Annotated in this window: 100 protein-coding genes, 1 tRNA gene and 3 pseudogenes (2 of these 104 only partly in view); 44 read left to right on the forward strand and 60 right to left on the reverse strand. The window is 65.9% G+C overall.

Going from position 1 to position 113,246, the window contains the following annotated elements; genetic code table 11:
* The 9 genes from EV560_RS11605 to EV560_RS11645 form a co-directional block, all read right to left on the reverse strand.
* Positions 1 to 159, reverse strand: partial view of a beta-propeller fold lactonase family protein gene (locus EV560_RS11605; RefSeq protein ID WP_131855901.1) — the 5' portion only. Its footprint begins 954 nt before the window's first position; the window shows 159 of its 1,113 coding nt (coding positions 1-159); its start codon is at positions 157 to 159; its stop codon lies off the left edge, out of view.
* Positions 160 to 169: 10 nt separating this feature from the next.
* The gene (locus EV560_RS11610) at positions 170 to 1,426 is read right to left on the reverse strand and encodes a YncE family protein (protein ID WP_131855902.1); all 1,257 of its coding nucleotides are present in this window, start codon (positions 1,424 to 1,426) and stop codon (positions 170 to 172) included.
* Between the two features lie 8 nt (positions 1,427 to 1,434).
* Positions 1,435 to 6,405, reverse strand: coding sequence for a lysozyme inhibitor LprI family protein (locus tag EV560_RS11615; RefSeq protein ID WP_131855903.1), 4,971 nt, complete (start codon positions 6,403 to 6,405; stop codon positions 1,435 to 1,437).
* Positions 6,406 to 7,182: 777 nt separating this feature from the next.
* Positions 7,183 to 9,483 carry a penicillin acylase family protein gene (locus EV560_RS11620; RefSeq protein ID WP_131855904.1) on the reverse strand — a complete coding sequence of 767 codons (2,301 nt, stop codon included), beginning with the start codon at positions 9,481 to 9,483 and terminating at the stop codon, positions 7,183 to 7,185.
* Between the two features lie 204 nt (positions 9,484 to 9,687).
* On the reverse strand, positions 9,688 to 11,214 hold the full coding sequence (locus tag EV560_RS11625) for an ABC transporter substrate-binding protein (RefSeq protein ID WP_131855905.1): 1,527 nt from the start codon (positions 11,212 to 11,214) through the stop codon (positions 9,688 to 9,690).
* A gap of 98 nt (positions 11,215 to 11,312) precedes the next feature.
* Complete coding sequence (locus EV560_RS11630) at positions 11,313 to 12,146, reverse strand: ABC transporter ATP-binding protein (protein ID WP_131855906.1); 834 nt, start codon at positions 12,144 to 12,146, stop codon at positions 11,313 to 11,315.
* Positions 12,143 to 13,147, reverse strand: coding sequence for an ABC transporter ATP-binding protein (locus tag EV560_RS11635; protein ID WP_131855907.1), 1,005 nt, complete (start codon positions 13,145 to 13,147; stop codon positions 12,143 to 12,145). Before EV560_RS11635 ends, EV560_RS11630 begins: the two co-directional genes overlap by 4 nt.
* Positions 13,144 to 14,049: an ABC transporter permease gene (locus tag EV560_RS11640; RefSeq protein ID WP_131855908.1), complete on the reverse strand. Its 906-nt coding sequence runs from the start codon at positions 14,047 to 14,049 to the stop codon at positions 13,144 to 13,146. Before EV560_RS11640 ends, EV560_RS11635 begins: the two co-directional genes overlap by 4 nt.
* The gene (locus tag EV560_RS11645) at positions 14,050 to 14,967 is read right to left on the reverse strand and encodes an ABC transporter permease (protein WP_131855909.1); all 918 of its coding nucleotides are present in this window, start codon (positions 14,965 to 14,967) and stop codon (positions 14,050 to 14,052) included.
* Between the two features lie 267 nt (positions 14,968 to 15,234).
* Between EV560_RS11645 and EV560_RS11650 the strand changes: the two genes are divergently transcribed.
* Together EV560_RS11650 and EV560_RS11655 are read left to right on the forward strand one after the other, a co-directional pair.
* Complete coding sequence (locus tag EV560_RS11650) at positions 15,235 to 16,335, forward strand: Gfo/Idh/MocA family protein (protein WP_131855910.1); 1,101 nt, start codon at positions 15,235 to 15,237, stop codon at positions 16,333 to 16,335.
* A gap of 44 nt (positions 16,336 to 16,379) precedes the next feature.
* A complete protein-coding gene (locus EV560_RS11655) occupies positions 16,380 to 17,795 on the forward strand; it encodes an amidase (protein ID WP_131855911.1) in 1,416 nt (471 codons plus the stop codon).
* Between the two features lie 15 nt (positions 17,796 to 17,810).
* Here the strand turns inward: EV560_RS11655 and EV560_RS11660 are convergent, their stop codons facing one another.
* The 4 genes and pseudogenes from EV560_RS11660 to EV560_RS36860 form a co-directional block, all read right to left on the reverse strand.
* Positions 17,811 to 19,307, reverse strand: a complete 1,497-nt coding sequence (locus tag EV560_RS11660) for a M81 family metallopeptidase (RefSeq protein ID WP_165923420.1) — start codon at positions 19,305 to 19,307, stop codon at positions 17,811 to 17,813.
* Positions 19,304 to 20,884 carry an ABC transporter substrate-binding protein gene (locus tag EV560_RS11665; RefSeq protein ID WP_131855912.1) on the reverse strand — a complete coding sequence of 527 codons (1,581 nt, stop codon included), beginning with the start codon at positions 20,882 to 20,884 and terminating at the stop codon, positions 19,304 to 19,306. Before EV560_RS11665 ends, EV560_RS11660 begins: the two co-directional genes overlap by 4 nt.
* Positions 20,885 to 21,298: 414 nt before the next feature.
* Entirely contained in the window at positions 21,299 to 22,162 is an 864-nt protein-coding gene (locus tag EV560_RS11670; RefSeq protein ID WP_465247004.1) for an alpha/beta fold hydrolase, read from the reverse strand.
* Between the two features lie 63 nt (positions 22,163 to 22,225).
* Positions 22,226 to 22,602 (reverse strand): annotated as a pseudogene (locus tag EV560_RS36860) (epoxide hydrolase N-terminal domain-containing protein); the annotation flags it as partial.
* A gap of 546 nt (positions 22,603 to 23,148) precedes the next feature.
* Here EV560_RS36860 and EV560_RS11675 point away from each other — a divergent pair.
* Positions 23,149 to 23,352 (forward strand): hypothetical protein, encoded by a 204-nt coding sequence (locus EV560_RS11675; RefSeq protein WP_131855913.1) that lies wholly within the window; start codon positions 23,149 to 23,151, stop codon positions 23,350 to 23,352.
* Positions 23,353 to 23,390: 38 nt separating this feature from the next.
* Here the strand turns inward: EV560_RS11675 and EV560_RS11680 are convergent, their stop codons facing one another.
* Complete coding sequence (locus EV560_RS11680; protein ID WP_248311996.1) at positions 23,391 to 24,089, reverse strand: flavin reductase family protein; 699 nt, start codon at positions 24,087 to 24,089, stop codon at positions 23,391 to 23,393.
* Positions 24,086 to 24,793, reverse strand: coding sequence for a GntR family transcriptional regulator (locus EV560_RS11685; protein ID WP_131855914.1), 708 nt, complete (start codon positions 24,791 to 24,793; stop codon positions 24,086 to 24,088). The genes EV560_RS11680 and EV560_RS11685 overlap by 4 nt, the downstream gene beginning before the upstream one ends.
* A 250-nt stretch (positions 24,794 to 25,043) precedes the next feature.
* Here EV560_RS11685 and EV560_RS11690 point away from each other — a divergent pair, with 250 nt between their 5' ends.
* The 8 genes from EV560_RS11690 to EV560_RS11725 all read left to right on the forward strand — a co-directional run bounded on the left by EV560_RS11690 (position 25,044) and on the right by EV560_RS11725 (position 34,295).
* Positions 25,044 to 26,612, forward strand: coding sequence for an ABC transporter substrate-binding protein (locus EV560_RS11690; protein ID WP_131855915.1), 1,569 nt, complete (start codon positions 25,044 to 25,046; stop codon positions 26,610 to 26,612).
* Positions 26,613 to 26,766: 154 nt separating this feature from the next.
* On the forward strand, positions 26,767 to 27,759 hold the full coding sequence (locus tag EV560_RS11695; protein WP_131855916.1) for an ABC transporter permease: 993 nt from the start codon (positions 26,767 to 26,769) through the stop codon (positions 27,757 to 27,759).
* Complete coding sequence (locus EV560_RS11700; protein ID WP_131855917.1) at positions 27,749 to 28,681, forward strand: ABC transporter permease; 933 nt, start codon at positions 27,749 to 27,751, stop codon at positions 28,679 to 28,681. Before EV560_RS11695 ends, EV560_RS11700 begins: the two co-directional genes overlap by 11 nt.
* A gap of 225 nt (positions 28,682 to 28,906) precedes the next feature.
* Entirely contained in the window at positions 28,907 to 30,106 is a 1,200-nt protein-coding gene (locus tag EV560_RS11705) for an amidohydrolase family protein (protein ID WP_131855918.1), read from the forward strand.
* A complete protein-coding gene (locus tag EV560_RS11710; protein WP_248311997.1) occupies positions 30,103 to 31,608 on the forward strand; it encodes an amidohydrolase family protein in 1,506 nt (501 codons plus the stop codon). The genes EV560_RS11705 and EV560_RS11710 overlap by 4 nt, the downstream gene beginning before the upstream one ends.
* The gene (locus EV560_RS11715) at positions 31,605 to 32,594 is read left to right on the forward strand and encodes an ABC transporter ATP-binding protein (RefSeq protein ID WP_165923421.1); all 990 of its coding nucleotides are present in this window, start codon (positions 31,605 to 31,607) and stop codon (positions 32,592 to 32,594) included. Before EV560_RS11710 ends, EV560_RS11715 begins: the two co-directional genes overlap by 4 nt.
* Positions 32,587 to 33,558 carry an ABC transporter ATP-binding protein gene (locus EV560_RS11720; RefSeq protein ID WP_131855919.1) on the forward strand — a complete coding sequence of 324 codons (972 nt, stop codon included), beginning with the start codon at positions 32,587 to 32,589 and terminating at the stop codon, positions 33,556 to 33,558. The genes EV560_RS11715 and EV560_RS11720 overlap by 8 nt, the downstream gene beginning before the upstream one ends.
* A 14-nt stretch (positions 33,559 to 33,572) precedes the next feature.
* The gene (locus tag EV560_RS11725; RefSeq protein ID WP_131855920.1) at positions 33,573 to 34,295 is read left to right on the forward strand and encodes an aspartate/glutamate racemase family protein; all 723 of its coding nucleotides are present in this window, start codon (positions 33,573 to 33,575) and stop codon (positions 34,293 to 34,295) included.
* Between the two features lie 38 nt (positions 34,296 to 34,333).
* Here the strand turns inward: EV560_RS11725 and EV560_RS11730 are convergent, their stop codons facing one another.
* A complete protein-coding gene (locus tag EV560_RS11730; protein WP_131855921.1) occupies positions 34,334 to 34,579 on the reverse strand; it encodes a hypothetical protein in 246 nt (81 codons plus the stop codon).
* Positions 34,580 to 34,776: 197 nt separating this feature from the next.
* On the opposite strand from EV560_RS11730, the gene EV560_RS11735 reads away from it, so the two are divergent.
* Both EV560_RS11735 and EV560_RS35740 read left to right on the forward strand, forming a co-directional pair.
* Positions 34,777 to 35,709 (forward strand): acetamidase/formamidase family protein, encoded by a 933-nt coding sequence (locus tag EV560_RS11735; protein ID WP_131855922.1) that lies wholly within the window; start codon positions 34,777 to 34,779, stop codon positions 35,707 to 35,709.
* Between the two features lie 258 nt (positions 35,710 to 35,967).
* Positions 35,968 to 36,120, forward strand: coding sequence for a hypothetical protein (locus tag EV560_RS35740; RefSeq protein ID WP_165923422.1), 153 nt, complete (start codon positions 35,968 to 35,970; stop codon positions 36,118 to 36,120).
* 185 nt (positions 36,121 to 36,305) lie between these two features.
* Here the strand turns inward: EV560_RS35740 and ybaL are convergent, their stop codons facing one another.
* From ybaL to EV560_RS11750, 3 genes are all read right to left on the reverse strand, one after another.
* Positions 36,306 to 38,138, reverse strand: a complete 1,833-nt coding sequence (ybaL, locus tag EV560_RS11740) for a YbaL family putative K(+) efflux transporter (RefSeq protein WP_131855923.1) — start codon at positions 38,136 to 38,138, stop codon at positions 36,306 to 36,308.
* Positions 38,139 to 38,279: 141 nt separating this feature from the next.
* Positions 38,280 to 38,600: a polyhydroxyalkanoic acid system family protein gene (locus EV560_RS11745; protein WP_131855924.1), complete on the reverse strand. Its 321-nt coding sequence runs from the start codon at positions 38,598 to 38,600 to the stop codon at positions 38,280 to 38,282.
* 135 nt (positions 38,601 to 38,735) lie between these two features.
* Positions 38,736 to 38,948, reverse strand: coding sequence for a hypothetical protein (locus EV560_RS11750; RefSeq protein ID WP_131855925.1), 213 nt, complete (start codon positions 38,946 to 38,948; stop codon positions 38,736 to 38,738).
* A gap of 189 nt (positions 38,949 to 39,137) precedes the next feature.
* Between EV560_RS11750 and EV560_RS11755 the strand changes: the two genes are divergently transcribed.
* Positions 39,138 to 39,761: a hypothetical protein gene (locus tag EV560_RS11755; RefSeq protein WP_131855926.1), complete on the forward strand. Its 624-nt coding sequence runs from the start codon at positions 39,138 to 39,140 to the stop codon at positions 39,759 to 39,761.
* A gap of 90 nt (positions 39,762 to 39,851) precedes the next feature.
* Here EV560_RS11755 and EV560_RS11760 read toward each other — a convergent pair whose 3' ends face one another.
* On the reverse strand, positions 39,852 to 40,151 hold the full coding sequence (locus EV560_RS11760) for a hypothetical protein (protein WP_131855927.1): 300 nt from the start codon (positions 40,149 to 40,151) through the stop codon (positions 39,852 to 39,854).
* 118 nt (positions 40,152 to 40,269) lie between these two features.
* Complete coding sequence (locus EV560_RS11765; protein WP_131855928.1) at positions 40,270 to 40,530, reverse strand: hypothetical protein; 261 nt, start codon at positions 40,528 to 40,530, stop codon at positions 40,270 to 40,272.
* A 214-nt stretch (positions 40,531 to 40,744) separates the two neighbouring features.
* Here EV560_RS11765 and EV560_RS11770 point away from each other — a divergent pair, with 214 nt between their 5' ends.
* Both EV560_RS11770 and EV560_RS11775 read left to right on the forward strand, forming a co-directional pair.
* Positions 40,745 to 41,053 carry a hypothetical protein gene (locus EV560_RS11770; protein WP_131855929.1) on the forward strand — a complete coding sequence of 103 codons (309 nt, stop codon included), beginning with the start codon at positions 40,745 to 40,747 and terminating at the stop codon, positions 41,051 to 41,053.
* Positions 41,054 to 41,159: 106 nt separating this feature from the next.
* Entirely contained in the window at positions 41,160 to 41,570 is a 411-nt protein-coding gene (locus EV560_RS11775) for a hypothetical protein (RefSeq protein ID WP_131855930.1), read from the forward strand.
* 78 nt (positions 41,571 to 41,648) lie between these two features.
* Here EV560_RS11775 and EV560_RS11780 read toward each other — a convergent pair whose 3' ends face one another.
* Positions 41,649 to 42,182, reverse strand: coding sequence for a hypothetical protein (locus tag EV560_RS11780; protein WP_131855931.1), 534 nt, complete (start codon positions 42,180 to 42,182; stop codon positions 41,649 to 41,651).
* Positions 42,183 to 42,446: 264 nt separating this feature from the next.
* Here EV560_RS11780 and EV560_RS11785 point away from each other — a divergent pair.
* Together EV560_RS11785 and EV560_RS11790 are read left to right on the forward strand one after the other, a co-directional pair.
* Positions 42,447 to 42,641: pseudogene (locus tag EV560_RS11785) on the forward strand (helix-turn-helix domain-containing protein); the annotation flags it as partial.
* Between the two features lie 303 nt (positions 42,642 to 42,944).
* Positions 42,945 to 45,275 (forward strand): methyl-accepting chemotaxis protein, encoded by a 2,331-nt coding sequence (locus EV560_RS11790; protein WP_165923423.1) that lies wholly within the window; start codon positions 42,945 to 42,947, stop codon positions 45,273 to 45,275.
* 66 nt (positions 45,276 to 45,341) lie between these two features.
* Here the strand turns inward: EV560_RS11790 and EV560_RS11795 are convergent, their stop codons facing one another.
* Complete coding sequence (locus tag EV560_RS11795; protein ID WP_131855934.1) at positions 45,342 to 45,701, reverse strand: RidA family protein; 360 nt, start codon at positions 45,699 to 45,701, stop codon at positions 45,342 to 45,344.
* A 136-nt stretch (positions 45,702 to 45,837) separates the two neighbouring features.
* Between EV560_RS11795 and EV560_RS11800 the strand changes: the two genes are divergently transcribed.
* The 4 genes from EV560_RS11800 (at position 45,838) to EV560_RS11815 (ending at position 53,930) form a co-directional block, all read left to right on the forward strand.
* Positions 45,838 to 46,083 (forward strand): hypothetical protein, encoded by a 246-nt coding sequence (locus tag EV560_RS11800; RefSeq protein WP_131855935.1) that lies wholly within the window; start codon positions 45,838 to 45,840, stop codon positions 46,081 to 46,083.
* A gap of 265 nt (positions 46,084 to 46,348) precedes the next feature.
* A complete protein-coding gene (locus EV560_RS11805; protein WP_131855936.1) occupies positions 46,349 to 46,558 on the forward strand; it encodes a hypothetical protein in 210 nt (69 codons plus the stop codon).
* Between the two features lie 309 nt (positions 46,559 to 46,867).
* Entirely contained in the window at positions 46,868 to 53,527 is a 6,660-nt protein-coding gene (locus tag EV560_RS11810; protein WP_165923424.1) for an autotransporter-associated beta strand repeat-containing protein, read from the forward strand.
* 193 nt (positions 53,528 to 53,720) lie between these two features.
* A complete protein-coding gene (locus tag EV560_RS11815; RefSeq protein WP_207907999.1) occupies positions 53,721 to 53,930 on the forward strand; it encodes a hypothetical protein in 210 nt (69 codons plus the stop codon).
* Between the two features lie 418 nt (positions 53,931 to 54,348).
* Here the strand turns inward: EV560_RS11815 and EV560_RS11820 are convergent, their stop codons facing one another.
* Positions 54,349 to 55,296 (reverse strand): S1/P1 nuclease, encoded by a 948-nt coding sequence (locus tag EV560_RS11820; RefSeq protein ID WP_131855938.1) that lies wholly within the window; start codon positions 55,294 to 55,296, stop codon positions 54,349 to 54,351.
* A 399-nt stretch (positions 55,297 to 55,695) separates the two neighbouring features.
* Positions 55,696 to 56,124, reverse strand: coding sequence for a Ros/MucR family transcriptional regulator (locus EV560_RS11825; RefSeq protein WP_131855939.1), 429 nt, complete (start codon positions 56,122 to 56,124; stop codon positions 55,696 to 55,698).
* A 300-nt stretch (positions 56,125 to 56,424) separates the two neighbouring features.
* Between EV560_RS11825 and EV560_RS11830 the strand changes: the two genes are divergently transcribed.
* A complete protein-coding gene (locus EV560_RS11830) occupies positions 56,425 to 56,949 on the forward strand; it encodes a hypothetical protein (protein WP_131855940.1) in 525 nt (174 codons plus the stop codon).
* A gap of 492 nt (positions 56,950 to 57,441) precedes the next feature.
* Here EV560_RS11830 and EV560_RS11835 read toward each other — a convergent pair.
* Positions 57,442 to 57,531, reverse strand: a tRNA-Ser gene (locus EV560_RS11835).
* 306 nt (positions 57,532 to 57,837) lie between these two features.
* On the opposite strand from EV560_RS11835, the gene rplU reads away from it, so the two are divergent.
* From rplU to EV560_RS11850, 3 genes are all read left to right on the forward strand, one after another.
* Entirely contained in the window at positions 57,838 to 58,518 is a 681-nt protein-coding gene (rplU, locus tag EV560_RS11840) for a 50S ribosomal protein L21 (RefSeq protein WP_131855941.1), read from the forward strand.
* 99 nt (positions 58,519 to 58,617) lie between these two features.
* Positions 58,618 to 58,884 (forward strand): 50S ribosomal protein L27, encoded by a 267-nt coding sequence (gene rpmA, locus EV560_RS11845; RefSeq protein ID WP_043241804.1) that lies wholly within the window; start codon positions 58,618 to 58,620, stop codon positions 58,882 to 58,884.
* A gap of 151 nt (positions 58,885 to 59,035) precedes the next feature.
* Positions 59,036 to 59,689 carry a GNAT family N-acetyltransferase gene (locus EV560_RS11850; protein WP_131855942.1) on the forward strand — a complete coding sequence of 218 codons (654 nt, stop codon included), beginning with the start codon at positions 59,036 to 59,038 and terminating at the stop codon, positions 59,687 to 59,689.
* A gap of 212 nt (positions 59,690 to 59,901) precedes the next feature.
* Here the strand turns inward: EV560_RS11850 and denD are convergent, their stop codons facing one another.
* The 6 genes from denD to EV560_RS11880 form a co-directional block, all read right to left on the reverse strand.
* Positions 59,902 to 60,885 (reverse strand): D-erythronate dehydrogenase, encoded by a 984-nt coding sequence (gene denD, locus EV560_RS11855; protein ID WP_131855943.1) that lies wholly within the window; start codon positions 60,883 to 60,885, stop codon positions 59,902 to 59,904.
* Positions 60,886 to 60,912: 27 nt separating this feature from the next.
* The gene (locus EV560_RS11860) at positions 60,913 to 61,659 is read right to left on the reverse strand and encodes an SDR family oxidoreductase (RefSeq protein WP_131855944.1); all 747 of its coding nucleotides are present in this window, start codon (positions 61,657 to 61,659) and stop codon (positions 60,913 to 60,915) included.
* 13 nt (positions 61,660 to 61,672) lie between these two features.
* A complete protein-coding gene (locus EV560_RS11865; protein WP_207908000.1) occupies positions 61,673 to 62,812 on the reverse strand; it encodes a GNAT family N-acetyltransferase in 1,140 nt (379 codons plus the stop codon).
* On the reverse strand, positions 62,809 to 63,135 hold the full coding sequence (locus EV560_RS35745) for a hypothetical protein (protein WP_165923425.1): 327 nt from the start codon (positions 63,133 to 63,135) through the stop codon (positions 62,809 to 62,811). Before EV560_RS35745 ends, EV560_RS11865 begins: the two co-directional genes overlap by 4 nt.
* Positions 63,132 to 63,971, reverse strand: a complete 840-nt coding sequence (locus tag EV560_RS11875; protein ID WP_131855946.1) for an isocitrate lyase/PEP mutase family protein — start codon at positions 63,969 to 63,971, stop codon at positions 63,132 to 63,134. Before EV560_RS11875 ends, EV560_RS35745 begins: the two co-directional genes overlap by 4 nt.
* Before the next feature lie 393 nt (positions 63,972 to 64,364).
* Positions 64,365 to 66,191: an IlvD/Edd family dehydratase gene (locus EV560_RS11880; protein ID WP_131855947.1), complete on the reverse strand. Its 1,827-nt coding sequence runs from the start codon at positions 66,189 to 66,191 to the stop codon at positions 64,365 to 64,367.
* Positions 66,192 to 66,544: 353 nt separating this feature from the next.
* Here EV560_RS11880 and EV560_RS11885 point away from each other — a divergent pair, with 353 nt between their 5' ends.
* Entirely contained in the window at positions 66,545 to 67,729 is a 1,185-nt protein-coding gene (locus tag EV560_RS11885) for a pyridoxal phosphate-dependent aminotransferase (protein ID WP_131855948.1), read from the forward strand.
* A complete protein-coding gene (locus EV560_RS11890) occupies positions 67,726 to 68,055 on the forward strand; it encodes a DMT family transporter (protein WP_131855949.1) in 330 nt (109 codons plus the stop codon). Before EV560_RS11885 ends, EV560_RS11890 begins: the two co-directional genes overlap by 4 nt.
* Before the next feature lie 115 nt (positions 68,056 to 68,170).
* On the opposite strand, the gene EV560_RS11895 is transcribed toward EV560_RS11890, so the two are convergent.
* Together EV560_RS11895 and EV560_RS11900 are read right to left on the reverse strand one after the other, a co-directional pair.
* On the reverse strand, positions 68,171 to 69,064 hold the full coding sequence (locus EV560_RS11895; RefSeq protein WP_165923426.1) for a tellurite resistance TerB family protein: 894 nt from the start codon (positions 69,062 to 69,064) through the stop codon (positions 68,171 to 68,173).
* Positions 69,065 to 69,171: 107 nt separating this feature from the next.
* Positions 69,172 to 69,642: an Lrp/AsnC family transcriptional regulator gene (locus EV560_RS11900; protein WP_131855951.1), complete on the reverse strand. Its 471-nt coding sequence runs from the start codon at positions 69,640 to 69,642 to the stop codon at positions 69,172 to 69,174.
* Between the two features lie 125 nt (positions 69,643 to 69,767).
* On the opposite strand from EV560_RS11900, the gene hppD reads away from it, so the two are divergent.
* The gene (gene hppD, locus EV560_RS11905; RefSeq protein ID WP_131855952.1) at positions 69,768 to 70,901 is read left to right on the forward strand and encodes a 4-hydroxyphenylpyruvate dioxygenase; all 1,134 of its coding nucleotides are present in this window, start codon (positions 69,768 to 69,770) and stop codon (positions 70,899 to 70,901) included.
* 109 nt (positions 70,902 to 71,010) lie between these two features.
* Here hppD and EV560_RS11910 read toward each other — a convergent pair whose 3' ends face one another.
* The 3 genes from EV560_RS11910 to EV560_RS11920 all read right to left on the reverse strand — a co-directional run bounded on the left by EV560_RS11910 (position 71,011) and on the right by EV560_RS11920 (position 73,710).
* Positions 71,011 to 71,841 carry an AprI/Inh family metalloprotease inhibitor gene (locus EV560_RS11910; protein ID WP_165923427.1) on the reverse strand — a complete coding sequence of 277 codons (831 nt, stop codon included), beginning with the start codon at positions 71,839 to 71,841 and terminating at the stop codon, positions 71,011 to 71,013.
* Positions 71,823 to 72,785, reverse strand: coding sequence for a 2-hydroxyacid dehydrogenase (locus EV560_RS11915; protein WP_248311998.1), 963 nt, complete (start codon positions 72,783 to 72,785; stop codon positions 71,823 to 71,825). The genes EV560_RS11910 and EV560_RS11915 overlap by 19 nt, the downstream gene beginning before the upstream one ends.
* Positions 72,786 to 72,948: 163 nt before the next feature.
* A complete protein-coding gene (locus EV560_RS11920) occupies positions 72,949 to 73,710 on the reverse strand; it encodes a FadR/GntR family transcriptional regulator (protein ID WP_165923428.1) in 762 nt (253 codons plus the stop codon).
* Positions 73,711 to 73,948: 238 nt separating this feature from the next.
* Between EV560_RS11920 and EV560_RS11925 the strand changes: the two genes are divergently transcribed.
* The 5 genes and pseudogenes from EV560_RS11925 to EV560_RS11945 form a co-directional block, all read left to right on the forward strand.
* Entirely contained in the window at positions 73,949 to 75,004 is a 1,056-nt protein-coding gene (locus tag EV560_RS11925; RefSeq protein ID WP_131855955.1) for an ABC transporter ATP-binding protein, read from the forward strand.
* Between the two features lie 164 nt (positions 75,005 to 75,168).
* Positions 75,169 to 76,470 carry an ABC transporter substrate-binding protein gene (locus EV560_RS11930; protein WP_131855956.1) on the forward strand — a complete coding sequence of 434 codons (1,302 nt, stop codon included), beginning with the start codon at positions 75,169 to 75,171 and terminating at the stop codon, positions 76,468 to 76,470.
* Between the two features lie 110 nt (positions 76,471 to 76,580).
* Complete coding sequence (locus EV560_RS11935; RefSeq protein ID WP_248311999.1) at positions 76,581 to 77,543, forward strand: carbohydrate ABC transporter permease; 963 nt, start codon at positions 76,581 to 76,583, stop codon at positions 77,541 to 77,543.
* Positions 77,536 to 78,453 (forward strand): carbohydrate ABC transporter permease, encoded by a 918-nt coding sequence (locus tag EV560_RS11940; RefSeq protein ID WP_131855957.1) that lies wholly within the window; start codon positions 77,536 to 77,538, stop codon positions 78,451 to 78,453. Before EV560_RS11935 ends, EV560_RS11940 begins: the two co-directional genes overlap by 8 nt.
* A gap of 17 nt (positions 78,454 to 78,470) precedes the next feature.
* Positions 78,471 to 79,391 (forward strand): annotated as a pseudogene (locus tag EV560_RS11945) (NAD(P)-dependent oxidoreductase); the annotation flags it as partial.
* Between the two features lie 7 nt (positions 79,392 to 79,398).
* On the opposite strand, the gene EV560_RS11950 reads toward EV560_RS11945, so the two are convergent.
* Positions 79,399 to 80,475: a LacI family DNA-binding transcriptional regulator gene (locus EV560_RS11950; RefSeq protein ID WP_248312000.1), complete on the reverse strand. Its 1,077-nt coding sequence runs from the start codon at positions 80,473 to 80,475 to the stop codon at positions 79,399 to 79,401.
* On the opposite strand from EV560_RS11950, the gene EV560_RS11955 reads away from it, so the two are divergent.
* Complete coding sequence (locus EV560_RS11955; protein ID WP_131855959.1) at positions 80,474 to 81,460, forward strand: NAD(P)-dependent oxidoreductase; 987 nt, start codon at positions 80,474 to 80,476, stop codon at positions 81,458 to 81,460. The genes EV560_RS11950 and EV560_RS11955 overlap by 2 nt on opposite strands.
* A gap of 164 nt (positions 81,461 to 81,624) precedes the next feature.
* Here EV560_RS11955 and EV560_RS11960 read toward each other — a convergent pair whose 3' ends face one another.
* The 5 genes from EV560_RS11960 to EV560_RS11980 form a co-directional block, all read right to left on the reverse strand.
* Complete coding sequence (locus EV560_RS11960; protein WP_248312002.1) at positions 81,625 to 82,542, reverse strand: DMT family transporter; 918 nt, start codon at positions 82,540 to 82,542, stop codon at positions 81,625 to 81,627.
* A gap of 96 nt (positions 82,543 to 82,638) precedes the next feature.
* Entirely contained in the window at positions 82,639 to 83,124 is a 486-nt protein-coding gene (locus EV560_RS11965; protein ID WP_131855961.1) for a MarR family winged helix-turn-helix transcriptional regulator, read from the reverse strand.
* 94 nt (positions 83,125 to 83,218) lie between these two features.
* Positions 83,219 to 83,800: an NAD(P)H-dependent oxidoreductase gene (locus EV560_RS11970; protein WP_131855962.1), complete on the reverse strand. Its 582-nt coding sequence runs from the start codon at positions 83,798 to 83,800 to the stop codon at positions 83,219 to 83,221.
* Position 83,801: 1 nt separating this feature from the next.
* Entirely contained in the window at positions 83,802 to 85,229 is a 1,428-nt protein-coding gene (locus EV560_RS11975) for an FAD-binding oxidoreductase (RefSeq protein ID WP_131855963.1), read from the reverse strand.
* Positions 85,230 to 85,362: 133 nt separating this feature from the next.
* On the reverse strand, positions 85,363 to 86,694 hold the full coding sequence (locus EV560_RS11980) for a cytosine deaminase (protein WP_131855964.1): 1,332 nt from the start codon (positions 86,692 to 86,694) through the stop codon (positions 85,363 to 85,365).
* Positions 86,695 to 86,844: 150 nt separating this feature from the next.
* On the opposite strand from EV560_RS11980, the gene folD reads away from it, so the two are divergent.
* Positions 86,845 to 87,705 carry a bifunctional methylenetetrahydrofolate dehydrogenase/methenyltetrahydrofolate cyclohydrolase FolD gene (gene folD / locus EV560_RS11985; protein WP_131855965.1) on the forward strand — a complete coding sequence of 287 codons (861 nt, stop codon included), beginning with the start codon at positions 86,845 to 86,847 and terminating at the stop codon, positions 87,703 to 87,705.
* Between the two features lie 141 nt (positions 87,706 to 87,846).
* Here folD and lpdA read toward each other — a convergent pair whose 3' ends face one another.
* On the reverse strand, positions 87,847 to 89,244 hold the full coding sequence (gene lpdA, locus EV560_RS11990) for a dihydrolipoyl dehydrogenase (RefSeq protein WP_131855966.1): 1,398 nt from the start codon (positions 89,242 to 89,244) through the stop codon (positions 87,847 to 87,849).
* Between the two features lie 243 nt (positions 89,245 to 89,487).
* On the opposite strand from lpdA, the gene EV560_RS11995 reads away from it, so the two are divergent.
* Complete coding sequence (locus EV560_RS11995; RefSeq protein ID WP_131855967.1) at positions 89,488 to 91,149, forward strand: L-lactate permease; 1,662 nt, start codon at positions 89,488 to 89,490, stop codon at positions 91,147 to 91,149.
* A gap of 159 nt (positions 91,150 to 91,308) precedes the next feature.
* Here the strand turns inward: EV560_RS11995 and EV560_RS12000 are convergent, their stop codons facing one another.
* The 13 genes from EV560_RS12000 to EV560_RS12060 all read right to left on the reverse strand — a co-directional run bounded on the left by EV560_RS12000 (position 91,309) and on the right by EV560_RS12060 (position 104,101).
* Positions 91,309 to 91,713 (reverse strand): MAPEG family protein, encoded by a 405-nt coding sequence (locus tag EV560_RS12000; RefSeq protein ID WP_131855968.1) that lies wholly within the window; start codon positions 91,711 to 91,713, stop codon positions 91,309 to 91,311.
* Positions 91,710 to 92,351, reverse strand: a complete 642-nt coding sequence (locus EV560_RS12005) for a hypothetical protein (protein ID WP_131855969.1) — start codon at positions 92,349 to 92,351, stop codon at positions 91,710 to 91,712. Before EV560_RS12005 ends, EV560_RS12000 begins: the two co-directional genes overlap by 4 nt.
* Before the next feature lie 10 nt (positions 92,352 to 92,361).
* Positions 92,362 to 92,787, reverse strand: coding sequence for a VOC family protein (locus tag EV560_RS12010; protein WP_131855970.1), 426 nt, complete (start codon positions 92,785 to 92,787; stop codon positions 92,362 to 92,364).
* 25 nt (positions 92,788 to 92,812) lie between these two features.
* A complete protein-coding gene (locus EV560_RS12015; RefSeq protein WP_131855971.1) occupies positions 92,813 to 93,067 on the reverse strand; it encodes a hypothetical protein in 255 nt (84 codons plus the stop codon).
* A 2-nt stretch (positions 93,068 to 93,069) separates the two neighbouring features.
* Positions 93,070 to 93,369 (reverse strand): hypothetical protein, encoded by a 300-nt coding sequence (locus tag EV560_RS12020; protein WP_131855972.1) that lies wholly within the window; start codon positions 93,367 to 93,369, stop codon positions 93,070 to 93,072.
* Positions 93,335 to 94,609 carry a 2-oxoglutarate dehydrogenase complex dihydrolipoyllysine-residue succinyltransferase gene (gene odhB / locus EV560_RS12025; protein ID WP_131855973.1) on the reverse strand — a complete coding sequence of 425 codons (1,275 nt, stop codon included), beginning with the start codon at positions 94,607 to 94,609 and terminating at the stop codon, positions 93,335 to 93,337. Before odhB ends, EV560_RS12020 begins: the two co-directional genes overlap by 35 nt.
* Before the next feature lie 41 nt (positions 94,610 to 94,650).
* Positions 94,651 to 97,608, reverse strand: coding sequence for a 2-oxoglutarate dehydrogenase E1 component (locus EV560_RS12030; protein WP_131855974.1), 2,958 nt, complete (start codon positions 97,606 to 97,608; stop codon positions 94,651 to 94,653).
* Between the two features lie 109 nt (positions 97,609 to 97,717).
* Entirely contained in the window at positions 97,718 to 98,602 is an 885-nt protein-coding gene (gene sucD / locus EV560_RS12035; protein ID WP_131855975.1) for a succinate--CoA ligase subunit alpha, read from the reverse strand.
* Positions 98,603 to 98,611: 9 nt separating this feature from the next.
* Positions 98,612 to 99,808, reverse strand: a complete 1,197-nt coding sequence (sucC, locus tag EV560_RS12040) for an ADP-forming succinate--CoA ligase subunit beta (protein ID WP_131855976.1) — start codon at positions 99,806 to 99,808, stop codon at positions 98,612 to 98,614.
* 102 nt (positions 99,809 to 99,910) lie between these two features.
* Positions 99,911 to 100,873, reverse strand: coding sequence for a malate dehydrogenase (mdh, locus tag EV560_RS12045; protein ID WP_131855977.1), 963 nt, complete (start codon positions 100,871 to 100,873; stop codon positions 99,911 to 99,913).
* Between the two features lie 262 nt (positions 100,874 to 101,135).
* On the reverse strand, positions 101,136 to 101,735 hold the full coding sequence (locus EV560_RS12050; RefSeq protein WP_131855978.1) for a TetR/AcrR family transcriptional regulator: 600 nt from the start codon (positions 101,733 to 101,735) through the stop codon (positions 101,136 to 101,138).
* Between the two features lie 247 nt (positions 101,736 to 101,982).
* Entirely contained in the window at positions 101,983 to 103,164 is a 1,182-nt protein-coding gene (zapE, locus tag EV560_RS12055) for a cell division protein ZapE (RefSeq protein ID WP_131855979.1), read from the reverse strand.
* Positions 103,165 to 103,234: 70 nt separating this feature from the next.
* A complete protein-coding gene (locus EV560_RS12060) occupies positions 103,235 to 104,101 on the reverse strand; it encodes a LysR family transcriptional regulator (protein ID WP_248312003.1) in 867 nt (288 codons plus the stop codon).
* A 98-nt stretch (positions 104,102 to 104,199) separates the two neighbouring features.
* Here EV560_RS12060 and EV560_RS12065 point away from each other — a divergent pair, with 98 nt between their 5' ends.
* The gene (locus tag EV560_RS12065; RefSeq protein ID WP_131855981.1) at positions 104,200 to 104,796 is read left to right on the forward strand and encodes a LysE family translocator; all 597 of its coding nucleotides are present in this window, start codon (positions 104,200 to 104,202) and stop codon (positions 104,794 to 104,796) included.
* Positions 104,797 to 104,961: 165 nt separating this feature from the next.
* Entirely contained in the window at positions 104,962 to 105,576 is a 615-nt protein-coding gene (locus EV560_RS12070) for a GNAT family N-acetyltransferase (protein WP_131855982.1), read from the forward strand.
* Positions 105,577 to 105,694: 118 nt separating this feature from the next.
* Here the strand turns inward: EV560_RS12070 and EV560_RS36365 are convergent, their stop codons facing one another.
* On the reverse strand, positions 105,695 to 106,453 hold the full coding sequence (locus EV560_RS36365; protein WP_248312004.1) for an AprI/Inh family metalloprotease inhibitor: 759 nt from the start codon (positions 106,451 to 106,453) through the stop codon (positions 105,695 to 105,697).
* A 193-nt stretch (positions 106,454 to 106,646) separates the two neighbouring features.
* On the opposite strand from EV560_RS36365, the gene EV560_RS12085 reads away from it, so the two are divergent.
* Entirely contained in the window at positions 106,647 to 107,030 is a 384-nt protein-coding gene (locus EV560_RS12085; RefSeq protein WP_131855983.1) for a RidA family protein, read from the forward strand.
* A gap of 128 nt (positions 107,031 to 107,158) precedes the next feature.
* Here EV560_RS12085 and EV560_RS12090 read toward each other — a convergent pair whose 3' ends face one another.
* Together EV560_RS12090 and EV560_RS12095 are read right to left on the reverse strand one after the other, a co-directional pair.
* Positions 107,159 to 108,751, reverse strand: coding sequence for an OpgD/OpgG family glucan biosynthesis protein (locus EV560_RS12090; protein ID WP_131855984.1), 1,593 nt, complete (start codon positions 108,749 to 108,751; stop codon positions 107,159 to 107,161).
* A 187-nt stretch (positions 108,752 to 108,938) separates the two neighbouring features.
* The gene (locus EV560_RS12095) at positions 108,939 to 109,541 is read right to left on the reverse strand and encodes a TetR/AcrR family transcriptional regulator (RefSeq protein ID WP_131855985.1); all 603 of its coding nucleotides are present in this window, start codon (positions 109,539 to 109,541) and stop codon (positions 108,939 to 108,941) included.
* An 86-nt stretch (positions 109,542 to 109,627) separates the two neighbouring features.
* Here EV560_RS12095 and EV560_RS12100 point away from each other — a divergent pair, with 86 nt between their 5' ends.
* The 4 genes from EV560_RS12100 to EV560_RS12115 form a co-directional block, all read left to right on the forward strand.
* Positions 109,628 to 110,461, forward strand: a complete 834-nt coding sequence (locus tag EV560_RS12100) for an N-acyl homoserine lactonase family protein (RefSeq protein WP_131855986.1) — start codon at positions 109,628 to 109,630, stop codon at positions 110,459 to 110,461.
* Between the two features lie 76 nt (positions 110,462 to 110,537).
* Complete coding sequence (locus tag EV560_RS12105; protein ID WP_131855987.1) at positions 110,538 to 111,647, forward strand: calcium:cation antiporter; 1,110 nt, start codon at positions 110,538 to 110,540, stop codon at positions 111,645 to 111,647.
* Between the two features lie 185 nt (positions 111,648 to 111,832).
* Positions 111,833 to 112,408 (forward strand): glyoxalase superfamily protein, encoded by a 576-nt coding sequence (locus tag EV560_RS12110; protein WP_131855988.1) that lies wholly within the window; start codon positions 111,833 to 111,835, stop codon positions 112,406 to 112,408.
* Positions 112,409 to 112,980: 572 nt separating this feature from the next.
* On the forward strand, positions 112,981 to 113,246 hold the 5' portion of the coding sequence (locus tag EV560_RS12115) for a type III PLP-dependent enzyme (RefSeq protein WP_131855989.1). It continues 880 nt past the right edge of the window; only the first 266 of its 1,146 coding nucleotides appear in the window; it begins with the start codon at positions 112,981 to 112,983; its stop codon lies beyond the right edge, outside the window.

Consider the following 113,246-nt stretch of genomic DNA (forward strand, 5'->3'; position numbering starts at 1 on the left):
GACCTGTCCGGCATTCTGGAGCGCGACATAGGCGAGATCCGCCGCCCGTGCGGCGACGCTTTGCAGGATGGCAGGGATCAGCAGGCTGGTCAGGATCACCAGCCTGGGAAGGCTCCGCAGGTCAGCGATGCGTAGAAGCTGGATGGGATGGCCCGGCATGCCGCCACCGTCAGAATTTGAGGGACGGGCGGGAGGCAGGCGTCGCGGCCGGCACCGGCGTGCTCCCTGTCGCGGGCGGCGGGCTGGACGCCGCGCCGACCCGTACGATGAAGTCACGCCCGGCCCGCGGCGTCGGACCCGGCTGCGCGACATGGAGCTCGCGCAGGGTCTGGGCGTCCAGGATCTTCACGCGGCTCGCGATCGGGTCGATCGCGATCAGCCGCGAGCCGTCCTCGCTGAGCCCGAGGCCGGACGAGGCCGCGCCGAACTCGGTGACGCCGAAGCTGGCACCGTTGAGCATGCTGTGGCCGTCGATATAGATCTTCGGTGCGAACTGGACCGGGGTCGTGCTGGGCTTGAAGGCCCGGTATTGTGGGAAAAGCCGCGCGGTGTAGAGCCGGCGCCCATCATGGGACAGCAAGACACCGACGACCGGGTCGTTCAGCTGGCTGATGCCGGGGCTTATGCCGCTCAGCTGCCGCGTGCCGAGGCCCGGCAGCTCGACCACCTTGATGCTGATCGGCGTCGCCAGCTGGCCGCCGCGTGACGCCATCATCCGGGCAATGTCGGGCTGGATGCCGTGGACGATCAGGTTGCGGTCGCGCGAGATGTCGAAATTCAGCAGGCCCTGCGGGCCGATGCTGCCGGATTGCCTGATCGAGCTGACGATCCTTCGCGTCCCGGCGTCGATCACCTTCAGATCGGTGCCGGTCGGCATGAAAATGTGCTGGCCGTCCCACGAGATCGCGAAGGCGCCGGATGTGCCGAAGCGCTCGGAGCCCTTGGGATTGTCGTCGATATAGCGCGCGACCTTGCTGCGGCGATCGAAGAAAACGACACCGAGCGCGCCCCGGTTGGCATAGACGATCTGCCCGTCGGGGCTCGCGGCGACATCCCCCAGGCCGGCGCCGAGTTCCGTGCCATCGGGCATGCGCGCTCCGCCGGGCGGCAGGAACAGGCCCGAGTCCAGCGTCTCGACGACCTTGCCGAGGCGCGTGTCGATAACCGAGATCGTGTCGTCTGTGCGGTTGACCGAGAGCACGATCGTGCCGTCACGGCTCGCCGTGGTGAAGCGCGGACCGGCCCCGACCGCGATGCGTTGCGCGACGCTGCCATTGCGCAGGTCGATGGCGGCGACCTGCGCCGCGTTCTCCAGGGCGACATAAGCATATTCGCCGGGCGGCAGCGGCGCCTGCGCCCGCGCCGTCCCGAGCCCGGGAGCCGCCGTCAGGATCGTTGCAAGAAGGGAAGCGGTCGCTGCGCGCATCTGCCACCTCAGAGCTTGACGCGGCCGGGCAGCGCGGCCGGCCGCTCGGCATCGAGCGCGCGGCGATAGCGGCCGAGATCGGTCAGCGTCGTCTCGATCACACTCAGGGCCTGCGCGCCCTGCGCGGCACGGAACTGCAAGCTCAGGCGCGGGCCGCAATTCTCCAGCCAGGGCTCGCCATTGGCGGCGCGGCCGACGAGCGCGGGCAGGCTCCCCGGCGCCTCGCCAGTCGGCGGCCGCCATTGCGCCGGCGCGCCATTCTCGCGCCAGCGCTCGTCGAGAGGCCTTGTCGCCTCGATGGCCGCGACATAGGCGTCGTTGCAGGCCGGCATCCGGGTCTGGCCCCAGACGACGACGTCGCCGCCGATGCTGCGAAAAGCCGGCTCGCCATATTTCGCCTGCATCGGGCCTGCGGCGGCGTCCAGTGCCGTCGCTGCCGGGACATAGATGCGCCGCCAGGCCGCCGCGAGCCTGCCATTGGCCGCGGCCGGGCCGGGGTGAAGCGCGATCAGCTCGCGTTCGTCCCGGGAGATGAAGAGCTTGCCGCCGGCGAAGGGCAGCGGCGGCCTGCCCGCCATGGTGCCGGCATCGGCCTCGAAGACGCGGCCGACATCCATATGGGTGCGGATCGCGGCCTCGGCCTCTTGCAGGCTCTGGCCGAGGCGCAGGCCGACCATGTCCGGCCCGAAGGGCTCGGCGAATTCCGGCTTGCGGTTGCCGCCGCCCTGCGCTGCGGCCTGCAATTGCTTGCGGCTCTCGATGAAAGCCTTCTGATAGGCCCCGAAATCGGAGAGCGACATCTCCAGCAGGTCGATCGGCTCGTAGCGGTAATAGGAGTTGACGGCCGCGACGGTGTCGAGGTTGAGCTGCGCGGTCAGCATCGCGCCGCAGCTGCCATAGCGCAGGCTCTCCTGCGATGTCGGGTCCCGGAAATGCGGTGGCAGGATCGCGGCCTCGGCCGGTCTCGCCCCCGGCGCCTGCCATTGGGTCGGCGCGCCGTCCTCATACCAGAAGGCCGCGAGCGGCTGGCGCTGGCCGTAGCGATAGTTCGCCGTGCAATGCGCGGTGGCGCGGTCGTACCAGAGCGCCCGTCCGCCGTCGAATTGCTGGCGATCTGGCAGGGGCCCATACTTGGCCAGGAGCCCGGCATACATTTCCGGCGCCCTGATCTGGCCACTCGGCGAATGGACGCGCCGCCAAACGGCGAGCACGCGCTGGGATGCGGCGGGCGGCTCGTCGATCAGCGCGATCAGCTCCATGCCGTTCTCGGAGATGAAGAGCTTGCCCGAGGTGATCGGCTCGTTGACGCCGGCGCCGACGGCTTCGTCGCTGGCGCGCTTGCCGTCGAGCACGCGCCCGACCGGCATATGGGCCCGGATCGCAGCCTCGGCCTCGGCGAAGCTCATGCCGAGACGCACCCCGACGATATCGGGCCCATAGGGCTTGCCGGCCGCGCTCGGCGGCACGACCTTGGCGAGCTCGTCGCGCAGCGATTGCAGGATCGCTGCGACCGTCACCGGGCCTTCGCGGATATAGCGTCCAGCCTCGCCGCCGGACTGGTGGCGATAGCTCGCCTCGACCAGCCGGCTCTGGAACAGCGTGAACTCGCCCTTGCGCCGGTTCTGGCGCAGGCTCTCCGGGGTCGGAAGATCCCGCGGCAGCAGATCGGTGAAGATCGGCTCGTCCTGCTGAAGCTGCGGCGCGTCCACCTCGATCATGACGCTGAGAGTGAGCTGCTGTTGCCCGGACGGACCGAATCGCAAGGCTGGCTCCGGCAGCGTGCCGGCAAAGCTCACATGGGTCCCGAAGAGCTGCGGCACGGTGTAAGGCTGTCGCGAGGCCGCGCATTGGCCGCCCACGGGCGCCATGAAGTCCTTCAGCCGGGTTGCGGCCGTGAGCGTGAGATGGGTGCGCTCCTCGGCGAGGGTCCAGGAGCTGCGGTTCAGGGCCCGCGCGGCATTGGTCCGCTCGAGCCCGGCAGCCCAGATCGCGCCGGCCTGGGTCAGGCCCTGGAAACAGTTCAGGTTTGCCCAGGAGCCGGATTGCCCAGAGCCGGATTGCTGATCGCCGCGTAAGGTGACTGGTACCGTCCTGGTGAGGCGCGCGGGAAAAGCGGGCGCGACGGCCTTTGCCCAGGTCGTGAAGCGGGGCGCGAGCTCGGCCGCCTCCTCCAGCGTCGGCATGCGCTTGCCGCGCGTGAAGAAACGCCCGCCCGGCACGGCGCCGCCGGTATCCTCGGCGAGCCAGCGCCGTCCGACGAGCTGTGCCATCACGCCCGGCGAGAGCTGCTCGCCGAGCGCGGCCGCGGTCAGCAGGTCGAGGCTGTTGGCGTCGAGTGCGAGCGGCGCGTTCGAGCGCGCGGCTGGCTGTGGGGTCGGAGCGGCGGTGAAGGACGAATCGTCGAGCCGCGGGATATCGTCGAAGCTGCGCAGCGCGAATTGCTGGCCCGGCGCCCTGACCTCGGCATTGCGTGGCACGAGCCTGATCAGCAAGGTCGAGCGGCCGTTGACGAGCGGCCCGTCATCGACACGCTCGACCTGGTAGTGCACGCGTACCTCGGCCGCCTTGTAGCCTTGCGGATCGCGCGCCGCTGCCGGCACGTCGATCGTGTAGAGCGAGATCCGGTTCGGCAGAGCAATGAAGGCGAGTCGCCCGCCGATCTCCCAGACGGCCATCTGGTCGCCCTGCAGGCCGAGCCCGTCGAGCACGCGCGTGTCGAAAGCCGTGTTCAGGGTGCGCGGCAGTTGGACCGCGGCGATCGTCTGCGGCTGGCGAGTCACGGGATCGTGGCCGGCCGGCGTGATATTGGTCTGGAAGCTCGCCACGGTCTCCTGCGGCAGCGCCTCGGCGAAGGCCTTAGCCCATTGCCGGAACTGCGCCCGGTCGTGCTGGCTCATCTGATCACCGAGCGGGCCGAAATAGGGGCGTCGCGGATCATTCGCCGGCAAACGGCCCCAGACTGCCGGATTGTTGCGGAGCTGGGTATTTCGATCCTGGACCAGATGGCCGAGACCGGCCCAGAACGGATCGGTGCCGTCGGGCGGCGTCTTCTTCAGGAATTGCAGCCCGACGAACAGCGAATCGAGCGCCACCGGACCCGGGAGGCGGCCTGGGGCCGAGGCGCGGTCGCCGGGCGCGTCATAGGTGGAGATGTCCAGCAGCTTCGCCTTGAGCTGTGAGTCGTAGAGTGCGAGCGAAGCCAGCCTGAGCTCGGCCCTGCCGTTGCGCGGATCGATCTCCGCCATCTCCACCGTCGCGACGAGAACGGCGGTGCGCTCGCCGACCTGTGACCTGCCGGTGGCGTCACGTGGCGCGGCATCGCGCAGGTCCTGCAGCAGCTTGCGGGCACCGCTCTGCGACCGGGGCAGGAAGGGCTCGGGCCAGGCAAAGGATTCCCAGGTTTGCAGGCCCGCGACATCGAGCCCGCGCAAGCTCGGCAGCGGCAGGGCGAAACCGTTTCGCTTCTGGTCGTAGTCGGGAAGGCTGATGGTTTGCGCGTAGGCGAAGCGGAACGGCGGCCGCGGCGCCCAGCGCCGCAGCACCTCGCCATATTGGTCGATGAACGCCTTGCGGCTGTCGCGGCGCTCGAACTCGTCCTTGCCCGGCCAGCGCCGATCGAGACCGCCTTCGCGGCGGTATTGCCCCTGCGTAAAAGGCTGCGCGCCGCGCAGATGCAGGTCCGCGACCGCAGCCGCATACTCGTCGAGATGGCTCGGCACCGATCCGAGCGCGACCAGGCTGAAGAAGCGCAGGCCCTCGTTCGAGAGCTGCCCCACGGAGCCTGCCGTGAACAGCGGCAACCCGCCGAGCGTCCGCAACTGCAGCGGCTCGATGCCGGCCGGCGGCGTCTTGAGGCGCTCGACGCCGCCCTGGGCGCTGACCGGCGCCGCTTCTGTCGCCGCAAAGCTGTGCAGCCTCGTCTGCAAGGCTGGATCATAGATCTCCGTCGTCTTGAGCCGTAGCGTCAGTTGCAGGGTCGCGGGATCGACTGCGACCGCCTCCACGATCTTGAGCAGGGCGACCTTGCGCGCTGCGTTCTGTCCGCGGGGGGCTGTGGCGGCGAGGTGCTTGAGCTGTCTCTCGGCGGCATCCCGGGGTATCGGCCATAGCCGGATCGGTGATGCCTCCGTCTCGAGACGCGGCGTCAGCCAGCCGAAAAGCTGCCGTTCAAGCAATGGGACGGCGAAATCGTCGATGGCGAAGCCTGAATTGACGTTGTCGTAGGGGCGCAGCGACTGCTCGGAGATCAGCACGAATTCGAAGGGCAGCTTCGGCGCCGCCTGCTTCAGTTTTTCGCTGTAGGCCTCGATGAAGCGTTGGCGCGACCGCTCCGTCTCGAACTCGCTCGTCCCGAGCCAGCCGGCATTGGCGGTCACGCTGCCATACGCCATTTGCAGGTATTGCGGCTTTGCCGCCGGGGGGAGGAAGGTATTCGCAATCTCGCGAGCGTTCTCGCTGAATGTCGACGGGTCCAGCCAGCTGTGGCCGCGGGTCTCGGTGGCGCCGGTCATCAATTGCGGCTGGTGTGCGTAGGCAAGGAGCTGGAACAGCGCTCGCGCCGAGGTGCTCGACGGATGATTGACGACCGGTCGGCCTCGCCAATGGACGATCCGGAGCGCGGCCAGGTCCGACGGATAATCCCTGAGCACGGAGCCGTTGCCGGGGCGCGCCGGATCGGGTGGCGAAGCCGACTGGACGATGGTCTCTCGGGAAGCGGAGGTCGAGGCATCCCGGACCTCCGCGAGCCTGCGTTCGTAAGCGCTTCGCTGGCAGGCAATCTGGGAGCGGCACTCGTTCCGTTCGGCGATCCACGCGGTCTGCCGCCGACGCTCCCGTGCAGCATCGCCCTCTGTCAGGCCCGCCAGGCGCTCACGATAGGCTGTCGCAAGCGCGACATCGAGACGGATGAGCTCCGGCGTGCTGCAGATCGCGCGCTCCGCCTGATTGCCGGTTTGGCGGCAATCAAAGCTCGGCCGCATGTCACCGGTTCGAAGAGGCTGGTCGCGGCCGGGCTCGACGAGCGGTTGCGCCATGACCAATGGCGTTGCCGCGGCAATCCCAATGGCAAATCCAAGTATCCAGCCGCATGGCCGGCGTCGAAAATGCCCAGGGCGACGTAAGGCAGGCGGCATCCACTGCTCCCGAGCTGAGACACAGGCCACGCCAAGGCACCGATTGCCAGGACAATCCGGCGCGCCGCGCACCCCAATCCCGCCCGGTCATCGGGAGACAGCTGCAATATTGTCAGCGAACTCACTTTGGTCCGCAGTTTGAATTCTGGGGTACCTCTTTTGGTCCTGAATCAACTGGCCTCGGCCGTGAGCAAGCCATGGGCGATGGCGACAGACCGCCGGGATTGGCGTGATCCGACGCAGCTTGGTCGATATGCGGAGGCCCGCGCCCGACTGCTAGTAATACTTCGAATAGCGGTATGGGGCGGGCTGGACCGACATGCACTCGAGCCAATACATGGATTGGATCGTGCGATTGACCGGAACGGCACAGACGGGCGCCAGCAGCGCGCTCCTATCGTGTGAAACCTGGCAGCCCGACAACAAAACTCCACCAGCGATCAGCAGGCATGCCCGTCGAATCGATCCCATCGTCCCGGCTCCCTGTGCGAACTCCATTCAACGGCGTCGCCGCGCCGATCGTCCTGACGGAGAGGCTCGCGGAACCGCATCGTAGCAGCGATGCATGCGGAAATCACGCAAGTGCAGGGAGGACGAGGGAAGGGATTTACGGGTGCTTCGGCCTCAGGCCGGCGTCACCGCGATACGGAGCGCGGTGGCGGCCTCGACCCTTTCGCGGCTGAAGAGCAGCGGCAGGTAGTCCTGCACGCTCCAGGCGTCGAGATGGTCGTCATAATGGCGGCTGCGCGGATCGCCGGACTGGCCGGGCGCGTTGACGAAGACGCTGTTGTCCCATTCGCCGATGTCGAGGACCATCCGGAAGGAGGCGCCGACCGTCATCCGAAAATCCTCGAGCCGGTAATCGGCCGCATGCGGCGTCAGGCCGGAGCCGCCGATCGCCATGCGCCGCGTATCCAGCGTCTCGTCGCCGAGCCGGCCGGAAAGCGGGTGGACGAACCTGGCATGGTGGAGGTCGCCCCAGCGCCAGGCAGCCGGATCCGCCCCCGCGCGCTTCACCGCCTCGCCCCAGGCCGCCGTGAGCGTCTGCGCGAGCAGCACATTGCGGCTCTCGCATGGCGCAGCGCCGAAGCGCTCGTCCGGGGCGACCATCAGGTCGACCACCTGCAAGGTGTCGTAGGCGGCGACGTCATGCGCGTCGAAATGGGCGAAGGCGCCCGGCGCGAGCTGCTCGCTGACCGCCTCGATCAGATGGTTGCGGAACCAGATCTCGAAGAGCAGGCCAGGCGCCGAGGTCACCAAGAGCACGCCATCCCAGCCGGAGAGTAGCTTTCGCGCCTGCTCTGCCTCCCCCTCGAAGATCAGGCCGCCGAGAAGAGCGACTAGGCGCCGGGCCGGCTCGGAGGCGAAGCTGGTCTGCAGGCGCCGGCTGCCGGCAAGGCTGTGCGGTTTCTCCTGCCTCAGTTCCTCGGCGATGATGCGATAGCGCGCCGGATCGCACCAGTCGAAGCCGACCTTGTGCGTGGCATGGTCGAAACCCTCGGGCAGGTTCATCTCGTTGGCGGTGGCGACCCAGCCGCTCGCGGGATTGTAGATGCGTGGATGGGCCTCGGCCTTCATGAAACCGGCCCATTCGTGGCTGCCGTCGCCGGCGACCGGATGCAGCCCGTCCCAGTTCGCCCGGACCGGGACGAAGCCGGACATGATCCAGCCGATCTCGCCCTTGATATTGGCGAAGACGTGGTTCACCGGCGGGGTCAGCCAATGCGAACGCGCCTCGACGAACGCGTCCCAGCTCTCGACGGCTTGATAGCGCAGCGCGCTCATATAGGGCGCCGAGCCGGGCTCCGACCAGATCGAGCGCAGCGCATAGGCGCGCCTCCGCTCGTGGTCGATATGCAGGACCGGGCCGTGGCGGGTCCAGTGCAGATCGACCCGCCGCTCGCCTGCGCCCGCGACCGCGATGGTCTCGCCAATCGTCTCCATCGCCTCCCATTCGCCTTGATAGCGATAGCGGGTCGGATCGTCCGGATGCAGCTCGTAGACGTAGAGATCGGCCTGGTCGGCCGGGTGGATGGTCAGGCAGAAGGCGCTGGTGCGGTTATGGCCGAGCGCGATGCCGGGCACGCCGGGCTCGCCGGCGCCGATGACATCGAGCCCCGGCGCGCTGAGATGCGAGACATAGCGTAGCGCCGGCAGCAACAGCAGGCGGTGCGGGTCGCTCGCCAGGATCGGCCGACCGGTCTCGGTGCGAGCGCCGCTGATCGCCCAATTGTTGCTGCCGCCCACCGTCTCGGGCGCGGCGGTATTTGCCGCATCGAAAGCGGGCTGGTTGGTCGCCAGCGCGAAGACCTGACGGACCTCCGGCGGCACCGGTTCTGCGGCGATGCCCTCGGGCGCGACCAGCGTCCAGTCCGGTTCCAGCCGCTTGCGGGCTGCCTCGCCCTTGAGGCCGAAGCGGTTGACGACATCGGCGCGAGCGAGTTCGCGGCCGAAATTGAAGAGCGGGCCGTGGCTGCGCAGGCGGACGCAATCCTCGGCGGCCCAGCGCGCGGGCCGCGTTCCCATGCGCTGGAACTCGACCGGAAGCTGGTTCGGATTGGCTTCAAGCCGGGCGATCCAGGCGTTGATGCCGGCGGTGAAGGCTTCGGCAGCGCTCTTCGCACCCGGGCCATAGCAGGCCCATTCGGTATCCATATCACCGCGATAGAGCATGAGCCGGGCGGCGCGGTCGGCCTCGGCAAAGGCGCCGCCATAATCCGCCGCGAGTTGGCCGAGCCCACGCTTGCGCCAGACATCGATCTGCCAGAGCCGGTCGCGCGCGACCGAGAAGCCCTGCAGGAAGAAGGCATCGCGCTGCGTGCCCGCGTAGACATGCGGCACGCCCCAGCGGTCGATCAGGATTTCGGCGGGGGCGTCGAGCCCGGCAAGCGCAAGGGTCTCGGTTGGCATGGTCGCAGCAGGCATGGTCCGCGCTTCTGTGGTGTGAGGCCGACTTGTCCGGGCCGTCAGTTCAACCCGGAGCCCGAGGAGGCCCGGACGGCCCTCTCGACGGATGCCTCAGAAGGCTCGGGAGACTGCTGGCCATCCTTCGAGAGGGCCGTCCGGGCCTCCTCGGAATGAGGGGGATGCAGGTTGTCCGGGCGGTCCGAAGACCGCCCGGCATCGTCTCTACTTCCAGCTCGCCCAGAAGAAGCGCGGCGTCTCGTCCGGGAAGGCCTTGAAGTCGAGCTCCTTGGTGAAGGCGTAGGGCACCACGAAGGAGTGCAGCGGCACCATCAGGGCGCGCTCGCTGATCAGCTTGACCGCCTGGTCATAGAGCGCCTTGCGCTTGGTCTGATCGACCTCGGTGCCAGCCTTCATCACGATCTCGGCGACTTCCTTGTCGCCGACCTTGTCGGAGGAGGACTGGCCGCCGACGAAGACCGGCAGCGTCGCCGAGACATCCATCACCGAATAGGCGCCCCAGTCCCAGTAGCCGATCGGGATCTGGCCCTGGCCGAAGAGATCGACCAGCGTCGCGCCCTGGATCACGGAGGCGTCGACCTTGATGCCGACCTTCTTCAGGTCCTCCTGGACGGCCGCGACCCATTGCGCGCTGCGGGCGCCGACGATCTTGGTCGAGAAGCCGTTGGGATAGCCGGCCTCGGCCAGCAGCGCCTTGGCCTTCTCGGGGCTGTATTCGTATTTCACGGCGGCATCGACATTGCAGCCGAACTGATCGGGGAAGCAGGGCGTGTCGACGACGCGCGACTCGCCCTGGACCAGGAACTTGACCAGGTCCTTCTTGTTGATCGCATAGGAAATCGCCTGCCGGACCTTGACGTTGGCGAGCGGATTGCTCGCCGGATCGCCGCTGACGAGGTTCAGGTTGAGGAAGCCGATGCGCATCGATTCCGAGAGCACGGCCTGGAGCTTCGGCTGGGCGTTGAGCAGCGGCGCCTGGTCGGCGTTGAACTTCCAGATCCAGTCGGCCTTGCCCGACATCAGCTCGAGCATCTCGGTCGATTCGTCGTTGACGACCCGGATCTCGATATTGCCGATCGAGGCGGGACCCTTGATGCCGCCGAAATAATCCTTGTTCTTGGTCAGGAAATAGCGGCTGACGCCGTTGATCTCCTTCATGACATAGGGGCCGGTGCCGACCATGTTCTTGGCCATGCCATCCGGCCCGACCTTGGAATGGTACTCGTTCGGGTAGATGAACAGCGCGCCGGAGAAATATTCCAGCGCCGAGGGGAACGGTGCCTTGAGCTGGACGTCGACCGTGTACGGGTCGACCTTCACGGCCTGCTTGATGAAGCTGCTATTGTTCGGCGTCAGGATCTTGTTCTTGGGGTCGACGAGGTAGTTCAGCGTGTAGACCACGTCATCGGCGTCAAAGGCCTCGCCATTGTGGAACTTCACCCCTTGGCGCAGCACGAAGCGGATGGTGGTGTCGTCCTTCCACTCCCAGGAGGTCGCGAGCAGGGGCTCGAACTTGCCGGAGCGCGGGTCCTTCATCACCAGCGTGTCCATCACCAAGGTGGCGATGGTGATGCCGGAGCGCAGCTGGTTGTAGTGCGGATCGACATTGGGCAGCGCCTCCTTCCAGACGATGCGCAAAGTGTCGTCGGCCTTGTTGGCGAGGCCCGGCGAAGCACCGAGGCCGGCAAGGCCAAAAGCGGCAATGGCCGCGGACAGCAGGAACCTTTTCATGACGCCATCTCTCCTCTGAGAAGTCTTGGGCCGGTTGAGCCGATCGCCACTCCCGATCGATCAGCGCGTCCGGTCCTCGCTATGGGTTGAGTGCTCAGCTACGCGACCGCGGCCACCCCGTTATCGAGCTGCGGGATGCCCTTGCCGGGCGCGATGTCGAGCGCCGAGGCGAGCAGCCGGCGCGTATAGGCTTCGCTCGGCGCGCGCAGGATCTTCGCCGCCGGCCCTTCCTCGATGATCTTACCGAGATACATCACGGCCACGCGGTCAGCGAGGAACTGCACCACCTGGAGATTATGGCTGATCAGGATCAGCGAGATATTGGCCGACTTCCTGAGGTCGTTGAGCAAGTTGAGGATCTGCGCCTGCACGGAAACGTCGAGCGCCGAGGTCGGCTCGTCGCAGATCAGAATGCGGGGCTGAAGGATGAGCGCGCGGGCGATGGCAACGCGCTGGCGCTGGCCGCCGGAGAGCTGGTTCGGATAGCTCGAAAGCGCCCGGCGCGGCAGGCCGACGGCATCGATCGTCTCGGCGACCTTGCGCCGGATCGCGGCGCGGTCGCCGATGCCATGCACTTCGAGCGGACGCGAGACCGCCTGCTCGACCGTCTCGCGCGGGTTGAGCGAGGAATAGGGGTCCTGGAAGACCGGTTGAAGCACGCGTGCGATCTGTCTGCGCGAGAGCGACGAGATCGGCCGGCTGTCGAGGAAGACCTCGCCCGAGCTCGGCGCCTCCAGCCCGAGCAGCAGGCGCGACAGGGTCGACTTGCCGCAGCCGCTCTCGCCGATCAGGCCGAGCACCTCGCCCTCCGCGAGGTCGAGGGAGACGTCTTTGACGGCATGGACCTCGCGGGTCGGCGCCATCATCCCGGCCGTCAGCCGGTAGGTCTTGCTGGCGTTGCGCACGCTGAGCACGGAGGGCTTCGGGCTCATGCGAGCGCCTCCGCCAACCCGGCATGGACGCAGCGGGCGCGGCGCCCGCCGAGGTCGCGCAGCGCGATAGTCTCGCGGCAGACAGGCTCGGCCTCGGGGCAGCGCTCGCGGAAGGCGCAGCCGCGCATCTCGCCGATCAGGCTCGGCACCGTGCCGGGAATGATCTGGAGCGGCGCGCCCGAGCCGTGCGCCTGAGCCGAGGGCAGGCAGCCGATCAGGCCGCGCGCGTAGGGGTGGCGCGGCGCGGCGAAGAAGGCCGAGGTCTCGGCCTCCTCGACCACCTCGCCGGCATACATCACCACGATCCGGTCGGCGACGCGGGAGGCGACGGCGAGATCATGGGTGATCAGCAGCAGCGCCAGGCCGAAGCGATCCTTGAGGTCGATCAGCAGCCGCAGGATCTGCGCCTGGATGGTGACGTCGAGCGCGGTCGTCGGCTCGTCGGCGATGATCATGATCGGCTCGCACATCAGCGCCATGGCGATGACGACGCGCTGCCTCAGGCCGCCGGATAGCTGGTGCGGATACTGGCTCATCCGCTCCGACGGGTTGGGGATGCCGACCTGGCCGAGCATCTCCAGGGCGCGCTCGCGCGCCTCGCCCTTCCGCGCCGGACGATGACGGCGGAAGACCTCCATGAGCTGCTCGCCGACGGTCAGCGAGGGGTTCAGCGCGGTCAGCGGCTCCTGGAAGATCATGCCGATCTTGTCGCCGCGCAGTTCAGACATGCGACGCTCACCGGCGTTGAGCACGTCCTCGCCGAGGAAACTGACGGCGCCGGCCTCGCGCTTGGCGCCGCGCGGCAGCAGATTGAGGATCGCCATCGCCGACATCGACTTGCCGCAGCCGCTCTCGCCGACGATGCAGACGGTCTCGCCGCGCTGGAGATCGAAGGAGACGCCGCGGACCGCGTGGACGATGCCGGCGCGGTGCGGCAGCCGCACGTGCAGGTCGCGGACCGAGAGGACGGGTTGGCTCTCGCTCACCGTCGTGGTCGTCATCGCCCCTTGGCCTCCGGGTCGGTGACGTCGCGGATGCCATCGCCGAGGAGGTTCACCGCCAGCACGAGCAGCATCATGGCGAGGCCCGGCAAGGTGATGAGATAGGGCGAGAACAGGATGTATTGCTTGCCCTCGGCGATCATCAGCCCCCAGTCGGGCAGCGGTGGCTGCACGCCGAGGCCTAGGAAGGAGAGCGCTGCGGCGATCAGCACGGCGTTGGCGAGCTCCACCGTGGCGATGACGATGAGCTGGTTGAGGATGTTCGGCAGGATATCCCGCCTGATGATCATCAGGTTGGAGCAGCCCATGGCGCGGGCTGCGGTCACGAACTCGCTGTTGCGCAATTGCAGCGTCGTCGCCCGTGCCACCACGGCGAAGCGGTCCCAGAGCAGCAGGCCGAGCACCATGATCAGCAGGGTGAGCGACGGACCGGCGATGAAGGCGATGGCGAGCGCGATCAGCACGGCCGGCATGGCCAGCCGAACCATGATGAAGAAGCGGACGAAGAAGTCGATCCGGCCGCCGAAATAGCCGGCGAGCACGCCGATCGTGGTGCCGAAGACGGCGGCAACGAGGATGGTGCAGAAGCCGATCAGCAGCGAGAGCCGCCCACCCCAGAGCAGGCGCGCGAGATAGTCGCGGCCGAGATGGTCGGTACCGAAGACATTGTCCCAGCTGCCGCCGCTCCAGACCGGCGGGCGCAGGCGCTTGACCAGGCTCTGGTCGAAAGGATCGTGCTGGACGAGCCAGGGACCGATCAGCGTCGCGAGCAGGATGAGGATGAAGAGCGTGCCGCCGATGACGACGCCGCTATTGCCGAGCCAGCGGCGGATGGCATGCGCGCGCTCGGCCTTGGCCGTGTCGACCTCGCTCTCGGGCGCGGCGATGTCGGTCACCGCCATCTATTGCTCCCTCAGGCGCGGATCGAGGAACGCGTGCAGCATGTCGCTGACGAAGGTCAGCAGGCAGTAGAAGCCGCCGAGCACGAGCACCACGGCCTGGACGACGGGATAGTCGGCACGGTTGATCGATTCCCAGGCGAGATAGCCCAATCCCTGGATTCCGAAGACCGTCTCCAGCACCACCGAGCCGCCGACCAGCGCGCCGAGTTGGACGGCGGCGATGGCGACGACCGGGATCAGCGCGTTGCGCAGCGCATGCTTCACGACAACGGAAAGAGGCTTCAAGCCCTTGGCGCGGGCGGTGCGGACATAGTCGGCGCGCAGCTGGTCGATCATGCCGGAGCGGGTGAGCCGCATGATCGTCGGCATGGTGGCGATCGCCAGGACAGCCGTCGGCATGACCAGATTCTGCCAGCTGGACGAGCCGGAGACCGGCAGCCAGCCGAGATTGAGGCCGAAGAAGATGATCAGGAGCAGGCCGAGCCAGAAGGGCGGCATCGCCTGCCCGAGCACGGCGATCGTCAGTACGGCGCGGTCGAAGAGACCGTTCGGCCGGAGCGCCGAAAGCGTGCCGAGCGGCAGTCCGATCAGGAGCGCGGCACCGAGGCCGAGCGCGCCGAGGCCGAGCGTGATCGGCAGCCGCTGGGCGATCAGCGTCGAGACATTCTCGGGGAAGAAGAGCGAGCGGCCGAGATCGCCGCTGACCGCGCGCTGGCCCCATTCGAGATATTGCACCGGCAGCGACTTATCGAGCCCGTAGGAGACGCGGATGCGGGCGACATCGGCGGCCGTCGCCTCGGCACCGGCGACGCGCTGGGCGAGATCGCCGGAGGCGCGCAGCAGGACGAAGCCGACGATCGACACCGCGACGAGCACCGCGAGCGACAATAGAAATTGCCGGGCAACGTACCTGACCAACTCTTCACCTCCCGCCGGGCGGATGCAGTCCGCTCGATCGGCGACTTCTCCGGCAAATCGTCAGATGGGCGATTGCATTTGTCAATAAGCCGGACAAACTTTCCGGAGCATCTGACGAATTTGGCCGAAGATGGCTGCTATGCACTGGAGTCAGAGGCAGATGCGGCCCGAACGCACGCCCATTAGTCAGGAAAGTTTACAAATAGAAAGGCGCATGGCTAGACTGCTCGAAAGAGAGGCGGCATCCGTCCGGGGGAGCGCGAACACATGGCAGAAAAGCTCAGAGTACTTGTCGTCGGCCTCGGCCATATGGGCGTCTCGCACGCCAAGGCCTATGACCGGATCGAAGGCTACGAGCTTGCCGGGCTCTGCGCCCGCAGCATCGCGGAGCGAGACGACCTCCCGGCTGAATGGGCGGATATCCCGCGTTTCTCCGACTATCACGAGGCCCTCGAGGCGCTGAAGCCGGACGTGGTCGCGGTCTGCACCTGGCCGAACACCCATGCCGAATATGCCATCGCCGCGTTCGAGGCCGGCGCGCATGTCTTCCTGGAGAAGCCGATCGCACAGACGGTCGAGGAGGCCGAGCGCGTCGTCGCGGCGGCCAAGCGCATGAACCGCAAGCTGCTCGTCGGCCTCTCGCCGCCGCACAGCCCGATGTGGACCAAGCTGCACGAGCTGGCCAAGACGCTCGGCAAGCCGCTGGTCATGCGCATGAACCTGAACCAGCAGTCGATCGGCCCGGCCTGGAACTGGCACAAGGACCTGCTCGCCTCGGCCTCCCCGATCGTCGATTGCGGCGTGCACTACGTTGACGCGATGTGCGCGATGACCGGCGCGCGGCCGATCAAGGTCCATGCGATCGGCGCCAGGCTCAGCGACGAGATCGCGCCCGACATGTATAATTACGGCCAGCTCCAGGTGATTTTCGACGACGGCTCGGTCGGCTGGTACGAGGCGGCCTGGGGGCCGATGCTGAGCCAGACCGCTTTCATCGTGAAGGACATCATCGGGCCGAAGGGCTCGGTCAGCGTGATGTCTCCCGAGAACGTGCCGCCGACGCAGCAGGGCGCGACCTCGGCGACCTCCTCCGAGATCAGCACGCATTCGAAGATCAGGCCGCTGCGCCTGCACCACGCCAAGATCGGCCCCGGCAACGCGCTGGTCCATGGCGACGAGGATATCGAGATCGCGGAGGCGCTGACCCATTCCCAGCTGAGCGAGCGCAAGCAGACCTATCTGCTCAACGCCATCCGCGAGGACTGGGACATGTCCGACCATATGCGCCGCGCCGTCGACAGCATGCGCATCGTGCTCGCCGCCGACGAGAGCATCAGGACGGGCAAGCTCGTCGAGCTGCCGGCCTGATCGCCGTTCCGCACCAACCCACGACGCGCCCACCGGATATCGCCATGCCCGCCTCGCGAGACCTGATCGACCTCACCGCCTGCGCCGCCGTCGAGGCCCTCAAGCGCGAGGAGGTCAGCCCGCTCGAGCTGCTCGACGCCGTCGAGGCGCGCATCGCCGAGGTCGAGCCCCGGGTCAACGCGCTGCCGACGCTCTGCTTCGAGCGTGCCCGCGACCGTGCCAGGACGCTGATGGACAAGCCGGTGGCCGAGCGCGGCATTCTCGCGGGGCTGCCGCTGCCGATCAAGGACCTGACCGAGGTCGAGGGCGTGCGCACCTGCTTCGGCTCGCCGATCTTCGCGAGCAATATCCCGACTCGCTCGAACATCATCGTCCACACCATCGAGGGCCAGGGCGGCCTGGTCTTCGGCAAATCGGCCGTGCCCGAGTTCGGTGCCGGCGGGCACACCTTCAACGAGGTCTTCGGGATGACCCATAATCCCTGGGACCATGGCAGGTCCGCCGCCGGCTCGTCCGGCGGCGCGGCCGTCTCGCTCGCCACCGGCATGGCCTGGATCGCCCACGGCAATGATCTCGGCGGCTCCTTGCGCACGCCGGCAAGCTTCTGCGGGGTCGTCGGCTTCCGGCCGAGCCCGGGCCGGATCGCACGCGATCCCGGCACCACCGTTGACAGCCTGCTCGGTGCCGAGGGGCCGATGGCGCGCACGATCGCCGACGCGGCGCTGTTCCTCGATGCGCTCTGCGGCGAGGATGCGCGCGACCCGATCTCGCTGCCGCGGCTGTCCGAGAGCTTTCTCTCCGCCGCGCAGAACCCGCGCAAGCCGCGCAAGGTCGCCTTCAGCGCCGATCTCGGCATCACCCCGGTCGATCCCGAGGTGGCCGCGATCTGCCGGGCGGCGGCTGAGAAGCTCAGTGGCGAGGGCGTGATCGTCGAGGAGGCACATCCCGACCTCTCCGAGGCGCATGAGGCCTTCCAGGTGCTGCGCGCGCATTTCTTCGCCGCGAGTCACGGGCCGAAGCTGCGCGACTATCCGCACCTCCTCAAGCCGGAGATGATCTGGAACGTCGAGAAGGGCCTGAAGCTCACCATGCCTGAGCTGCTCAAGGCCGAGGCGCAGCGTGCCGAGCTCATCGCCCGGACCATCGCCTTCTTCGACGAATACGACTTGCTGCTGACGCCGACGGCGATCGTGCCGCCCTTCCCGAACGCGCTGCGCTATGTCGAGGAGTGCAACGGCCAGCGCTTCGAGACCTATATGGACTGGCTTGCCATGGCCTATGCGATCACGCTGACCACGGCGCCGACCCTCTCGATGCCTTGCGGCTTCACCGCGAGCGGCCTGCCGGTCGGCATGCAGGTCGTCGCCAGGCCGCGCGGCGAGCTGAGGCAGCTCGCCTATGCCGCCTTCATGGAGCCGATCTTCGGCGCGGCACTGAAGCGTCCGATCGATCCGCGCTGAGATCCGCCGGCCGGTCTAAACCGCCGGCGGAAAGCTCGGATTGCCGTATGGATAGTAGTCGGTCAGCGTGAGATTCTCGTAAGGCAGCGCTTCGAGACGGACCGTGCCCATGAATGGCTGTGGCGGCTCGACAAGCAGGATTGTCGGCGCGAAGCCGCTATCGTCGAAGCCGCGGCGGAAATGCGCACGCGACTTGATCGCGATCACATCGAACGCACCGGGCTCGAGGCCGAGCTGCCACAGCTCCGACGGCTCGACGATCTGCACGAGATAGGGGCTGAGCACCAATACATTGCCCTTGCCGAAGCTGACGCAGATCCATTCATTGCCCTTGCCGCGCGCCGCGTCGACCAACTGTACGGTGCCGGAGACGCGGACAGGCGCGCCGGCCGAGTCATCGAAAACTCCGCCGATCTCCGCATCGAACGGATCGCCCGGCTTCGCACCGGCGGCCAGCACGGAGCGAACGGCATCCGGCGAGGCGATGGTTGCGATCAGCGCGCGTTCCAGTTTCTGCGCGACGATCTCCTGCAGGAGCCAGGTCGCATAGCCCGAGCGGTCGCTGTAATCGGCGAGCACCACCGGCGATTTGCCGGCCGTCACGGCTTCGCGGGCGAGCGCGACGCCGTCCTTCATCGGGTGGATCTTGACGGTGTTGAGGAGCGCGTCGCGCCGCCGCCAAATCCAATCCGCCATATCGCGGATGACACGATCGGCAAGCTCCGGATCGTCATGCGTCAAAACCTGCAGGCCCATCCCGGCATCGGGCACATCAGACCAGGGGAAGCCGAAGAAGACATTGACGAAGACGTCAGGCTCGCGCGCCTCCCAGATCAGCGCCCGCTGAATCAGATCGGACCAGGGCGAGGCGCCGGTCCACATCACGACGGTCGGTGCGATGATCGGAACGCGCAACGTCCGGGTCACCGGCCTGAAGCTGCCGCGGATCGCCCTGACGAGCATCCGGGCCGCGCGTTCACCTTGCAGGTGCATGTCGTAATGCGGGAAATATTTGACGCAGAAGGCCATGTCGGCCTGCTCAAGGAAGGCCTCGTCCTCATTGCCATGCGGATCGAACGTCGCCGAGAGAAAGACGTCCTTGCCGACGACCTCGCGAACGCGCCGCGCGATATCGGCCTCGGGACGCGGTACGCCGCGCACGGCCAGCGCCCCGTGCAGCGCCAGGTAGACGCCGTCGAGTTTCGGCTGCGCCTTCAATTCCGCGATCATGATGCCAAGGAAATGCTCGTAGGCATCCTTGGTGACCCAGCCCGATCCGGTGCCGGTAATCGGCCAGAGCGGCGAGGTGATGCCGACCAGCTCGACATCATCATATTCGCGCGCGACCTGCACGAAGCCGCCCATATAGCCCTTCGGGTCGGTCGCCAGCAGCGCTTCGCCGCTGGCCGGCGAGCCCGGATAGATGAAATCCTGCCGCGTGGTGTCGTTCGGGAGGAAGGTGACCGTCTCATGGGCGAATTGAAGAACGGCAATACGAATCCGGTGGGTCATACTGGCTTCACATCGTAGAATTGGGCGAAGCCGATGCGCGGGCTGGTCAGCCCACGATAGGCCGTCTTCTCGTAATAGGCGCCCAGCGGAATATAGGGCACGTCGACGAAGAACTGCTTCTGGATCTCGGCGCAGATCGCCTTCTGCTCGGCGAGGTCCTTGGCACCGAACCAGTCGAGGCGAAGGTCTTCCAGCCGCTGTGACTTTGGCCAGCCGAACCAGGCCTGGTCGCCATTGCCGCGGATGCCGAGCTGGCTCGCCGGATCGAAATTGTTGGTACCGTTGAGATAGGTGAAGAAGATGTTCCAGCCGCCCTTGTCACTGGGCTGCTTGCTCGCGCGGCGCTGGACGACGGTGCCCCAGTCGCTGGAGACGAGGTCGATATTCACGCCGGATTTCTGCAGGGCATCCGCCGCCACCAGCGCCAGCGCATGGGTCGAGGGATAGTCGGTCGGATCGAGCATCACCACGCGCTCGCCCTTGTAGCCGGCCTCCGCGAGCGCGCGCTTGACTGCCGCGAAATCCCGCTTGCCGACCAGGACATCCGTTCCCGCCGTAGTCGCCAGTGGCGTATCGGGGCTGAACACGCCGACATGGTCCTTCCACAGCGAGCGCTCTTCGCCGGCGACCGAGGTCATGAATTCGGTCTGGTCGATGGCCCCGAGCAGGGCCCGCCTGATCGCCGGATTGTCGAAAGGCGGATGCAGCGAATTGAAGCGCAGGCAGCCGATGCCGCCGGCAGGGTCGAGCCCTTCGAGCTTCACGCCGGCCTTGGCCTTCAGGACCGACAGGAGGTCGGGCGTCGGGTTTTGCCACCAATCCACCTCGCCGGCGCTCAGCGCGTTCGCCGCAGTCGAGGGGTCGGGCATGATGCGCCATTCGACCCGGTCGAAGAACACGGTCTTGGGGCCGGCCGTGAAGGTGGCGGAGCCGCCCTGGCGCGGAACATAGCCGGCAAATTTCTCATAGACCGCCAGCGCGCCGGGAATGCGTTCGTCGGCTTTGAAACGGAAGGGGCCGCTTCCGACCATCTCCGTCACCTGCTTGTTGGGATCGGTCACCGCGAAGCGTTCGGGCATGATGCACGGCATCGACGTGCCGGTCTTGCCGAGCGCCGCCGGCAGCAGCGGGAAGGGCCGCTTCAGGCGGAAGGTTACCACGCGATCGGATTCCGCCGACAGTTCGTCCGTCGCATCCATCAAGGCGCGGCCGAAAGCGTCGCGGGCAGCGAAGCGACGGACGCTCGGCACGACGTCCTGCGCCCGCACCGGCTCGCCGTCATGGAAGCGCAGACCCTCGCGCAGCGTCAGCCGCCAGAGCTTGCCATCGTTCTCGATGCTGTGGCCGGCGACCATCTGCGGCTCGAAGCCGTAATCGGCATTCTGCCCGTAGAGCGTATCGAAGACGAGATAGCCGTGATTGCGTGTCACGGTCGCCGTCGTCCAGACGGGATCGACGATCGCGATATCCGCCTCGGGCACGAATTTCAGCACCTTGGCGGGCTGTGCGAGACTGGGCTTTGCAATCGTGGAGACGGCAGCGCCAGCGGCGACACCAAGAAATGTACGCCGCTTCATGGCTGGGACCTTCCATTGGAGCAGATGGAACGATCTGGGATCATCGCGAGCCGCCGTAGTCTTAGCGTCTTGATCCTAGAGCGCGGCAAACGACAAGTGCAAGCCGTGTGGTGCGCCCCGGCTTGCGTCCAGGGTTTGTGAGTCTTCGGCATGTCCTGGGGCTCCCGATGCACCTCATCTCGCTACGCAAGTTTCATGCTGCCGCTCGGCAGGGATGCTTGCCGACGCGCGCGTGGTGGATGGCGTTCGGGCACGCGCTGAATGTCCGCTGGTCGCGCTGAACGGGAACATGTTGGCACGACGATCTGCGCGAAGCGGGGCTTGCCTCGACCAGATCAAAGGCAGATGGCGCGGGTAGACCACAAGAAAATGGGCGGACGTCGTGATGACGCCGCCCAGATCCAGTTCGAATATCTACGCCGATGCCGCTTCACGCAGGAGTTTGAACGCCATGCGAATTTCGGCTGTCATGTAGGCTGGCTGCTCCCAGGCCGCGAAATGCCCGCCCTTCGGAAGTGTGTTGAAGTGGATGAGATTGGGATACGCCTTCTCCGCCCAGCTCTTTGGCGCTTCGAACATCTCGTCCGGGAAAACGCTGCAGGCCGTCGGAAGTTCGACGCCTTTGGCCGCAAAGAAGGAGGTTCCTGCGACCGTGTTCTCCCAGTAAAGCCGCGCCGCGGAAATCGCTGTGTTCGTGAGCCAGAACAGCGTGACATTGTCGAGAATATCGTCCCGGCTTAGCCCCTCGTCCGCGCCAGCGAAAATTCGCGCGATCAGATCATGACTTTTCCAGTCATGATCGATCATGAATGCTGCAAGTCCGACCGGCGAATCCACCAGCCCGGTCAGCGTCTGCGGACGAGTGCCCATCATGAAGGCATAGGCGAACTTGTTCTCTCGAACCTGCTCGCAGGCCTTCCTCTCTTCCGGCGAAAGACCGGCCGGCAGCTCATTGCCGGACCAGATCGCGGCGTCGACCTCCTTCGGGATCACTTCGGGCATGTTGGTATGGATGCCGAGCAGCCCTTTCGGCCTCTGAACGCCCATGAAGTTGACGACGATCGAGCCCCAATCGCCGCCCTGCGCCAAATATTTCGGGTAGCCAAGGCGAGTCATGAGTTCAGCATAGGCGCGCGCGATCCGCTCCGGGTTCCAGCCCGTTGTGGTCGGCTTGCCAGAAAAGCCGTAGCCCGGCATGGACGGAATCACGACGTGAAAGGCATCGGCCTCGCTTCCGCCATGCGCTGTGGGGTCAACCAGCGGATCGATCAGCTTCAATTGCTCGATGATCGAGCCCGGCCAGCCATGGGCGATGAGAAGCGGAACGGCTTCCTTATGTTTCGACGCGACATGAATGAAGTGAAAGTCGAGACCGTCAATTTCTTAAGAAAATTGGGATAGGAATTGATCTTCGCCTCGACCTTCCGCCAATCGTAGTCATCCGCCCAATACCGCGCAAGTTCCTGGATAGTTTCGAGCTTGACGCCTTGCGACTGATCCGGAGCCGTTTCTCTGTCCGGCCAGCGAGCCGCTCTGACGCGCCGCTTTAGCTCGACCAGCTCATTCTCTGGAATACTGACTTGGAATGGACGGATCGGTGTGTCCGTCTTGGGAAGAACGATCAGTGCGTCAGTCAGTCCAGTCTGTTCGCCCGGCATCTCCGCAAAGGGCGCCGCCCGTTGCGTGGTGAGGTGTTCATTCTGCTGAGGGTTCGACATACTGCTTCTCCCACCCGCCGAGCAGGTGCCATTCGACCGTCGGCGAGCATGAATTGCCGGCCGACAGGGCCGGCGCTGCTGCTTCGCGATGGAGTCAAAGAAGGCCGATCAACGCGTCACAAGCTTTCAAATCGATTGTGACGGCGAGCCAAGCTATCAGGCTTGGCAGCTGTCGGTCTTATAACTTTTTGTTGCTTGCGGCGGACTAGCTCGCCTCTCACGCATCGAGGCGGCATCCATGAGCGAAGCTTGCGGTTATCGATGCCTCACCGCTGAGTGCCCATGCCAGAACGCTGCGCGAACCAGACATCCGCCGGGGCAAGCTCCGTGAGGAAACTCACAGTCGCTACCTCGATCAAGTGGGATGGTGACACCGGGTTGCTGCCCCAGATCAACGCATGGCGCGGCGCCGACGCAGGTCCGGCACCTTCCGTCAGCAGACGCGGACTGCATCGAAGAAGCGCTCGCGCTTTGCGAAGCAATTCTCGATCTGGGGTCCGCCCCCATTGGTCAAGCCCTCAAAACCCGGATCAAGGAGGGAGTTCGATGGCCGAGTCCAGAATGCCGAAGCCGATCCAGTTCGCTGGAATGTGCGCACTCCTCGCTGCCGCGATTTTCATCGCTACGCAGCACGCACCAGCCCCACACCAGTCGGCGGTGATGGCGACGACGACACCGTCGATGTCGCCGCTCGAGATCATGATCCGAAACAACGAGCCGCTGCCGGTTGAAGTCTGGGATGCCTCCTGAAGGAGGCATCGGATCTCGCCTCTGCCAGGTACTGACCGCTACCGGCGGGCGTTCGCCAAGCCCGGGTTTCCGCGCCAGGCATCGACCGACATGGTCGGCAGGTCGAAATAGTCGCGCGTGGTCGCATAGCCGTGTCCGCCCATGCGCCCGATCGCGTCGAGGGCGCCGGGATCGACATAGTGCCTGTCGGCATCGACCGTATCGGCGCGGAAATGCGCGTAGACGACCTCGCCCAGAATGATCTCGCGCGAATTGCCGATGCCGAGCGTCGTGTGATGGCGGCATTCGAAGGCCGCCGGCGCCTGTCCGATCCAGGGACAGGGCACCTTGATGCCCGGCATCGCGGTCAGCCCCGCCTCGGCGAGCTCGTCCGCGCCCGGCTCGAACGGCACGGCGCAGATATTCATGCCCTCGAGCAGGGCGTCCGACACGATGTTGACGGTGAAGGCCAGCGTCTCCCGCACATTGCGGCCGGTATCCTTCTGACCGCCGGCCGGGCGATATTCGACGCCGAGCGCGAGGATCGCGGGATCGGCTGAAAGGCAGTTGAAGAAGGAGAAGGGCGCGGCGTTGACGATGCCTTGCGCGTCCACCGTCGTCACCAGCGCGATCGGTCGCGGCACAACCGCCCCGATCAGCAGCTTGTAGCGCTCGCGCGGCGTCAGCGCCGCGAAATCGAAGGTGACGATGCCGGGTGCCTCCTGGCTCCCGCGGGGCAAGGCCGGTTGAGCGGTCACGATGGGGTCAATCCTTCGCTGAGGGCATAGGGCGCGAGCACGTCGCGGATATCACGCTCGACGCGGGGGCTGAGCAGCGCGCGCGTCACGACCGAACGCAAATGATGGTCCATCAGATCGGTCGCCCGGGCGGCATCGCCCTGGCGCAGGGCTTCGATGAGCTGCCGGTGCTCGGAGACGGCGCATTCTGAGGAATGCGGCCGGCCATAGATCGCCAGGATCAGCGAGCAGCGCGACGAGGATTCCTGCACATAGCGCAGCAACAGCGCATTGCCGGTCATCTCCGCAAGCTTGATGTGGAACTCGCCGGAGAGTCGGATCGATTCCGGCCCGTCCTGGCCATGGGCCTTTTCCTCGAGCAGGACATGGGCTTCCAGCTCGGCCGCCTGGGCGTTGGTGAGCCGGCCGGCCAGGGTCTCGGCCACCAGGCGCTCGAGGCCACGGCGCACGTCGAAGACGTCGCGCGCCTCCTCCAGCGTCGGATAGGCGACCGAGGCGCCCTTGTTCGGCTTCAACTCGACCAGGCCTTCGATGGCGAGACGCCCGAAGGCCTCGCGCACCAGCGTGCGGCTGACGCCGAGCTGCTCGCCGATCGAGTCCTCCGGCAGCTTCATGCCGGGCTTCAGCGCCTGCTCGATGATGGCGCGCCGAAGCGCTCTGTATACCGATTGCGCGCGCAATCCGGGGGCACGTGATTCCGACATGGTGGCCGTTCTTCGCGTTGATTCCGAGAGTTGGGACACGCTCGATGCCACGGGGAGGCGCTCCGCTCCAGTTTTTCTCTTGTGCTCAATAATCGCATACAATACGATCCGATTATCGTATGCAAGATTGATTAGTAATCGCACACGAAATGCCGCCTAAAGCATCATCCTGGCTAAAATGGCGGCAGCGCGAGGGGCAGCGGGCCGGACGAGCGCAAAACGCGCCACGGCTCATCGAGAGGAGAATCCGATGAAGAAGCATTGGCTACTGGCGGCCGTTGCGGCTTTCGCGCTCAGCGGCGCGGTCGAGGCGAAGACGCTGAAATGGGGCGCGGCGCGCGAGATCGCCTCACTCGATCCCTATTCCTTCGGCGAGACCTTCACGCTCGCCGTGCTGAACCATGTCTATGAGGGATTGGTGCGCTATACCGGCGATCTCAAGATCGAGCCGGCGCTGGCCGAGTCCTGGGAGACTGTGTCGCCGACCGTCTGGCGCTTCAAGCTGCGCCAGGGCGTCAAGTTCCACAACGGCAACCCGTTCACGGCCGATGACGTCATCGCCTCGCTGGCGCGGGTGACGCATGAGTCCTCGCCGCTCAAGGGCAACCTGCCGGCCTATAAGAGCTCGAAGAAGATCGACGACTACACGGTCGAGATCGAGGTCAACGGCCCCTACCCGCTGCTGCTGAACGACCTGACCAACATCTACATCTTCGACAAGGAATGGATGGAGGCGAACAACGCCTCGCTGCCGACCGATGCCGGCAAGGGCGTCGAGGGCTATGCCACCAACAATGCCAACGGCACCGGCCCGTTCAAGGTCGAGAGCCGCCGCGCCGATTCGAAGACCGTCTTCGTCAAGAATGAGAGCTGGTGGGACAAGCCGCAGCATAATATCGACCGGATCGAATTCACGCCGATCACCTCGGCCTCGACCCGCGTCGCAGCGCTGCTCTCCGGTGAGATCGACTTCACCAATGTCGCGCCGCTGCAGGATCTGCCGCGGCTCTCGGCCTCGCCCGACGTCAAGGTGCTGCAGACCAACGAGCTGCGCACGGTGATCTTCGCCTTCAACCTGAAGGATGCGCTGGTCGAAAGCGACGTCAAGGACAAGAACCCGCTCAAGGACAAGCGCGTGCGCGAGGCGCTCTACCGGGCGATCGACATCGACGCGGTGCAGAAGCGCGCCATGCGCGGCCTCTCGCGCAATACCGGCGCGATCGTCGCTCCCGCCATTCCCGGTTATGTGCCGAAGATGGACGAGCGGCTGCCCTTCGACCTCAATGGCGCCAAGAAGCTGCTGGCCGATGCCGGCTATCCCAACGGCTTCTCCTTCCTGATGAACTGCAACACCGACTCGCTGGTCAACGAGGAGGAGTTCTGCCAGGCGGTCGCCTCGATGTGGTCGCGCGCCGGCCTCAAGCCCAATCTCAACATGGCGCCGCGCAGCCAGCAGACGCCGAAGCGCGTCAAGGGCGAGTTCGACGTCATCTCCTTCGGCTGGGCCAACGAGCCGATGATCGACGCCTATTCGATCCTGGTGCAGGTGATGCGCTCGAAGAGCGGCACCGGCGGCGTCTTCAACTGGGGCAATTGGGGCGATCCGCGCATCGACGCACTGACCGACAAGGCCGGCGTCGAGCTCGATAACGCCAAGCGCATCCCGATGATGACGGAGGCGCTGATGATCGCCAAGAACGAGCACCTCTTCATCCCGATGCACCAGCAGCCGATGGCCTGGGCCATGGGCAAGGCGGTGGAAGCGACCGTCCAGGCCTCGGACAACAAGCCGCGGCTCTGGCTGACCAGGATGAAGTGAGAGGCTCGCCCTCGAACCGGCGCGTCATTCTCGGGCGAAGCGAAGCCCGGACCCGAGAATCTCGCGACGGAAGGGCGCTGGTGTCCGAGATGCTCGGGCCGAGCCCGAGCATGACGAGCCTGCAATAACCGCCAACTTCGGAGCTTGCGACCCGATGCCGGCCTTCCTGTTCAAGCGATTGCTCAACGCGGCCGGCGTCATGCTCGCCGTCGCCTTCCTCGCCTTCCTGATCTTCCGCTTCGTCGGCGACCCCGTCGAGCTGATGCTGAACGAGCAGGCGAGCCAGGCGCAGCGCGACGAGCTCAGGGCCCGGCTCGGCCTCGACAAGGGCTTCGCGCTGCAATTCGCCACCTTTGTCGGCAATGCGCTGCATGGCGATTTCGGCATTTCCTTCCGCAACCAGCAGGATGTCTTCACGCTGATCGCCGAGCGTTTCCCGGCGACCTTCGAGCTCGTGCTGGTCGCGACTGTCCTGTCGCTGGCGGTCGGCATTCCGCTCGGCGTCTACACTGCGATCCGGCGCGACAGCCTGCCGGCCAAGGCGCTCCAGTTTCTCTCCGTGCTCGGCGTCTCCCTGCCGAGCTTCGCCGTCGGTATCCTGCTCATCCTGCTGTTCTCGGTGACGCTGCAATGGCTGCCGGCCTTCGGCCGCGGCGAAGTCGTGCAGATCGGCTGGTGGAGCACCGGCTTCCTGACGCCATCCGGCCGGCGCGCTCTGATCCTGCCCGGCATCACGCTCTCGCTGTTCCAGATCACGCTGGTGATGCGGCTGGTGCGGGCCGAGATGCTGGAGACGATGCGGACCGACTTCATCCGCTTCGCCCGCGCCCGCGGCCTCAAACTGCGCGCCATCCATTTCCGCCACGCGCTACGCAATTGCCTGATGCCGGTCATCACCGTGACCGGCCTGCAGATCGGCAACCTGATCGCCTTCGCGCTCGTGACCGAGACCGTGTTCCAATGGCCGGGCATGGGCCTGCTCTTCGTCCAGGCGGTGACCTTCGTCGATATCCCGGTGATGGCGGCCTATCTGATCGTCGCCTCCTTCATCTTCGTCTCGCTCAACACGCTGGTCGACCTGGCCTATGCCTTCGTCGATCCGCGCCTGCGCGACGACGCCATCTCGGGGGCGGCCAATGCGCACTGACGCTGCAAAGCCCGGCCGTCTGCGCCGCTTCCTCGACAGCGATATTGGCTGGAGCTTCCGGCGCACGCCGGCCGCCTGGATCTCGGCGCTGGTGCTCGTGCTGCTCGTCGCCACGGCCTTCCTGGCGCCGCTGATCGCGCCGCAGAACCCCTATGACCTCAGCCAGATCTTCATCGACAAGGCCGAGATCCCGCCGATCTGGAGCGCCGATGGCGAATGGCCCTTCCTGCTCGGCACCGACCCGCAGGGGCGCGACGTGCTCTCTGCGATCCTCTACGGCACGCGCATCTCGCTGATCATCGGCTTCGCCAGCGTCGTCGTCTCGATGACGATCGGCGTCACCATCGGCCTCGTCGCCGGCTTCCATGGCGGGCGCATCGACAACCTGCTGATGCGGCTGGGCGACACCGTGCTCTCGATCCCGACGCTGCTGATGGCGATCCTGGTCAGCGCGATCTTTCGCGAGCTCCTGCCGCCGGCCCTGCGCGAGCCTTTCGCGGCCCTCGTGCTGGTGCTTTCCATCTCGCTGACCAACTGGGTGCAATATGCCCGCACCGTGCGCGCCTCGACCATGGTCGAGCGGCGCAAGGAATACGTGCTGGCCGCGCGCATCATCAAGGTCGCGCCGTCGCGGATCATGCGCCGGCACATCCTTCCGAACACCCTGACTCCGGTCATGGTCGCGGCCACGCTCAATCTCGGCCTCGCCATCCTGTCCGAAGCGACGCTCTCCTTCCTGGGCGTCGGCATGCCGATCACGCAGCCCTCGCTCGGCACCTTGATCCGCATCGGCAACCAGTACCTGTTCTCCGGCTCCTGGTGGCTGGTCGTCTTCCCGTCGCTGCAGCTCGGCCTGATCGTCTTGAGCGTCAATCTGCTCGGCGACTGGCTGCGCGACGCGCTCAACCCGAAACTGAGGTGATGGGGATGCGGCATGACGTGCGCACGCCGGCTTTCCCTTCTCTCCCTGCGGGAGAAGGTGGCCCGAAGGGCCGGATGAGGGGTCGCGCCGCCCTGAATCACTCTCGCGAGGTGCGGCGTCGCCAGCGATCGATGTCGCGCGCCCACTCACCCCAACCCTCTCCCGCAAGGGGAGAGGGGGCAGGTCACGCCTGACAAAACGAACGACCAAAAGGAAACGCCTGCAATGACCGCCTCCCTTCTTCTGCGCAATGTCCGCCCCTATGCCGGAGCGACCATCGACATCCTGATCGAGGGCGGCCGCATCACCCGCATGGCGCCGGATATCCAGGCGCCCGCCGGCATCACCGTCGAGGAAGGCCGCGGCGAGATCGCGCTCCCCGGCCTGGTCGAGGCGCATACCCATCTCGACAAGAGCCTCTGGGGCCAACCCTGGTACGTCAACGAGGTCGGCCCCCGGCTGCTCGACAAGATCGACAACGAGCGCGAGAACAAGAAGCGCCTGGATATCGATCCCGCACGCCAGTCGGCGCGGCAGAGCATCCAGTCCTCGCTGATGGGCTCGACCCATATCCGCAGCCATGTCGACGTCGACACCGAGCACGGCATGTGGGGCATAGAGGGAGTGATGCGCACCCGCGACGGCTACCGCGACATCGTCGACATCGAGCTCGTCGCCTTCCCGCAATCGGGCTTGCTGCGCCGGCCGGGCACGCTGGAACTGATGGACGAGGCGATGAAGCTCGGCGCCGAGATCGTCGGCGGGCTCGATCCCTGCACGATCGACCGCGATCCGAAGGGTCATCTCGACGCCGTCTTCGAGCTTTGCCAGCGCTACGGCAAGCCGCTCGATATCCATCTGCACGAGCCCGGCGAGGTTGGCGCCTTCTCGATGGACATGATCATCGAGCGCACCCGCGCCCTCGGCATGAAGGGCAAGGTCACGATCAGCCATGCCTTCTGCCTGGGCACGCCGGACCCGGCGCTGATCGACCCGCTGATCGAGCAGCTCGCCGAGCTTGATATCGCGATCATGACCACGGCGCCGGCGAGCCGGCCCGCTCCGCCGGTGAAGAAGCTGCTCGCCGCCGGCATCCGGGTCTGCTCGGGCTCGGACGGCATCCGCGACACCTGGGGGCCCTATGGCAATGCCGACATGCTGGAGCGCGCCATGTTCGTCGGCCTGCGCAACAATTTGCGCCGCGACGACGAGCTGCGTCTGGCGCTCGACGTCTGCACCACCGAGGGTGCCAAGGTGATGGATCTCGCCGGGTACGGGCTTGGCGAGGGCTGCGTCGGCGACCTTGTGCTGCTGCCAGGCGAGACGGTGGCGGAGGCGATCGTGACGCGCTCGCCCAAGCGCCGCGTGGTGAAGCGCGGCAAACTCGTCGCCCGCGACGGCGTCTCGATCAGGACTGCGCCGTGACGCTGCGAGCTGCCGAAAGGCCGAAGGGCCGCACGCTCCTGACCGCACGCTGGCTGGTCGGCCATCGCGACGGCCGCCATGTCCTGATCGAGAATGGCGAGATCGTCTTCGAGGATGGCGCGGTCACCTTCACCGGCCACGGCTTTGCCGGCGAGGTGGCGCGCCGGATCGACTATGGCAACGCCCTGATCGGCCCCGGCTTCGTCGATCTCGACGCGCTCTCCGACCTCGACACCACGATCCTCGCCTACGACAACCAGCCCGCCTGGAAGAAGGGCCGCGTCTGGCCGCGCAGCTATCTCGATGCCGGCCCGTACGAGATGTATTCGCGCGAGGAACTGGCCTTCCAGAAGAAGCATGCCTTTGCCACGCTGATCCGCAACGGCATCACCACGGCCCTGCCGATTGCCTCGCTCTTCTATCGCGAATGGGGCGAGACACCGGAGGAGTTCGGCGATGCCGCCGAGGCCGCGGCAGCTCTCGGCCTGCGCGCCTATCTCGGCCCGGCCTATCGCACGGGCAATCAGGTGGTCGAGGCCGATGGCAGGATCACCACCCATTACGACGAGGCGCGCGGGCTGAAGGAGCTCGATGCTGCGATCGCCTTCTGCGAGCGTTTCGAGGGCGCGGCCGGCGGGCTGGTCCGGACCATGCTGGCACCGGACCGGATCGAGACCGCGAGCGAGGATCTGATCCGGCGCACAGCGGCTGCCGGCCGGTCGCTCAACGTGCCCGTTCGCCTGCATTGCTGCCAGTCGAAGATCGAATACGAACTCGTCCTCGCCCAGCACGGCATGAGCCCGCCGGAATGGCTCGACAAGCTCGGCTTCCTGAGCGAACGGACGTTGCTGCCGCACGGCACCTATGTCTCCGGCAGCAGGCACATTGCCCGTCCCGGCCGCGACCTCGAGATCATTCGCGATGCCGGCGCGACCATCGTGCATTGCCCGCTGGTCTCGGGCCGGCACGGCAATGCCATCGACCATTTCGGGCGCTATCGCGAGATGGGCCTGCGGATCGGGATGGGCACCGATACCAGCCCGCCCGACATGATCATGAACCTGCAGGTCGGCATGATCCTCGCCCGCGTCATGGCCGGCAGCGCCACGGCCGTGCGCAGCGAGGACTATTACGATGCCGCCACGATCGGCGGGGCCGACGCGCTGGGGCGCCCCGATCTCGGCCGCCTGCACCCGGGCAGCCGCGCCGACATCACCGTGTTCGATCTCGACCGGCCGCATCTCGGCCAGGTCATCGATCCGATCCAGACCATGCTGCTCGCCGGCCATGGGCGGGATATCTCGACCGTGATCATCGATGGCCGCTTCGTCATGCAGGATCGCGTCATCCCCGGCCTCGACGAGGCCAAGGACAAGGCCCGCGCCCAAGCCCAGTTCGAGGGCGTGATGGCCCGTTATCCCGAGCGCACGTTCGGCCATCCGCCGGCGAGCGAGATCTTCTCCTCGAGCTATCCTGTCGAGCGGAAGGAGGCCGTGGCATGAACGCGATGACGTCGGCGCCGCTGCTCTCGGTGCGTGACCTGCGCATCGTCTTCGACGGGCGCCATGGTCCGCTGACGGCGCTCGACGGCGTCTCCTTCGACATCGCCCCGGGCGAGATTCTCGGTGTGGTCGGCGAATCCGGCGCCGGCAAGTCGCTGACCGGCACGGCCGTGATCGGCCTGCTCGATCCGCCCGGCCGGATCGCGGGCGGCAGCATCCATCTCAACGGCCAGCGCATCGACAACCTGCCGGCCGAGGCCATGCGCAAGCTGCGCGGCCGCCGGATCGGCGCGATCTTCCAGGACCCGCTGACCTCCCTGCACCCGCTGCTGACGGTCGGCGAGCAATTGGTCGAGACGATCACCACCCATCTCCCGGTCGGCAAGGCGGAGGCGCGGGGGCGCGCGCTGCAATTGCTCAGAGAGGTCGGCATTCCCGCGGCGGAAACGCGGATCGACCAATATCCGCACCAGTTCTCCGGCGGCATGCGCCAGCGCGTCGTCATCGCGCTCGCGCTCTGCGCCGAGCCGAGCCTGATCATCGCCGACGAACCGACGACGGCGCTCGACGTCTCCATCCAGGCCCAGATCACCACCTTGCTGAAGCGCCTTTGCCGTGAGCATGGCACCGCGATCATGCTCGTCACCCACGACATGGGCGTGATCGCCGAGACGGCAGATCGGGTCGCGGTGATGTATGCCGGCAACGTGGTCGAGATCGGCCCGGTCGATGAGGTGACGCGCCGGCCGCACCATCCCTACACCGCCGGGCTGATGGCCTCGATCCCGAGCATCCATACACGGCATCAGCAACTGCATCAGATCGACGGGGCGATGCCGCGGCTCAACGCCATCCCGCAGGGCTGCGCCTTCAATCCGCGCTGTGGCCGCGCCGAGCCCTTCTGCCGCGACGTGAAGCCCGGCCTGCCCGGCAGTTCGCACGCCGCGGCCTGTCATTTCCCGCTGACGGAGCCGGCCCATGCCTGAGCCGAGCCCGATCCTCACCGTCTCCTCGGCTTCCTGCCGCTTCGATGTCTCTCCCCCAGTGCTGACCCGGCTCATCTCGCGCGAGCCGCGCCGCATCCTGCGCGCGGTGGAGAATATCTCCTTCACCGTGGAGCGCGGCACGACCTTCAGCATCGTCGGCGAATCCGGCTGCGGGAAGTCGACGCTCGCGCGCATGGTCGTCGGCCTGCAGCGACCGACTGAAGGCGCGCTGCATTTCCACGATATCCGCCGCGCCGATGGCAGCCTCGGTCCGCCGCGCGTGCAGATGATCTTCCAGGACCCCTATGCCTCGCTGAACCCGCGCTGGCGCGTCGGGGACGTCATCGCCGAACCGATCCGCGAGCTCAATCTGCGGCCCGACGAGGCCGCTGTCACCGAGCGCGTCGGCGACCTGCTCGAGATCGTCGGGCTGTCGCGGGCCGATGCCGAGCGCTATCCGCATGCCTTCTCGGGCGGGCAGCGCCAGCGCATCTCGATTGCCCGCGCCCTCGCCACCGAAGCGGATTTCCTGGTCTGCGACGAGCCGACCTCGGCGCTCGACGTCTCCGTCCAGGCGCAGATCCTCAACCTGATGGTCAGGCTGCAGAGGGAATTCGGGCTGACCTACCTGTTCATCAGCCATAATCTCTCGGTGGTCCGCCACATGTCTGACCAGTTGGCGATCATGTATCTCGGCCGCTTCGTCGAGAGCGGCCCGGCCGAGGCGATCTTCCAGCGTCCGCGCCACCCCTATACGCGCCTCCTGCTCGACACGATCCCCGATGTCGAGCGACCGAACCGGCAGCGCAAGCCGATGTCCGGCGAGGTGCCGAGCCCGATCGCTCCGCCGCCGGGCTGCGCCTTCCATCCGCGCTGTCCGATCGCCGTCTCCGATTGTTCGGCAAGTGCGCCCGTTCTTCAGGCGCTGGACGAGCGCCTGGTCGCCTGCCATCGGCCGGCCTGAGCGTGACCAGGCCCATGCGTATCGCCCTGATCAACCCGAACACCACCGCCTCGATGACGCGGAAGATGGCGGCTGCCGCCAGCGCCGTCGCGGGCCCCTCGACTGAGATCGCGGCGATCACCGCCGCGATGGGGCCGGCTTCGATCGAAGGATATTACGACGAGGCGCTGGCCGTTCCCGGCTTGCTCAAGGAGTTGCGTAACGCCGAGGCCGGGGGCGCCGACGCCGCCATCATCGGCTGCTTCGACGACACGGGACTCGATGCCGCGCGTGCGATGTCCACCATTCCGGTGCTTGGCCTCTGTGAAGCTGCCTTGTCGCTGGCCGGCTTCCTTGCCAAGCGGATCTCCGTCGTGACCACGGACCTGCGGGCGCGCGTCCCGATCGAGGAACTGGTCGAGCGCTACGGAATGGCCGGGAAGGTGCGCGTGCGGGCGGCCGGCATTCCCGTGCTGGAACTCGACAACCCCCGCTCAACCGCCATATCCCGCCTCAAGGCGGAGATTGCGCAGGCGCTCGAAGCGGACAATGCCGAAGCGATCGTGCTGGGCTGCGCCGGAATGGCCGATCTTGCCGCTTCGCTGCAGCAGGAATTCGGCGTCCCGGTCATCGACGGCGTGGTCGCGGCGGCGAGGCAGGCCGAGGCGCTGGTGAGCCTGAACCTCAGGACGAGCAAGCGCGGAGCTTACGCCTATCCGGCGCAAAAGGCTTACAGCGGTTACCTATTCGACAAGTAGGACGCGCTGATCGCCCCGGCGACGCTGGATAGCGTGGGCTACGAGGCCTTGGTTGCGACCTGTCGGCGCCCCGCTCCGCGGATGAACTGCATGAATGCCGGAGGGATCTCGATCGGGGATTGAGCTGCCTGAACGATGTCGAACTCGGCAATGGCCTGAGTCAACATCTCGAATTCGCGCTCCTCATCGGAGCCTCTCGAGCAATTGATCAGCGCGGCAGCGCGCAAGATAGCGGCTTTACGCTCTTCATATGAGGAGATCATCACGGCGTCGGCTTCGGGCATAGCCACCTCCCCGTTTTGGATCCACTCCCTCTACGCTAACGGCCAAATATCGACTTGGCGAGTCTGCCGATTCTTCACCGCTCAGCGAAACGCTCCGGTTGCAGTGATCGCACCGCGCATTAGCATCGTCGTCGCAGATGTCGCGGTGTCTGATTCGTCGCCGTGCCCCCCGAAAACCCGCAGGATTGGCAGTGACCATGGCCGTTCATCGCTTCGCTCCGACCAGCTACTCGAACGTCATCGGTACCCAGCCCGCGGTCCTCACCGTCGCGAGCGGCGATACGATCATCACCACGACGCTCGATGCCGCCGGCTTCGACCATGAGGGCGCGCAGCGCGCGCCGCGCGGCAACCCGATGACCGGCCCCTTCTCCGTCGAGGGCGCCGAGCCCGGCGACGCGCTGATCGTGACGATCGACCGGATGACGCCGAACCGCAAAACCGGCTGGACCTATTCGCCGGTCTCGCAGCAGGTGGTCGATCCGCGCACGGTCGCGGATCTGCCGAAGAGCGAGCGCTTCGAATGGTCGATCGATGCCGCCGCCGGCACGGTCCGCCTGATCGGCGGCTCCGCGCGCATCGCCGGCTGGAGCTTTCCGTTGACGCCGATGATCGGCTGCTTCGGCGTGGCGCCGGAGCGCGGCCAGGCGATCTCGACCGCGACCAGCGGCCCCTATGGCGGCAACATGGACTATCGCCGCTTCGCGCCCGAAGCGAGCATCGCCTTCCCGGTCTCGGTTGCTGGCGGACTGTTCTTCCTCGGTGACGGACATGCCTGCCAGGGCGATGGCGAGATCGTGGGAACCGGTATCGAGACCAGTTTCGAGATCGAGTTCACCTTGCACCTGCGCAAGAATGCGCCGGGGCGCTGGCCGCGCTGCGAAACCGCGACCGAGATCATCACGCTCGCGAGCGGGCGCCCGCTCGACCAGCCGCTTCAATTCGCCACGACCGAGATGATCCGCTGGATCGTCGAGGATCTTGGCGTCGACGCCGTCGAGGCGAGCCATCTGTTGGGCCAGATGGTGCGCTACGACGTCGCCAACGTCTTCAACCCCGCCTATTGCGTCGCCTGCCGGCTGGAGAAGAACGAGATCACCAGCCGGATGTCTCTGCGCGGCGCGCCCTAGGCTCTGCGGCAGACCAGGCGTCTCGAGCGCGATCCGGAGGAAACCTGGAGTTCACTATCCGCTGCTGTCGGCATGATCATCGCGCGGCCGATGATCGGCCCCCCTTGCATCGTACAACGCCGGCGCTAGGGTTCCGCCTGTCGGGGGAGCGCCGACAGGGGAACGACAATGTTTAGTGGCGCAGCGGAGTTGATTACGCAGTCGGGCAACCGGATACCTCTCACAGTCGATATGGTCGGCACGGATGGCCGAGGACGCATGGGTCGCCTGCGCTGCGACACCTCCGCTCTCGAACCGACCGTCCTTCAGCGTCCGCTCAAGCTGCAATGCCAGGACGGGACGAGCGTCGATATCGCCGTCACGAACTATAGCGGCTCGCATATCTCCTTCGTCGGCCGGCTCGCTGTCTGAGACCTGAGCGGCCGGTTGCAGGGAGCAGCGGGCAGGAGCGGCTGCGCGCCTGTGCTGCATCCTCTGGCCCGGTTCTGATCGCGGCCAGATTATCGGACCGGATATCGTATCCGGTCTGATGAGTCAGTTCGTTGTTTCGCAGCGGCTTTTTCCGAAAACCGCAATCCAGTTTTCGGGCTGACGATCTATTGTTCGGCTTGCCCGCTGCCGACCGCCACGACCTCATTCCGGTCGACATCGGATGCCGGCTCGACCGTGCGCGCCGGCGGCTTCGCCTCTGGCGGCTCGCCTTCCGCCGGCGCAGGCCTGGGGCCCGACGCCTTGCCGCACAGGGCCAGCATCGCCCGCGCGATCTCGGCCTCGCCCATGATCGTCAGCGTCGCGCCACATTTGGTCAGGTGCTCGACCTCGGCTTCGGAATGGGCCCGGGCGACGATCGGCAGCGTCGCATTCTCGGCGCGCGCCTGCTGGCTGACCTGGCCGGCCTCGAAACTTTGCGGAATCGCGATGAACAGCCTCTTCGCACGGCCGAGGCCTGCCGCGCCGAGCACGTCCGGATCGGCCGCGTTGCCGACGATGAGCTCGGCGCCATCGCGCTCGGCCGCGGCCATCGCGTCGGATTGGTCCTCGATCACCAGGATGGTCTCGCCCTGCGCGATCAGCCCGGCACCGAGCAATGAGCCGACGCGGCCATAGCCGACGATGACGATATGACCCTCCAGCGCGGTCGGCGCGATGTCGCGCTCCGGCTCGGATGTCGGCTCCGGCTCGGACGGCGCGGAAGGACCGGCCGGCTTCGCCTTGGCCGGCGCCGCCTCGCTCGCGAAGCGGTCGACCGCGGCGAACAGGATCGGGTTGAGAAGGATCGACAGGATGGCGCCGGCAAGGATCAGGTCGCGGCCCTGTTCCGGCAGGATCGCCAGGGAGACGCCGAGCCCGGCGAGGATGAAGGAGAATTCGCCGATCTGCGCCAGGCTCGCCGAGATCGTCAGCGCCACCGCATTCGAGCGGCCGAAGGCGCGCACGATCAGCCAGGCCGCCAGCGTCTTGCCGAGCAGGATGATCGCCAGCGTCGCCAGCAGCGGGCCGGGCGCGCGCAGCAGGATGCTCGGATCGAAGAGCATGCCGACCGAGACGAAGAATAGCACGGCGAAGGCGTCGCGCAGCGGCAGGGTCTCTTCGGTCGCGCGCTGGCTCAGCGGCGACTCGCTCAGGATCATGCCGGCAAAGAAGGCGCCAAGCGCAAAGGAGACGCCGAACAGGCTCGCCGCCATGAAGGCGACGCCGAGCGCGATCGCCAGCACCGCCAGCCGAAACAGCTCGCGCGAGCCGGTATGCGCCACCCAATGCAGCACCCAGGGAATGACGCGCCGTCCGACGACGAGCATGAAGGCCATGAAGGCGACGACCTTGGCCAGCGTCAGGCCGAGCACGCCCCACAGGCCGAGATCGAACTGCGTCGCGAGCGGGCCGGCCGAGCCGGGGCGCGCACCGTTGATCGCATCGGCCACCGCCGGGATCAGCACCAGCGCCAGGACCATCGCCAGATCCTCGACGATGAGCCAGCCAACCGCGATCTTGCCCTTGTCGCTCTGGACCAGGCGCCGCTCCTGCAACGCCCGCAGCAGCACGACGGTGCTCGCCACGGAGAGCGCCAGGCCGAAGACCAGGCCCGCGGCAAGGTTCCAGCCGAGCCAGAGCCCGAGACCGAGGCCGAGCAGCGTCGCGACGCCGATCTGCGCGATCGCGCCCGGCACCGCGATCGCCTTCACCGAGAGCAGATCCTTCAGGGAAAAATGCAGGCCGACGCCGAACATCAGCAGGATGACGCCGATCTCCGCCAGCTCATTGGCGAGGTTCTGGTCGGCGACGAAGCCGGGCGTGAACGGCCCGACCGCGACGCCGGCGAGCAGATAGCCGACGAGAGGTGAGATGCGCAGCTTCTGGGCGAGCGCCCCGAAGACGAAGGCAAGGCCGAGGCCCGCGACGAGGATGGCGATCAGCGGGCCGTGATGCATGTGTCTCCCGGACAGATGAGGAATGGAGGGTGTCGTCCGGACCTTGGCGGCTGGGAGGGCGGATTTCAACCACCGCCCGGCCTTTTCCGGCCATGCGCAAGCCCAAAAGAGCCCGGGCGTGGCGACCCAATTGTCGCAGCGTCAGGTTTTCGGCTTTTCGAGCAGGATCTGCCCCTGCTTCTCGACGCCGAGCTTGAGCTTCTCGGCGAAGACGGCGAGCACCCAGGGCAGCATCACCTCGACGCGCACCAGCGTCTCCTCGACCTCGAGCCGCCCCCGCACGGTGTAGCCGAGCGCCGCGACGCCGAATTGCAGCGCGTCGCCGCTCCACTCTTCCTCGACGAGCTGCATTTTCACCATGCCGAGCTTGTCTCGGATGCGGTCGATGCCGTCGCGCAGGCGCCTGAGCGCCGCCTCGCGTCCGAGTTCGTGGGAAATGGTGATGCTGACGGGCTTGGCCATGGTGCTCGCGGATCGTTGGACGACGCCCTAATCAATGGCGATCGCAAGGCCCGATTTCCAGCACCCGGGCGGCCGACATATCGATGGGTGGAACTCGAGCAGGCACGCGCTGCCGGCCTGCGCCAAGGGCGGGGCTCAGCTGAAACGCTCGTGCAGCGCCTTGTAGCCATGCTCGGTCACGCGCCAGCGGCCACCTTGCGGCTCGACGAAGCCGAGCTCCCTGAGCGTGAGCAGAACCGTATCGCCGAAGATGAAATGGCTGGTCTCTTCCTCGAGGCTCTCGAGCGCGATCCATTCGGGATCGGTCATCAGGGGCATCAGCGAAGAAAAGGCGTGCTGTGTGTCCATGAGTGTCTCCTCCTCAAGCCAGATGGGACGCCAGGGAACTCGCATCGAATCTTGGCTGCCTCATGGCCGCATCCCGGCTGCAACAAGCCTTAGCCGGCGACTTCGTGAAGCTTTCTTCTCCTGGGCGGAACCGCGCCCCCGATGCCTCGTTCATGAGCCATGGACACATTCAGGAACGGAGGCTCCGCGATGGCGACACCCGGCAACAAATTCCCGCCCGACGTGCCGAAGGACTGGGACGAGTCCAAAGACGAAATCAGCAATGCCGCCGAGGGTTTGGCTGCCAAGGCCAGCGATATGGCCGGCCGCGCCGGCGACACGGTCAAGGACGGTTACTATCGCGCCAAGGAAGCGATCGGCGATCCCGGCGAGACGGTGCGCGAGGTCGGCCGCTACGCGCAGGAAGGTAGCGAAACCGTGATCCGCAGCGTCGAGCGCCATCCGGTCGTCGCCTTCGGACTGGGGGCGCTGAGCGTCGGCTTGATCGCCTGGGCGGCCATGCGCCCCGCGGCGCCGCAATGGGAGCCCGACTACGGGCGCCTGCGCCGACTCTTCTCCGACTATGGCGGCGATGATGCGCTCAAGGCCGGCGAGAGCGCCTTGAAGAGCGGCCAGGGTTGGCTGCAGACATATGGCAGCCAGGCGCAGGACTATGCCCGCGACGGCGGCCGGCTCCTCGCCAGGCGCACCGAGCGCGAGCCGCTCGCTGCGCTGCTCGGCATCGGCATCGCGGTCTATGTGCTCGGCTCGCTGCTGAGCAGCGGCGCGAGCGAGCCCGAGCCGCAGCCCCGCCGCCGCAGCACGAAGCGGTGACGCAAAAAACCCGATGGACCTGGGCGGGTCCATCGGGTTGAACTGACCTTGTGAGCCGGCGAAGGCCGGTTCAGGCGGTCGCTGCTGGGCTCACCACCAGTAGCCGCGGCGACCGTAGTAGCCGCCGTAATAGGGGCCGCGCGCAGCCGAGGCGGCGATGGCGCCGCCGACAACACCGGCTGCGACGCCAGCCGCGACTGCGCTGCCGGCCTCGTTCGAAGCGCGACGGTTCTCGACGTAGTTCGCCGAACGGCACTGCTGGTAGGCGCGGGTGCCCGGACGGAAGCCCTGCGCCTCGCAGGTGACTTCGGCGTCGACCATCGATTCCTGCGCGGTCTGGCAACCGGCGAGTCCTACTGCCAAAAGTCCGGCGATAACAATTGCACGCATGTGGACGTATCCTTTCAGCCACCCAGTTACTTGGAACGCATAGAGGTCTGGGCGGCTATGCGTCAAGATGAGCTTCCGAGCTAGGCTTAAAGGGACGAGTCCTGGTTGCAGGACTCGCTCAGCGTGCCTGACGCGCCGGCTTCTCCACCGCCGCCTTACCGGAGCGGCTCAGCGACGTGATCTCCAGGGCCGGCTTGCCGGATTTCTCGGCAATGAGCTTGTCCTGTTCTTCGATCGCCTCGCGAGCCGGCTCGTCGCCATCGAGCCCGCCCAGAAGCGATGTCGGGACTCGGCGATTGGATGAGCGCGAGCCGTCGCTATAGACGACGTCGAACAGCGCGAATTCCGCGTCGAGCGGTTTCGACTTCTTGCGAGCCATGATGATGTCCTCGTGCGGAGCGCGATAGGCCCGCAGGCGACCAGCCGGACGGCCAGCCGCGGGTTTCGATCGGGTGGCTCCGCATAGAGCAGGTGCCGACCGGGTTCAATGCGGAGCGATGTCGCTCTGCCCGACCGGCCGATTGAGGATTTGCGACATCGCCCCGCGCCATGCGAAATGGCGCGACCGACATCTCAGCCCGACGGGATGAAGCATGCTGCGATCTCTCTTGTTCCTTGTCCCTGCCTCCGCGCTGGGCGCCTGCGCGATTCCGAACTCCGCCTCGAATGCCGTGGTTGTCACCGAGACCAAGGCGATCGTGGAAAGCTGCAAGCGCATTGGCGACACCAACGGCGACAGCGGCGTCAGCCAGGCGCTGCTGCTCGACCGGGCGCGGGACAGCGCGCTCAGCCGGCTGAAGATCCGCGCCGCCGAGGCGGGCGGAACGCATGTCCTCTCCTCCGTCGCCGATCCGAAATGGAAAGGTCCGAGCACCGACGGTGTCATCTACAAATGCGGCTGAGCAGCCTCGCTCCGGCCAGGAGATGACGGAATCGTCTTTGCGGCGTTGTCATCAACCCGCACTCTGACTCATCATCCGGCAACGGACGATTCGAACGAGGCTGGCGATGCGGGCTCAGATTCGGGCATGGGCCCTGTCATGCATGGGGCTGATCGCGGCAGCGGCGCCGGCAGGTGCTGCGCCGCTGATCATGTCATGCGCCTATGTCGACGGCACGCCCACGACGGGCAATCGCGACGTCTTCATCAACCAGATCATCATCGACTCGGACAAGCCGATGATCACGATCCGGGTCGCGCAGACCATCGGCACGACAGCGCCATGGGAATGGATCTATGACGACCTGAACGGCAATTCGCTCGTGGTGATCGGGCTCAAGGATGGCAGCTTCGCCGCCTCGGCCACACGCTCCGGCAGCGTCTCCTCCTTCATCTATACCAAGCCGTCCGGCGTGCTGATCTGGAGCTTCACGACGCGCTACGGCGCCGAGGCCTATCGCTTCACCTGCCGACCCTGAAACGGACGCCCTGTTCACGCGTGGGTCGACGGCGAAACGCCGTCGACCGCATCGCACGATATCGGCCGGCCGGACCGATCAGCTCTTCAGCTTGGCGTTGCACTGGCTCCAATAGCCGCCGCCCTTCTCGATCCATTTCAGCTCGCCATTGGCGTTCTTTTCCTTGTTGGCATTGTATTGATCGGCGCAGGTCTTCAGGCGCGCCTTGCCCGGCGATTCGCTCGAATACTTCTCGGCGACAGCGCGCGGGAACACAGCGGCGCGCGCCCGCCCGGCCGGAGCGGCCGCGGGGCGAGCGGGGGTGGCGGGCGCGGCCGCCGTCGTGGCGGCCCCGGCCCGGGCCGGAGCGGACGGTGCGGCCGGCGCAGCCGCGGGTGTCGCGGGAGTGGCGGGCTCGCTCACGGCCGATGCCGCATCCGCCTCGGACGCATCGTCATCGCCGCACTGGGCCTTGCGGAAGTCGTTCCACTTCTGACCCTTGAGCGTGTTGTTCTTGCGCGCCTCCTGATACTTGACGCTGCATTCCTTCATGGTCAAAGCCAGCGTCGGCGACGCCGAGAGGCCCGCAAGCGCAAATGCCGACGCAGACACCAGGATCATTTGTCTAAGCATGGAATCGTCTCCGTATTATCCGGCGACTTCGCCGGTGCCGGAATGGCACTCCTTTCTAGGCAGCATAGCAAGCGATTTGATGACCACGGCCTGAACGCAGTCGTAATCTTCGCTTCAGGTTGATCCTGCGCTGCGGAGACCGGCGGCCAACGCTCATTTACCGGGTGTTAACCCTTTTCTTCGCCTCATGAGTAAAGTCTTCTGAGAGGGCTGGGGCTCAGGAAGGAAGATGAGATGTACGATTTCAACCCCGATCCGAACGCAACCGATCTCCTGGTCGGGCGTCCAGTTTCAGATGTCGAGCGCGATCTGATCCTGGCCACGCTGAGAGAGACCAACGGAAATCGCACGCACGCTGCGGATATTCTGCGCATATCGATTCGCACCTTGCGCAACAGACTCAGCCTTTACGCTGCGGAAGGCCATGACGTGCCTGAGCCGGGACTGTCGGCGCATTGACCATGCGATTGCCGGAGCCGAATCGCTTGCCTGCGACCGGCATTGGAATGCTGCATCAGCGAAATCGAAACGCCGATCAAGACTGCTAGGACCCGAGATCTCAACGTGTAGTTGCATGAGAATCGCCTCGCCCCGCGAGGAAAGCGGCGCATGCGAACGAGCAGTACTGGCCTCACTCATTGAGCAAATCTTAAGGTTAAGCTGAGACGAATTGTATTCGTCGGATGGTGCTCGGTTTTCGCCGGAACGCCTGTATTCCGGCATGGACAGCCTTGGTTTTTCGCGAGCTCCGGAAACATGTCGGTGAATATACTCTCAGCCTCGGTGAGGAATTATCTGCTCGCGACGATGGCCTGCCTCAGTCTTCCGGGACTCGGCGCCCTCGCCTATATGGCGCAGCAATCATTTGCGGATGTGCAAACTAATCAGCGTCTCATCCAGTTGGTCGAGGCCGACCGCGCCCTGCTTCTGGCCGGCAATACGATCCGCTCGAATCGCGGCGCGGCGCAGACCGCGATCCAGGCCGAGAACGATCCCAACGCGACCGTCAAGAAGGTCGAGCAGGCCAATCGCGACGAGCTTGCCGGCGCGATCACCCGCCTGAGGGCGACCGACCTGCCCGATCGCGCGGCGCTCGCCGACGCCATCGCCCAGCGCGAGCAGCAGACCGCCGCCAGGCTCCCGGACATCTATGCCGAGGCGGCCAAGCCCAAGGCTCAGCGCAGCCTCGCGGCGACCATGCCCTGGTACAACGGCGTCGGCGATATCGAGACCGTCCTCGTCAAGGCCTCCGACGCCACCTCCAACGCGGTCAGGCTGGCCAATCCCGTTCTCGCCGATCTGCAGGGCTTCAAATCCGCCGGCTGGCGCGTACGCTCCTCCTATGGCTCGCAATGCTCGATCCTGCGGCCGCTGATCGCCTCCGGCAAGCCGATGGATGCCGGCCAGCAGCGCGCGCTCGGCGAGGTCCGCGGCTCGGCCGGCGCGGGCGTGAGCCAACTCAAGCAACTCGCCGCCCGTCCGGGCGTGTCCTCTGAGCTTGTCCGCAAAGTCGGCGTGATGAATGCCGATGTCGAGACCGCCGTCGGCAAGATCGACGAGCTGATCGGCAAGCTCGGCCCCGGTACGGGCCCGGTTCTCGGCGCCGAGGAATGGACCAAGCTCTGCAACGGCCCGTTCAACGCGATCATCGGCGCGGTGTCCCAATCGCTCGACGACATGGCGGCGCATACGCAGGCCCAGCTCAACCGTGACTGGACCCGGCTTGCGGCACTGTCAGGCCTGTTCGTCATCCTGCTCGGCGTCTGCGTCTTCGCCTGGCGCGGCATTCAGCGCCGCATCGCCAAGCCGCTTGTCTCGCTGAAATCGGCGCTCGACGGCATGCAGGCGGGCGATTTCTCGCAGGCCATTCCCGCTCACCCCTATCCGGACGAGGTCGGCGCACTCAGCAGCGCGCTCGAGACCTATCGCGAGAACGCGCTTGCGCTCGAGGCCGGCCGGCGCGAGCGCGAGACGGCAATGCAGACCGAGGCCGAGCAGGCAGCCGGCGTGCAAAGCCTCGTCCGCGACGTCGCCGTCATCGTCGCGGCGGCGCGCGCCGGCGACTTCTCCGGCCATGCCGAGACCGGCACGGTCGAAGGCCCGTTGCGCGAGCTGGTCGAGGGCGTCAACGAGATCAACCGCCTGGTCAACGGCGCGACCGGCGAGTTCGTCGAGGCGCTCGAGGCACTCGCGCAGGGTGACCTCACTCATCAGGTCGCGACGCCCTATCAGGGCCGCTTCGGCGCGCTCCGGGATGCGCTTAACGAGACGGTCGAGCGCCTGTCCGAGACGGTCTCGACCATCCAGAGGACCGCGCTCGACACCGGCAACGCCGCCCGCGAGATCAATGCCGGCGCCGACGACCTCTCCAAGCGCACCGAGGAGCAAGCCTCCTCGCTCGAGGAGACCGCCGCCACGACCGAGGAGCTCGCCGCCTCCGTCAAGGCTTCGGCCAATGCCTCGCGCAACGCGGTCAATCTCGCCGAGGAAGCGAAATCCGTGGCGCAGGATGGCGGCGCGATCGTCAGCCAGGCCATCGCCGCGATGGCGAGCATCGAGCAGGCCTCGCGCAAGATCTCCGACATCAATTCGGTGATCGACGATATCGCCTTCCAGACCAACCTGCTCGCGCTCAACGCGGCGGTCGAGGCGGCGCGCGCCGGCGAAAGCGGCAAGGGCTTTGCGGTCGTGGCCTCGGAGGTCCGCACGCTCGCCCAGCGCTCGGCCGAGGCGGCCAAGGACATCACCGCCCTGATCAACTCCTCGAACGAGGAGGTGACGCGCGGCGTCACGCTGGTCCGTTCCGCCGGCGAGGCGCTGAGCAAGATCGTCGATGCCTCGCAGCGCGTCGCCACGACGGTCGCCGACATCTCCACGGCCAGCGCCGAACAGGCCAATGGCATCGACGAGATGACCCAGACCGTCGCTCACATGGACGAGATGACACAGCAGAACGCCGCCCTCGCCGAGGAGAGCGCCGCCTCGGCAAACGCCCTCACCAGCCAGATCCAGCGCCTCAACGCCTTGGTCGCGGCCTTCCGGACCCGCAGCGGGCAGGCGCAGCAACAGCCGCATCTGCGCAGCGCCGCCTGATCGCCGCTTCGCTCGGAGATGCTCTCTCCGCAGGGCGCCAGGAGCGCCCTGCGGCCCGCCAAAGCCTCAGAGGCCATGCTTGGCCGCGACCGCCGTGATCTCGATCGCATAGCCTGGCGACGCGAGCTTGGCCTCGACCGTGGCCCGGGCCGGCGCATGGCCCTCTGCCACCCATCTGTCCCAAACCTCGTTCATCTCGCCGATCCGCGAGATATCGGTGAGGAAGATCTGGACGCTCAGGATGCGTTCCTTGCCGCTCCCGGCGCTTTCGAGCGTCTCCTCCAGCGAGGCCAGGACCTCCGCGGTCTGCTCGGCCAGCGAGCGCCCTTCCGTCTTCTCGGCGACATGGCCGGCCAGGAAGACGATGCCGTTGAAGATGGCGGCATCGCACCAGCGTTTTGTCAGACCTATGCGTTCGATCGTCATCACAAACTCCCCTGTCGATCCCGGAGCGATAGGCGGCGCCGCGCGATTCCTCAACGGCGCGCGTGCGATCATCCCGGCCTCGCCATCCCGATTGGCTTCGGCTAGGCTCGATCGCAGGAGTCGGGGGAGTCACGTCGTGAAAGTCGTTCAAGCCACTGCCATATCGGCCTTGTTCATCAGCATCGTGGCCTGCACGCCCCGCGAAGACGTTCCGCCGTCCGTCACGCCCAGCGCCACCACCTACACGATGCCGCAGCGCAGCTATCTCGATCCGGGCCCGGCGCCCGGCACCGGCGGCCCGCGCTATCTCTACGACAACGCGACGAGCGCACCGCAGCAAACGGACATGTTCGGGAACGACATCCTGCGGCGCACTCCCTAGGATCGAGCCGCCGCCCTACGGCGAGATGTGCGTGACCTCGCACGGAAATTCCGAGGCAGAGCCGGCGCCGCGGAATTCGCCCTGCCGCTGACATATCGAGGGCTTCGGCCCCAGGCGCGGCCCTATTTGTTGAGCCGGCAGCGGCGCAAATGTCACGCCCGCAGCAAAACAACGCGCACTCTTCCGGCTCACTATTTTTTGACATGGACGGCGCCGCTGCAAGCGGCACAATCGCCGGCGGGGGGCCTAGAAAGGGGATCCCGCCATGCGAACCACCACGCAGCCGAAAGAGGCTGGCAACCTCACCAGGACGATCGCGCCGCCGGGCGGGGGCGTCGACCCGCAGAACGACAATCTGGCACTGACAGAGCAACTCGCCGCAGTGCTGGAAGATATCCGCGCCAACCAGGCAGAGCAGGCCGAACTGCTCGCCAGCATCCAGCGTTCCCTGCGCCATTTGCGCCGGCAGAAATAACGCCGAAACCGGGCGGCCTGCCGCCGCCCGCGAAGCCTGAAGACCGGCTGGAGCAACACCGCTACCTCCGCCGGCAACAGCGATTGCCGTCAAGACATCGTTGACTCGATCCCGGCCCCGGTCTCTCGCCGAAGCTGCGCTGGCTTCTGCTCTGCCGGATTTTATGTCAGAATCCGGCTGCTGCTTCGCGTCAGCCGGCCAAGAGCCCGCGGCACGATGGGCGCCGGGGCCTAGGACATGACCAAGACGACCGCGACCGCGTTTCAATCCGCGTCCGTTTTCCTGATCTCTCCTCGCAATATGAACTCCATGACCAGACCGGCGCTCCGGCGCCACTGGCTGAAAGGCTCGACTGCGCTGGTCGGCATCGTCATCGGCGCCGCGATCATGGGAGCAGGCAGCGCCGGCGCCCAGACATTTACCTATACGGTCGGCGGCTCCGGCTCCTGGAGCGCGCCCGCCTCCTGGGATCAGGGTGCCGCGCCCAACAGCGCCACCGCACAAGTCGTCCTGCCCAGCCCTGCGCTCGGCAACTACTTCATCAGCCTCGACGGCGGGACCTTCCTGTTGAACAGGCTTACATATCAGGGTGGCAGCGGACAGATTTACGCCCTTTCGGGCGGCACGTTGCGCTTCGATGGGGCGGGCGCGACAATTGACGTGCAGTCGACCGCGGTGGCGTTTCAGCGCATCAACACCGGATCGGGGCCGATGTCGATCGAGGCGGTGACGGATCTCACCGTGAATACGGTCGCGGGCGGCGGCCTGCTTGTCGAGCCGGGCGCCACGCTCACAGGCGCGGGGGGCCTGATCAAGACGGGGGCCGGCACCCTGCAACTGCAGACCACGAACAGCTACACCGGCGGCACGACCGTCGAAGCCGGCACTCTGCAGACGGGCGCGATCGACGCCCTCGGCTCGGGCCCGCTGACGGTCAACGGCGGGACGCTCGATCTCAACGGCTTCAACCAGAGCGTCGGGAACCTCAGCGGCACGGGCGGCACGATCAGCCTGGGCGCCGCGACGCTGACCACCTCCGTCACCGGCTCGACCTATGCCGGCACCATCACCGGTACGGGCGGACTTGTGAAGACCGGTGCCGGCACACTTACCTTGACCGGCGCGAACACCTTTACCGGCGGCAGCACGATCAGTGTCGGCACGCTCGTGCTCAGCGGCGGCGGCAGCCTCTCGGCAACTGGCCCCGTCTCACTGACGGGTCCGGGGGCATCGCTCGACATCAGCACGACATCCACGGGCAGCACCATCGGCACCCTGTCGAGCGTGAATGGAACCACGGTCGCGGTCGGCTCCAGGACTTTGACATTTGGCGGCGCAACAAATGGGCTCGTCAGCGGCGTCATCTCTGGGACCGGTAGCCTCATCAAGGAAGGCACCGGTACGCAGACATTGGCCGGTTCCAATACCTTCAACGGCAATGTCACGGTCAATGCGGGCGCGCTCGCGCTTCTGACCGCCGGCAACCTTGCGCCGGTCAATCTCACGCTCGCGGGCTCAGGCACGAGCTTCGACATCAGCGGAGCGTCGGGAAACCGGATCGTCGGCGCACTATCCGGCGTCGCTGGGAGCAGCGTCGCACTTGGCGCCAACGCGCTGACCTTCGGCGACGCGACCAACCAGACCTTCGGCGGCTCGATCGACGGCACGGGCGGTCTCGTCAAGCAGGGCTCGGGCACGCAGACGCTGACGGGCGCAAACACCTATACCGGCCTGACCACGATCAATGCCGGCACGCTCGCACTCGGCGCCGGTGGCAGCCTCGCAGCGACGGGAGCCGTCAATCTCGCCAATGCCGGGACCGGCTTCGACATCAGCCTGTCGGGAGCGAGCCAGACGATCGGCGGGTTGTCCGGCGCCGCCGGTAGCACGGTTGCGCTCGGCGGCAGGACGTTGACCTTCGGCGATGCGACCAACCAGGTCTTTGCCGGCTCGATCACCGGCACTGGCGGCCTGGTCAAGCAGGGCTCGGGAACCCAGACGCTGACCGGGGCGAACACCTATACCGGCGGCACGACGATCAACGGCAAGCTCGCGCTGAGCGGCCTCGGCAGCCTGGCGGCGGATGGTGCCGTCACGATGCTCAGTCCGGTCGGACAATTCGACATCACCGCTGCGTCCGGTCCGCGCAGCATCGGGGCGCTCACGGGCGGGACCGGCACCTCTATCGAGCTCGGCTCCAATACTCTGAGCATCGGCGCTTCCACGAATACGACCTATGCAGGCCTGTTCAACGGCAGCGGCGGCATCGTAAAGAAGGGTTCGGGCACGTTGACGCTGACTGCGTCGAGCTCCTTTGGCAGCGCCGAAATCGGTGCCGGCACGCTCGCGCTCAGCGGCCTCGGCAACCTTGATGTGACCTCCCTCGCGCTCAGCGGTTCGGGCGCAGCCTTCGATTTCAGCACCGCCGGCAACCAGAATATCGACGCCTTCTCAGGAGTCGCGGGCAGCAGCGTCGTGCTCGGCACGAATACGTTCATCGTCGGCAATGCGACGGACCAGAGTTTTGCCGGCACATTCAGCGGCAGCGGCGGCATCGTCAAGGTCGGGACCGGCACGCAGACGCTGACCGGGAATAGCGCTGCTTCCTTCACCGGCGGCGCGGAACTCGCGCAAGGCGGGCTGGCGCTCGGCGATAACGGCGCGCTCGGAACCGGTGCGCTGACGGTGTCTGGCAGCGGGACGCTGTCGAATGCCGGCGGGACAAGTATCGCGCTCGCCAATGACATCGGCATCAATGCCGGCCAGGTCCTGACGCTGGCCTCGGGCGTCGGCGGCAGCGGCGACCTGCGGCTGAACGGGGTGATCTCCGGCAACGGCACCCTGACGACGAGCGCGCCCGCGGCCGCGGTGCAGCTGTTCGGCGCCAACACCTATACCGGCGGCACCACCTTCTCGGGCGGGCGCGTGGATGTCGGCAGCGATACGGCATTGGGGTCCGGCGAAGTAACGGTCAATGCGCTCGCGACGCTGGCCACGTCGGCCGGCGTGCCGCTGACCATGGCCAACAACTTCACCTTGAACGCGCCCGTGGAGATCTCGACCAGCGGCGGCGACCTGACGCTGACCGGAGATCTGTTCGGGACGGGCAGTGTCACCAAAAGCCAGTCGGGCACGCTGACGCTGACCGGCACGAGCTTCTATACCGGCGGGACGACCGTCACGGGCGGCTCGCTCCTGGTCGAGGGCTCACTCGGCTTGGGGGCCGTGAGCGTCCAGTCCGGCGCGAGGCTCGGGGGCTCCGGCAGCATCTCTGGCGCGGTCACGGTGGCCAATGGCGGCACCCTGGCGCCGGGCTCGAGCCCGGGCACGCTGACGGTGGGAGAGCTGGTGCTGAACCCGTCCTCGCAGCTCGCCTATGAGCTCGGCACGCCCGGCGTGGTCGGCGGCGGCGTCAACGACCTCACCGTCGTCACCGGATCTCTCACGCTCGACGGCATCCTCAACATCGCGCCGCAGGCCGGTTTCGGCACCGGCACGTACCGCCTGTTCAACTATGGCATGGCGATCGACAATGGCCTCGCCTTCGGCATCGTGCCGGCGGGCTACGATCTCAGCGTCGATCTGACGACGCCGGGCCAGGTCAACCTCGTCACCAGCTATACCGGATTGCAGTTCTGGAACGGGGCGCAGACCTCCGCCGACGGCAGCGTCCATGGCGGCAGCGGCACGTGGGATGCGGCGAGCACGAACTGGACGAGTGCCTCGGGCAACGTCGCCTCGGCCTGGGCGAACCTGACCGCGGTCTTTGCCGGCCCGGCCGGGGGCACCGTGACGCTTGCGAGCGATCAGCAGGTCGCGGGGCTCCAGTTCGCCACCGATGGCTATGTCCTGAACGGTCCCGGCGCTCTGCAGGTCGCCGGAGCGACCGAGCTGCGCATCGATCCCGGCCTGAGCGCGGCGATCAACGCCGTGATCGAGGGTACGGGCGGGCTGACCAAGACCGGCGCCGGCACGATCGTGCTCGCCGGCAGCAATACCTATACCGGCGGCACCACGATCAATGCGGGCACGCTCCAGGTCTCGTCCAACGCCAATCTCGGCGACGCAGCCGGCGGCCTGACCTTCAATGGCGGCACGCTCGCGACCACGGCGAGCTTTGGCGCGTTCCGCCCGGTCACGCTTGCTGGCGCCGGCGGCGTTGATGTCGCGACCGGCACGCAGTTCGAGCTCGGCGGCCCGATCTCGGGTGCCGGCAGCCTGACCAAGTTGGGGGCCGGCACGCTCATCCTCTCCGGCTTCAACACGCATGGCGGCGGCACGACCGTGTCGGCCGGCGTGCTGCAGGCGGGCAGCGCTGACGCGCTCGGCTCGGGCGCGCTGACGCTGGACGGCGGCACTTTCCGGGCCGGCACGAGCTTCATCAATAGTTTCGCCAATGCGGTCAGGGTCAACGCCAGCGGCGGCACGGTCGATGTCAACGGCCAGGTGATGACGCTCTCGGGCGGCATCAGCGATGGCAGCGGCGCCGGCGGCGCGCTCGCTTTCGTCAACAGCGATAGCGATATCGGCGCGGTCGAGCTCGGCGGCGCCAACACCTATAGCGGGCCAACCTCGGTCGGCGCCGGCGTGACGCTGATCGCGCTTTCGGACGGCGCCTTCTCGCCGAATGCGGACGTGACGCTTATGGCCGGCAATGCCGCGCTGATGGTCAACGGCCACAGCACGACGGTGCGCTCGCTCTCGGGCTCGGGCCTCGTCGTCAACGGCCACGACACGCAGGCCGGCACGCTCACCGTCGCGCTGCCCTCGGGCACCGCCACCTTCGCCGGCACGCTCAGCGACGGCGAGCCGGGCGACGCGTCGCTGGCGCTGGTCAAGGCGGGTGCCGGCACGCAGCTCCTGACGGGTGAGAACAGCTATACCGGCGGGACGACGATCTCCGGCGGCACCTTGCAGCTCGGCACCGGCAGCACGACCGGCTCGATCCAGGGCAATGTCGTCAACAACGGCACGCTCGCTTTCAACCGCTCCGACGCGCTCACCTTCTCCGGCGCGATCTCCGGCAGCGGCGCCGTCCAGCATCTCGGGCCGGGCGCGCTCACGCTCACCGGCGCGAACAGCTATGGCGGCGGTACCACGATCTCGGCCGGCACGCTGATCGGCTCGGCCACGAGTTTTGGCTCCGGCGCGATCCTGAACAATGCCGCGCTGGTCATCAATCAGTCGAGTGATGCTGCCTTCGCCAATGCGATCGACGGCAGCGGCTCCCTCGCCAAGCGCGGCTCCGGCAATCTAAACCTGACCGGCACGAGCGGGCTCAGCGGCGTGACCACGGTCGAGGCCGGCAAGCTCTCGGTGAACGGCACGCTGGCGAATTCGGCGGTGACGGTGCTCACCGGCGCCTCGCTCGGCGGCAACGGCACGGCCGGCGCCACCACGATCCAGTCCGGCGCCACCATCGCGCCCGGCAACTCCATCGGCACGCTAAATGTCAACGGCAACCTGACGCTGGCGCCGGGCTCGACCTATGAGGTCGAGCTGGCCGGCAACGGAACGTCCGACATGATCGCCGTCACCGGCATCGCCACGGTCACCGGCAGCCAGGTCGGAGTGACCGCGCTCGATCCGCAGACCAGCTATATCAGCGGCCAGCGCTACACGATCCTGACCGCGACCGGCGGCGTCTCCGGCGCCTTCGCCGGGGCCACGACGCAATCGGCATTCCTCGACCTCTCGCTCGAGCAGCAGCCCAGCCAGGTGGACCTCGTCATCCAGGTCAAGGGCAGCGATCCGGTGACGCCGCCGGTCACCCCACCTGTCACGCCTCCGGTCACGCCGCCTGCCGTCTTCCAGAGCGTGGCGCAGACGCCGAACCAATATTCGACGGCCGTGGGGCTCAACAGCCTGCCGCAGGTCGGCGGCACGCTGGCGCTCTATAACAGCCTGCTGATGCTCGATGCGCCCTCGGCCCGCGCCGCCTTCGACGCGCTCTCCGGCGATGCCCATGCCTCGGCCAAGACCGCGCTGGTCGAGGAAAGCTGGCTGCTGCGCAACGCGATGAACGACCGGCTGCGCTCGGCCTTCGGCTCGGTCGGCTCGGCCCCGATGGCGACGATGAACTACGGCTTCACTGCCGATCTTGCCCCCGCCGTGAAGGGACCGATGCCGAGGCTGGCGCCGGCCGAGCGCTTCGCCGTCTGGGGCCAGGGCTACGGCGCCTGGGGCAGGACCGATAGCGATCGCAACGCATCGAAGCTGACGCGCTCAACCGGCGGCTTCCTTGTTGGTGCCGATGTCGCCGCCTTCGACACGATGCGCTTCGGCGTCATTGCCGGCTATAGCCGCTCCGAGTTCGACGTGAAGGGCCGGCTCTCCTCAGGCGAGAGCGACAATTACCATCTCGGCCTCTATGGCGGCGGGCAGTGGGGTGCGCTCAGCCTGCGCACCGGTGCAAGCTATACCTGGCATGAGATCGAGACCTCGCGCATCGTCGCCTTCCCGGGCTTCGGCAACAGCCTGCGGGCCGACTACAATGCCGGCACGGCCCAGGTCTTCGGCGAGCTCGGCTACCGCTTCGATGTCGCGCAGGTCGCGCTCGAGCCCTTCGCCGGCCTCGCTTACGTCAACCTCCATACCGACGGCTTCAACGAGATCGGAGGTGCAGCCGCCCTCTCCGGCCGCAGCGACGACACCAGCATCGGCTATTCGACGCTCGGCCTGCGCGCCTCGACCTCCTTCGCGCTCTCGGGCATGGATCTGACCCTGCGCGGCGGCCTCGCCTGGCGCCACGCCTTCGGCGATGTCGATCCGGTCGCGACGCTCGCCTTCGCCGGCTCCAGCGCCTTCACCGTCGCCGGCCTGCCGATCGCCCGGGACGCCGCGCTCGTCGAAGCCGGGCTCGACCTCGCGATCAGCAGGAGCGCGACGCTTGGCGTGTCCTATACCGGCCAGCTCGCGGAGGATGCTCAGGACCATGCCTTCAAGGCGAACCTCGCGGTGAAGTTCTAGAGCATTTTCGAGCGAACTGGACACCGGTTCGCGGAAAGAAAATGCGATAAAACAAAAGCTTAGAGCATTTCCGCGATTCGAGGAAACGCGGAAATGCTCTAAGGCGAGGCTCGCTCAGCTGGCTGATCCCGCCGCCTGGGCCACGGAACCGCGATCTCCTCACCAGCGTTGCCCGGCGGAAGGAGGACGCATCATGAAGGTCCTGACAATGGCCATTGCGGTCGCGACTACGATTGTCCTGGCGGGATGCAATACGACCGAGCAACGCATCGGGGGTGCAGCGGTCGGCGCCGGTACCGGTGCCGCTGTCGGTGGCCCGGTCGGCGCGGTCGTCGGAGGGGCGGCAGGCGCCGTCACGGCTCCGACAGTGGTCAAGGAAACGAGACGGGCGACACGCCGCTGATCGAAAGCAGCCCGAAAACCCGCCGGGAAGGCCCCGCCGGCACAAGCTGGCGGGGCCAGATTGTCAGGATTTCGAGCACCTCAACCGCAAGCATTTCCGCGTTTCTTCGAATCGCGAAAGTTCTCTAGATCTTTGTTTTATCGTACTTTCTTCCCGCGAACCGGTATCCACTTCGCTCGGAAATGCTCCAAGGCCCTTCCGGGACGACTGGTCGAAAAGAAGGCCCAGCCACCCTCCAGTGCTGGGCCTTCGATAACCGTCGCCGCGCGCTTCAACGGTCACTTCCGAAACTCGTCGCTTCTACCCCGGCCGGCTGCGGCCGGTACATCCGCGGCTCGCGTCCTGGTCGGCGGTAGGCTGGCGATGGGACGCCGCGGACTTAACGTCCAGCCCAAGCCATGGTTCCTGCCATCGCGCGTTATTGAAACGCTGCGTTGAGCAAATTGGCCAGTCGCGCTGCCGCCAATGCCGCCTGACTCCGCGCAATGTTCCGCGCATTGGTCTCGTATTCGCGCGTGAGCGGCACCGCGTTCGCCCCGTTGCCGACCGGCGCCGCATAGGCGTAGGTCCTGGCGAGCGCGGCGCTTTCCTCGATCCAGCGTTCGGGGTCGACGATTTTCGCGAGCTCGGGATTGGCGTCGAGACGCCCGATCCCATCCTGCGCCTCGGCATCGAAAATCGCGCCGAACGGCGAGACATAGCCGCCGAAGACGCGATCCCAGTAGGCATGCAGCGTGATCGTCTCGCCCGTCGCAGGAATGACCATCTCGGCATTGCCGCCGCGATCGCCCGTCGGCAGTTCCCGCGTGAAGCGCGCAACCGCATGCAGCGGCTGATGGACATCGCCAATCATGTGCAGGATCCAGACGAGATCGTAGGAGCGAATATCGTCCGAGGCGCCCGAGGTCGCCGGCAATGCCTCGACCATCAGGCGCAGTTGCGTGACGGCGTCGACCGGGTTGGACGGGAGCAACGGTGTGCCGTCCGGCGAGAACGGGACATCCTTGTAATGCCAGTAATCATGCTGGTTGCGGTCGGCATAGCCGATATTCTGGCCGGCGGTCGCACTGGTCGCAGCGTCCCGAGTATAGCCATAGGGACGCAACTTGATGTCGTCGGCCCAGGTCGCCGCGTGCGCGAAGGCCCATTGCTTCGCCGTGGCATCATCGGGCGCGCCGGCTGTCCATTTCGCATAATCGGGATTGAGCCGCAGCAGAGCATCGGCCCGCTCCTTCGCTTGCGGCGTGAGGCTCTTATAGGCCACGGCAGCGATCTGCATATGGCCAGCGTCCCACCAGGCCTGTGCAGTGGTCACTGCGGCGGCCATCGCGAGAGCCGCAGCAAGACTGGCGAGGAGATTGCGCATCGGTCATTCTCCGGGATGCAGCCCATAGGCGCACGGACTCGTCCCAACCTAGGCCGGGCATATGTCGTTCCCTTGTCGCTTTTGCCCCAAGCGCCCGACATTGCTGGTCTGACCGCCAGCATGGCACTCCGCCCAATAGCCGCCACTCCGACGACATTGTCCGGCTTCGAGCGAGCTTTATCGCTCGTCCAATCGCGATGTTATTGAATGAATGTTCAGAGCATTTTCGAGCGAAGTGGATACCCGTTCGCGTGAAGAAAATGCGTCAACACAAATAGTGGGAGAATTTTCGCGCTTCGGAGAAGCACGGAAATGCTCTGGACGGAGCGGAGCGGCGGAAGCGCGCCCGCGCCCCGCCGACAAGCTTTCGAGAGCCGCGGCCCGCTTCAATTGATGATGTCAGGCTTTCTTTCGCCGCTTGGCGGTTTGCCCCAGCCCCAGCTGCTTGGCCAGGTTGCTCCTTGCCTCCGCATAGTTCGGAGCCACCATCGGATAATCAGGCGGAAGTCCGAACATCTTCCTGTAGTCGTCCGGCGTCATGCCGAAAGCGGTACGCAAATGGCGCTTCAGGGATTTGAACTTCTTCCCATCGAGTAGACAGATAAGATAATCCGGGGTGATCGACTTCTTGATCGAGACTTTTGCTTCGATCTTTTCCTCGACAGGCGGCGCCGGGATTGGATCGGAGATCTGACTAAGCGACGAATGAACCCTGGAGATGAGGCTAGGCAATTCGCCTACGGGAATGGGGTTGTGGCTGACATAAGCCGAAACGATATCGGCAGTCCTGGAGAGATAGCTCGTCTTGGGGTGGTCGTTCTCGTCCATCGCTTGGTTCTCCGAGCATCAGAATATGGTTCGCAGGCCTAGCGCATCGACCGAATCGATGGATGAATCATCTGCCACCACATCGCGTTGTCAATGCTGGAGGACAGGGTTTTCTGGAAATTCTGAGTTATCTACTCACTTCTACGCCAGAAATTTGGAGGCCTCGGGGATGTCAGCTCGCCAGGAATGTATTGTTTTGCGCGCTTAACTGCCGATAATCGACGAAAAGCTGTATCGATCCGGCCCGGCTCCACCACTCAACATTACCGCACTCATCGTGTCGGCCAGGGATATCGGCACATGCTGGACATCGCGCCGGCACCATCCCCCTTGCCGAAAGACCGGCCACTGACACAGGAAGCAAAGCGCAATTCGCTCATCAGCTTTCCGATCTGGCGACGAAATGGTTATTGGTGCGTGTGTCGCCATGATCTTTGGAACGTCAGAATGACAGAGCCTGCCACGATCCTGTTGAGCCGCGTCAACGGCCACGGATCCTCCCCCTCGGGCCAGAATAGCTGCCTCGACCTGACGGACAGCAATGGCCGCCGCTTCATCCTCCACATTCCGCATTTGCTCGAGGGTGATTTCCTGTCTCGGTTCGAAGCCGCGGCCATGCATGCTGCCGAAATGCGTGGCTCCCCTTCGAATGCGGATGTGATCAGCGCTGTCCTGGCGGAACAGACCAGCTTCGTGATGGCGGATGACGGAACGTTGATCCTGCGGACGAAGACCCGGTCCGGCGTAGAGATCGATATCAACTTTGACGAGGGCACAGTCGCCGGACTGCGCGCGATGCTGGGGGCCGGATCGACTGCTCGCTGATGCGAGGTGATTGCCGCCGCGAGCGCGGACCATCCCGATGGCGATGTCGGCCGCCGAATAGCCGTGACGTCGCCAACCCCGCCATTCAACGGGAATTGTTGGACGATGTGAGGAACCGACTCGAAGATGAGCGGTTCATTAACCCGGATCGCGATCTGATAGGGCAGGTTCTGCCGGAGCATCGTCATGATCTGGATTGGTATCAACCTTCTCTTGTCGATCGCGTGGCTGCTGCGCGAAATTGAGCATGCCCCGACGCTCCCGTGGCATGACTGACCGAGCAGGCCCTTTTCCGCTTTCCATACGAAGTTCAAGCTATGGCTCCCTGAGGGAGCTTAGGGCCTGCTAATCGCCGGATCGAATCTACCCCGCAGCAGGGCCAGGTCCTGGCCACTGGCCATGAATGATCGTCAGCGGCGGTCAGGCAGAATGCCGGGCACGGCTGGGGCGGAATGTAAATGCGAGATATTTCCGCAGCTTATGTCGCGGAAGTGGCGGACAGGGAGGGATTTGAACCCCCGATACCCTTGCAGGTATGCCGCATTTCGAGTGCGGTGCATTCAACCACTCTGCCACCTGTCCGCGGTCGCTCTCGGTCGAAGCGGGCTGGTTACTACACGGGCGATCCCGAGGATACAAGTCTCTCTGCTGTCATAAATCAGGGCGAGATTCCGTCATTCGGCTTGACCTCCGACGCGCTCGCGACTATCGAGCCACGTCCGGCGTGGAGAAATCCGCGCCCGATCTCTTTTGGCGCCCCGGTTTCGCGATATGCAGCCTGGCGCCGGCAAGAGCAAACCCGACCACGCAACCGACTGCCAAAAAGCCGTCCCGCGTGCGCTCCCCTCGGGAGCCATGACAGGGCGGGGCTGAACATGGAGAACAACGATGTTCGCAGTCATCAAGACCGGCGGCAAGCAATTCCGCGTCGCCGCGAACGATGAGATCACCATTGCCAAGCTCGAAGGCGAGCCTGGCGATACCGTTGCCTTCGGCAACATCCTGCTGCTGACCGATGGCGACAAGACCACGCTCGACGCCAAGGCGCTCGGCGAGATCACCGTCGCTGCCGAGATCGTCGAGCAGACCCGCGGCGAGAAGGTCATCGCCTTCAAGAAGCGCCGTCGCCAGAACTCGAAGCGCAAGCGCGGCTTCCGCGCCGAGCTGACCGTGGTGCGCATCACCGACATCCTCACCGGCGGCAAGCAGCCGGAGATGAAGAAGGGCAGCACCTCAACCGCCGCGCTGAAGGCCGCCTCGACCGAGACCAAGGGCAAGCCGGCCAAGGCGGAAGCCAAGGCCGAGGGCGCTCTCGACGCCTCGAACCTCTCGCTGATCTCGGGCATCGGCCCGACCATCGAGAAGAAGCTGCGCGCCGCCGGCATCACCTCCTGGAACGACATCGCCGCCTGGAGCGACGAGGACGTCGCCAAGTGGGACGAGGAGCTCAAGCTGCGTGGCCGCGCCACCCGCGAGGAGTGGGTCGTGCAGGCCAAGGAATTGCTGGCCGGCAAGCCCCCGCGGGCGAAGGCGGACCAGGAAGAACTGGCCTCCGGCGAGGACTACTGACGGCTCCCGTCAGCTTCGTTCAGGTTTCGTCTCCGAAGCGGGTGGCTTTTGCCGCCGATTCGGGTTAGAGAGACAACAGAGTTTCTGAGGTAGGGCGTTATGGCTCACAAAAAGGCAGGCGGCTCGTCCCGCAATGGTCGCGACTCCGAAAGCAAGCGCCTAGGCGTGAAGCGTTTCGGCGACCAGGCGGTCGTGGCCGGCAACATCATCATTCGTCAACGCGGTACCAAATGGCACGCCGGCGTGAACGTTGGCATGGGCAAAGACCATACCCTCTTTGCCACGACCAATGGACGCGTCCGATTCACGACCAAGCTCGGCCGAGCTTTCGTGAACGTAGTCCCGGCCCAAGAGGCCGCAGAGTAAAAGGCGGATAGGGAAATCTCTCGATCCGCCGGTTCCATCGAACCGATCGGATCAAGGGCAAGGCCCGAACAGGGCTCCCGAAGGTCAAGCGAAAGGGGAGATGGGACCAAAGTCCCAGCTCCCTTTTTCGTTTGCGCCGACGGAGAGACCCATGTTCCCCGAACTGACCCGCGACGATGTCTTCCGGCTCGAGACCCGCCGTCTCTGGCTGCGCTGGCCCCGCATGGCGGACGCCAACGCGATCCTGCGTCAGGCCGGCGAGAAAGCGGTGGCGGAAATGACGGCCTCGATCCCGCATCCTTATCCCAAGGATGCCGTCGAGCCCTTCATTTTCGCGATGCGCAAGGGCAATGCGCTGGGCGAGCATCTGGCTCTGGCGATCACGCCCCGTACCCGGCCTAACGAGCTGATCGGCATGATCGGGGCCCATCCGCAGGCCACCGGCACGCCCTTCATCGGCTATTGGCTCGGCACCGACCACTGGAGCAAGGGCTATGCGACCGAGGCCGTTCAGGCCTTGAGCGACACGCTCTTCACGCTGCTGGAAATCCCGGCCGTGGAGGCCGACACGCGCGTCATCAACCCGGCCTCGCGCCGGGTGCTGGAGAAGTCCGGCTTCCGCCAGGAGGGCTCCTTCCTCAAGTCGCTGCCGGCGCGCGGCGGGCTTTTCCCGTGCGAGCAGTATCGGCTCGACCGCTCGACCTGGTCGGCGCTGAAGAGCTGGAGCTCCACCGGCTGGACCCATGCGCCGGAGCCCGAAATCATCGAGGCCGTCTCCTCCTCGGGCGAGCCCTGCCTCGCCTGAGACGCTCCGTTGAAAACGAGAACAGCCCCGGCTCACGCCGGGGCTGTTTTGCTTTCAGCCTCGCGCGCAGGCCTGGCGTCATTGCGAGGAGGCTTCAGCCGACGAAGCAATCCAGGGGACATAAAGCACTGCCGCCCCTGGCTTGCTTCGCGGAGCCTGTACTCGGGCTTGCCGAAGGCAAGACCCGGGTGCTCGCAATGACGGCGAGCGGCCTACTTCACGAAGTTCCCGCCGAGCTCGTCGTCGATATGGACGCGGATGATCTCTTCGAAGCTCGACTCCGCCTTGAAGCCGAGCTGCACCGAGCGCACCGCGTTGAAGTTGCGCGGCCAGCCGGCGACGATGCCGTCGATGACCGGATCGGGAACGTGCTTGATGCGCTTCACCACGTTCTCGCCGGCGACCTTGCGCAGCGCCTCGATCTGCTCCGCCACCGTCGCCGAATAGCCGGGCATGGTCAGGTTGCGGCGCGGGCCGATCGTGTTCGTGTCCATTGTCGCGGCATGGACGAGGAAGCCGACGGCGGAACGCGGCGAGGCGTGCCAGTGGCGGACCTGGTCGGAAACCGGCAGCACGGCCTCCTCGCCGTTCAGCGGCTCGCGGATGATGTTCGAGAAGAAGCCCGAGGCCGCCTTGTTCGGCTTGCCCGGTCGCACGCAGATCGTCGGCAGGCGGATGCCGACGCCGTCGAAGAAGCCGCGGCGGGTATAGTCGGAGAGCAGCAACTCGCCGATCGCCTTCTGCGTGCCGTAGCTCGTCAGCGGCGTGGTGAAGAACTCGTCCTCGATCTTCTCGTGGAACGGTGCGCCGAACACCGCGATCGACGAGGTGAAGATCACCCGCGGCTTGTAGCCACCGCCGAGCTTGCGGATCGCATCGAAGAGATGGCGCGTGCCGTCGAGATTGATGCGGTAGCCCTTGTCGAAATCGGCCTCCGCCTCGCCGGAGACGATCGCCGCGAGATGGACGATCAGATCGGGCTTCGAGGCGATGAGATCATCGACCACGCCCTCGATCGAGATGTCGGACACCACGACGTCGAAGGCGAAAGGCGTCGCCGCCGGGGCGCTCGCCGCCACCACGTCCTGCGCGGTGACCTTGCTGACCGTCTTGCCGCCGAGCCGACCTTCATGAGCCAGCCGCTCGATGAATTTGCGGCCGACCATGCCGGCGCCGCCGAGAACCAGAATGTGCATGTCGCTATCCTTGTGCTCGAAGCCGCGTCAGAGCGCGAAGCCGCCATCGGCGAGGTGGATCTGGCCGGTGGTGTAGCTCGCCTCGTCCGAGCCGAGATAGACCGCGAGCCAGGCGATTTCCTCGGCCGTGCCGAGCCGGCCCATCGGCTGGCGGTCGATGAAGGCCTGGCGGGCAGCCGCCTCGGTCGTCTTCGTCAGGGCCGCCAGATCCTTGATGCGCCCGTCGAGCGAGGGCGACTGGATCGTGCCCGGGCAGATCGCGTTCGAGCGGATGCCCTTCTTGATGTAGTCGGCCGCGACCGCCTTGGTCAGGCCGATCACCGCCGCCTTGGTCGTGCCGTAGACATAGCGGTTCGGGATGCCGCGCACCGAGCCGGCGCCAGAGGCGATATTGACGATCGAGCCCTTGCCGGCTGCGAGCATGCCCGGCAGGAACGCCTTGATCGTGCGGTGCATCGACTTGACGTTGAGGTCGAAGGAGAACTCCCAGGCCTTGTCGTCGCATTCCAGGATGGTGCCGTGATGTACGAAGCCGGCGGCGTTGACGAGGATGTCGATGGTGCCGACCTTCTCGGCGAAGGCATCGACCGCCTTGGTCGAGAGCACGTCGAGCTTGCGCTTCTTCGCCTTCGCAATCCCCTCGAGCAGGGCGACGTCCTTGTCGGTCGCCCAGACGGTCGCGCCCTCGGCGACATAGGCCTCGGCGATCGCCCGGCCGATGCCCTGCCCCGCAGCGGTGACGACCGCGACCTTGCCCTTCAAACGTCCTGCCATTTCCGTTGGTCCCTTAATCTGCCGGCTTGTCGAGTTGTTTGCGCATGTGCGTCAGGCGCCGGTCGGCCAGATCCTCGTGATGCGTCACGGCATAGCCGAGACGCTCGTACCAGCCGATGCGCTGCGTCAGCTTGGCATTGGTGTAGAGATGCACCGAGCTGTAGCCGAGGGCGCGGGCGCGCTCATCGGCGAAATCCATCAGCGCCGCGCCGAGCCTGCGCCCCTGCGCCGCCGGCGACACCGCGATGCTCCAGAGCGTGAATTCGCCGGGCTCGATATCGAGCACGAGCGCCGCATCGAGCCCGCCCTCGCTTTCGGCGAGCCAGACCTCGTGCTCGGCGACGACCTGCGCATAATCCGCGATGCGCGGCAGCGACGGCACACCGATAATGCTTTCGTTCGGCGTATAGGCCGCGTTCTTCAGCGCAAGGATCGCCGGGATATCGGCAATGGACGCGCGCCGCACCGGAACAGCGCCCGCCAGCGCGCTCGCCTGGTTGAAGGCATTGAGCGAGAATTTCTGCCGTCCCTGCGCGTCAAAATTCTCCGGCGCGAGCCAGCGCTCGAAGGCCTGCGCCCGCACCGGCCATTCGCCGTCGAGGATCGAGAACCAGGCGGTGTCGCGATTCCTGCCCTTGACCACCATGTGCTGGCGGAACAGGCCCTCGTACTGGAAGCCGAAACGCAAGGCGGCGCGCTTCGACGGCTCGTTCAGATTGTTGCACTTCCACTCGTAGCGGCGATAGCCGAGCGAGAAGCCATAGGCGCCGACGAGGTAGATCGCCTCGGTCGCGGCCCGCGTGCGCTGCAGGCTCGGCGAATAGGTGATCCAGCCGACCTCGAAGACGCCATGGGCCGGCCTGATCTCCATGATCCAGAGATGGCCCTTGGCCTTGCCATCCGCCTTGTCGATGACCGCGAGCGGCACGATCGCCTTGTTCTCGACCATGCCGGCGAGCAGCGCGCGATAGGTCTCCTTGTCCTTCGGCGGCTCGGCCGGGAGCCAGTCCCAGACCTTGTCCTGGCCGGCATTGGCCGCCCAGATCTCGTCGAGATGCCGGGCGATATCGAGCGGCTCGAGCCGGCAGTAATGGCCGTCCAGCACCTTGGCCGGAGGAAAGGGGGGCGCCTTCCAGTCGGGCGACAATGTCATGAGCGAACCTTTTCGCGCCATGCGGAGAGATCGAAGATGATGGTCCAGGCCGATCCGAGCTCGGCCTCGGCCGCATGGGCCAGAGCCGCACCCTCGGCCTCCCAGGCGAGCCGCTCGACCTCGCCGGCGAAGGCGGAATTCGCCTCGTTATCCTCGTCATAGATCGCGTCGAACGCGTCCATCCAGGCTTCCAGCCGGTCGGCGAAAGCCTCGGACAGCCCGACCTCCTCGGCATCGGCCTCGCGCCGCTTGCCCTTGGCGTCGAGCGTCCACAGCCCGCTGCGCCCGAGCCATTCGGGCGCGATGACGAGGTCGCGGCTCACGAGCGTGCCTTCAGATCGTCGCGGAAGAACTGGGTGATCGGCGCAGAGCCGCCATTGCCTGCAAAGCCAGCGAAGCTGCCCTCGTCCTTGATCAGCCGCGTCGCCTCGATGAAGGCGGCCCAGGCCGCCCGCGCCAAGGCCCCGCCGATCGAGATGCGGCGAGCACCGAGCGCCGCGACATCGGCGACGGTCAGGCCGAAATCGCCATAGATCAGCTGGTTCACCGGCTTGCCGCCGGCGGCCGAGACGATCGTCGCGATCTGCTCCCTCGTCTTCGGTCCCGGCGCATAGAGCACGTCCGCCCCCGCCTCGGCATAGGCGGCGATGCGCCTGGCCGCCTCGTTCAGCGCATCCGGATGATTGGTCAGGAAGCACTCGGCGCGTGCCGTCAGCACAACGCCGGAATCGGTCTCGTCGATCGCCTTGCGCGCGGCGCGGACGCGTTCGACCGCAAGCTCGAACGGGTAGAGCGGGTCGGACTCACGCCCGGTCGCATCCTCGATCGAGAGCCCGGCGACACCGGTCGCGACGCAGGCTTTCACATTGGCCGCGACCTCGGCCGGCTCGTCGGCATAGCCGTTCTCGAAATCGGCATTGACCGGCAGGTCCGGCACCGCCCGCACGATCTCGGCGATATGGGCGAGCATCATGTCGCGCGGCACGTCCTGGTCGGCGCGCCCCTGCGTGAAGGCGAAGCCCGCGCTGGTCGTCGCCAGCGCCTTGAAGCCCTGCCCGCGCAGCCAGCGTGCCGAGCCGACATCCCACGGGTTCGGCATCACGAAGCAACCGGCCTCGTGCAGCGAGCGGAACTGGGCGGTCACAAGGCTATGGGGCATCTAAATCGTTTCAGGTCATGTGAGCGGGGAGCGCATACTGTCCGGCCAGCCGCCCTTTGTCAGCCCCCCGCCTCCGACGCCCGCGCCCGATGGCGATGCGCGGCGGGTATGGTGCGCGAGCCCGCCATGCAGTTCGTGACGAGGAGACGCGGGGAGCCCTCTCCGAGGGAGGGGGCACGGTGAGGGGCCCCGGGCTAATGAGACGAGCCGCGGTCCGCCGTCATTGCGAGGAGGCGTAGCCGACGAAGCAATCCAGCGTCTCGCGCTGTCCCCTGGATTGCTTCGCTGCGCTCGCAATGACGCTGATGGGCTTCGGACAAGGCGTCGGGACCGCCCCTCCTAGGAGAGGGTTCCCGCGCCTGCCATTCACGCATCCAGCTTCCGGCGACAACCTCAGTGATTGTCGCGCGGAATGCCGAACTTCTTGTGGATCTTCTGGTACTTGACCGCCGGCTTGAGGACCATGCCCTCGGAAAGCTCGCCGACGATCTTGCGCTGGATTTCCTGCCAGGGCGTCTGGCTCTTCGGATATTTGTAGCCGCCGGCCGCTTTCAGCGCGACGCGACGTTCCTCCAGCTCCTTGTCGGAGATCAGGATATTCGCCGTGCGCTTCTTCAGGTCGATGCGGACCTTGTCGCCGGTCTTGAGCAGCGCGAGCCCGCCGCCTGTCGCCGCTTCCGGCGAGGCGTTCAGGATCGAGGGCGAGCCCGAGGTGCCGGACTGGCGGCCATCGCCGACGCAGGCCAGCGCGGAGACACCCTTCTTGATCAGGTAATCCGGCGGCCGCATGTTCACGACCTCGGCCGCGCCGGGATACCCGATCGGCCCGACGCCGCGGATGAACAGGACGCAGTGCTCGTCGATGGCGAGCGCGGGATCGTCGATGCGATGGTGATAGTCCTCCGGCCCGTCGAAGACGATCGCCCGGCCCTCGAAGGCCATCGGGTCCTTCGGGTTCTCGAGATAGCGCTTGCGGAATTCCGGCGTGATCACGCTGGTCTTCATGATCGCGGAATCGAACAGGTTGCCGGAGAGGTTGAGGAACCCGGCCTCCTTCTTCATCGGCTCGTCATAGCTCTTGATGACGTTGCGGTTGACCGCGAAGAAGCCCTTGCAGTTCTCCTCATGGGTGCGGCCGTTGGCGGTGATCGCAGGCTTGAGCTTGCCCTTCTCGAGCAGCTCCGCGATCACGGCGGGCAGGCCGCCGGCGCGGTAATAATCCTCGCCGAGATACTCGCCGGCCGGCTGCATGTTGACCAGCAGCGGGGTGTCGTAGCCGATCTTCGTCCAATCCTCGTTGTCGAGCGGCACACCGATATGCTTGGCGATGGCGTTGACGTGGATCGGCGCATTGGTCGAGCCGCCGATCGCCGAGTTGATGACGATGGTGTTCTCGAAAGCCTCGCGCGTCAGGATCTTCGAGGGGATCAGGTTCTCCCAGACCATCTCGACGATGCGCTTGCCGGTCAGGTAGGCCATCTCGTAGCGATCGCGGTAGGGCGCGGGAATAGCCGCCGCGCCGGGCAGCGTCATGCCCATCGCCTCGGCCAGCGCGTTCATCGTCGAGGCCGTGCCCATCGTGTTGCAATGCCCGGCCGAGGGCGCCGAGGAGGCGACGAGGTCGACGAAGCCGCGATAGTCGATCTCGCCGGCCGCCATCATCTGGCGCGCCTTCCAGACGATCGTGCCCGATCCCGTGCGCTCGCCACGGAAATCGCCGTTCAGCATCGGCCCGCCCGGCAGCGCGATCGCCGGGATGTCGACGGTAGCGGCGGCCATGATCTGGGCCGGCGTGGTCTTGTCGCAGCCGGTCGTCAGCACGACACCGTCGAGCGGGTAACCGTAGAGGATCTCGACCAGCGAGAGATATTGCAGGTTCCGGTCGAGCGAGGCGGTCGGGCGCTTGCAGGTTTCCTGGATCGGGTGGATCGGGAACTCGAAGGGCACGCCGCCCATCTCGCGGATGCCGTCGCGGATGCGCGGCGCCAGCTCGAGATGGTGGCGGTTGCACGGCGCGATGTCGGAGCCGGTCTGGGCGATGCCGATGATCGGCCGACCCGATTGCAACTCCTCGCGCGACAGGCCGAAATTCATGGTGCGCTCGATATAGAGCGCGGTCATGTCGGCATTGGCGGGATTGTCGAACCAGGCTTTCGAGCGGAGCTGCTCAGGCTTGATCTTGCGAACCGGCTTCTTGCCGTTGCTCGGCGTCTTGGCCATTCCCGTCATTCCCTCTCGCGGCGGCGCGCAGCCTTTTGGGCCACTTCTCTTTAAAACGATTTGAACGAGCTATCTTGCCGATCGGCATCGGCGCGACAAGAGCCCTTCGGCAACTTGCCGCAACAATGCGCATTCTGCATACAGCATGCAATCCGAGCCGCCAATCGTCGGGATGGCGCTGACTGCACCCCGGCAGCAGAATCTGCCGCCGCGCGCCTTGCAACTGCAAGAAACGCGCGGCGGACCGGCACCAAGCGCAAGCTCGGCTCTTGCATCGCGCTGCCAATTCCGGCCAAGACAACGCCAAGGCCCGCGACCGGGCCGTCGAACAGAAGAGTCAGAGGAAGCCCGTCATGGCGCTGCATGTCGTCCCCTCCTTCGCCCGCATCGGCGAGGAAAATGCCTTCGCCGTGCTGGCGCGCGCGACCGAGCTGCAGCGCCAGGGCAAGGACATCATCAATCTCGGCATCGGCCAGCCGGATTTCCCGACACCCGAGCACATCGTCGAGGCCGCCGTGAAGGCGCTGCGCGACGGCCACCACGGCTATACCCCCGCCAACGGCATCCTGCCCTTGCGCGAGGCGGTCGCGGCTGACCTGCACAAGCGCTTCTCGGTCGAGGTCTCACCGGAGGAGGTGATGATCGTGCCCGGCGGCAAGGTCACCATGTTCATGGCGATCCTGATGTTCGGCGAGCCCGGCGCCGAGATCCTCTATCCCGATCCCGGCTTCCCGATCTATCGCTCGATGATCGAGTATACCGGCGCGACCCCGATCCCGGTGCCGATCCGCGAGGAGAACGGTTTTGCCTTCTCGGCCGAGGAGACGCTCTCGCTGATCACGCCGAAGACCCGCCTGCTGATCGTCAACTCGCCGGCGAACCCGACCGGCGGCGTCACGCCCAAGGCCGAGGTCGACAAGCTCGTCGCCGGCCTCGCCAGGTTCCCCGATGTCGCGGTGATGTCGGACGAGATCTACGACCAGATGCTCTATGATGGCGAGAAGCATGTCTGCCTCTTGAGCTATCCCGAGCTCCGCGATCGGCTGATCCTGCTCAACGGCTGGTCGAAGACCTATGCCATGACCGGCTGGCGCATGGGCTTCTCGGTTTGGCCGAAGCCCCTCTACGACAATGCCCGCAAGCTCGCCGTCAACTCGCATTCCTGCGTCAACGCCGCCGCGCAATGGGCCGGCCTTGCCGCGCTGACCGGGCCGCAGGACGCGGTTCACGCCATGCTCGCGGAGTTCGACCGACGCCGGAAGGCGGTGGTCGCCGGCCTCAACGCCCTGCCGAACGTCTCCTGCGCGACGCCGAAGGGCGCCTTCTACGCTTTCCCGAACGTCTCGCAGACCGGCTGGAAGGCCAAGAAGCTCGCCTCGGCCCTACTCGAGGATGCCGGCGTCGCCACGATCGGCGGCCCCGATTTCGGCGTCCATGGCGAGGGCTATATCCGTCTCTCCTATGCCAACTCGCTGGAGAATATCGAGCGGGCGCTGGAACGGATGGGGACGTTCCTCAAGAGCGCCAAGGCGGCGTGAGCTACCTCTATCTCGCGATAGCGATCGTCAGCGAGGTGATCGGCACCTCGGCCCTGAAGGCGTCGAACGAGTTCTCGCGGCTGGTGCCGTCGCTGATCACGCTCGTCGCCTTCGCCTGCGCCTTCTATTTCCTGTCGCTCTGCCTGCGCACGATCCCGGTCGGCATCGCCTACGCGATCTGGTCGGGCATCGGCATCGTGCTGATCAGCCTGATCGCGCTCGTCCTGTTCGGACAGAGGCTCGACCTGCCGGCGCTGATCGGCATGGCGCTGATCGTCGCCGGCGTCGTCGTCATCAATCTGTTCTCGAACTCGGCCGCGCACTAGAGCATTTTCGAGCGAAGTGGATCCCGGTTCGCGTGAAGAAAATGCGTCAAAACAAAAGGTTAGAGAATTTTCGCGATTCGGAGAAACGCGGAAATGCTCTAGACGGGAAGCAGCGTCAGACCTTCGCCGCGCTCGCAGCCGCGTCGATATTGGCGACCAGCTCGGCATCGAGCCCGACGGAGCCGGCAAGCCCCGCCAGGAAGTCCTTCTCGGCCGGCGTGTCCGGATTGATGGCGAGACGCGCCGCCGTGTAGATCTGCGCCGCGAGCTCGGGCGTTTCCGCCGCCTCGGCCAGCGTCTCGACCGAGGCCGGATTGGCCATCTCGTTGGCCAGCCATTCATTCGCCTCGGGATCGAAGCCGGCTTCCTTCAGCCCGCCGAGAATGGCGTTCCGCTCTTCCGGGTCGATATGTCCATCGGCGGCCGCGGCGGCGATCATCGCGCGGATGAAGATCAGGGCCGTGTTCTCGCTCGCGGCCTCCGGCTCGAAGCCCGAGCCCGCCGGCGCCGGCAGCACCTCCTGGCGCTGCAGATCGAGCAGCGGCTTGCCGGCTTGGCTGTTCTGATAGGCCTTGTAGGCGAGGCCGCCGATCAGCGCGAGGCCGCCGAGCTTGGCGGCGGAGCCGACCACCGAACGGCCCGCCGAGGAGCCAAACAGTAGCGCGCCGAGCCCGCCCAGCACCGCGGTGGCGACCGCCGGATTGCTGGCGAGCATGCCCTTGGCCTGCTCGAAGAGCTGGTCCGGCGTCTTGCCGCCGGAGAGCTGGCCGAGAACCTCGTTCGCCTTCTGCTGCACGCCGGTCTGCTGGGCGGCGTCCTGCACGCCTTGCGTCGCCTGGCCGAGCACGCTGCCGATCATGCCGCCGAGGCCGCCGGAGGCCCCCGATTGCTGGACCTGCTGCGCGAGATTGCCCAGCATCCCGCCAAGGCCTCCTGCCTGCCCGGCCTGCTGGCCGGCCTGGCTGCCGGCATTGACCAGCGCGTCGAGAAGAGATTTGGCGTTGAACATCGGCGTTCCCCTTATCTGAGCTCCGGCGCCGTACGGCGCCTTGGCCTGCATATGAGATGCAAACGCTCCAATCGGTAGGTAGCCCATGCGAAGGAACAATGACGCCATCAAGGCGTGGGTAGCGGCAGCAGGCCCGGCTCCTTCAGCGTCTCCAGCGCGATTTCCGACCGCACCCGCGCCACGCTCTCATGCGGCAGCAGGATCTCGTTGACCAGGAGCGATAGTTCCTTGAGATCGCCCACCGCGACCTTGAGCAGATAGTCCGCCTCCCCGGTCAGCGCATGCGCCTCGAGCACGGAGGGCGTCAGGCGCACGAGATCGCGGAAGCGGCGGGCATTGTCACGCGAATGGGTGTTGAGCGCGACATGGATGAAGACGGTGACTCCGAGCCCGATCGCGGCCGGCTCGATTAGCGCCCGGTAGCCGCGGATCGTGCCCTCCTCCTCGAGCCGCTGCCGCCGCCGCGAGACCTGGCTCGCCGAAAGCCCGATCTTCTCCGCCAGCGCGCCATTGGTCAGCGAGGCATCCTGCTGGAGCGCATCGAGCAGACGCAGGTCGAAAGCATCGAGTGCGGCCATTTCGTGCAACCCCTCGGAACACCATGCGTGATTCGTGCATAGAATTCGTTCTGACCCACCATTTTGCAAGCTTCGTGCTGGCCCCATGCGTGATCATGCCTAGAACCTGATTGGAGGAGCATGTCATGGGTCCTTTCCCGCACGATTCCGCGCCGCCCGAAATCTCCGAAGCCAACCCGATGGGCACTGACGGCTTCGAGTTCGTCGAATTCGCTCATCCCGAGCCGGAAAAGCTCGACCCCCTCTTCAGGAGCATGGGCTTCACGCCGGTGGCGAGGCATCGCTCCAAGAACGTCACGCTCTACCGCCAGGGCGACGTCAATTTCGTCGTCAATGCCGAGCCGGATTCCTTCGCCCAGGCCTTCGCGTCCGAGCATGGCCCCTGCGCCTGCGCCATGGCCTTTCGCGTCGTCGACGCCAAACATGCCTTCGCGCGCGCCGTCTCGCTGGGAGCAGAGCCCTATGAGAGCAAGGTCGGCCCCGGCGAGCTTCAGATTCCGGCGGTGAAGGGGATTGGCGGCTCGATCCTCTATTTCGTCGATCGCTATGGCGAGAAGGGCTCGATCTGGGACGTCGATTTCGAGTGGCTCGGCGAGCGCGATCCGCATCCCGAGCAGGCCGGGATGTATTATCTCGACCACCTCACCCACAACGTCCATCGCGGCCGCATGGACCATTGGGCCGGCTGGTACGGCGATCTCTTCAATTTCCGCGAGATCCGCTTCTTCAACATCGAGGGCAAGCTCACTGGTCTGATCTCGCGGGCCCTGACCTCGCCCTGCGGCAAGATCCGCATCCCGATCAATGAATCGCTCGACGACAAGAGCCAGATCGAGGAATACCTGCGCCAGTACAAGGGCGAGGGCATCCAGCATGTCGCCCTCGGCGCCCGCGACATCTACGCGACCGTCGAACAACTGCGCGCGAACGGCCTGCCCTTCATGCCCTCCCCGCCCGTGACCTATTTCGAGAAGGTCGATACGCGGGTGCCCGGTCATGGCGAGCCGGTCGAGCGGCTGCAGGCGAACGGCATCCTGATCGACGGCGAAGGCGCGGTTGCGCTCGGCGAGAAGGAAGGCCGGATGAGCAAGGTGCTGCTGCAGATCTTCTCCGGCACGGTGCTCGGCCCGATCTTCTTCGAATTCATCCAGCGCAAGGGCGATGACGGCTTCGGCGAGGGCAATTTCCGCGCGCTGTTCGAGTCGATCGAGGAGGACCAGATCCGCCGCGGCGTGCTGGATTACCAGGCAGCGGAGTGATCCCGCGCCGTCATGCTCGGGCTTGTCCCGAGCATCCACGCCTTCAACACCGCGCTCGACGAATGAAGACGTGGATGGTCGGCACGAGGCCGACCATGACGGGAAGGCACTACTGCGCCAGCTTCCGCATCAGCAATGGCGCGCCGACCGCCGGATCCTTGCGCCACTGGCCGTTCTCGAAGATCAGCTCGACGCTGTGGCCGCGCCGGGCGATCAGCGTGAGCCGGCCCGCGGCATAGCGCCAGCCGGCCGGGTCGAATATCGTCAGCCCCGTGTCGTCACAGCGCCCGTCGAAACCGGCCGGCGCCCGGCCGCTTGCATCCGGCGGCCCCGACAATGTCAGGCGGCAGGCCTCGCGATTGGCCTGACGCATCACCGAATAGCGCCCGGGCAGGCTGTCAGCCGCCGGCGCGCTGGCGGGATCGACCGCGGTCGGGCGCGCGGCCAGCGTGGCCGAGCGCTCGGCCGCGCTCTGAACCGGCCTGGCCGGGGCGCGCGGATGATCCTTCGACGAAAGCGCGTATTGCTGGCCATCCGTGCCCTTGCCCTCGATATCGGCGTTCGGCTTGGACCGGGCGAAGACGATCAGCGGCTTGCCGGCATCGTCGTTGAGCTGTGGCAGCCCGCCTGGCGCGACGCTCCAGGACGCGACCCGGCCGAGGATCGGCAGGGCCCGGTGACAGGTCGCGGGAAACCGCACCTGCCGCCCATTCGCCGCCGTCTCGACGCCGAGCGTGATCGTGCACTTGCGCGGCGCGCCGAGCTGCTCGATATCCCAGGCGCCGACCAGCGGCCTGATCTGGTCGGGAGCCGTCGCCGCCCCCCGCGGCAATGGCGGGGTCTGGGCCTGCGCTATGCTCGCGGCGAGGCCCATGATCAGAAGCGAGAGACAGCGCCGCATGACGCGCGCCCTCCGCTGGTTCAGGCCTTCTTCGTCCATGGCGTCTCGGCGACCGGGGTCAGCGGCCCCTTGCCATCGAACCATGACGCGAGGTTGTCGACCAGGAGCTGGCCCATTGCTTCGCGCGTGTGGACCGATGCCGAGCCGACATGCGGCAACAGCACGATATGGTCGATCGCGATCAGCTCGGCCGGCACGCGCGGCTCGTCCTCGAACACGTCGAGACCGGCGGAGAGGATGACCTTGTTCTTCAGCGCCTCGATCAGCGCCTGCTCGTCGACCACCGTGCCGCGCCCGACATTGACAAGGATGCCGTTGGGGCCGAGCGCCTTCAGCACCTCGGCATTGATCATGTGATGCGTCGAGGCGCCACCCGGCGCGACCGAGACCAGCGTATCGACATCAGCCGCCATCTCGACCAGCGAAGGATAGTAGCGATAGGAGACGTCGGCCTGGCGGGTGCGGCCATGATAGGCGACCGGGATGCCGAAGGCCTCGAGGCGGCTCGCCACCGCCTTGCCGATGCGGCCGAGGCCGACGATGCCGACCTTGCGGGTGCGCAGCGAGGTGGTCAGCGGATAGGCCTTCTCCAGCCACTTGCCGGCGCGCAGATAGCGATCGACCTGCGGCAGCTGGCGGACGGTCGCCAGCAGCAGGCCAAGCGCGAGATCCGCGACCTCGTCGGTCAGGACATCCGGCGTATTGGTGACGATCAGCCCACGCTTGCCCGCTTCCTTGGCATCGACATTGTCGTAGCCGACGCCGAAATTCGAGACGATCTCGAGCTTGGGCAGCGCATCGAACAACGAGCCGTCGATCTTCACATGCGAACCGCCGCCCGCGACGCCGCGCACCTTGTCACCAACCTCGCGCAGCATGGCGGCACGGTCCTCGGCCTTCCAGAGCTCGTGCACGGTGAAGCGCTTCTTGAGCTGGTCGGCAGCGTAGGCCATCAGCGGGCCGGTCATGATGATCTCGGTCATGTCGTGAATTTCCGTCGGGCTGGAGAGGCGAAAGGCGGGTGTTGATTTCAGATTTTTAAAACGATTAGATGCGGTCGCCGTGCCGGCGCACGGCGACGCCCTCAGTTCTACACAGCCGGAGGCGCGAGAAAAGCGCATCCTCGGCATATGTAGTATGACTTAATCAGGCAATTTTCGCCGCATTCGCCTTGGCTGCGCTCGGCAGCAGGGCCAATGTGCTGTTGAGGCTGTCGATCACCAGGGCGCTCATCCGGGCGGCCGCGAGCTCTCCGTCCCGCCTGATGATCGCATCGAGTACGCGCTCGTGATCGACGAGCGATTCAACGAAGAAATTCTTGTCGTCGGCCGATTTCAGCAGCAGCGACCACTGGATCGCGGCCGAGACCACGCTCGCAAGGCATTGCAGCGTCGTATTTCCGGCAGCGGCGAAGATCGCCTCGTGGAAGGCGATATCGGAGCGGATCGTCGGCTCGGCATAGGGCGGGTTCTCGATCATGCCGCGATAGCCGGCCTCGATTCGCGCCAGATCGCCCGGCGAGCGCCTGATCGCGGCGAGCTTCGCCGCGCTCGGCTCGATGAAGCAGCGCAATTCGAACAGGTCGCGGATGAAGGTCTCGTTCGGGTCGGCGCGAAAATGCCAGGACAGCACGTCGGGATCGAGCAGGTTCCAGTTCTCGCGCGGAGCGACGCGCGTGCCGCTCTTCGGCCGCGCCTCGATCAGCCCCTTGCCGGTCAGCACCTTCACAGCTTCGCGATAAGCGGTGCGCGAGACCGAGATCTCGGATTTCAGCGCATCCTCGTTCGGCAGGAGATCACCCGCCTTGAAGGTGCCGTCGATGATCGAGACCGCGAGCTTCTGCGCGACCTGCCCGAAGAGACGGTCGGAATTCAGGGTCGTCGGCCGCGAGAAGTCGCGCATCCGCATGGCCGGCGTCCTCGATTCTGCCACGCTGGAACACGCCTTTAGACGGAGGCTCCGGCGCTTGACACGCCCGTGTGTATGATATGACTTTATCGCAGATGGAAACCGACGCAACCGGCGCCGCCTGGTTGCGGAGATTTCCATTGATCGGTCACAAGAAACCGATAGCAGCAATGATGCGGGGGTCTCCCAGGAGACGACGCCGCGTCCTCGAGGAAACAGAGACCGGGAGAAGGCGCAGATGGCCTCAGTCCAGATTGCCGACGTGCGCAAGGCCTATGGCGCGACGCAGGTCATCCATGGCGTCGATATCGATATTTCCGATGGCGAGTTCGTCATTCTCGTCGGCCCATCCGGCTGCGGAAAGTCGACCCTGCTGCGCATGATCGCCGGGCTCGAGAACATTTCCGGCGGCGAGATCCGTATCGGACCGCGCGTCGTCAACGATGTCCCGCCGAAGGAGCGCGACATCGCCATGGTCTTCCAGAACTATGCGCTCTATCCGCATATGACGGTGGCCGACAACATGGCCTTCTCGATGAAGCTGCGGAACGCGCCGAAGGCGGAGATCAACGAGCGCGTCAGCAAGGCTGCCGCCATCCTCGGCCTGGAGAAGCTGCTCGACCGCTATCCGCGCCAGCTCTCGGGCGGCCAGCGCCAGCGCGTCGCCATGGGCCGCGCCATCGTCCGCGACCCGCAGGTCTTCCTGTTCGACGAGCCGCTCTCCAACCTCGACGCCAAGCTGCGCGTGCAGATGCGCACCGAGATCAAGGAGCTGCACCAGCGCCTCAAGACCACCACGGTCTACGTCACGCACGACCAGATCGAGGCCATGACCATGGCCGACAAGATCGTCGTGATGCATGACGGCATCGTCGAGCAGATGGGCGCCCCGCTCGATCTCTACGACCGCCCGGCCAATCTCTTCGTCGCGGCCTTCATCGGCTCGCCCTCGATGAACCTGCTCAAGGGCACGATCACCGCGCAGGGCTTCGAGACCGAGGGTGGCGTGGTCTGGCCGATCGGCCAGCATCCGGCCGATTCCAATGGCAAGGCCGCCGTGCTCGGCATCCGCCCCGAGCATATCCAGCTCAACCCGAACGGGCTCAAGGCCGAGGTCATCGTGGTCGAGCCGATGGGCTCGGAGACCCAGGTCGTGGTCCGCTGTGGCGGCCAGAACCTGACCTGCGTCTTCCGCGAGCGCATCACCGCCAAGCCGGGCGAGAGCATCGGCATCACGCCCGACATCCACGTGACGCATCTCTTCGACGCCGCGACCGGCAAAAGGATTTCGTGAGCCGGGCGCAGTGACGCCGGCGACGCGATGAGGAGCTTTTGACGATGATCGAGGAGCGCGCGCCTCCCGCAAAGGGAAGCGCCGCTCGACAAAAAAGACCGGAATGATCCGGTTCAAGGCCGCCGAAAGAGCCGCCGAGCCACATCCTAGGGAGGGAGAAACTGATGAACTTTGACCGCAGATCGCTGCTCAAGGGTGGCGCCGCTTTGGGCCTGGGTGCCAGCGCGGGCCTGCTCGACTACGCCAAGGCCTGGGCGCAGGCCTCACCCTTCAAGCCCGAGCCGAACGCCCGCATCAACCTGATGCGCTGGAAGCGTTTCGTCGAGGCCGAGGACGCCGCCTTCATGAAGCTCGTCGCCGCCTTCGAGCAGGCGACCGGCGCGAAGATCAACGTCACCAACGAATCCTATGACGACCTGCAGCCGAAGGCCTCCGTGGTCGCCAATACCGGGCAGGGTCTCGACCTGGTCTGGGGCCTCTACTCGCTGCCGCATCTCTTCCCGCAGAAATGCCTCGACCTGACCGACGTCTCGAAATATCTCGGCGATAAGCATGGCGGCTGGTTCCCCTCGGCGCAGGCCTACGGCGCGCTCAACGGCAAGTGGATCGGCATTCCGATCGCCGCCAGCGGCGGCCTCGTGAACTACCGCATCTCTTCGATGCAGAAGGCGGGCTTCAAGGAGTTCCCGAAGGATACGGCCGGCTTCCTGGAGCTCTGCAAGGCGCTGAAGGCGAACAACACCCCGGCCGGTATGGCTTTCGGCCATGCTTCGGGCGACGCCAACACCTGGATACACTGGCTGCTCTGGTCGCACGGCGGCAACCTCGTCGACAAGGACGACAAGGTCATCATCAACTCCCCGGAGACGGCCAAGGCGCTCGAATACGCCAAGGCGCTCTATGATACCTTCATTCCCGGCACGGCCTCGTGGAACGATTCCTCGAACAACAAGGCCTTCCTGGCCGGCGAACTGCACACCACCGTCAATGGCATTTCGGTCTATGTCACGGCGAAGAAGGAGAAGCCCGAGCTCGCCGCCGACATGGATCACGCGTATATGCCGATCGGGCCCATCGGCAAGCCGACTGAGCTGCACCTGCCCTTCACGATGCTGGCCTTCAACTTCACCAAGGTGCCCAATGCCAGCAAGGCCTTCATCGCCTTCATGCTGGATGCGCCGCAGTTCAACCCGTGGATCGAGGCGGCAGGCGGTTATCTGTCGCACTTCCTCGGCGAGTACGACGCCAATCCGGTTTGGACGGCCGATCCCAAGACCACGCCCTATCGTGACGTCGCCAAGCGGACGCTGACCCCCGCCGGCCTCGGCACGCTGGGCGAGAAGGCCGCCGCAGCCATCGCCGATTTCATCGTCGTCGACATGTTCGCGAACTACGTGACCGGCCGCGAGGACGTCAAGGGCGCAATCGCCGGCGCCGAGCGGCAGGCCAAGCGCATCTATCGCTGAAAGAAGACTCCCGGGCGGCCCATTTCGCGACGAGCCGCCCGGGGGACCATTTGACGCCGCGCTCCGGCCGAGACCGCCGGAACCGCACCCCGTTCGAAAACGGAAACGCGATGGTCAACTCAACAATCGACATGCCCTCGGCCCGGACCTCCGGCCGCAGCGAGCGCACCGCCTGGCAAAGGCTGAGCGCGAGCCGCAACTGGCTCGGCTTCTGGTACATGATGCCGGCGGCTCTGATCCTGATCTTGTTCCTCGCCTATCCGCTCTTCCTCGGCGTCTGGCTTTCCTTCACCGACACCAAGATCGGCCGCGGCGGCGAGTTCATCGGCTTCGAGAACTACGAATGGCTCTGGGATGACGGCGTCTTCTGGGTCTCGGTCTTCAACACGCTGCTCTACACCATCGTCGCCAGCATCGCGAAATTCGTGATCGGCCTCTATCTGGCGCTGCTGCTCAACCGGCACCTGCCGTTCAAGGCGATGATCCGCGCCATCGTGCTGATCCCCTTCATCGTGCCGACGGTGCTTTCGGCCATCGCCTTCTGGTGGATTTACGATTCGCAGTTCTCGATCATTTCCTGGTCGCTGCGCCAGCTCGGCTGGATCAGCGGCAATATCAACTTCCTCGGCGATCCCTGGAATGCGCGCTGGTCGACCATCTTCGCCAATGTCTGGCGCGGCGTGCCCTTTATCGCGATCACGCTGCTCGCCGGGCTGCAGACCGTTTCGCCCTCGCTCTACGAGGCCGCGACGCTGGACGGCGCCACGCCCTGGCAGCGCTTCCGCCACATCACCTATCCGTTGCTGACGCCGATCATCGCGGTGGTGATGACCTTCTCGGTTCTCTTCACCTTCACCGATTTCCAGCTCATCTGGGCGCTCACCCGCGGCGGCCCGGTCAACGCGACGCATCTGATGGCAACGCTGTCCTATCAGCGCGCTATCATCGCCGGCCAGCTCGGCGAGGGCGCCGCGATCTCGACGGCGATGATCCCGTTCCTCCTCGCGGCGATCGGTATCGCCTGGTACGGCCTCCAGACCCGCAAATGGCAGCAGGGCGGCAGCAATGACTAGCATCGACGCCGGCACCACCTCGAGCGGCGGCAACCGGGCTGCCACGCAGGATCACAGCGAGGGAATGGCCTATCTCGAGACGCTGCCCAAGCGTGTCGTGACGACCTATATCCCGCTCTTCCTGATCATCGTCGTCCTGCTCTTCCCGTTCTACTGGATGGCGCTGACGGCGGTGAAGCCGGACGACCAGCTGATCGACATGGACCGGGTCAACCCGTTCTGGACGTGGACGCCGACCTTCAAGCATTTCTACAAGCTGCTCTTCGAGAGCGAGTATCCGCGCTGGCTCTGGAACACGATGTTCATCGCGACCTGCGCGACCTTCATCTCGCTCGTCGCCAGCGTGCTCGCCGCCTATGCGATCGTGCGCCTGCGCTTCAAGGGCGGCAATGTCGTCGGCGCGCTGATCTTCCTGGCCTATCTCGTGCCGCCCTCGATCCTGTTCATCCCGCTCGCGACGGTGATCTACAAGGTCGGTCTGTTCGACACGCCGCTGGCCCTGATCCTGGTCTATCCGACCATCCTGATCCCGTTCTCGACCTGGCTCCTGATGGGCTATTTCAAGACCATCCCCTATGAGCTCGAGGAATGCGCCCTGATCGACGGCGCCAGCCGCAGCCAGATCCTGATCAAGATCATCCTGCCGCTCGCCATCCCCGGCCTGATCTCGGCCTTCATCTTCTCCTTCACCCTGTGCTGGAACGAATTCATCTACGCGCTGACCTTCCTGTCCTCGACGCAGAACAAGACCGTTCCGGTCGCGATCGTGAACGAGTTCGTCGATGGCGACATCTATCGCTGGGGCTCGCTGATGGCAGGCGCGCTCGCCGGCTCTCTGCCGCTCGTCATCCTCTATGCGTTCTTCGTCGAGCACTATGTGTCGGCGATGACTGGTGCGGTGAAGGAATAGCGGTCCAATAGGACGATCCCACCGCACAGACTGGACCTGACGTGAGCATCCAATCCATCGCCTTCATCGGCCTCGGCGCCATGGGTGCGCCGATGGCCGAGAACCTGGTCAAGCGCCAGTTCCGTGTCACCGGCTTCGACATGCGGGCCGAGGCGCGCGAGGCGCTGGCCGCGGCTGGCGGACATGCGGCGGACAGTGCCAGGGCCGCGGCCGAAGGCGCCGATGCGCTGGTCCTGATGGTGGTCAATGCCGCGCAGGCCCGCTCCGTCCTGTTCGATGCCGGCGCGCTCGAGGCGCTGGCGCCTGGAGCCACCGTCTTGCTGATGGCGACCTGCCCGCCCGGCGAGGCCGAGGCGATCGCCGCCGCGGTCGAAAAGACCGGCCGGCACCTCGTCGACGCGCCGGTCTCGGGCGGCATCAACGGTGCCCGCGGCGCGACGCTGACGATCATGGTCGGTGCGTCCGAGGGCGATTTCGCCCGCGCCAAGCCGGTGCTCGACGCGATGGGCGACAAGGTCTTCCATGTCGGCACGAAACCCGGCCAGGGCGCGACGGTGAAGACCGTCAACCAGTTGCTCTGCGGCGTCCATATCGCGGCGGCGGCCGAGGCGCTCTCGCTGGCGGAGAAGGCCGGCATCGACGGCGCCCTGCTCTTCGAGATCCTCGGCGGATCCGCCGCTTCTTCCTGGATGCTCAGAGATCGCGGCCCGCGCATGCTGCTCGACGACGCGCCTGTGGCGAGCGCAGTCGACATCTTCGTCAAGGATCTCGGCATCGTGCTCGACGCCGGCCGCTCGGCCAGGACGGCGCTGCCGCTCGCGGCCGCGGCCCATCAGATGTTCCTCGCCAGCTCCGGGCTCGGCCATGGCGCGCGCGACGATTCGCAGGTCGTGCGGGCCTATCGCGCGCTCAACGCCAAGCCTGCGAATGACCCTTGAGAGAAATTTAGCGCTTGGGAGGAGCGGTGGTCCCGCGCACGACCAGCTCGGGCTTGAGCACGATGCGCCTGACCGGCGCGGCCGGCTCTGCGATGCGCCGGATCAGGATCTCGGCCGAGCGGCGGCCCATCTCCTCCTGAAAATTCCGGACGGTAGTCAGCGCCGGATACCATTGCGCCGCCTCCTGCACGTCGTCGCAGCCGACGATCGAGAAATCCGCCCCGGCCTCGCGCCCGCGATGGCGCAGGCCGAGCATGGCGCCAAAGGCGGTGAGGTCGTTGAAGCAGATCGCCGCTGTCGGCTGGTCGGCGACATCGAGCACCTGCTGGATGCCTTTCAGCCCGTTCTCGCGCGTGCCATGGGCCGAATAGACCAGGGCTGGATCGAAGGGCAGCCCATGCCTCGCGAGCGTGTCGCAATAGCCTTCGTAGCGGTTGCGGCTGGTCGAGATCAGCTGGTTCTCGCCGAGAAAGGCGATGCGGCGATGGCCGAGGCCGATCAGGTGCTCCAACGCCAGCTCGGTACCGTGCCTGTCGTCGGAGCCGACGAAATCGAGCTCCAGCCCCGGGATCTCGCGCGAAAGCTGGACCAGGGGCATATCGGCGGCGATCAGATGGCTGAAGCTCTCGGCGGTGCTGCCGCCGGCCGCGCAGACCAGCATCCCGTCCGGCCGGTATTCCTTCAGCGTCGTCAGCGCCCGCTCCTGCCGGTCGAGCTTCTCGCCATAGGTCGCGAGCAGGATCGAACGGCCGCGTTCGGCCGCAGTCTCCTCGATCGCCGCAAGAAGCTCGGCGAAATAGGGATTGGTGATGTCGTGGAAGCCGACACCCAGGATATTGGTGCGGTCGGTCCGCAGCGAGGCAGCGCTGCGATTATAGCTATAGCCCATCTCGCGGGCGAGCTGCTGCACCCGCAGCCGCGTCGCCTCGGCCACCAGCGGCGAGTTGCGCAGTGCGAGCGAGACCGTCGCCGTCGAAACCGCGAGCTGTTCGGCGATGATCTGCAAGGTCACGCGGGCGCGGCCGCTGCCCATGCGCAGGCCGCCCGTGGCATTGCTCTCTGGCGGCAGGCCGTCCGTCGTCATGCATCCCTCGAAAGAGCGGCGATGCCGCTCCGGATCCTCACCTGTCCTCTCACATAAAGCGGAGAAATTGAAGATGAGCAGCAGCAAGGAAGCCGTGGGCTTCATCGGCGTCGGCCTGATGGGCCAGGGCATGGCGAGCTGCCTGCTCGCCAAGGGCTTTCCGCTCACCGTGATGGGCCACCGCAACCGCAAGCCGGTCGAGGAGCTCGTCGCCGCCGGCGCCAAGGAAGCCAAGACGCCGAAGGAGCTCGCCAGCCAGGCAACGATCATCTTCCTCTGCGTGACCGGTTCGGCCCAGGTCGAGGCCGTATTGACCGGGCCTGACGGCATCATTGCCGGCGCCAAGCCCGGCACGGTCGTCGTCGACTGCTCGACCTCCGATCCCACCGTGACCGTCAAGCTCGCCGCCGAGCTCGAGGCCAAGGGCCTGCATCTTTGCGACGCGCCGCTAGGCGGCACCCCGGCCCAGGCCACGCTCGGCCAGCTCTCGACCATGGTCGGCGCCAGCGACGAGGTCTTCGCCCGGATCAAGCCGGCCTGCGAGGCCTGGGCCCAGAAGGTCACGCATCTCGGCCCTGTCGGCGACGGCCACAAGATGAAGCTGCTCAACAACTTCCTCTCGATGGGCTACGGCGCGATCTATGCGGAGGCGCTGGTGCTGGCGCAGAAGATCGGCATCACCCCGCAGACCTTCAACAGCGTGCTGTCCGGCAGCCGCATGGATTGCGGCTTCTACCAGACCTTCATGAAATACGTGCTGGAGCGTGACCGCGACGCCCATAAGTTCACGCTGGTCAACGCGCTGAAGGATGTGCGCTATCTCGAAGGCGTCGCCAATGCCGCGGGCGTGCCCAACCCGGTCGGCAATGCCGTCAAGAACGTCTACGCCTCGGCGGTCGCCGCCGGCCGCGGCGACGACTACGTGCCGATGATCTCCGACTGGGTCGCCGAGCTCAACGGCGTCTCCCTCGGCAAGAAGGGTTGAAAGCTCCCGTCATTGCGACGAGCGCAGAGATCGTTCGAGACGTCTACCGGGGTGAGCCGACTGGCGTGGCTGTCGAGAACCGGAGCGGAGCGGTCCGTGAGCACCGGAAGCACGGATAGCTGCGTCAGAACCGTGGACATGTTCTGGACGTATCGAGCGATCTCTCAATCGAGGCGGGCCGAGCCTTCGGGCACGGCCCGCACCCGCTCGCGATAGAGCAGGTAGAGGCCCGACGCGATCACGATCGCCGCGCCGATGAAGGTGAAACGGTCGGGCAATTGCCCGAACACCAGATAGCCGAGCGCGACCATCCAGATGATCTGCGAATAGATGAAGGGCGCGAGCACCGTCGCCGGCGCCAGGCGATGGGCCAGGATCAGCATCCAGTGGCCGACGCCGCCCATCGCGCCGACAAAAGCCATCAGCCCCCAGGAAAAGGCGTCGGGCGGCCAGGTCCAGAAGAACGGGACCAGTGGAATCATCGCGATCGTGCCGGCCGCGCCCGAATAGACCATGGTGGTCTCGGGCGGGTCATAGGCAGCGAGGATGCGCGTCGAGAGCGAGTAGAAGGCATAGCAGAAGACGCTGATCACCGAGAGCAGCGCCGCCGGATGCATGCCGCCCAGCCCCGGCCGCGCCACCACGAGCACGCCGAGGAAGCCGATGCCGATCGCGATCAGGCGGCGCGGTCCCGGCCATTCGCCGAGGAGCGGACCCGAGACGAGCGCCACCAGCAGCGGCGTCGCGAACATGATCGAGACCGTCTCGGCGAGCTGAAGATATTGCAACGCGAAGAAGTTGAGCGCCGTCGAGCCGAGCAGCAGCAGCGAGCGGAAGGCCTGCAGCCAGGGCCGGCGCGTGTGCATGATGCCGGGATGGCTCCACGGATTCAGCAGGAGCGAGACCAGGATGACGCTGCCGGCATAGCGCGCGAACACGACCTGCAGCGGGTCCATTTCGCGCCCGAGCCATTTCGCGCTGGTGTCGAGTGCGGAGAAGCAGACCACCGCTGCGCACATCAGGCCAATGGCAATCAACCGCGTGCGGCGGGTCTCAGGATGATGGGAATAAACGGCGGGCAAGGGGTGTCCCGTCATGCGTGGAGAGAATGACGGAACCAGATTTAACCGATTTATATCGCGAAGCCAGTGCGTTGGAGCATGCGCTCCATGCGTATGTCAGGCGGCGTCGCTCTCAGCCTCGTCGCCTTCGGCATCGGCATCGTCGACGTCGACGCCCGCCTTGGACAGGCCCTTGGAGGCCTTGCGCAGCAGCTTGCGCAACTGCTTGCGCTCCTTGGCGTCGAGCTTCTCGAGCAGCTCGTCCTCGACCTGATTCCAGACCGCATCGAGCGCCGCCGCCGTCTTCTGGCCGCTCTCGGTCAGCGCCACCTGGACGAGACGTCCGTCGCGGCCGCCGCCTTCGCGCGTCACGAGGCCCTGCAAGGAAAGCCGGCCAATCGTCTTGGAAACAGTCGGCGGCTTGACGCGCAGCAGCGTCGCGAGCTCACCCATGGTCATCGGCGCCGGCTGCAACGCCTTCAACGCCTGCTCCTGACCGGGGAACAACCCGAGCGCATTCAGCCGCTCGCCCATACGCGAACGATGCAGCCGCGCAGCCACCAGAAGGGCCCGCCCGACACTTTTCTCGAGGGACTTGGTCATGAGCCGGTCCTTGGAAAGTGATCGAAATAATTTTTCGCCGGCTGTCAGATCGCTTGTGATCATGACGGCGTGATGACGCGGTTGCAGCACGGAATCAGAGCATACGCATCTTTTTTTCGACTATCCCCAGATATGCCGCGCGGCTTTCGGGCGTGGCGCGGTTCATGTCGTAATGCGCCAGATAGAGCGGCCGCGCCATGGGATGACAGACCGCGCGCACCGCCCGTTTCACCAGCTTGCGCGGCGGGTCGCCCATCAGGAAGGCGCGCCAGCGCGTGCCGCCATAGCTCGTGACCGCCGCGAGCTTGCGGATGTTCCAGAGATTCGGCCTGACGACGCCGTCCACGAGCTTGAAGGAGACGCCGGGCAGGAAGACCCGGTCGAAAAACCCCTTCAAAATCGCCGGATATCCGTAATTCCAGACCGGAAAGCACAGAACCAGCGCCTCGGCGGCCCGTAAACGCGCGACATAGCCGGCAACGGGATCTGTGTTGCTGGCAAGATCATGATAACCCACACGCTCGGCATGGCTCAGCAGCGGATCGAAGCCCTCGGCATAGAGATCGCAATCATCGACCTCATGCCCGGCCTCTTGCAGCCCTTTCAGGACGGCGCCATGCAGCGCCGCTCCAAAGCTGTTCGGATCGGGATGAGCGTAGAGGACGAGGACGCGCATCTCAGCCGGAAACTCCCGCTTGCGCCAGGCTGCGGAACAGGAAGGTCTTGCCCGAGCGATAATCGTAAGCCGGATCTTCCCAGGCGATCATCTTGCCGGGATTGAGCAACCCCTGCGGATCGGCCTCGCGCTTGAAGGCGAGTTGCAAGTCGTCCGTTTGCTTCATGCCGCCCTCCTCCAGCGTGTAGCGATGCGGATTGAAGATCGGCGCGCCCATCTCCTCGTGGATCGCGATGATCTCTTCCAGCCGCTCCTCACTGGTGAAGCGCACCAACGGCAGGCCGAAGCAGGTGACCTTGCCGTCGAAACGGACGAATTCGAGGTGGCAAAGCACCTCGTCGCCGAAGCGCGCATGGATGCGCTCGATCAGTTCGACCTGGTTCGGGAACGGATAGAGCACCTGGAGATAGGTGACGGACGGATCGACCCTGAGCGCCCGCAGCGTCGTGTGGTTCCAGCCGAGCTCGTATCCCGGTGGCAGGCCCTTGGCTTCCTCCGGCGAGAGCTTGTCGGAACGCATCAGCAGTTCCGCGCCACGGAAGAGCCTGGAATAGGCGAGCAGCGCATCGACGGCGAAATCGGCGGCCATGACGATGACGAGATGGCTCTCGCGCGGCAGGAATTTTCGATGCCGCAGGAAATAGTCGTGCGGGATCGGCGCCGCTACCACCGCGAGATTCTTCAGCGCCAGGCCGTCCTGCTCGCCGAGCGCATTGGCGAACTCGGTCGCGGCCCGCAGCGTCTCGAAGCCAAGGATGACGTCGACCCAGTCATAGGCCGGCCCGAGCGGCATCTCGACCTCGGTGATGATGCCGTTGGTGCCATAGGCGTGCGCGACCTTGTGCAGGTTCTCGCCGGCGATCTCGAGGATGCGCGGACTGGCCTCCATCGTCGCGACCTTGAGCCGGATGATGTTGCCCCAGTCGCGCAGGCCGCCCCATTTGATCGAGCCGACGCCACCCGAGCCGCCGGCGATGAAGCCGCCGATCGAGGCGGTCTGATAGGTCGAGGGATGCAGGCGCAGCTCCTGGCGCGAATGCGCCCGGGTTTCGTCGTCGATGCGCGCCATGATCGCGCCGGGTTCGGCGACATAGCGGCCGGGATGGATCGCCTTCACCTTGTTGAAGCCGGAGAGATCGAGCAGCACGCCGCCGGAGAGCGGCATGGCCTGGCCGTAATTGCCCGTCCCCGTGCCGCGCGGCGTCACCGGGATGCCGAGCGCATGGCAGGCGGACAGCACCTCCAGCACCTCGGCCTCGCTCGTCGGCGAGACCAGGATATCGGCCGTGACATGGTCGAGCTGGCGCTTCAGAATCGGGGAATACCAGAAGAAGTCGCGACTCTTCTGCTTCACCAGCGCCGGATTGTCCTCGCTGCGGATCGAGCCCAGGCGGGCCTTCAGGCCGGCGATGTCATAGCGTTGGCTCATGCAAATTGATCCTGTGCCGTCATGCTCGGCCTTGTGCCGAGCATCCGTGTCTTGAACACCGCCCTCGACAAAGGAAGACGCGGATGGTCCGGACAAGCCCGACCATGACGGGAAGGGACGATGGCGAGACGTATCATTGCGCCGCGACCGCCATCAGATGGTCGAGTTCACGATGGTCAGGCAAGGTCCGGTCGATCGGCTTGCCATTGACCAGCACGGTCCGGTCGGATTGCGGCCTGGCGAAGAACTCGGTCCAGTCGCGGGCGCGGGTCAGGATCAGGTCCGCCGCCCCATCAGGCGCGATCACGCCCTGTCCCTCGCAGCCCATGATCGCAGCAGGCGTCCGCGCCACCGCATTGGCCCAGTCGGCGCCGGAATGGTCGAGCTGGAGAATACGCGTACCCTCGCGCAGAACTTCGATCAGGTCGAGATCGCCATAGGCGTAGAACGGGTCGCGCGTATTGTCGGAGGCGATCATCACCGGCACGCCTGCCGCCTTGAGCTCATGCAACGCCGTGACGCCGCGCCAGCGTGGCGTGCGCCCGGCCTGCCGGTCCTGCAGATACATGTTGCACATCGGCAGGGAGACGACGGCGATGCCGGCGTCCCTGACCTTGCCGATGATCCGCGCTTCGTCCTCAGGCGTCTGCAGGGCGAGCGAGCAGGTATGGCCCGCCAGGACTTTGCCGGCGAAGCGATGCCGCAAGGCCGCTTCGGCGATGAGCTCGAGCGTGCGTGCTTCCGGATCATTGGTCTCGTCGACATGGAAATCGAGGTCGAAGCCGTGTTCGATCGCGTTTCGGAAGACGATGTCGAGCGCCTTCTCGATCTCGGGGATCATATAGGTGACGCAGCCGAAGAGCCCGTCGCCATGCGCCTTCACCGCTGCCGTGACCGCTTTCATATGCTCGGCATCGACAACAAACTGGACGCCGAAGAGTGGCGAGGCCTGCAATGCGATCCGCCCGGCCCATTTGGCCCGGAGCTCAGCCAGCACCGGCCAGGAAATGCCGATCTGCTTGCCGACCGAGTCGATATGCGTACGGACCGCCGCCGTGCCGTGAGCGTAGGCGCAGCGCAGGCCGAACTCCATGCGGGTGCGCACGTCATCTGCCGACCAGTTCGCCTCGCGGTCGACCATGACATTATTGAGCGCACCCATGAAGGTGCCGTCGGGATTGCGCCGGCGCGGCCAGATATGGCCCTTGTCGAGATGAACGTGCACATCGACAAGCCGCGGCAGCACGATGCCGCCGTCGAGATCCAATGCAGGTCCTGCATCCGGCGTCTCGGTGCCAGCCGGCAGGATCGAGACGATGCGGCCGTCCTCGATGCCGAGATCGACCAGCGCCAGCCCATCGGGATCAGCGGCCAAGCTGGCGCCGTCGATCAGGCAAAGCGCGGAGCGGGCATTGGTCAGGCGATAGGCGCTGGCATTCGGGATGGCGGCAAAACCGGTCGTCACGTCAAAGCTCCCTCCAGCGCATGGCCGATCGTTACCGGGCAGCGCGGGCGGCGGCAAGGATCAAGCATCGAGGCGGGCGGCAAAGGCCGTGCCGCTTGCAGCGGCCGGCCCGATCGCGCATGAGGACGTCTCGCGGTAGAGGACGGCACCATGGCGGAACAGGCTGTGATCATCGACGGCAAGGCGGCGGCGGCGTCACTTCGCGCCGAGATCGGCCGGGAGGTTGCGGCGATCAAGGCGGCACGCGGCGTCGTGCCCGGCCTGCATGTCGTCCTGGTTGGCGACGATCCGGCGAGCCGCGTCTATGTGAACTCCAAGGAGAAGCTCGCGGCCGAGATCGGCATGAACTCCGCCGTGCACCGCCTGTCGGCCGAAACCAGCGAGGCCGAGCTCCTCGCCAAGGTCGCCGAGCTCAATGCCGACGATGCCGTCGACGGCATCCTGGTGCAGCTGCCGCTGCCGAAGCATATCGATGTCGACAAGGTCATCGAGGCGATCGACCCGGCCAAGGATGTCGATTGCTTCCATCCGATCAATGTCGGCCGGCTCGCCGCCGGCCAGGGCAAGCTCATCCCCTGCACGCCGCTGGGCTCGATGATCCTGCTGAAGCAGACCCTGCCCTCGCTCGCCGGCCTGGAAGCGGTGGTGATCGGCCGTTCCGGCATTGTCGGCCGGCCGATGGCGCAATTGCTGGTCCAGGCCGATTGCACCGTCACCATCGCCCATTCGCGCACGCGCGATCTGGCCGAGGTGGTGCGGCGGGCGGATATCGTCGTCGCCGCGGTCGGCCGCCCGCATTTCGTCAAGGGCGACTGGATCAAGCCTGGTGCAACGGTGATCGATGTCGGCATCAACCGCCTGCCCGACGGCAAGCTCGCCGGTGATGTCGACTTCGCCGAGGCTGTGAAGGTCGCCGGCGCGATCACGCCGGTGCCCGGCGGCGTCGGCCCGATGACGATCGCCTGCCTGCTGCGCAACACGCTGACGGCTTTTCACGCGCGGCGGGGCTGAGCGTCTCGTCCAGCGTCATTGCGACGTGCGAACGCGGCAAGCAGTCCCGGAGGCGCGAGGCCCTGGATTGCTTCGCGGAGCCTGTACTCGGGCTTGCCGAAGGCAAGGCCCGGGTGCTCGCAATGACGGCAGGCCGCCAGATCACATATGGATCTGGCGCTTCTCCACGGCCATCGCCGCTTCCTTGACCGCTTCCGAGAGCGTCGGATGGGCGTGGCAGGTGCGGGCGAGGTCTTCCGACGAGCCGCCGAACTCCATCAGCACCGTCACCTCGGCGATGAGATCGCCGGCATGCGGGCCGATGATGTGGCAGCCGAGCACCCGGTCGGTCGCGGCGTCGGCGAGGACCTTCACGAAGCCATCGGTATGGCGGATGGCGCGCGCCCGGCCATTGGCGGTAAAGGGGAACTTGCCGATCTTGTAGGCGATGCCTGCGGCCTTGAGCTCTTCCTCGGTCTTGCCGATCGTCGCCACTTCCGGCGCCGTGTAGATGATGCTCGGGATCGCTTCGTAGTTCACATGCCCGGCCTTGCCGGCGATGATCTCGGCGACAGCAACGCCCTCATCCTCGGCCTTATGGGCCAGCATGGCGCCTCTCACCACGTCGCCGATGGCGTAGATGCCGGGAACATTGGTCTGGAAGTGATCGTCGATGGTCACGCGGCCGCGCTCGGTGGCGACGCCGGCAGCCTCAAGCCCAAGCCCCTCGGTGTTCGGCCGGCGGCCGATCGAGACCAGCACGATATCGGCCGAGAGCGTCTTGGCATCGCCGCCCGCGGCGGGCTCGACGGTGACGACAGTGCCCTTCTTGGTCGCGTCGACCTTGGTGACCTTCGAGCCGAGATGGAACTCGAAGCCCTGCTTCTGTAGAATGCGCTGGAACTGCTTGGCGACCTCGTCATCGATGCCGGGCAGGATGCGGTCGAGGAATTCGACCACCGTGACCTTGGCGCCGAGGCGGCTCCAGACCGAGCCGATCTCGAGCCCGATCACGCCCGCGCCGACGACCAGGAGCTCCTTCGGCACGGCTGTGAGCTCGAGCGCGCCGGTCGAGGTCACGACGGTCTTCTCGTCGATGGTGACGCCGGGCAGCGGCGCCGATTCCGAGCCGGTGGCGATGACGATGTTCTTGGTCTCCAGCACCTGCGTGCCGCCATCGGCGAGCTTGACCTCGACCTTGCCGGCGCCGGGGATGCTCGCCGTGCCGTGGAAGGCGTCGATCTTGTTCTTCTTCAGCAGGAAGGCGACGCCGTTGACGTTGGCATCCACGGTCTCCTGCTTGTGGGTCATCATCTGCTTCAGCTCAAGCTTGGGCTTGCCGACGGCGATGCCGAGCGCAGGGAAGGTGTGCGCCGCCTCCTCGAACATCTCCGATGCATGCAGCAGCGCCTTGGACGGGATGCAGCCGACATTCAGGCAGGTGCCGCCATGGGTCTTGCGCTTCTCCACGACGGCGGTCTTGAGGCCGAGCTGGGCTGCGCGAATGGCCGCGACATAGCCGCCGGGACCGGTGCCGATGACGACGAGATCGTAGGACATGAAGTTCTTCCGCTGAGGATGGCGTTCGGGACTTGGCCGACTGGCGCCGGAGGGACGCAGGCGTTGCGTCCGGCCATACATCGCTTTGCGCGGCGACGCCATGCCGACAATGGCTGGCAAGGTTGCAAGTCGGCTGGCGGCGGCCCACGACTCAAGGCATAAGAATGAAGTCAACGATAAGAACAAAGGAAACATAAGGTCGTACGACTATCGTCGTATTCCATGGGAAGGGAAGGGCATTCCATGTGGAACCAGGTCTATGATCCATTCGGCAACAGCGTCTTGTCGACGCTTGCCGCAGCGGTACCTGTCGTCATCTTGCTCGGGCTCATCGCGTCAAACGCCGTCAAGGCCCACATCGCTGCGGTGATCGCCTTGATCGCCGCCAATATTATCGCAATCTTCGTGTTTACCATGCCAGCCGGCATGTCGTTCCGGGCGACGTTGCTCGGCGCCGTGACGGGCTTCTTCCCGATCGGCTGGATCGTGCTCAATGTCATCTTTCTTTACCGGCTCACGGTCGAGAAAGGCGCTTTCGAAATACTGCAGACCACGATTGGCGGCGTCACCAGCGACCGACGCATCCAGCTCCTGCTGATCGCTTTCGCCTTCGGCGCCTTCTTCGAGGGCGCCTCCGGCTTCGGCACGCCGGTCGCCGTCACCGGCGCCATCCTGATCGGGCTCGGCTTCTCGCCGCTCGCGGCCTCCGGCCTGTCGCTGATCGCCAACACCGCGCCCGTCGCCTATGGCGCGCTGGGAACGCCGATCCAGGGCCTGTCGCAGGTCACCGGCATCGATCCGTTCCTGCTCGGCGCCATGGTCGGCCGGCAATTGCCCTTCTTCTCGCTGCTTGTGCCGTTCTGGCTGATCTGGGTCTTCGCCGGCTTCCGGGGAATGCTGCAGATCTGGCCGGCGATCCTGGTCACCGGCGTCTCCTTCGCCATACCGCAATTCCTGATCTCGAACTTCATCAACCCCTGGATCGTCGATATCGGCGCCTCGCTAATCTCGATGGCCTGCCTGATCGGCTTCCTGCAGGTCTGGCGGCCGCGCGAGGTCTGGACCTCGCCGAAGCTGCGCAGCCATGACATCTCCGACCAAGGCCGCATCGTCCCGGTCCCGGCCATCACCTCGCCGAGCAGCAGCCAGGTCTGGCTGGCGCTGACGCCCTGGATCATCGTCTGCATCGTGCTGCTGATCTGGGGCACGGGCTGGTTCAAGAGCGCGGTCAATCCCTGGGCGACCTGGAACTATGCCGTGCCTGAGCTGCACAACATGATCAACAAGGTCGCGCCGGTGGCGCCGAAGCCGACGCCGGAAGGCGCGATCTTCTCCTTCACCTGGCTGACCTATACCGGCTCGGGCATGCTGATCGCCGCGATCATCTCGGGCTTCGCGCTCGGCTTTACGCCGGGCGGGATGATCAGGACCTATGCCCAGACGATCAGGCTCTGCGCCTATTCGCTGATCACCATTGCGGCGATGCTGGCGATCGGCACCCTGACACGGCTCTCGGGGATCGACGCCACGCTCGGCCTCGCCTTCGCCGGAACCGGCGTGCTCTATCCCTTCTTCGGCACGCTGCTCGGCTGGCTCGGCGTGGCGCTGACCGGCTCCGACACCGCCTCGAACGTGCTCTTCGGCAATTTGCAGAAGATTACCTCCGAGCAGCTCGGCCTCTCGCCGATCCTGATGGGCGCCGCCAATTCCTCCGGTGGCGTCATGGGCAAGATGATCGACGCGCAATCCATCGTCGTGGCCTCGACGGCGACCAACTGGTTCGGCCATGAGGGCACGATCCTGCGCTTCGTCTTCTGGCACTCGATCGCGCTCGCCTGCCTGGTCGGCGGGCTGGTGATGCTGCAGGCCTATGTCCATCCCTTCTCGGCGATGGTGGTGCGGTAGGGTGCGTCAGGGCGAACGGCCTCGTTGGAGGCCGTTCGCGAATTCGCTGGCGAGAGTCGGCTGGCGTGGCCGTCGAGAACCGGAGCGGAGCGTACATCGGTACGTGAGCACCGGAAGCGCAGACGGCCGCGTCAGACGGCCTCGCCAGTAGAATTCGCCTCACGCCATCAGCCGGATGAGCATCAGCACCAGCCCGATCATCGACGCCGTCCAGACGAAGGTCCGGATCACCGGGATGCCGGCGGCATAGAGCACGACATAGACCACCCGCATCGCGAGATAGAGCCAGGCGCCGGTCGCGCCGAGCCCGCCGGCCTTGCCTGTGATCGCGAGCGCCAGCGCCAGCGCGACGAAGGCCGGATAGCTCTCGAGCAGGTTGTCGAGCGCCCGTTTCAGCCGCCGTGAGACCACGCTATCGGTCTCGCGCGGCTCATCGCGCGGGCTGAACAGATATTTCGGGCCGAGATCGCCTGCCGTCGCGGCCTGCAGGGCGATCTGAAGCAGCAGGAGCACGATACTCCAGCCGAGAACCGTGATTTCCGTCGTGGCAGCGATCGTGTTCATGACACCTTCCCAGCATTCGCGACCTTGGCAATCTCGCTAAAGCGATCTCCGCTGCCTTCGGGAAGAGTCTTGCTTAACTCGGCATCCACTGCATGGTCCTGCACCCACACAGCATAGAGAAAGTAATCAGCATCAAAAATGCTCGAATCCATTTCCCTGAACGCCAGCCGATAGCCTAGAGCGAGAGATCGTCCGCGCTCGTTCAATTCAAAAGTTACCGCTTTGTCAAACGTCGGCCTCAGTGACAAACGGCGCGCAGGTGGGAAATTCTCGAACAATGTCCTCATGGTCGAAAAACGTGAGAGCGGTTGCCCGCACATCAATACCGAATTTATCCCGGCTTGCTCGAACGAGGCACTGTCTCCCTCAAGCAAGTTTGTGGCTTCGCGAGACAAACTGCGAGCGCTGGCCTTAACTTTGAACGAGTATAGGCGCGGAGGCAGCCCCTGGAAGGCGAGTTCGCAGTCCGCTGCGTCCAGAAACCAAGACGAGAATGGCAATCGCCCTTCCCAGCCCCGGCTGCGAACACCGAGGCCTCGTCGAACCTCGTCCACTCCCATCGTGCCGAATTTAATGCCTCCGGAGTGGCCATCGACAAATAGGTCCCATACATCGACGTCCGGTCGCCGCTTAGCCATTTTTATGCACTCAGCCGTCGGCCAGCGGCGCGTTGAACGCCCAGACATGGCCGAACGGGTCGAGCAGGCGGCCATAGCGGGCGCCCCAAAAGACGTCGCTCGCCGGCATGAACACGGTGGCGCCGGCTGCCTCGGCCCGGGCGATGGCGGCATCGACATCGGCGGGCGTCGGCAGGTTGACGTTGAGCGCGATGCTGGCACCGCCATGCCCGTGCGGCGGCCTGATATGGCCACCGAACTCGGGGAAATCGTCATGCAGCATGATCTCGCTGCCGAACAGGGTGAGGTTCGCGTGCATGATGCGCAGATTGTCCTCGGCCATCTGCTTCATCGTGCATTCCGCGCCAAAAGCCTGCTCGTAGAAGGCGATCGCCTCGACGCCGCCCTTGACGCAAAGATGGGGCTGCAGGGCTGGGGGATTGGGTCCGAAGGCCATGCGCGTTCTCCCTTCGCTCACGAGGTCAGGTATCGGTCCGCTTCTGTGCTTCCAGCAATTTGATCAGTGAATCGACGATCATCGCCAGGCCGTGCGGGTTCGCCGGCCCGCGGTCGAGCCACGGCCAGGAGCCCGCCAGCGTGCCGGCGACATTGATCAGTTCGAGCGAGCCCTCGGCCTCGATCCGGCGGATCTTCGCGTCGATGCCGAGGCCGAAGACATCCTGCCCATGGATGGTGATGTCGGTATAGGGATGGTCGCCCGGCTTGCCGTTCGGCATGGTCAGCCAACCCTGATGCCGGAGGCTTCGACATAGCGTTTCAGCGACGTCAGGACGGAGACAAGTCGCTCCGGCTGGACCGGCTTGTAGTCGACCAGAGGCCAATTCATGATGATGTCGGAGACGAGCCAGCGCAGGTCGGCGCCGCCAGCCTTGTGAAGCTGGCGCACCTGCTCGTCGATGCCCATGCCGAACAGGTTTTCGCCATGGGTCGTGATGTCGGTATAGGGATGGTCGCCCGGCCGGCCGTTCGCCACCGCCCTGGCCTCAGAGATCGAGAACGAGGCGCGCCGGATCCTCAAGCGCCTCCTTGATGCGCACCAGGAAGGTCACCGCCTCCTTGCCGTCGATGATGCGGTGGTCGTAGCTCACGGCGAGATACATCATCGGGCGGATGACGATCTGGCCGCCGACGACCATCGGCCGCTCCTGGATCTTGTGCATGCCGAGGATGGCCGATTGCGGCGCGTTCAGGATCGGCGTCGACATCAGCGAGCCGTAGACGCCGCCATTCGAGATGGTGAAGGTGCCGCCCTGCATGTCCTCGATCTTGAGGGCGCCGTCACGGGCCTTCTTGCCGAGCGCGCCGATCTCCTTTTCGACACCGGCGATCGAGAGCTGGTCGGCATCGCGCACCACCGGCACGACCAGGCCCTTGTCGGTGCCGACCGCGACTGCGATGTGGTAGTAGTTCTTGTAGACGATGTCGGTGCCGTCGATCTCGGCATTGACGGAGGGGATCTCCTTCAGCGCCTGGACGCAGGCCTTCACGAAGAAGCCCATGAAGCCGAGCTTCACGCCGTGCTTCTTCTCGAACACGTCCTTGTACTGGTTGCGCAGCGCCATGACGTTGGTCATGTCCACCTCGTTGAAGGTGGTCAGCATGGCGGCGGTGTTCTGCGCTTCCTTCAGGCGGCGCGCGATGGTCTGGCGCAGCTTGGTCATCTTCACGCGCTCTTCGCGCGAGGCATCGTCAGGCGCCGAGGGAGCACGCACCTGCACCGGAGCGGCAGGAGCCGAGGCGGCGACAGCCGGGCCGGTCGCGATCGCGGCGAGCATGTCGCCCTTGGTCACGCGGCCATCCTTGCCGGAGGCATTCACCCTCGAGGGATCGACGCCGCTCTCGGCCGCGAGGCGTGCGACGGCCGGGCCGGAATCGGCGGCCTTGGCGGCCGGCCTGATCGGGGGCTCGCCGGCCACCGCCGCGGTCTTCTTCTCGGCCTCGGCGACAGTGCTCGCGCCGGCCTTGCCGGCAGCCTGGGCGACCGCGGTCTCTTCCTTCTTCGAAGCAGGCGCAGCACCGTCACCGGCAGCGATCGAGCCGAGCAGCGCGTTGACGCCGACCGTCTCGCCTTCCTTGGCGACGATCTCGCCGAGCACGCCGGCAGCCGGCGCGTTCACCTCGAGCGTGACCTTGTCGGTCTCGAGCTCGACCAAAGGCTCGTCCGCCTTCACGGCCTCGCCCTGCTTCTTGAACCACTTGCCGATCGTCGCCTCGGAGACGGATTCGCCGAGGGTGGGTACGCGGATTTCGGTCGCCATGTCAGGCCTCGTTTCGTGTCTTTATCTGGCTTGCGTCTGGCTCAGCCCGCGAAGGCTTCGTCCAGGAACGCGTTGAGCTGGGCGAGGTGCTTCGACATCAGACCGGTCGCGGTCGCGGCCGAGGCCGGGCGGCCGACATAGCGCGGCCGCTTCGACTTCGAGCCGGCATGGCCCAGCACCCATTCGAGATAAGGCTCGACGAAGGTCCAGGAGCCCATGTTCTTCGGCTCCTCCTGGCACCAGACCACGTCTGCAGCCTTGAAGCGGGCCAGTTCCTGCGCCAGCGACTTCAGCGGGAACGGATAGAGCTGCTCGACGCGCATCAGGTAGACATCGTCGATGCCGCGCTTCTCGCGCTCTTCCAGCAGGTCGAAATAGACCTTGCCGGTGCAGAGCACGACGCGGCGGATCTTCGAATCCTTGACCAGCTTGGTCTCGGACTTGCCGCGCTCGGCATCATCATGCAGGACGCGGTGGAAGGTCGAGCCCTCAGCCAGATCCGACAGGTCGGAGACGCAGCGCTTGTGGCGCAGCAGGCTCTTCGGCGTCATCAGGATGAGCGGCTTGCGGAAGTCGCGCTTCAGCTGGCGGCGCAGGATGTGGAAATAGCTCGCCGGCGTCGAGCAGTTCGCCACCTGCATATTGTCCTCGGCGCACATCTGCAGGAAGCGCTCGAGGCGGGCTGAGGAGTGCTCCGGACCCTGGCCCTCATAGCCATGCGGCAGCAGGCAGACGAGGCCGGACATGCGCAGCCACTTGCGCTCGCCCGAGGAGATGAACTGGTCGAACACCACCTGCGCGCCATTGGCGAAGTCGCCGAACTGGGCTTCCCACATGGTCAGCGCGTTCGGCTCCGACAGCGTATAGCCGTACTCGAAGCCGAGCACCGCCTCTTCCGAGAGCATCGAGTTGATGACCTCGTAGCGCGACTGGCCCTCGCGGATATTGTTGAGCGAGGTATGGCGCGCCTCGGTCTCCTGGTCGATCAGCACCGAATGGCGCTGCGAGAAGGTGCCGCGCTCGCAATCCTGGCCGGAGAGCCGGACCGGGTTGCCGTCGAGCAGCAGCGAGCCGAAGGCGAGCGCCTCGGCCGTCGCCCAGTCGATGCCCTCGCCGGTGTCGACCGCCTTGCGGCGGTTGTCGAGAAAACGCTGGATCGTCTTGTGGACATTGAAGCCGGCCGGAACGGCCGTGATCTTCTCGGTGATCTCCTTGAGCACCGTGGCCGGGACGCTCGTCGCACCGCGGCGCGGGTCGTCCTCGTCGGCGCGGATCGCCTTCATGCCGGCCCAGCGGCCGTCGAGCCAGTCGGCCTTGTTCGGCTTGAAGGACTGGCCAGCGTCGAACTCGATCTCGAGCTTACCCTTCCAGGCCGCCTTCATCTCGTCGATCTCGCCGGCGTTGATCACGCCCTCGGCCTCGAGCTTGGCGCTGTAGAGCTCCAGCGTCGACTTGTGGCCGCGGATCTTGCGGTACATCAGCGGCTGGGTGAAGCCCGGCTCGTCGCCCTCGTTATGGCCGAAGCGGCGATAGCAGAACATGTCGATCACGACCGGCTTGTGGAATTTCTGCCGGAATTCGATCGCGATCTTGGCGGCGAACACCACCGCCTCCGGATCGTCGCCGTTCACATGGAAGACCGGCGCCTCGACCATCTTCGCCACGTCGGACGGATAGGGCGAGGAGCGCGAATAGCGCGGATAGGTCGTGAAGCCGATCTGGTTGTTGATGATGAAATGAACCGAGCCGCCGGTGCGGTGGCCCTTCAGCCCGGAGAGGCCGAGGCACTCGGCCACGACGCCCTGGCCGGCGAAGGCCGCGTCGCCATGCAGCAGCAGCGGCAGCACCTTCGAGCGCTCGACGATGTCGTTGAACTGGTCCTGCTTGGCGCGGACCTTGCCGAGAACGACGGGGTCGACGATCTCGAGATGCGACGGGTTGGCCGTCAGCGAGACGTGGACATTGTTGCCGTCGAACTCGCGATCGCTGGACGCGCCGAGATGATACTTGACGTCGCCCGAGCCCTCGACGTCATCAGGGGCGAAGGAGCCGCCCTTGAACTCGTGGAAGAGCGCGCGATGCGGCTTGCCGAGCACCTGGGTCAACACGTTGAGGCGGCCGCGATGGGCCATGCCGAAGACGATGTCGCGCACGCCGAGCGCGCCGCCGCGCTTGATGATCTGCTCCAGTGCCGGAACCAGCGCCTCACCGCCGTCGAGGCCGAAGCGCTTGGTACCGGTGAACTTGAGGTCGAGGAACTTCTCGAATCCCTCGGCTTCGACCAGCTTGTTGAGGATGGCGCGCTTGCCCTCGCGGGTGAAGGCGATCTCCTTGTCGGGACCCTCGATCCGCTCCTGTAGCCAGGCCTTCTGCTCCGGATCGGAGATATGCATGAACTCGATGCCGATCGTATTGCAGTAGGTGCGCTGCAGGATCGCCGTCATCTCGCGCACGGTCGCGAATTCTAGGCCGAGCACGTTGTCGATGAAGATCTTGCGGTCGAGATCCGCCTCGCCGAAGCCGAAGGCCGCCGGTGACAGTTCCTCCGGATCCTTGACCTGCTCGATACCGAGCGGATCGAGCTTGGCATGGAGATGGCCGCGCGCCCGATAGGCGCGGATCAGCATCAGCGCGCGGACGGAATCGCGCGTCGCCTGCTGGACATCGGAAGCGCTGAGCGTCGCGCCGGCCGCCTTGGCCTTGCCGGTGAGCTTGTCGCTCAGGACCTTCTCGACCACGCCCCAGTCGCCATCGAGCGCCGAGACCAGCTCGCCATTGGCCGCGATCGGCCAGTTCGGCTTCTTCCAGGAGGCGCCCTTGGCGTTCTGGACGATGGCCTCGCCATCATCCTTCAGCGCGCCGAAAAAGCCCTGCCACTGCTCGTCGACCGACTTCGGGTCAGCCTGGTAGCGGGCATAGAGCTCTTCGATATAGGCCGCGTTGCCGCCGTAGAGGAAACCCGTCTGCGCGAGAGCCTCATTGATGTCCTGGCGAGCCATTGTCCTGTGCCTTCCACATCCTGCCCGGCCTGTCCGGGCACCCTTTAGCTGCATTGCCCCGGAAACGTCATGGCCGGGTCGGACCCGGCCATGACGCCCCTTGCGAGGCTCAACCCTTCAACACGTCGACCAAGGTCTTTCCAAGGCGCGCCGGCGAGGGCGAGACCTTGATGCCGGCCGCTTCCATGGCCGCGATCTTGTCCTCGGCGCCGCCCTTGCCGCCCGAGATGATCGCGCCGGCATGGCCCATGCGGCGGCCGGGAGGTGCCGTGCGGCCGGCGATGAAGCCGACCATCGGTTTCTTGCGGCCGCGCTTCGCCTCGTCCTTGATGAACTGCGCCGCGTCCTCCTCGGCCGAGCCGCCGATCTCGCCGATCATCACGATCGACTCGGTCTTCGGGTCGGCGAGGAACATCTCGAGCATGTCGATGAACTCGGTGCCCTTGACCGGGTCACCGCCAATGCCGACGGCCGTGGTCTGGCCGAGGCCCTCATTCGTGGTCTGGAACACGGCCTCATAGGTAAGCGTGCCCGAGCGCGAGACAATGCCGACCGAGCCCGGCCGGAAGATGTTCGCCGGCATGATGCCGATCTTGCTCTCGCCGGCGGTGACGACGCCCGGGCAGTTCGGCCCGATCAGCCGCGACTTCGAGCCCGAGAGCGAGCGCTTGACGCGGACCATGTCGAGCACCGGGATACCCTCGGTGATGCAGATGATCAGCGGGATCTCGGCATCGATCGCCTCGCAGATCGCATCGGCCGCACCCGGAGGCGGCACATAGACGACGGACGCGTCGGCGCCGGTCTTGTCGCGGGCCTCCGCGACCGTGTCGAAGACCGGCAGGCCGAGATGGATCGAGCCGCCCTTGCCCGGCGAGGTGCCGCCGACCATCTGCGTGCCATATGCGATGGCCTGCTCGGAATGGAAGGTGCCGTTCTTGCCGGTGAAGCCCTGGCAGATGACCTTGGTGTTCTTGTCGATCAGGATGGACATCGGTTTACCTCAAGCCTTCTTGACCGCAGCCACGATCTTCTGCGCCGCATCGTCGAGATCATCGGCCGGGATGACGTTGAGCCCGGACTCGCGGATGATCTGCTTGCCCTCTTCCACGTTCGTGCCCTCGAGGCGCACGACGAGCGGAACCTCGAGCCCGACCGCCTTCACCGCGGCGATGACGCCGCGCGCGATGACGTCGCACTTCATGATGCCACCGAAGATGTTGACGAGGATGCCCTTCACCTTCGGGTCGGCGGTGATGATCTTGAACGCCGCCGTCACCTTCTCTTCGGAAGCACCGCCGCCGACATCGAGAAAGTTCGCGGGGCTCTCGCCATAGAGCTGGATGATGTCGAGCGTGGCCATCGCCAGGCCGGCGCCGTTGACCATGCAGCCGATCGTGCCGTCGAGCGCGATATAGGCGAGGTCGTACTTGGACGCCTCGATCTCCTTGGCGTCCTCTTCGGTCTCGTCACGCAGCGCGACCATGTCGGGATGGCGATAGAGCGAATTGGAATCGAACGAGACCTTGGCATCCAGGCACTTGATCTGGCCCTGCTTGGTCACGATCAGCGGGTTGATCTCCAGCATCGCCATGTCCTTGCCGACGAAGGCGGCATAGATCTGGGCGAGGACCTTCTCCGCCTGCTTGGCGAGATCGCCGGTCAGGCCCAGCGTCTTGGCGACGGTGCGGCCATGATGCGGCATGATGCCGGTCGCGGGATCGACCGAGAAGGTCTTGATCTTCTCCGGCGTGTCATGCGCGACCGCCTCGATATCCATGCCGCCCTCGGTCGAGACGACGAAGGCGATGCGCGAGGTCTCGCGGTCGACCAGCGCCGAGAGGTAGAACTCCTTCTCGATGTCCGAGCCGTCCTCGATATAGAGGCGGTTGACCTGCTTGCCGGCCGGGCCGGTCTGCACGGTCACCAGGGTGTTGCCGAGCATCTCCTTGGCATGGGACTCGACCTCTTCGATCGACTTGGCCAGGCGCACGCCGCCCTTGGCATCCGCCGGCAGTTCCTTGAACTTGCCCTTGCCGCGGCCGCCGGCATGGATCTGGCTCTTCACGACATAGAGCGGGCCGGGCAGCTTCTTGGCGGCCTCGACGGCCTCCGCCACCGAGAGAGCCGGGAAGCCGGCGGAGACGGGCGCGCCGAACTCCTTGAGAACCGCCTTGCCCTGATATTCGTGGATATTCATGCCTGATGTCCTGTGCGGAAGAAGCGAATGGCGGGCGGACGATGGCGAAGGCCGAACGGCGACGCATCACGCATCGCCGCCCACTCCGCCATCCGCTCTATTTCACGCCAATGACGAATCGATGGTCTTGCAGGCGTCGATCAGGCCCTGCACCGAAGCGACCGACTTATCCAGCATCGCCTGCTCGCCGCCGTCGAGGCTGATCTCGACGACCTTCTCGACGCCGCCGGCGCCGATCACCACCGGCACGCCGACGAAGATGTCCTTGACGCCGTACTGGCCGGTCAGCGCCGCCGCCGCCGGCAGCACGCGCTTCTGGTCCTTGAGATAGCTCTCGGCCATGGCGATGGCGGAGGCCGCCGGCGCATAGAAGGCCGAGCCGGTCTTGAGCAGGTTGACGATCTCGCCGCCGCCCTTGCGGGTACGCTCGACAATGGCGTCCAGCTTCTCCTGCGTGGTCCAGCCCATCTTGACCAGGTCCGGCAGCGGGATGCCGGCGACGCCGGAATAGCGCACGAGCGGCACCATGTCGTCGCCATGGCCGCCGAGCACGAAGGCCGAGACGTCCTTGACCGAAACCTTGAACTCGTCGGCGAGGAAATAGCGGAAACGGGCGCTGTCGAGCACGCCGGCCATGCCGCAGATCTTGTTGGCCTTCAGGCCCGAGAACTTCTGCAGGGCCCAGACCATCGCGTCGAGCGGGTTGGTGATGCAGATGACGAAAGCGTCCGGGGCATACTGCTTGATGCCCTCGCCGACCGACTTCATCACCTTGAGATTGATGCCGATCAGGTCGTCGCGGCTCATGCCGGGCTTGCGCGGCACGCCGGCGGTGACGATGATCACGTCGGCGCCCTTGATGTCCTCGTAGGAATTCGTGCCCTTGTAGCCGGCGTCGAAGCCGTCGACCGGCGACGACTCGGCGATGTCCAGGCCCTTGCCCTGGGGAATGCCTTCCGCGATGTCGAACAGCACGACGTCGCCGAGCTCTTTCAGGCCTGCGAGGTGCGCGAGGGTGCCGCCGATCTGGCCGGCGCCGATAAGGGCGATCTTCTTGCGGGCCATAAGCTAGTCCTTGTCTTAGTGCTGCGACATGCCGGAGAGCCCGGCGAAAGCCAGCGTTCCTTTGACTCGAACGCCGCTACCCCCGCAACCCTGAACACAGTTCGGGCAATTTGATGGAAGCCGAGGGGCAGTCCACCCGGTGTCCCGGCTTCTGCCTATGATATCAAAGGTTTGGAACCATTCTTAGGAACGCCCGCGCGCGAGGCCGCAGCGCCGAAAGAAAAATTACAAGTTACGAATTTTGTTATTTGTCGCGGGATTTTCACACAATGCCTGTCGACAGCACGCGCAGCGCCACCCGGATCAGGGTCGACAATCTCGCATCGACCGAGGCCTGCGGAACGTCCGCCTCCAGTTCGAGCGAGGCCGGATGTATGAAGCGATGGGTGGCGTCGATCACATAGGCGATCGCCTTGTCGCGGTCGCGCGGCTCGAAGGCGCCCGAAGCGATCCCCTCGTCGATGACACGCTCGAACAGGGCCCGCACGCGCGCCCGGTTGCGCCGGCTGATCGCATGGCGCTTGGCCACCGCCTGGGAGAGTGCGGCGAAGAGATGCGGATCCTCGCTGAGCAGATCGCGATTGGCCCTGGCCAAGGCCAGGATCAGCCGCTCCAGCTTGTCATCGGCCGGGTCCGGCCCATCGGCGATATCCGCAAGGCGCCGCTCCGTCGCCTTGAGCCAGAGATCGACGACCGCATCGACCAGCGCCGCGCGCGAGGGGAAGTAGCGGTAGACATTGGCATGGGTCATGCCCGCCTCTTCCGCCACCGCGACGACGGTGAAACGGCGCAGGCCATGCAGGCGCAGATGCTCGCTGGCGACGGAGAGGATGCGGGTCTCGCTCGGCTCGCGTGTCGGCATGCCGCCCCCTAGAGAATGGTGCGCGGGTTCCCTTCTCCCCTTGCGGGAGAAGGTGGCAGCGCGCAGCGCTGACGGATGAGGGGTCGCGCGACGCTGCAAGGTACGGCGTATGGAACGCTCCACATTTCGGAGAGGACAGCGCGACCCCTCATCCGCCCCTGCCGGGGCACCTTCTCCCGCAGGGGGAGAAGTGAAGAGGGGCGCTCGCCCAGTCGTTTCGTCGATGCACTCCAGCCCCGCATCGCCGTCACGTATCGATCAGGCCGGTCGTATCGTCGCTCGCCGCCGAGTCGACGCGGCCATGCGGCAGGGCGAGGTATTCGTCCGAGCGCATCTCGATCAGTCGTGACACGGTCCGGTCGAACTCGAACGCCTCGCGCCCGGACTCGGCCCTATAGAGCTCGTGCGGCTCGGCCTCGGCCGAGGCGAGCAGCTTCACATGGTGCTCGTAGAGCGTATCGATGAGGATGATGAAGCGCTTCGCCTCGTTGCGGCGGTCCAGGTCCATGATCGGGATGCCGTCGAGGATGAGCGTGTGGAAGCGCTGCGCCAGCGCGATATAGTCCGAGGCGCCATAGGGCTTTGCGCAAAGATCGGCAAAGGACGCGCGCGCGACGCTGCCGGCAGCCTGCGGCAGATCGAGTTCATGTCCTTTGACCGAGAGCGTCACCGGCTGGCCGGCAGCGGCTCCGCTGAGCCGCTTGAAGGCGATGTCGAGCGCATCCTTCGCCGCCTTGTCGGGCGGGACATGGTAGACCGGCGCATCGCCCAGTTTCTCCAGCCGGAAATCGGTGCGGGCATCGAGCCTGAGGACATCGACCTTCTCGGTCAGCAGCGCGATGAAGGGCAGGAAGAGCGAACGGTTGAGGCCGCCCTCATAAAGCCGTGACGGCTCGACATTCGAGGTCGCGACCACGGTAACGCCGTTCGCAAAGAGCGCCGTGAACAGCCGGCCCAGGATCATCGCATCGGCGATATCGGTGACGGTGAACTCGTCGAAGCAGAGCAGCGTCGCCTCATGTGCGAGCTCGGCCGCGACCGGGCCTATCGGGTCCGGCTCCTTGACCTCGCCGGCCTTGAGGCGCTGGCGATAGGCATGGATGCGCGCATGGACATCGGCCATGAAGGCGTGGAAATGCACGCGCCGGCGCTTTTGCAGCGGCACGGCGTCGTAGAACATGTCCATCAGCATGGTCTTGCCGCGGCCGACCGAGCCCCAGATATAGAGACCCTTCACGGCCTCGGCCGAGGCGTGCTTGCTGCCGCCGAAGAGCCAGCCGAGCGCGCTGCTCTTCTTCGCCAGGCGTTTCGCCGCCAGCGCCTCGCTCAGCGCCGCCAGTCGCTTGACCACGGCGACCTGAGCCGGATCGCGCTCGATGGCGCCGGCCTCGACCAGGGCGGCATAACGTTCGATGATGGTTGCGGGCATGGATCGCGGCGGGAACTATCGAGCCTCGGGGTTACGGCAGGCGCGGGCCGACCGCAAGGCCGGGCAACGCTCAGGCCGCCTGACGCTGGCGCACCAGCCCGGCGCGGATATGGCGGGCGAGTTCGAGCACTGGCGCATCGGCCTGCGAACGCGAGAGATGCAGGTTGATCGCGAAGGGCGGCAACTCGGGCAGGCCCTCCTCGGCACCGAGAATGTCGAGATCGGCCGGCACGGTCGAAGCCAGCCAGGCGGTGACCGCGAGATCGGTCCGCACCGTCGCCGTCGTCGCCTCGATATTGCCGTTCTCGAACACGGTGCGCCATTGCTTGCCCTGCTCGCCGAGAGCGGAGAGCACGGCCGGACGAAAGGCGCAGGTATCGGCGACCATCGAGATCGGCAGGACCGGCTTGAGATGGGCGTTGCCCGCCCTGGCGCCGACCCAGACCAGCCGCTCGATGCCGAGGCACTCGCCCCGACTCTGCCCGAGCGGCTCCTCGATCACCGCGACATCGATCTCGCCGCGCTCCAACGCCTCCAGCAGGCGCGGCGAGGAATTGCAGACCAGCGAGATTTCGACCTGCGGACAGGCCTCGGTATAGGCCTTCAGCACGGGCGCGAGGCTGGTGCCGATCAGATCATAGGGGACGCCGAGCCGCACGCTGCCGCGTGTCACCTTGGCGGTCATCTCCGACCAGATCTCGTCATTGAGGCCGAGCAGCCGGCGCGCCTTGCCAAGCAGCCGCTCGCCGGCATCGGTGACGGCGAGCCCGCGCCGGCCGCGTGTGAACAAGGCGCCGCCGAGCACCTCCTCCAGCCGTTTCACCTGCTGGCTGACCGCGCTTTGCGTCAGGTTCAGCACATTGGCGGCTGCGGTCATGCTGGCATGGTCGGCGACCGCGACGAAGGTGCGGATCAGGGCGAGATCGAGATTGCGCATCTCGGCATTATGATCCCTAATATCTGACTTATCCAACATTCGTTTCCATAATGGCCGTCATGCGCCTAGCACTGCCCGCTCAGTTCGGGAGCAGGGCCATGACAGTTGCAGAGTTTCTGCCGTTCTTTCTTTTCGCGGCGGTCTCCACCATCACGCCGGGCATGACGACGACGCTCGCCACGGCGTCGGGCGCGCATTTCGGCTTCCGCCGCTCCCTGCCCTTCATGGCCGGCGTCTCCTTTGGACTCGCCGCCATGGCGGTCGCGGCGGCCGCCGGCCTCGCCAGCCTGCTGATGGCGCAGCCTTCGCTGCAATTCGCGATGAAGGCGGCCGGCACGCTCTACCTGCTCTGGCTCGCCTGGAAGATCGGTCGCAGCGGCCCGCCGCATCTTGGCGCCGAGATCGCGCGGCCGACCGGCTTCCTCGCGGCCATCGCAGTGCAGTTCCAGAATCCCAAGGGCTGGGCGATGGTGCTCGGCGCCGCCGCCTCCTTTGCCGCACTGGCGCGGGGGCCGGCCGAGCTCGCGACCCTGCTCGGCCTGACCTTCGGGCTGATGGCGGCAGCCTCGCTCATGCTCTGGTGCGCCGCCGGGCTGCTGCTCGCCCGGCTGCTGCGCAGCGAGCGGCAATGGCGCCTGCTTAACGCCGCGCTCGGGCTCCTGCTCGCGGCCTCGATCGTGCCGATGTGGCTTTGACCTGACAGAGCGCAGGGCATGCGCGAATGCCCGTCATTTCGCCCAGAATTGCCGCAGCTCGGCCTCTTGCATTCCATGATTTGAAGCGCATCTTCCCGGCCGGGCTAGGGAAGATGCGCCTCCTGGAGAGCAGCGCGGCAATCGCGCCGCTAACAGGAGAGAGATATGGCTCAATCGACTAAAGCCGGCGCATCGACCGGCCAGGGCGAGATCCGCCGGCTCTGGCCAGCGGAGCGCGACCTCTTCACCGCTCATCTGCTGCGACTCGATGCGCTGACGCGCCGCGAGCGCTTCGGCACGGCCGTGAGCGACGAGTTCCTCGCCAGCTATGCGACCACGACCTTCGGCGTCGGCGGGCTCGTCTATGCCTATATCGAGAATGGCGAGGTCCGCGGCGCCGCCGAATTGCGCGGGCTGGAAGACCTGATCGCACAGACCGGCGAAGCCGCCTTCAGCGTCGAGAAGGCCTGGCGCAGGCGCGGCATCGGCGAAGCCCTCTTTGGCCGCCTGATCACGGCCGCACGCAATCGCGGCATCCGCACGCTCTACATGACCTGCCTTCCCGAGAACGCGGCGATGCGCAATCTCGCCCGCAAGTTCGAGGCGGAGCTGGTTGGCGGCTACAACGATGTCGAAGGCACGATCGCGACCGGCGGCCCGACCCCGTTCACCATTCTCGACGAGGCCTTCGACAATGCCCGCGGCTTCGCCACGCTGGCATTGTCGCTACAGCGCAAGTTCTGGCGCCCGGCCTTTTTCGGGCGGGCGCCATCGCGCTGAACACGGCCCATTGTCCCGGACCGGCCGCGTAGCCGCAGCTCCGGGATCACGCGTGCTCTGTCGATGGTTTAGAGACGGGTTCACCGATCAGGTTGATTCAACCTGATCGGATCCGGCTCTAGCGGCTCATCGAGAGGGCGGCACCGGACTTCGTCACGGCGCCGTTCATCGCACCGCCATCGCTGGCGCGCAGCCTCGCCACGACCGAGCCACCCGACTGGTAGAGATAGACCTCGCCGTCGCGATAATCCCAGGCATTGACCTTCTGCAGGTCGCGATTGGCGCAGCCCGAGGCATTGGCCCGGTAGAGATCGAGCGATGGCGAGCTCGAGAGCTGGATGCGGCAGGAGGTGCCGGTCGCTTCCCGCGCCGTCCAGTTGCCGACGATGCCGTCTCGCGAGCTCACCGCGCCGCGCCCCGAACCAGCGCCGGCGCCAGCGCCCAGCGTCGCGATCTGGCCGCCGCCACCCTGCATCGGCTGCACGCCGGACGGGCTCCCGACTGGAGGCGGCGTGCTCGGAGCGCTCGGCTGCGGATTGGGCTGGTAGAACGGATCTCCCGGCGGCGGCAGCGAACCCCCGGACTGGCCCGGCGGCGGCGCCGAGGCCGAGGGATAGCCGCCCTGCGGATAACCACCCCCACCGCCCGGAGGATAACCCCCGCCACCCGGCGGATAGCCGCCCGGAGGCGGCAGCGGCTCGGAGATCACCGGCGCGGAGCTGATCGGCGGAGCCGACATCGGCGTAGCCGGCTCGCTATAAACCGGCCGGGCCGGTCCGCTGGCGAAGCGCTGCGAGCCGGCGCAGGCTGTCAAGGTCAGAAGGGGAAGCAGGCTGGCGGCTTTGAGCAGGCCCATCCGGTTCGCAGCTCCGGTCATCATGCGGCGTCCACCCCTTTTCGTCGCTTGATCTGATTCGCAAGTTTAGCCCTGCCGCGTGAACGTGACATGAGCACGGCGGCCATCCAAATAGCCGAAATGCCGGAATGGCCGCCGCTCGCCAACCCCGCAGCGGGAGATTTGGTTCCGCTGCGGCTTGTGGCTAGATCAGGGAACGATCCGGAGAACCCGCATGCAGCCGCTCAACCCGCCTTCAATCCGCCCGCCCTTCGCGCGCTACAGCCATGGCGTCGAGGTGCCGGCCGGGCAGCGCCTGGTCTATTGCTCGGGCCAGCTCGGCACGGCCGCCGACGGCACCATCCCCGAAGATGCCCGCGCCCAGGCCGATCTCTGCTTCGCCAATATCGAGGCCATCCTGGCCGAGGCCGGCATGACGCTCGCCGATATCGTGCGCATCAACGCCTATGTCACCGACCGCGCCCATATGAAGGCCTATATGGAGTCGCGCGACGCCCATGTCGGCACGCCGCCACCGGCCTCGACGCTGATGATCGTCTCGGGCTTCACCTTCCCGGAATTCAAGGTCGAGATCGAAGTGGTCGCAGCGGCGGTTTGAGTTCCGTCCGAACACCGCACCGGAGCCGCTTGAGACTTCGCTGGCGTGAGTCGGCTGGCGTGGCGGTCGCGAACCGGGAGCACCGGAAGCGCAGGCCGTCGCATCAGATGGCCGCGCCAGTAGAATGATCAGACGGCATCGCTACGCCAGGGGTAGCTCCAGGTCTCGGTCAGTGTCTTCTCGCCACTCTTCAGGAAGGCGCGCATCTCCGCAAGCTGGCCGGGCTCGACGATGATGTCGATGAAGGCGCGGAACCCTTCCGTCTTGCGGTTCGGCACGATGAAGGCTCGGTTGATCTTGCCATAGGCGATCGATGGTACGATTTCGACCTTCTCGGGCTGCTGGAGATAGTAATCGAGGTCGCCGCCGGCGAAATCGACGATGAAGCGCCGCGCACCGTCCGTTACCGGCTCGCCGGACCCGAGCGCCTTGGGCTTGGCCTGATAGGTATTGATCACGCGCCCGCCCGGATGCAGGTCCTGCGAATCCAGCATCGCGGTCAGCTTGTAGCTGAAGCTGAATTCGCGGCCCGCCTCGATCGGCGTCTTCGGCGCCCAGAGCGCGACGATATTGTCATTCGTCTCGTCGCTGGTCGGCAGTTCGATCAGCTCGACCATGCCCTCGCCCCAGTCGCCCTGCGGCTCGACCCAGTAGGACGGCCTGAGCTCATAGGCGAGGTCGAGATCCTGGTAATGCTCGAAGGACCGGTCGCGCTGCATCAGCCCGAACCCGCGCACATTCGGCTCGACGAAAGAGGAGACCGCCGGCTGGCGCGGATTGCGCAGCGGCCGCCAGATCCATTCGCCCGTGCGCGAATGGATCATCAGCCCGTCGGAATCATGCAGCTCGCTGCGGAAATCATCATGGAAGCGCCGGTCGTTCTCGCCGGTGAAGAACATCGAGGTCAGCGGCGCCAGGCCGAGCTTCTCGATCGTCCTGCGCGGGAAGAGCGTGACGCTGATATCGAGCACGCTGTCGACGTCAGGATAGATATTGAAGCGGTAGGCGCCTGAGACCGACGGTGAATCGAGCAGGGCGTAGATCGTGATGCGCTCGGCATTGGCCGCCGGCGCCTCGACCCAGAATTCACGGAAGGCCGGGAATTCCTCGTTGCCGTTCTGGCCGGCGCCGATGGCGAGGCCGCGCGCCGAAAGTCCGTAGCGCTGGTCGCGGCCGAGGAAGCGGAAATAGCTCGCGCCGATGAAGGAGATCAGTTCGTCGAAGACGCGCGGATCGTTGAGCGGGTAGTGCAGGCGGAAGCCGGCAAAGCCGAGATTGACCGGCAGCGGCTTGTCGAACTTGGTCTTGCCGTAATCGAACAGATTGCCCGAATAGGGCACCGGCGTCGGCACGCCGTCGCGGATGACGTTGACCGCAACCGGACGCGTGAACAGGAAGCCGGGATGGAACATCTGCATCCGGAAGCCGGAGCCGGTCTGCGCCAGCAGCGCCCGGTCGGGGCGGAAGCGGATGTCGCGCCAGCTGTCGAAATCGAGTTTGGAGAGCGGTTCGGGCAGGCTCGGGCCTGGCTCATAGGCGGCGGCCGCGACCTCGCGCGCCCGGCGCACCACCTCCTCGAAGCCGAAACGCGGCTGCGGCGGCGCCGGGACCGGCGCAGGCTGCGCCTCCGGCTGCTGCGCGAACAGGGCGGAGGGCGCCGCCGAGAGACTCAGGGCGGCGGTCAGGCCGGCCAGGATCTGGCGGCGGTCGGTCACGGTCATGGTCGGATATAGCCCCGTCGAACTGCCCTGAAAGCATGCGCGCCAACGACTTAGGCCACGAATTAGGGCCGGTCTAGGGCGCTGATGCGACAGGCCCGCTCAAGACCGTATCACAAGCTGGTCACCGCTCGGGATCCGCTCATTTCAGGGGCGTTCGCCGGCGTAACGAACGCCGGCGATTCCCAGGTCAGGCTGTTGGGCGCGCGAAGCCGTCCAGGCCACTGGCGAGCGCGGCGCCGTCGACATCGCCGAGGATCGCCGCCTGCACGACGAAGCCGAGGATGATCGACATCAGCGCCTTGGCCATATCCTGCTCAGGCACCGATTCCCCGACCAGGCCCGAACGTCTCCAACTGCCCACGAGGTCCGCGAGCCGACCACGGAACGCCAGATAGAAACCGCGCATCGTCTCGCGCAGCCGCTCGTTGCGCTGCGCCTCGCTCCAGCCGAGCAGCGCGATCCGCTTCAGATCGTAGCCGTCCCGAGCCGTGAAGCCCGCTATCGTCGCAGTGACCTGCCGAACAAAGTCGTCGGGCGATGGCGGCGGCTCGGCCTTCAGAATCGGCTCGATCAGCGCGCTCAGGCCCGAGAGCGAAGTCGTCACCGCCGCCATGATCAGCTTGTCCTTGCTCGGATAATAGGAATAGACCGCCCCCGCCGAGAGCCCGGAGGCGCGAATGATGTCGTCCATCGTCGTGGCATGCAGCCCTTCCCTCTGGAAGCATGACCAGGCGGCTTCGAGAATCTGGGCCCGGCGGGCGGCGCGCTTCTCATCTGAGATCTTCGGCATGATTCGAAATAAAACGAACGCTCCCTCTTTACAAGCTCGCCGCATCCTTATTAAAACGAATGACCGTTCTTTTTAGGGAGGCCACGATGATCAAGGTCACGGCGATCGAGACCGGCAAGGCGAGGATGAAGACGGCACAGCGCACCGGCCGCGACGATCGCGGCCCGATCGGGCGCAAGCTCGACATCTTCCGCGACCGCGACTGGGTCGAGCCTCTGCCGATCCTCTGCTTCCTGATCGAGCATCCCGAGGGTCGCTTCCTCGTCGATACCGGCGATACCTGGCGCAATTCCGTGCCGGGCTACCTGCCGGGCTGGAACCCGTTCTACAGGCAAGTCTCGATCAAGGTCGCGCCGCATGAGGAAATCGGGCCGCGCCTGCTGGCCATGGGCATCGATCCCACCGGGATCGGCACCGTGATCCTGACCCATTTCCACCACGACCATACGGGCGGGCTCGACCATTTTCCGCATGCTCGCATCATCGGCCCGCGCGCGAACCACGCCGTCTCCACCGGCGTGAGGGGCATGATGATGGGTTGCCTGCCGCAGCGCTGGCCGGTCTGGCTGGCGCCCGAACTTGTCGACATGGACGGACCGGCGCTCGGGCCGTTCCCGGCCTCACATCCCGTTACCCGCGACGGCCGCATCGTCCTGGTGCCGACACCCGGCCATGTCGCAGGCCATGTCTCGGTCATCGTCCGCGCCGATGACGTGACCTATTTTCTGGCGGGCGACGCGACCTATTCGCAAGCCAATCTCGTGGCGGAGAAGACCGACGGCGTCACCAACGACCCCGCGGCATCGCTCGCGACCCTGAGGGCGATCAAGCGTTTCGCCGCCGATGAGCCGACCGTTCTGCTGCCGGCGCATGATCCCGAGGGTCCGCAGCGTCTCGCCGCGCGCCGGCCCCTCCTCTGATCCCCTCGCCGAGCCCTTGCGCGCGAGCCGGGGCTCCGTCCATCCTGACCATCCGACCAGAGGGTTGAGACCGACGATGAACGCAGAACGCTCCCTGGGCATGCCCAAGACGGCCTGGATCTACCCGCTCCTCGGCCTGCTCTTTTACGGCGCAGCCTCCGCGCTCGGCTTCGCCGATCGCCTGGCGCCGGGCATCACCGGGATCGTCTTCGCCGTCCTGCTGATCCCCGTGATCTTCGGCGCGATCTTCGCCGCCGTCTATCACGCGGAGGTGATCGCGCATTGGAGCGGCGAACCCTATGGCACGCTCGTGCTGACCGCCGCCGTCACCATCATCGAGGTGGCGCTGATCGCCTCGATCATGCTCTCGGGCAAGGATGGCAGCCCCGCCCTGGCGCGCGATACGGTCTATGCCGTGGTGATGACGGTCTGCACCGGCCTGACCGGGCTGTGCATCCTTGCCGGCGGTTTGCGCTATCGCGAGCAGAGCTTCCGCGTCCCCGGCGCCAGCGCCTATCTCACCGTGCTGCTCGTGCTGGCGACGCTGACGCTGATCCTGCCGAACTACACCACGGAAACGCCAGGCCCGAGCTATTCCAAAAGCCAGCTCGCCTTCGCAGCCGTCGTCACCGTCGTGCTCTATGGCGCCTTTCTTTACATCCAGACCGTCCGCCATCGCGACTATTTCATCTTCATCGCGGGCGAGGGCGAAGACGACACCCATCACTCGCTGCGCCGCGTCGGCATCAGCGTCGCGTTGCTCCTCGTTTCGCTATTGGCCGTCATCCTGCTCTCGAAGAAATTCTCCGTCATCGTCGAGCTCGGGCGCGAGGCGATCGGCGCCCCGCCTCCGGTCACCGGCCTCGTCGTCGCGATCCTGATCCTGCTCCCCGAGGGCATCGCGGCAGTGCAGGCTGCCCGCAAGGACGAGCTGCAGAAATCGCTCAACCTCGCGCTCGGCTCGGCTCTGGCGACGATCGGCATGACCTTCCCGGCCGTCGCCCTGGTCGCGCTCCATCTCGACAAGCCGCTGGTGCTCGGCCTCGACGCCTCCGACTCGGTGCTGCTGGCGCTCACGCTGCTGGTCAGCACGCTCACCTTCGCCACCGGCCGCACCAATATCCTCAACGGTTTCGTCTATCTGGTGATCTTCGCCACCTTCCTGTTCCTGACCTTCCAGCCCTGAGCGTTGACAGCGGGAACAGCCCATCCCTAAGGTTGCGTCAGGCCGGATACAGCCTGCCGCTCGCGCCCGTCAGGGCATGGTGAATGTATCTCCTTGGCGCTCCCTCCCGATCCTGATCGATTCGGCGGATGCTTCAGCAATGCGAGCCCTGATCGCCTCGTCCGCCGTCGAGAAGGATTGTGATCATGCGCACCTATCGCGATGCGAAACTGATGGCCAAGGCCCTGCGCGAAGCTCTGGCGCCGCAGGCCGCGCTCTCCCATGCCCAGACGCTGGAGATCGTCGCCCGCCAGTTCGGCTATGACGACTGGAACATCCTCGCCGCCAAGATCGGCAGGGCCGAGAAGGACAACAACGAGGCCGAGCTTCCGGCGATCCCCGCCGACGGTATCGGCCTCGCCATGGGCATCCCGGTCCTGCGGATCTTCGATGTCGAGAAGGCCAGGGAGTTCTATCTCGGCTTCCTCGGCTTCAGCATGGATTGGGACCATCGCTACGGCGAGAATTTCCCGATCTACATGCAGGTCTCACGCTCGGGCCTGAAGCTGCATCTCTCCGAGCATCATGGCGATGCCAGCCCGGGCTCGACCGTCTTCGTCTGGATGCAGGGCGTCGACGCCTATCGCGCCGAACTGATCGGCAAGAGCTACCCCTATTCCAAGCCCGGTATCCAGGAGCACGGGCCGGGCGGTCGCACGCTCGAAGTGCCGGATCCGTTCGGCAACCGCATCCGCTTCTGCGAGAAGCGCGCGGAGGGCTGATTCAGCCGGCTCATATCGGTCTGCGCCCTGGACTCCCCGGTCCGGGGCGTTTCCTTAGCCGCGTTCGCTAAAAAATCCGAACGTGGGTCAAAAAAAACTTGAACCCCGGGGAACCCGTCCGTATATGGGCCTTACCCAATTCGCACGTGCCTGTGGCCGCGTGCCGGTCGGTGGGCATCCGGACAAGAGGCCGGACAGCCGCCAGGGGTTGGAAGACGGATGGAGGGGATGGACATCCCTCAAATCACGCTTCCCGGTTCTCGCAAGAGGATCGTTCCCCAACAGCGACCGGCAGCCGGAGGCGAAACCGGCGAACCCCGAATCTCCACGGGGGACGCAGCTTAAAGCAACGACGGAGCGGGCTTTTTTGGTCTCGTTGGTCCTCCAAAGGCCAACACCGAAGAGGCTTGTCCTTCATTGCCGGGCGTGCGGGGGCTTCCCCAATCGACGGTGTTTTCGGGTCCGGACGGTTCGTCCGCTGTTCTCGGCGTCTCCAACGCGCCGTGACCGCGTACGACTCACCCGGCGATACGTCGTATCGGCGCCGCTTGCGCCGGAGGGGAGTCGCGCCGATGACCGAGCGCATCCGTGAGTTTCTTCGTAACCGCCGCGAGGACGGTCCCTGCGTCGTCATCGACCTCGATGTCGTGCGTGAGAACTATCACGCCTTCTCCCGCGCCCTGCCGGACACCCGCGTCTTCTATGCCGTGAAGGCGAATCCGGGACCGGAAGTGCTCGCCCTGCTGGCCAAGCTCGGCTCCTGCTTCGATTGCGCCTCGGTCGTCGAGATCGAGCTCGCGCTCGCGGCCGGCGCCACGGCCGACCGCATCTCCTTCGG

The sequence above is a fragment of the Allobosea sp. BK604 genome, assembly GCF_004341515.1.
Classification (GTDB): domain Bacteria; phylum Pseudomonadota; class Alphaproteobacteria; order Rhizobiales; family Beijerinckiaceae; genus Allobosea.

What these genes read in the sequence shown, in the direction of transcription:
- EV560_RS11825 (WP_131855939.1), bottom strand. Translation starts at nt 56,124, where the DNA reads ATGGACGAGAACGACCACCCCAAGACGAGCTATCTCTCCAGGACTGCC.
- EV560_RS12070 (WP_131855982.1), top strand. Translation starts at nt 104,962, where the DNA reads ATGGCTCAATCGACTAAAGCCGGCGCATCGACCGGCCAGGGCGAGATC.
- sucC (WP_131855976.1), bottom strand. Translation starts at nt 99,808, where the DNA reads ATGAATATCCACGAATATCAGGGCAAGGCGGTTCTCAAGGAGTTCGGC.
- EV560_RS12105 (WP_131855987.1), top strand. Translation starts at nt 110,538, where the DNA reads ATGAACGCAGAACGCTCCCTGGGCATGCCCAAGACGGCCTGGATCTAC.
- EV560_RS11755 (WP_131855926.1), top strand. Translation starts at nt 39,138, where the DNA reads ATGGCGACACCCGGCAACAAATTCCCGCCCGACGTGCCGAAGGACTGG.
- EV560_RS11735 (WP_131855922.1), top strand. Translation starts at nt 34,777, where the DNA reads ATGGCCGTTCATCGCTTCGCTCCGACCAGCTACTCGAACGTCATCGGT.
- EV560_RS12065 (WP_131855981.1), top strand. Translation starts at nt 104,200, where the DNA reads ATGACAGTTGCAGAGTTTCTGCCGTTCTTTCTTTTCGCGGCGGTCTCC.
- EV560_RS11865 (WP_207908000.1), bottom strand. Translation starts at nt 62,812, where the DNA reads ATGACATTGTCGCCCGACTGGAAGGCGCCCCCCTTTCCTCCGGCCAAG.
- EV560_RS11625 (WP_131855905.1), bottom strand. Translation starts at nt 11,214, where the DNA reads ATGAAAAGGTTCCTGCTGTCCGCGGCCATTGCCGCTTTTGGCCTTGCC.
- EV560_RS11915 (WP_248311998.1), bottom strand. Translation starts at nt 72,785, where the DNA reads ATGACCGAGATCATCATGACCGGCCCGCTGATGGCCTACGCTGCCGAC.
- EV560_RS12095 (WP_131855985.1), bottom strand. Translation starts at nt 109,541, where the DNA reads ATGCCGAAGATCTCAGATGAGAAGCGCGCCGCCCGCCGGGCCCAGATT.
- EV560_RS11715 (WP_165923421.1), top strand. Translation starts at nt 31,605, where the DNA reads ATGAACGCGATGACGTCGGCGCCGCTGCTCTCGGTGCGTGACCTGCGC.
- EV560_RS11745 (WP_131855924.1), bottom strand. Translation starts at nt 38,600, where the DNA reads ATGGCCAAGCCCGTCAGCATCACCATTTCCCACGAACTCGGACGCGAG.
- EV560_RS11700 (WP_131855917.1), top strand. Translation starts at nt 27,749, where the DNA reads ATGCGCACTGACGCTGCAAAGCCCGGCCGTCTGCGCCGCTTCCTCGAC.
- EV560_RS11885 (WP_131855948.1), top strand. Translation starts at nt 66,545, where the DNA reads ATGGCGCTGCATGTCGTCCCCTCCTTCGCCCGCATCGGCGAGGAAAAT.
- EV560_RS11830 (WP_131855940.1), top strand. Translation starts at nt 56,425, where the DNA reads ATGCTGGACATCGCGCCGGCACCATCCCCCTTGCCGAAAGACCGGCCA.
- EV560_RS11640 (WP_131855908.1), bottom strand. Translation starts at nt 14,049, where the DNA reads ATGGCGGTGACCGACATCGCCGCGCCCGAGAGCGAGGTCGACACGGCC.
- folD (WP_131855965.1), top strand. Translation starts at nt 86,845, where the DNA reads ATGGCGGAACAGGCTGTGATCATCGACGGCAAGGCGGCGGCGGCGTCA.
- EV560_RS11705 (WP_131855918.1), top strand. Translation starts at nt 28,907, where the DNA reads ATGACCGCCTCCCTTCTTCTGCGCAATGTCCGCCCCTATGCCGGAGCG.
- sucD (WP_131855975.1), bottom strand. Translation starts at nt 98,602, where the DNA reads ATGTCCATCCTGATCGACAAGAACACCAAGGTCATCTGCCAGGGCTTC.
- hppD (WP_131855952.1), top strand. Translation starts at nt 69,768, where the DNA reads ATGGGTCCTTTCCCGCACGATTCCGCGCCGCCCGAAATCTCCGAAGCC.
- EV560_RS11665 (WP_131855912.1), bottom strand. Translation starts at nt 20,884, where the DNA reads ATGAAGCGGCGTACATTTCTTGGTGTCGCCGCTGGCGCTGCCGTCTCC.
- EV560_RS11920 (WP_165923428.1), bottom strand. Translation starts at nt 73,710, where the DNA reads ATGCGGATGCGCGACTTCTCGCGGCCGACGACCCTGAATTCCGACCGT.
- EV560_RS11750 (WP_131855925.1), bottom strand. Translation starts at nt 38,948, where the DNA reads ATGGACACACAGCACGCCTTTTCTTCGCTGATGCCCCTGATGACCGAT.
- EV560_RS11995 (WP_131855967.1), top strand. Translation starts at nt 89,488, where the DNA reads ATGTGGAACCAGGTCTATGATCCATTCGGCAACAGCGTCTTGTCGACG.
- EV560_RS12100 (WP_131855986.1), top strand. Translation starts at nt 109,628, where the DNA reads ATGATCAAGGTCACGGCGATCGAGACCGGCAAGGCGAGGATGAAGACG.
- odhB (WP_131855973.1), bottom strand. Translation starts at nt 94,609, where the DNA reads ATGGCGACCGAAATCCGCGTACCCACCCTCGGCGAATCCGTCTCCGAG.
- EV560_RS11660 (WP_165923420.1), bottom strand. Translation starts at nt 19,307, where the DNA reads ATGACCCACCGGATTCGTATTGCCGTTCTTCAATTCGCCCATGAGACG.
- EV560_RS11875 (WP_131855946.1), bottom strand. Translation starts at nt 63,971, where the DNA reads ATGCCCCATAGCCTTGTGACCGCCCAGTTCCGCTCGCTGCACGAGGCC.
- EV560_RS11850 (WP_131855942.1), top strand. Translation starts at nt 59,036, where the DNA reads ATGTTCCCCGAACTGACCCGCGACGATGTCTTCCGGCTCGAGACCCGC.
- EV560_RS35740 (WP_165923422.1), top strand. Translation starts at nt 35,968, where the DNA reads ATGGGTCGCCTGCGCTGCGACACCTCCGCTCTCGAACCGACCGTCCTT.
- EV560_RS11955 (WP_131855959.1), top strand. Translation starts at nt 80,474, where the DNA reads ATGCATCCCTCGAAAGAGCGGCGATGCCGCTCCGGATCCTCACCTGTC.
- EV560_RS12085 (WP_131855983.1), top strand. Translation starts at nt 106,647, where the DNA reads ATGCAGCCGCTCAACCCGCCTTCAATCCGCCCGCCCTTCGCGCGCTAC.
- EV560_RS12090 (WP_131855984.1), bottom strand. Translation starts at nt 108,751, where the DNA reads ATGACCGTGACCGACCGCCGCCAGATCCTGGCCGGCCTGACCGCCGCC.
- denD (WP_131855943.1), bottom strand. Translation starts at nt 60,885, where the DNA reads ATGCACATTCTGGTTCTCGGCGGCGCCGGCATGGTCGGCCGCAAATTC.
- EV560_RS11650 (WP_131855910.1), top strand. Translation starts at nt 15,235, where the DNA reads ATGGCAGAAAAGCTCAGAGTACTTGTCGTCGGCCTCGGCCATATGGGC.
- EV560_RS11910 (WP_165923427.1), bottom strand. Translation starts at nt 71,841, where the DNA reads ATGGACGAAGAAGGCCTGAACCAGCGGAGGGCGCGCGTCATGCGGCGC.
- lpdA (WP_131855966.1), bottom strand. Translation starts at nt 89,244, where the DNA reads ATGTCCTACGATCTCGTCGTCATCGGCACCGGTCCCGGCGGCTATGTC.
- EV560_RS11760 (WP_131855927.1), bottom strand. Translation starts at nt 40,151, where the DNA reads ATGCGTGCAATTGTTATCGCCGGACTTTTGGCAGTAGGACTCGCCGGT.
- EV560_RS11880 (WP_131855947.1), bottom strand. Translation starts at nt 66,191, where the DNA reads ATGGCCAAGACGCCGAGCAACGGCAAGAAGCCGGTTCGCAAGATCAAG.
- EV560_RS12050 (WP_131855978.1), bottom strand. Translation starts at nt 101,735, where the DNA reads ATGCCGACACGCGAGCCGAGCGAGACCCGCATCCTCTCCGTCGCCAGC.
- EV560_RS11940 (WP_131855957.1), top strand. Translation starts at nt 77,536, where the DNA reads ATGACTAGCATCGACGCCGGCACCACCTCGAGCGGCGGCAACCGGGCT.
- EV560_RS11950 (WP_248312000.1), bottom strand. Translation starts at nt 80,475, where the DNA reads ATGACGACGGACGGCCTGCCGCCAGAGAGCAATGCCACGGGCGGCCTG.
- EV560_RS11690 (WP_131855915.1), top strand. Translation starts at nt 25,044, where the DNA reads ATGAAGAAGCATTGGCTACTGGCGGCCGTTGCGGCTTTCGCGCTCAGC.
- EV560_RS11775 (WP_131855930.1), top strand. Translation starts at nt 41,160, where the DNA reads ATGCGGGCTCAGATTCGGGCATGGGCCCTGTCATGCATGGGGCTGATC.
- EV560_RS11615 (WP_131855903.1), bottom strand. Translation starts at nt 6,405, where the DNA reads ATGCGGCCGAGCTTTGATTGCCGCCAAACCGGCAATCAGGCGGAGCGC.
- rpmA (WP_043241804.1), top strand. Translation starts at nt 58,618, where the DNA reads ATGGCTCACAAAAAGGCAGGCGGCTCGTCCCGCAATGGTCGCGACTCC.
- EV560_RS11635 (WP_131855907.1), bottom strand. Translation starts at nt 13,147, where the DNA reads ATGACGACCACGACGGTGAGCGAGAGCCAACCCGTCCTCTCGGTCCGC.
- EV560_RS11820 (WP_131855938.1), bottom strand. Translation starts at nt 55,296, where the DNA reads ATGCGCAATCTCCTCGCCAGTCTTGCTGCGGCTCTCGCGATGGCCGCC.
- EV560_RS11895 (WP_165923426.1), bottom strand. Translation starts at nt 69,064, where the DNA reads ATGTTCAACGCCAAATCTCTTCTCGACGCGCTGGTCAATGCCGGCAGC.
- EV560_RS11805 (WP_131855936.1), top strand. Translation starts at nt 46,349, where the DNA reads ATGCGAACCACCACGCAGCCGAAAGAGGCTGGCAACCTCACCAGGACG.
- EV560_RS11860 (WP_131855944.1), bottom strand. Translation starts at nt 61,659, where the DNA reads ATGGCAGGACGTTTGAAGGGCAAGGTCGCGGTCGTCACCGCTGCGGGG.
- EV560_RS11675 (WP_131855913.1), top strand. Translation starts at nt 23,149, where the DNA reads ATGGCCGAGTCCAGAATGCCGAAGCCGATCCAGTTCGCTGGAATGTGC.
- EV560_RS12060 (WP_248312003.1), bottom strand. Translation starts at nt 104,101, where the DNA reads ATGCGCAATCTCGATCTCGCCCTGATCCGCACCTTCGTCGCGGTCGCC.
- EV560_RS12010 (WP_131855970.1), bottom strand. Translation starts at nt 92,787, where the DNA reads ATGGCCTTCGGACCCAATCCCCCAGCCCTGCAGCCCCATCTTTGCGTC.
- EV560_RS12030 (WP_131855974.1), bottom strand. Translation starts at nt 97,608, where the DNA reads ATGGCTCGCCAGGACATCAATGAGGCTCTCGCGCAGACGGGTTTCCTC.
- EV560_RS11655 (WP_131855911.1), top strand. Translation starts at nt 16,380, where the DNA reads ATGCCCGCCTCGCGAGACCTGATCGACCTCACCGCCTGCGCCGCCGTC.
- mdh (WP_131855977.1), bottom strand. Translation starts at nt 100,873, where the DNA reads ATGGCCCGCAAGAAGATCGCCCTTATCGGCGCCGGCCAGATCGGCGGC.
- EV560_RS11810 (WP_165923424.1), top strand. Translation starts at nt 46,868, where the DNA reads ATGACCAGACCGGCGCTCCGGCGCCACTGGCTGAAAGGCTCGACTGCG.
- EV560_RS36365 (WP_248312004.1), bottom strand. Translation starts at nt 106,453, where the DNA reads ATGACCGGAGCTGCGAACCGGATGGGCCTGCTCAAAGCCGCCAGCCTG.
- EV560_RS11780 (WP_131855931.1), bottom strand. Translation starts at nt 42,182, where the DNA reads ATGCTTAGACAAATGATCCTGGTGTCTGCGTCGGCATTTGCGCTTGCG.
- EV560_RS11720 (WP_131855919.1), top strand. Translation starts at nt 32,587, where the DNA reads ATGCCTGAGCCGAGCCCGATCCTCACCGTCTCCTCGGCTTCCTGCCGC.
- EV560_RS11965 (WP_131855961.1), bottom strand. Translation starts at nt 83,124, where the DNA reads ATGACCAAGTCCCTCGAGAAAAGTGTCGGGCGGGCCCTTCTGGTGGCT.
- EV560_RS12000 (WP_131855968.1), bottom strand. Translation starts at nt 91,713, where the DNA reads ATGAACACGATCGCTGCCACGACGGAAATCACGGTTCTCGGCTGGAGT.
- rplU (WP_131855941.1), top strand. Translation starts at nt 57,838, where the DNA reads ATGTTCGCAGTCATCAAGACCGGCGGCAAGCAATTCCGCGTCGCCGCG.
- EV560_RS11695 (WP_131855916.1), top strand. Translation starts at nt 26,767, where the DNA reads ATGCCGGCCTTCCTGTTCAAGCGATTGCTCAACGCGGCCGGCGTCATG.
- EV560_RS11725 (WP_131855920.1), top strand. Translation starts at nt 33,573, where the DNA reads ATGCGTATCGCCCTGATCAACCCGAACACCACCGCCTCGATGACGCGG.
- EV560_RS11770 (WP_131855929.1), top strand. Translation starts at nt 40,745, where the DNA reads ATGCTGCGATCTCTCTTGTTCCTTGTCCCTGCCTCCGCGCTGGGCGCC.
- EV560_RS11900 (WP_131855951.1), bottom strand. Translation starts at nt 69,642, where the DNA reads ATGGCCGCACTCGATGCTTTCGACCTGCGTCTGCTCGATGCGCTCCAG.
- EV560_RS11620 (WP_131855904.1), bottom strand. Translation starts at nt 9,483, where the DNA reads ATGCCTGCTGCGACCATGCCAACCGAGACCCTTGCGCTTGCCGGGCTC.
- EV560_RS11815 (WP_207907999.1), top strand. Translation starts at nt 53,721, where the DNA reads ATGAAGGTCCTGACAATGGCCATTGCGGTCGCGACTACGATTGTCCTG.
- EV560_RS11795 (WP_131855934.1), bottom strand. Translation starts at nt 45,701, where the DNA reads ATGACGATCGAACGCATAGGTCTGACAAAACGCTGGTGCGATGCCGCC.
- zapE (WP_131855979.1), bottom strand. Translation starts at nt 103,164, where the DNA reads ATGCCCGCAACCATCATCGAACGTTATGCCGCCCTGGTCGAGGCCGGC.
- EV560_RS11730 (WP_131855921.1), bottom strand. Translation starts at nt 34,579, where the DNA reads ATGCCCGAAGCCGACGCCGTGATGATCTCCTCATATGAAGAGCGTAAA.
- ybaL (WP_131855923.1), bottom strand. Translation starts at nt 38,138, where the DNA reads ATGCATCACGGCCCGCTGATCGCCATCCTCGTCGCGGGCCTCGGCCTT.
- EV560_RS11935 (WP_248311999.1), top strand. Translation starts at nt 76,581, where the DNA reads ATGGTCAACTCAACAATCGACATGCCCTCGGCCCGGACCTCCGGCCGC.
- EV560_RS12110 (WP_131855988.1), top strand. Translation starts at nt 111,833, where the DNA reads ATGCGCACCTATCGCGATGCGAAACTGATGGCCAAGGCCCTGCGCGAA.
- EV560_RS11765 (WP_131855928.1), bottom strand. Translation starts at nt 40,530, where the DNA reads ATGGCTCGCAAGAAGTCGAAACCGCTCGACGCGGAATTCGCGCTGTTC.
- EV560_RS11685 (WP_131855914.1), bottom strand. Translation starts at nt 24,793, where the DNA reads ATGTCGGAATCACGTGCCCCCGGATTGCGCGCGCAATCGGTATACAGA.
- EV560_RS11925 (WP_131855955.1), top strand. Translation starts at nt 73,949, where the DNA reads ATGGCCTCAGTCCAGATTGCCGACGTGCGCAAGGCCTATGGCGCGACG.
- EV560_RS11930 (WP_131855956.1), top strand. Translation starts at nt 75,169, where the DNA reads ATGAACTTTGACCGCAGATCGCTGCTCAAGGGTGGCGCCGCTTTGGGC.
- EV560_RS11630 (WP_131855906.1), bottom strand. Translation starts at nt 12,146, where the DNA reads ATGAGCCCGAAGCCCTCCGTGCTCAGCGTGCGCAACGCCAGCAAGACC.
- EV560_RS12015 (WP_131855971.1), bottom strand. Translation starts at nt 93,067, where the DNA reads ATGCCGAACGGCAAGCCGGGCGACCATCCCTATACCGACATCACCATC.
- EV560_RS12005 (WP_131855969.1), bottom strand. Translation starts at nt 92,351, where the DNA reads ATGGCTAAGCGGCGACCGGACGTCGATGTATGGGACCTATTTGTCGAT.
- EV560_RS11610 (WP_131855902.1), bottom strand. Translation starts at nt 1,426, where the DNA reads ATGCGCGCAGCGACCGCTTCCCTTCTTGCAACGATCCTGACGGCGGCT.
- EV560_RS11970 (WP_131855962.1), bottom strand. Translation starts at nt 83,800, where the DNA reads ATGCGCGTCCTCGTCCTCTACGCTCATCCCGATCCGAACAGCTTTGGA.
- EV560_RS11975 (WP_131855963.1), bottom strand. Translation starts at nt 85,229, where the DNA reads ATGAGCCAACGCTATGACATCGCCGGCCTGAAGGCCCGCCTGGGCTCG.